69 protein-coding genes and 3 pseudogenes are annotated in these 84,236 nt (G+C 73.1%); 48 read left to right on the forward strand and 24 right to left on the reverse strand.

Annotated elements, in window-relative coordinates:
• Positions 1-62: 62 nt before the first annotated feature.
• Together ggt and AB0M28_RS11425 are read right to left on the reverse strand one after the other, a co-directional pair.
• Positions 63-1,877, reverse strand: coding sequence for a gamma-glutamyltransferase (ggt, locus tag AB0M28_RS11420; protein ID WP_365401477.1), 1,815 nt, complete (start codon positions 1,875-1,877; stop codon positions 63-65).
• 108 nt (positions 1,878-1,985) lie between these two features.
• Positions 1,986-2,612, reverse strand: a complete 627-nt coding sequence (locus tag AB0M28_RS11425) for an NAD(P)-binding domain-containing protein (protein ID WP_365401479.1) — start codon at positions 2,610-2,612, stop codon at positions 1,986-1,988.
• 118 nt (positions 2,613-2,730) lie between these two features.
• Here AB0M28_RS11425 and AB0M28_RS11430 point away from each other — a divergent pair, with 118 nt between their 5' ends.
• Positions 2,731-3,141 carry a helix-turn-helix domain-containing protein gene (locus AB0M28_RS11430; protein WP_365401482.1) on the forward strand — a complete coding sequence of 137 codons (411 nt, stop codon included), beginning with the start codon at positions 2,731-2,733 and terminating at the stop codon, positions 3,139-3,141.
• Between the two features lie 138 nt (positions 3,142-3,279).
• The gene (locus AB0M28_RS11435; RefSeq protein ID WP_365401485.1) at positions 3,280-7,041 is read left to right on the forward strand and encodes a S8 family serine peptidase; all 3,762 of its coding nucleotides are present in this window, start codon (positions 3,280-3,282) and stop codon (positions 7,039-7,041) included.
• A 45-nt stretch (positions 7,042-7,086) separates the two neighbouring features.
• Here AB0M28_RS11435 and AB0M28_RS11440 read toward each other — a convergent pair whose 3' ends face one another.
• The 5 genes from AB0M28_RS11440 to aspS all read right to left on the reverse strand — a co-directional run bounded on the left by AB0M28_RS11440 (position 7,087) and on the right by aspS (position 14,612).
• Positions 7,087-8,880, reverse strand: a complete 1,794-nt coding sequence (locus tag AB0M28_RS11440; protein ID WP_365401488.1) for an AMP-dependent synthetase/ligase — start codon at positions 8,878-8,880, stop codon at positions 7,087-7,089.
• A gap of 190 nt (positions 8,881-9,070) precedes the next feature.
• Positions 9,071-11,608, reverse strand: a complete 2,538-nt coding sequence (gene valS / locus AB0M28_RS11445) for a valine--tRNA ligase (protein ID WP_365401491.1) — start codon at positions 11,606-11,608, stop codon at positions 9,071-9,073.
• 291 nt (positions 11,609-11,899) lie between these two features.
• On the reverse strand, positions 11,900-12,703 hold the full coding sequence (locus AB0M28_RS11450; protein WP_365401493.1) for an inositol monophosphatase family protein: 804 nt from the start codon (positions 12,701-12,703) through the stop codon (positions 11,900-11,902).
• Positions 12,704-12,746: 43 nt separating this feature from the next.
• Positions 12,747-13,232 carry a CHRD domain-containing protein gene (locus AB0M28_RS11455; protein ID WP_365401496.1) on the reverse strand — a complete coding sequence of 162 codons (486 nt, stop codon included), beginning with the start codon at positions 13,230-13,232 and terminating at the stop codon, positions 12,747-12,749.
• 102 nt (positions 13,233-13,334) lie between these two features.
• A complete protein-coding gene (gene aspS / locus AB0M28_RS11460) occupies positions 13,335-14,612 on the reverse strand; it encodes an aspartate--tRNA(Asn) ligase (RefSeq protein ID WP_365401499.1) in 1,278 nt (425 codons plus the stop codon).
• A gap of 356 nt (positions 14,613-14,968) precedes the next feature.
• Here aspS and AB0M28_RS11465 point away from each other — a divergent pair, with 356 nt between their 5' ends.
• The 4 genes from AB0M28_RS11465 to AB0M28_RS11480 all read left to right on the forward strand — a co-directional run bounded on the left by AB0M28_RS11465 (position 14,969) and on the right by AB0M28_RS11480 (position 17,748).
• A complete protein-coding gene (locus AB0M28_RS11465; protein WP_365401502.1) occupies positions 14,969-16,255 on the forward strand; it encodes an MFS transporter in 1,287 nt (428 codons plus the stop codon).
• A gap of 73 nt (positions 16,256-16,328) precedes the next feature.
• Positions 16,329-16,688, forward strand: coding sequence for a cupin domain-containing protein (locus AB0M28_RS11470; RefSeq protein WP_365401505.1), 360 nt, complete (start codon positions 16,329-16,331; stop codon positions 16,686-16,688).
• 7 nt (positions 16,689-16,695) lie between these two features.
• Entirely contained in the window at positions 16,696-16,989 is a 294-nt protein-coding gene (locus AB0M28_RS11475) for a hypothetical protein (RefSeq protein ID WP_365401508.1), read from the forward strand.
• A 105-nt stretch (positions 16,990-17,094) separates the two neighbouring features.
• On the forward strand, positions 17,095-17,748 hold the full coding sequence (locus AB0M28_RS11480; RefSeq protein WP_365401511.1) for a TerD family protein: 654 nt from the start codon (positions 17,095-17,097) through the stop codon (positions 17,746-17,748).
• Between the two features lie 14 nt (positions 17,749-17,762).
• Here the strand turns inward: AB0M28_RS11480 and AB0M28_RS11485 are convergent, their stop codons facing one another.
• The 4 genes from AB0M28_RS11485 to AB0M28_RS11500 all read right to left on the reverse strand — a co-directional run bounded on the left by AB0M28_RS11485 (position 17,763) and on the right by AB0M28_RS11500 (position 23,099).
• Positions 17,763-18,629 carry a nuclease gene (locus AB0M28_RS11485; protein WP_365401514.1) on the reverse strand — a complete coding sequence of 289 codons (867 nt, stop codon included), beginning with the start codon at positions 18,627-18,629 and terminating at the stop codon, positions 17,763-17,765.
• A gap of 177 nt (positions 18,630-18,806) precedes the next feature.
• Positions 18,807-19,307 (reverse strand): GNAT family N-acetyltransferase, encoded by a 501-nt coding sequence (locus AB0M28_RS11490; protein ID WP_365401517.1) that lies wholly within the window; start codon positions 19,305-19,307, stop codon positions 18,807-18,809.
• Between the two features lie 41 nt (positions 19,308-19,348).
• Positions 19,349-20,155, reverse strand: coding sequence for a polyphosphate--glucose phosphotransferase (gene ppgK / locus AB0M28_RS11495; protein WP_365401519.1), 807 nt, complete (start codon positions 20,153-20,155; stop codon positions 19,349-19,351).
• A 16-nt stretch (positions 20,156-20,171) separates the two neighbouring features.
• Positions 20,172-23,099 carry a CBM35 domain-containing protein gene (locus AB0M28_RS11500; RefSeq protein ID WP_365401522.1) on the reverse strand — a complete coding sequence of 976 codons (2,928 nt, stop codon included), beginning with the start codon at positions 23,097-23,099 and terminating at the stop codon, positions 20,172-20,174.
• Positions 23,100-23,398: 299 nt separating this feature from the next.
• Between AB0M28_RS11500 and AB0M28_RS11505 the strand changes: the two genes are divergently transcribed.
• The 8 genes and pseudogenes from AB0M28_RS11505 to AB0M28_RS11540 all read left to right on the forward strand — a co-directional run bounded on the left by AB0M28_RS11505 (position 23,399) and on the right by AB0M28_RS11540 (position 30,839).
• On the forward strand, positions 23,399-24,199 hold the full coding sequence (locus tag AB0M28_RS11505; protein WP_365401525.1) for a CoA-transferase: 801 nt from the start codon (positions 23,399-23,401) through the stop codon (positions 24,197-24,199).
• 14 nt (positions 24,200-24,213) lie between these two features.
• Positions 24,214-24,975 (forward strand): annotated as a pseudogene (locus AB0M28_RS11510) (CoA-transferase); the annotation flags it as partial.
• Positions 24,976-25,091: 116 nt separating this feature from the next.
• Positions 25,092-26,249: a 3-oxoadipate enol-lactonase gene (gene pcaD, locus AB0M28_RS11515; protein WP_365401527.1), complete on the forward strand. Its 1,158-nt coding sequence runs from the start codon at positions 25,092-25,094 to the stop codon at positions 26,247-26,249.
• Entirely contained in the window at positions 26,246-27,442 is a 1,197-nt protein-coding gene (locus tag AB0M28_RS11520) for a 4-hydroxybenzoate 3-monooxygenase (protein WP_365401530.1), read from the forward strand. Before pcaD ends, AB0M28_RS11520 begins: the two co-directional genes overlap by 4 nt.
• Before the next feature lie 16 nt (positions 27,443-27,458).
• Positions 27,459-28,445, forward strand: coding sequence for an ABC transporter substrate-binding protein (locus AB0M28_RS11525; protein ID WP_365401533.1), 987 nt, complete (start codon positions 27,459-27,461; stop codon positions 28,443-28,445).
• Positions 28,442-29,227, forward strand: a complete 786-nt coding sequence (locus AB0M28_RS11530) for an ABC transporter permease subunit (protein ID WP_365401535.1) — start codon at positions 28,442-28,444, stop codon at positions 29,225-29,227. Before AB0M28_RS11525 ends, AB0M28_RS11530 begins: the two co-directional genes overlap by 4 nt.
• Complete coding sequence (locus AB0M28_RS11535; protein WP_365401538.1) at positions 29,224-30,000, forward strand: ABC transporter permease subunit; 777 nt, start codon at positions 29,224-29,226, stop codon at positions 29,998-30,000. The genes AB0M28_RS11530 and AB0M28_RS11535 overlap by 4 nt, the downstream gene beginning before the upstream one ends.
• Before the next feature lie 29 nt (positions 30,001-30,029).
• Positions 30,030-30,839 carry an ABC transporter ATP-binding protein gene (locus tag AB0M28_RS11540; protein ID WP_365401541.1) on the forward strand — a complete coding sequence of 270 codons (810 nt, stop codon included), beginning with the start codon at positions 30,030-30,032 and terminating at the stop codon, positions 30,837-30,839.
• Here AB0M28_RS11540 and AB0M28_RS11545 read toward each other — a convergent pair.
• Positions 30,827-32,287 (reverse strand): aldehyde dehydrogenase family protein, encoded by a 1,461-nt coding sequence (locus AB0M28_RS11545; protein WP_365401544.1) that lies wholly within the window; start codon positions 32,285-32,287, stop codon positions 30,827-30,829. The two genes, AB0M28_RS11540 and AB0M28_RS11545, sit on opposite strands and share 13 nt — an antisense overlap.
• Positions 32,288-32,946: 659 nt before the next feature.
• On the opposite strand from AB0M28_RS11545, the gene AB0M28_RS11550 reads away from it, so the two are divergent.
• The 21 genes from AB0M28_RS11550 (at position 32,947) to AB0M28_RS11650 (ending at position 60,642) form a co-directional block, all read left to right on the forward strand.
• Complete coding sequence (locus tag AB0M28_RS11550; RefSeq protein WP_365401547.1) at positions 32,947-34,416, forward strand: sugar transferase; 1,470 nt, start codon at positions 32,947-32,949, stop codon at positions 34,414-34,416.
• Positions 34,417-34,486: 70 nt separating this feature from the next.
• Complete coding sequence (locus tag AB0M28_RS11555; RefSeq protein ID WP_365401550.1) at positions 34,487-35,803, forward strand: nucleotide sugar dehydrogenase; 1,317 nt, start codon at positions 34,487-34,489, stop codon at positions 35,801-35,803.
• Positions 35,793-37,049 (forward strand): glycosyltransferase family 4 protein, encoded by a 1,257-nt coding sequence (locus tag AB0M28_RS11560; RefSeq protein WP_365401552.1) that lies wholly within the window; start codon positions 35,793-35,795, stop codon positions 37,047-37,049. The genes AB0M28_RS11555 and AB0M28_RS11560 overlap by 11 nt, the downstream gene beginning before the upstream one ends.
• Positions 37,046-38,392 (forward strand): Wzz/FepE/Etk N-terminal domain-containing protein, encoded by a 1,347-nt coding sequence (locus tag AB0M28_RS11565; protein WP_365401555.1) that lies wholly within the window; start codon positions 37,046-37,048, stop codon positions 38,390-38,392. The genes AB0M28_RS11560 and AB0M28_RS11565 overlap by 4 nt, the downstream gene beginning before the upstream one ends.
• The gene (locus AB0M28_RS11570; RefSeq protein ID WP_365401558.1) at positions 38,389-39,909 is read left to right on the forward strand and encodes a Wzz/FepE/Etk N-terminal domain-containing protein; all 1,521 of its coding nucleotides are present in this window, start codon (positions 38,389-38,391) and stop codon (positions 39,907-39,909) included. The genes AB0M28_RS11565 and AB0M28_RS11570 overlap by 4 nt, the downstream gene beginning before the upstream one ends.
• A 3-nt stretch (positions 39,910-39,912) precedes the next feature.
• On the forward strand, positions 39,913-41,835 hold the full coding sequence (gene asnB, locus AB0M28_RS11575) for an asparagine synthase (glutamine-hydrolyzing) (protein ID WP_365401561.1): 1,923 nt from the start codon (positions 39,913-39,915) through the stop codon (positions 41,833-41,835).
• Between the two features lie 17 nt (positions 41,836-41,852).
• Positions 41,853-44,036, forward strand: a complete 2,184-nt coding sequence (locus AB0M28_RS11580) for a bi-domain-containing oxidoreductase (protein ID WP_365401564.1) — start codon at positions 41,853-41,855, stop codon at positions 44,034-44,036.
• Positions 44,033-45,991, forward strand: a complete 1,959-nt coding sequence (locus tag AB0M28_RS11585; protein ID WP_365401567.1) for an alginate lyase family protein — start codon at positions 44,033-44,035, stop codon at positions 45,989-45,991. The genes AB0M28_RS11580 and AB0M28_RS11585 overlap by 4 nt, the downstream gene beginning before the upstream one ends.
• An 8-nt stretch (positions 45,992-45,999) precedes the next feature.
• The gene (locus tag AB0M28_RS11590) at positions 46,000-47,562 is read left to right on the forward strand and encodes a right-handed parallel beta-helix repeat-containing protein (protein ID WP_365401570.1); all 1,563 of its coding nucleotides are present in this window, start codon (positions 46,000-46,002) and stop codon (positions 47,560-47,562) included.
• A 1-nt stretch (position 47,563) separates the two neighbouring features.
• A complete protein-coding gene (locus tag AB0M28_RS11595) occupies positions 47,564-48,862 on the forward strand; it encodes an O-antigen ligase domain-containing protein (RefSeq protein ID WP_365401573.1) in 1,299 nt (432 codons plus the stop codon).
• A gap of 8 nt (positions 48,863-48,870) precedes the next feature.
• A complete protein-coding gene (locus AB0M28_RS11600; protein WP_365401576.1) occupies positions 48,871-50,142 on the forward strand; it encodes a glycosyltransferase in 1,272 nt (423 codons plus the stop codon).
• A complete protein-coding gene (locus AB0M28_RS11605; protein WP_365401579.1) occupies positions 50,143-51,378 on the forward strand; it encodes a class I SAM-dependent methyltransferase in 1,236 nt (411 codons plus the stop codon).
• A 13-nt stretch (positions 51,379-51,391) separates the two neighbouring features.
• Entirely contained in the window at positions 51,392-52,189 is a 798-nt protein-coding gene (locus tag AB0M28_RS11610) for a glucose-1-phosphate cytidylyltransferase (protein WP_365401581.1), read from the forward strand.
• The gene (locus tag AB0M28_RS11615) at positions 52,186-52,833 is read left to right on the forward strand and encodes a PIG-L family deacetylase (RefSeq protein ID WP_365401584.1); all 648 of its coding nucleotides are present in this window, start codon (positions 52,186-52,188) and stop codon (positions 52,831-52,833) included. The genes AB0M28_RS11610 and AB0M28_RS11615 overlap by 4 nt, the downstream gene beginning before the upstream one ends.
• Positions 52,834-52,836: 3 nt before the next feature.
• Complete coding sequence (locus AB0M28_RS11620; RefSeq protein ID WP_365401586.1) at positions 52,837-53,862, forward strand: NAD-dependent epimerase/dehydratase; 1,026 nt, start codon at positions 52,837-52,839, stop codon at positions 53,860-53,862.
• Positions 53,850-55,133: a DUF4910 domain-containing protein gene (locus AB0M28_RS11625; RefSeq protein WP_365401589.1), complete on the forward strand. Its 1,284-nt coding sequence runs from the start codon at positions 53,850-53,852 to the stop codon at positions 55,131-55,133. Before AB0M28_RS11620 ends, AB0M28_RS11625 begins: the two co-directional genes overlap by 13 nt.
• Before the next feature lie 152 nt (positions 55,134-55,285).
• The gene (locus AB0M28_RS11630; RefSeq protein ID WP_365401592.1) at positions 55,286-56,521 is read left to right on the forward strand and encodes a hypothetical protein; all 1,236 of its coding nucleotides are present in this window, start codon (positions 55,286-55,288) and stop codon (positions 56,519-56,521) included.
• Complete coding sequence (locus AB0M28_RS11635) at positions 56,518-57,465, forward strand: glycosyltransferase family 2 protein (protein WP_365401595.1); 948 nt, start codon at positions 56,518-56,520, stop codon at positions 57,463-57,465. The genes AB0M28_RS11630 and AB0M28_RS11635 overlap by 4 nt, the downstream gene beginning before the upstream one ends.
• Positions 57,462-58,733, forward strand: coding sequence for a polysaccharide pyruvyl transferase family protein (locus tag AB0M28_RS11640; protein WP_365401598.1), 1,272 nt, complete (start codon positions 57,462-57,464; stop codon positions 58,731-58,733). Before AB0M28_RS11635 ends, AB0M28_RS11640 begins: the two co-directional genes overlap by 4 nt.
• A complete protein-coding gene (rfbC, locus tag AB0M28_RS11645) occupies positions 58,730-59,278 on the forward strand; it encodes a dTDP-4-dehydrorhamnose 3,5-epimerase (RefSeq protein WP_365401601.1) in 549 nt (182 codons plus the stop codon). The genes AB0M28_RS11640 and rfbC overlap by 4 nt, the downstream gene beginning before the upstream one ends.
• Positions 59,279-59,316: 38 nt before the next feature.
• Positions 59,317-60,642 carry a glutamate-1-semialdehyde 2,1-aminomutase gene (locus tag AB0M28_RS11650; RefSeq protein ID WP_365401604.1) on the forward strand — a complete coding sequence of 442 codons (1,326 nt, stop codon included), beginning with the start codon at positions 59,317-59,319 and terminating at the stop codon, positions 60,640-60,642.
• Positions 60,643-60,649: 7 nt separating this feature from the next.
• On the opposite strand, the gene AB0M28_RS11655 is transcribed toward AB0M28_RS11650, so the two are convergent.
• Positions 60,650-61,285, reverse strand: a complete 636-nt coding sequence (locus AB0M28_RS11655; protein WP_365401607.1) for a phosphatase PAP2 family protein — start codon at positions 61,283-61,285, stop codon at positions 60,650-60,652.
• A 221-nt stretch (positions 61,286-61,506) separates the two neighbouring features.
• Here AB0M28_RS11655 and AB0M28_RS11660 point away from each other — a divergent pair, with 221 nt between their 5' ends.
• The 4 genes and pseudogenes from AB0M28_RS11660 to AB0M28_RS11675 form a co-directional block, all read left to right on the forward strand.
• Positions 61,507-63,129, forward strand: coding sequence for a hypothetical protein (locus tag AB0M28_RS11660; protein ID WP_365401610.1), 1,623 nt, complete (start codon positions 61,507-61,509; stop codon positions 63,127-63,129).
• Between the two features lie 97 nt (positions 63,130-63,226).
• Positions 63,227-63,331, forward strand: a pseudogene (locus AB0M28_RS11665) (IS5/IS1182 family transposase); the annotation flags it as partial.
• An 89-nt stretch (positions 63,332-63,420) separates the two neighbouring features.
• Entirely contained in the window at positions 63,421-63,933 is a 513-nt protein-coding gene (locus tag AB0M28_RS11670; protein ID WP_365401670.1) for a hypothetical protein, read from the forward strand.
• A gap of 107 nt (positions 63,934-64,040) precedes the next feature.
• Positions 64,041-64,148: pseudogene (locus AB0M28_RS11675) on the forward strand (IS5/IS1182 family transposase); the annotation flags it as partial.
• A 7-nt stretch (positions 64,149-64,155) separates the two neighbouring features.
• Here AB0M28_RS11675 and AB0M28_RS11680 read toward each other — a convergent pair.
• The 4 genes from AB0M28_RS11680 to AB0M28_RS11695 form a co-directional block, all read right to left on the reverse strand.
• Positions 64,156-64,536: a hypothetical protein gene (locus AB0M28_RS11680; RefSeq protein ID WP_365401613.1), complete on the reverse strand. Its 381-nt coding sequence runs from the start codon at positions 64,534-64,536 to the stop codon at positions 64,156-64,158.
• A gap of 109 nt (positions 64,537-64,645) precedes the next feature.
• A complete protein-coding gene (locus AB0M28_RS11685; protein ID WP_365401616.1) occupies positions 64,646-65,416 on the reverse strand; it encodes a hypothetical protein in 771 nt (256 codons plus the stop codon).
• Positions 65,417-65,437: 21 nt separating this feature from the next.
• Positions 65,438-65,926 carry a VOC family protein gene (locus AB0M28_RS11690; RefSeq protein ID WP_365401619.1) on the reverse strand — a complete coding sequence of 163 codons (489 nt, stop codon included), beginning with the start codon at positions 65,924-65,926 and terminating at the stop codon, positions 65,438-65,440.
• A gap of 68 nt (positions 65,927-65,994) precedes the next feature.
• Complete coding sequence (locus AB0M28_RS11695; protein ID WP_365401622.1) at positions 65,995-68,061, reverse strand: PQQ-dependent sugar dehydrogenase; 2,067 nt, start codon at positions 68,059-68,061, stop codon at positions 65,995-65,997.
• Between the two features lie 166 nt (positions 68,062-68,227).
• On the opposite strand from AB0M28_RS11695, the gene AB0M28_RS11700 reads away from it, so the two are divergent.
• Positions 68,228-68,533 (forward strand): GNAT family N-acetyltransferase, encoded by a 306-nt coding sequence (locus AB0M28_RS11700; RefSeq protein ID WP_365401625.1) that lies wholly within the window; start codon positions 68,228-68,230, stop codon positions 68,531-68,533.
• A 98-nt stretch (positions 68,534-68,631) separates the two neighbouring features.
• Positions 68,632-69,591 (forward strand): lysylphosphatidylglycerol synthase domain-containing protein, encoded by a 960-nt coding sequence (locus tag AB0M28_RS11705; RefSeq protein WP_365401628.1) that lies wholly within the window; start codon positions 68,632-68,634, stop codon positions 69,589-69,591.
• A gap of 554 nt (positions 69,592-70,145) precedes the next feature.
• Here the strand turns inward: AB0M28_RS11705 and AB0M28_RS11710 are convergent.
• From AB0M28_RS11710 to AB0M28_RS11735, 6 genes are all read right to left on the reverse strand, one after another.
• On the reverse strand, positions 70,146-72,665 hold the full coding sequence (locus AB0M28_RS11710) for a VIT domain-containing protein (RefSeq protein WP_365401632.1): 2,520 nt from the start codon (positions 72,663-72,665) through the stop codon (positions 70,146-70,148).
• A complete protein-coding gene (locus tag AB0M28_RS11715; RefSeq protein ID WP_365401635.1) occupies positions 72,662-73,381 on the reverse strand; it encodes a helix-turn-helix domain-containing protein in 720 nt (239 codons plus the stop codon). Before AB0M28_RS11715 ends, AB0M28_RS11710 begins: the two co-directional genes overlap by 4 nt.
• A gap of 60 nt (positions 73,382-73,441) precedes the next feature.
• A complete protein-coding gene (locus AB0M28_RS11720; RefSeq protein WP_365401638.1) occupies positions 73,442-74,758 on the reverse strand; it encodes a DUF6596 domain-containing protein in 1,317 nt (438 codons plus the stop codon).
• Positions 74,755-75,105 carry a YciI family protein gene (locus AB0M28_RS11725; protein ID WP_365401641.1) on the reverse strand — a complete coding sequence of 117 codons (351 nt, stop codon included), beginning with the start codon at positions 75,103-75,105 and terminating at the stop codon, positions 74,755-74,757. The genes AB0M28_RS11720 and AB0M28_RS11725 overlap by 4 nt, the downstream gene beginning before the upstream one ends.
• A gap of 137 nt (positions 75,106-75,242) precedes the next feature.
• Positions 75,243-75,524, reverse strand: coding sequence for a hypothetical protein (locus tag AB0M28_RS11730; protein WP_365401644.1), 282 nt, complete (start codon positions 75,522-75,524; stop codon positions 75,243-75,245).
• Positions 75,525-75,700: 176 nt separating this feature from the next.
• On the reverse strand, positions 75,701-76,390 hold the full coding sequence (locus AB0M28_RS11735) for an MBL fold metallo-hydrolase (protein WP_365401646.1): 690 nt from the start codon (positions 76,388-76,390) through the stop codon (positions 75,701-75,703).
• A gap of 139 nt (positions 76,391-76,529) precedes the next feature.
• On the opposite strand from AB0M28_RS11735, the gene AB0M28_RS11740 reads away from it, so the two are divergent.
• The 7 genes from AB0M28_RS11740 to AB0M28_RS11770 all read left to right on the forward strand — a co-directional run bounded on the left by AB0M28_RS11740 (position 76,530) and on the right by AB0M28_RS11770 (position 83,289).
• Entirely contained in the window at positions 76,530-77,327 is a 798-nt protein-coding gene (locus AB0M28_RS11740; RefSeq protein ID WP_365401649.1) for an SGNH/GDSL hydrolase family protein, read from the forward strand.
• Between the two features lie 65 nt (positions 77,328-77,392).
• Positions 77,393-78,784: an amidase gene (locus AB0M28_RS11745; protein ID WP_365401652.1), complete on the forward strand. Its 1,392-nt coding sequence runs from the start codon at positions 77,393-77,395 to the stop codon at positions 78,782-78,784.
• Positions 78,785-78,983: 199 nt separating this feature from the next.
• Entirely contained in the window at positions 78,984-80,507 is a 1,524-nt protein-coding gene (locus tag AB0M28_RS11750; protein WP_365401655.1) for an ATP-binding protein, read from the forward strand.
• Positions 80,508-80,527: 20 nt separating this feature from the next.
• A complete protein-coding gene (locus tag AB0M28_RS11755) occupies positions 80,528-80,920 on the forward strand; it encodes a roadblock/LC7 domain-containing protein (protein ID WP_365401673.1) in 393 nt (130 codons plus the stop codon).
• Entirely contained in the window at positions 80,917-81,270 is a 354-nt protein-coding gene (locus AB0M28_RS11760; protein WP_365401658.1) for a DUF742 domain-containing protein, read from the forward strand. The genes AB0M28_RS11755 and AB0M28_RS11760 overlap by 4 nt, the downstream gene beginning before the upstream one ends.
• Positions 81,251-81,871: an ATP/GTP-binding protein gene (locus AB0M28_RS11765; RefSeq protein WP_365401661.1), complete on the forward strand. Its 621-nt coding sequence runs from the start codon at positions 81,251-81,253 to the stop codon at positions 81,869-81,871. Before AB0M28_RS11760 ends, AB0M28_RS11765 begins: the two co-directional genes overlap by 20 nt.
• Positions 81,868-83,289: a cytochrome P450 gene (locus AB0M28_RS11770; RefSeq protein WP_365401664.1), complete on the forward strand. Its 1,422-nt coding sequence runs from the start codon at positions 81,868-81,870 to the stop codon at positions 83,287-83,289. The genes AB0M28_RS11765 and AB0M28_RS11770 overlap by 4 nt, the downstream gene beginning before the upstream one ends.
• Positions 83,290-83,372: 83 nt before the next feature.
• Here AB0M28_RS11770 and AB0M28_RS11775 read toward each other — a convergent pair whose 3' ends face one another.
• Positions 83,373-84,062, reverse strand: coding sequence for a hypothetical protein (locus AB0M28_RS11775; protein WP_365401667.1), 690 nt, complete (start codon positions 84,060-84,062; stop codon positions 83,373-83,375).
• Between the last annotated feature and the right edge of the window lie 174 nt (positions 84,063-84,236).

Below are 84,236 nucleotides of genomic sequence, written 5' to 3' on the forward strand. Positions count from 1 at the left end.
CGCTCCTCGGTCCGTACCAGCGCGTCAGCCGGGTGGACCAACGCACCGTTCGGGAGCGGTGGTCACGGCGACGGCGACACCACCGCCGCCGCGCCGCCTCCTCGGCGTACCGGCTCCGCGGCGGCCAGCCAGCGGCCGTCCGGGAGGCGTTCGACGCCCGTCGCCGCGCCGATCTCCGCGACGCTCGTGAAGGCGTGGCCCAGCGCCTCCAGCGCGGTGCGCTCCGGCAGCGCCAGGAAGCCCGGTTCCGCCTGCGTCGCCGCCGCGTTGCGCTGGCTGGCGCGCGGCGCCGCGATGGCCTGCGGGAGGGTGAGCCCGCGGTCGAGGCGGCCGGTCAGCACCTGCAGCACGGTCGTGATGATCGTCGCGCCGCCCGGTGAGCCCGTCGCCAGCAGCGGCCGGCCGTCCCGCAGCACGATGGTCGGCGACATCGACGAGCGCGGCCGCTTCCCCGGACCGGGCAGGTTCGGGTCCGGTACACCCGCCACCAGCGGGACGAAGTTGAAGTCCGTCAGCTCGTTGTTCAGCAGGAAGCCGCGCCCCGGCACCGTGATGCCGCTGCCGCCGGTCTGCTCGATGGTGAGCGTGTACGCCACCACGTTGCCCCACTTGTCGGCGACCGTGAGATGGGTGGTGCTCGGCCCCTCGTAGCCCGTCGGGACGGCCGTGCCGCCCGTCGCGCACCCCTCGGCCGGCCGCTGCGTCGGATCGCCCGGCGCCAGGGGGCTGGTGAGCGCACGGTCGTCGGAGATGAGGCATGCGCGGGAGTCGGCGTACGCCTGCGACAGGAGTTGCTTCGTCGGTACGTCGACAAAGCGCGGGTCGCCCACCCAGCGGTTGCGGTCGGCGAACGCGATCCGGGTCGACTCCAGGTAGCGGTGCAGATAGCGGGTGGAGTCGGCGGCCGAGAGGTCGGTGCCCTGAAGGATGTTCAGCGCCTCGCCGACGGTCGTGCCGCCGGACGACGACGGGGCCATCCCGTACACGTCGACGCCGCGGTAGTGGACCTGAGTCGGCCGCTGCTGGCGTACCGCGTACTGCTCCAGGTCCTCCGCGGCGAGCTTGCCCGGCCGTACGACCCGGGTGGACGCGGGATCGACCGGCGGGTGCTGCACGGTCTCCAGGACGTCCGCGCCGATGTCGCCCGCGTACAGCGCCTGTACGCCCTCGCGGCCCAGCTGGCGGTACGTCGCGGCCAGATCGGGGTTGGCGAGGGTGCTGCCCAGCACCGGCAGGGAGCCGCCGGGGAGGAACAGCTCGCGGGTCGCGGGGAAGTCGCGGAAGCGGGCCTGGTTCGCCGCGGTCTGGTCGATGAACGTCTGGTCGACGGTGAAGCCGTCGGCCGCCAGCCTCTCCGCCGGCCGCAGCACCGTCCCCAGCGACCGGCTGCCCCACTGCCGCAGCGCCCGGTCCCAGGTGGCCGGTGTGCCCGGGGTGCCGACGGACAGCCCGCTCGTCACGGCGTCCGCGAAGGGGATCGGGACGCCGTTCTCGGTGAACAGCCCCGCGTCGGCGCTCAGCGGCGCCGTCTCGCGGCCGTCGAGGGTGTGCACGGTGCGCGAACGGGCGTCGTAGTACACGAAGTAGCCGCCGCCCCCGACACCGGCCGAGTAGGGCTCGGTGACGCCGAGGGCGGCGGCGGTGGCGACGGCCGCGTCGACCGCGTTGCCGCCGTCGCGCAGCACCTCGATGCCGGCGGCGGTCGCGTCGGCGTCGACGCTGGCCACCGCGCCGCCGTTGCCGACGGCGACGGGTGACTTGGGCGGTGCCGCCGCGTGCGCGGCGGGCGGGATGGTGACGGCGGCCGACGCGAGGGCGGCGCCGAGGGCGAGCGGAGCGATCAGTCGGACTCTGACTGGTAAGGCAGCAGAGGGCATGGCGGAACGCCTCCTTCACGGCTTCTCCAGGCGATGATCCTGACAGGCTTTCGCCGCCTGCCCAACCCCCCGTCACCCCTTGGTGGATCGGCGGCGGGTCCGCGCCGCTCAGCCGGCCGTGACCTCCCCGGGCGAGGGCAGCGCGAAGCGCGGCTCGCCGCCCGCCCACCAGATCCCGATCGCGAGCGCCGCGGTGGCCTCCAGGTACGGGGCGCGGTCCAGGCCGCCGCACGGCAGCGGGGTGCAGCCCATCGAGCCGATGAGCGCGGCGACCCGGTCGCCGGGGTCCTCGCCGCAGTACGGCACGGCCAGCGCAGCGCCCTCGAACTCCGGGCGGGGGAGGGTCCAGACGCTCTCGTGGCAGAGGTTGAAGGCCTTGACGACATGCGCACCGGGCACCGCCTCGGCGAGCCGCTGGGCCGCGGAGCCCGGGGACAGCATCAGCCCTCCCTCCTCCGGCGCGAGGGCGTTGCTGCAGTCGATGACCGTACGGCCGTCCAGCGGCAGGCCCTTGACCACGTCCGGCCCGGCCGCGGCGGGCAGCGCTACCAGCACCGCCTCGCCGTGGTCGGCCGCGTCCCGCAGCGCGCCGTGGCCCGCGGCGCCGGCCCGCGCGGCGGTCCGGGCCGCCGCCCGAGGGTCGCGCCCGCCGACCACGACGTCGTGGCCCGCGCGGACCCAGGCGCCGCCGAGGGAGGCGGCCATCGAGCCGGTGCCGAGTATGCCGATACGCATGGGAGTGCTCCTTGCCCCGTGGTGAACACGACGGGCCGGGACGGCCGGTCGTGTCCCCGACGCTAGGCAGTCCGACGCACACCACCCGGTGTGTATCGGCTGGGGCAGGATGGACGGCATGGATCAGCCTCTCGCCCTGCCCCGGGCCGACTTCACCGCCGACTGCCGGGCCCGCGTCGCCTTCGAGGTGCTCGCCAACCGCTGGGACAGCGTCGTGGTGTTCACCCTCGGCGAGGGCGGCCCGATGCGCCCACGCGCCCTGTTGTCGCGCATCGGCGGGATCAGCCCCAAGGTGCTCAACGACGCGCTGCGCCGCCTGGAGTACAACGGCCTGATCGAGCATCGGAGTTACGCCGAGGCGCCGCCGCGCGTCGACTACGCGCTCACCGAGGCGGGCGAGGCGCTGCTGGAGCCGATGCAGGCGATGGGCCGCTGGGCGGCCCGGTACGCGGACGAGGTGCTGGACGCCCAGGAGCGGTTCGGCGCCGCCGGTGCCGGGCCACGGGCGGGAGTCGCCCGGAGCCGGTGACGGGTGGCGGGATCGCGACAGGCCGTGTTCTCGCCACCGTAGGGCGTTGATCACCGGGACCGGGGCTTCGAGCATGGGCGCGGCCGGATCCGTCACGACGGATCCGGCCGTACCGCCCCCGCTCGAGAGGACCCACCGATGTCCGCCGCCAGTCCATCCCCGCCGAAGCCGGCCGGCCGCGCCCTGCTGGCCACCGCGCTCGCCCTGACCCTGTTCGCCCCGGCGGCGGCCTGGGCCGGTGAGCCCGCCGAGCAGTCCACCGCGCAACTCGTCACCTGGCCCGCAGCCGCCCCGGACACGGCCACCGTCACCCTGGTCACCGGCGACCAGGTGACGGTGACGACCGGCGCCGACGGCCGGGCGTCCGTCACCACCGTGCCGACCCCCGGCGGTTCCACCCTGTTCCGCACCGAGACCGGCGCGGACGGCTCCACCTACGTCTACCCGGAGGCGGCCGCCGAAGGGCTGTCCACCGGCCGGCTGGACAAGGAGCTGTTCAACGTCACCCGCCTCGTCGCCGAAGGCCGCGACGACGCCTCCAGCACCACCCTGCCGCTGATCGTCGACTACGCCGGCGCCCCCGCGAAGTCCACCCTGGACTCCCGCGCCGCCGCCGTACACGGCGTCAAGCGCCGCACCCCGCTCACCTCGATCGGCGCCAACGCCGTCGCGGTGTCCAAGAAGGACGCCCACGCCTTCTTCCAGGACGTGGTGAAGGGTCCCAAGGCCCGCATCTCCCTCGACCGGAAGGTCACCGCGTCCCTGGACGTCAGCGTCCCGCAGATCGGCGCGCCCGCGGTGTGGGCGAAGGGATACGACGGCACGGGGGTGAAGGTCGCCGTCCTGGACACGGGCATCGACTTCAACCACCCCGACCTGGCGGGGAAGGTCCTCGACTCCAAGAGCTTCATCGCCGGGCAGGGCGTGCAGGACGGCCGCGGCCACGGCACCCACGTCGCCGGCACCATCGCGGGCAGCGGAGCCGCGTCCGGCGGCCGCTACAAGGGCGTCGCCCCCGGCGCGAAGCTGCTCGTCGGCAAGGTGCTGAGCAACAGCGGCGACGGCACGGATTCCACCGTCATCGCCGGCATCGAATGGGCCGTCGCCCAGGGCGCCGACATCGTCAGCATGAGCCTCGGCGCCGAGACGAACGAGAGCAGCGACTCCCTGAGCGAGGCGGTCGACAACCTCACCGAGACCACCGGCACCCTCTTCGTCGTCGCCGCGGGCAACGCCGGCCCCGGCCGCGGCACCATCGGCACCCCGGGCATCGCGAAGCGCGCGCTCACCGTCGGCGCCGTGGACGACCGCGACGCCCTCGCGTCCTTCTCCAGCCGCGGCCCCACCGCCTCCGGCGCCATCAAGCCCGAGATCACGGCGCCGGGCGTGGGCATCGTCGCCCCCCGAGCCGCCGGCACCACGATGGGCACCCCCGTCAACGCCTCCTACACCGCGGCCGACGGCACCTCCATGGCCACCCCGCACGTGGCGGGCGCGGCGGCGCTGCTCGTACAGCAGCACCCCGACTGGCGGCCCGAGCTGCTGAAGGACGCGCTGGTGTCCACGGCCGAGACCACCGCCGGCGCCACGGTGTACGAGCAGGGCACGGGCCGCGTCGCCGTCGACCGCGCGTCTGCGCAGTCGGTGTTCGCCACCTCCACCGCCGACTTCGGCGACTTGTTCGCGGACGCGTCCGTGCAGACCCGCCAGGTCACGTACACCAACACCGGCACCGCGCCGGCCACCCTCTCCCTGGACCTCGCCCTTGACCGCGGCGACGAGGTGCCCGCGGGCGCCGTCACGCTCTCGGACTCCCAGGTCACCGTCCCCGCGGGCGGCACGACGGCGGTGACGCTGGCCGTCGACCCGTCGCACGCTCCCACCGGCCGCTACAACGGCTACCTGCGTGCGCACGCCGACGGCGTGGCGCTCACCACGGCGGTCGGCTTCGTCAAGCAGGCGCCGCGCCGCACCGTGAAGTTCAAGCTCACCGGCCGTGACGGCAAGGCCGCCGGCCAGACCACCCTGCAGATCGTCGACGTGGCCTCCAAGGACGCTCTCGTCACCGGCGGTGCCCTGCTGGACCAGGGGGAGCAGACCCTGGTACTCCCCGAGGGCCGCTACGCCGTGCAGGCGATCCTCACCACGTACGACGACCGCAGGTTCGTGCAGAACCTCGACTTCTTCGCCGAGCCCGAGATCGCGATCGACGCCGACCGGACGATCACCCTCGACGCCCGCAAGGCACGGCCCGTACGGGCGGACGTCACCGACGAGGGACGACCGGTGCAGGGCGGGGTGACAGCCGTCAACGCGATGCGCGAGCGGCCGAACGGTGTCTTCGTGGGTGTGGGCACCAGCGTCGATCTGTCCGACCGGACCACCGAGTTCGGCGTGATCCCCTCCACCACCACCGCCGAGCACGGACGCTTCGACCTCACCGTCGACCACGAGCTCCGCGACCCCGTCTTCACCGGAACCTGGCAGGCGGCGGACAGCACCGAGCCGACCGCCATGCCCCTGCTGTCCACCGTGCAGAGCCCGCGCTTCGATGGCATCCGCCGGCTCACGGCCGTCGACGTCGGCACCGGCAGTGCCGCCGACTTCGCCGCGCACGACGTGGCGGGGAAGCTGGTGGTCGTCCGTGCCAACGGCTGGCTGGCCCCGCAGGCCGCCCTGGCCAAGCAGTACGGCGCGGCGGCCGTCCTGGCGGTCCGGCCCACCGCCGGCACCACGCTGGCGCAGGACGCCGGAACCTCCCCCGTTCCGATGCTGGCCACCCCTCACGCCGCCGGCCAGGCCCTGCTCGCGGCCCTCGCGGACGGGCCGGTGACGGTCACCCTGCGCGGGCGGATGAACAGCCGCTTCACCTACCGGGTGCCGTTCCACGCCGCGGGCGCGATCCCGGCCGACCCGACGGTGCGCACCACCACCGCCGACTACGCGCGGCTGGACAACACCTACCACGCGGACGGCGTCGGCCGGCTCGCCTACGACTCCACGTACGCGCTGTACCCCTGGTACACCGGCAACTTCCGCACCGGCGACTACCACTGGGCGCCGGGCACCCGCACGGACCTGGTGTACGCGAAGGACGCGCAGTACTCCCAGCGCGTGAACCACTCGCCGCTGTCGGCGACGTACTTCCAGGAACCCGCCACGTCGTACGAGGCCGGTCGCACCTACCACCGCGACTGGGGCCGCGCCCCGATGCACCCGACGGTGCCGCAGCTGCTGCCCTGCCCGATGTGCCGGGGCGACGAGGGGATCACGCTGTCCGTCGCCCCCTACGGCGACTCCGACGCCCGCCACTTCGGGGCGGACGGCGGGAAGATGACCCGTACCTACTACCGGGACGGCGTCCAGTACGCCCCGGCCGACCTCTTCGTCCAGCGGGAGGCCGGCTACCGGATGGACCTCCGGGTGGACCGCGGGCTGACCGCTCTCGACACGCTCGGCTCGCGGACGGACACGTCGTTCTCGTTCCACTCGGCGCCGCCCGCCCCGGGCACCAGCGCGCCGGGCTGCGCCGAGGTCTTCCCGGGCGACACGGGCTGTGAGGCGCTGCCGCTGATTCTCGTCGGCTACGACATCCCCGTCGACCTCTCCAACGCGGCCCCGTCCGGTCGGCTGTTCACCTTCGACGTCACCACGTCGCGCCCGGCCGGCTACATGGGCCCGGCGGCGAAGGTCCGGCGGGTGGAGGTCTCGTACGACGACGGCGCCACCTGGCAGCCGGCGGACCAGCTGAACGTCCACGACGACGGCACCGCCCAGGCGGCGCTGCGCCACCCCGAACGCGTGGCGACCTCCGGCTACGTCTCGCTCCGGGTCACGGCGGACGACGGCGCGGGCGACCGGACGGTGCAGACGGTGGTGCGGGCCTATGCGCTGACCTGATCAGGGCCTGGTTCGGCCGGCCCCGCATGGGCCGGCCGGACCAGCTCACCGTGCGTACAGCGCCTCGACCTCATCCGCGAAGTCCCGCAGAACGACGTTGCGCTTCAGCTTCAGCGACGGCGTCAGATGGCCGGACTCCTCGGTGAACTGGCCGTCCAGGACGCGGAACTTGCGTACGGCCTCCGCGCGCGAGACCGCCGCGTTGCCGTCGTCGACCGCCTGCTGGACCTCCGCCAGCAGCTCCGGGTCGTCGCGCAGCTCCGCCGCCGTCACGCCCTCCGGGCGGCCGCGCTCGGCGGCCCAACGGCGCAGGAACTCCTCGTCCAGCGTCACCAGCGCGGCCACGAACGGGCGCGCGTCCCCGACCACGATGCACTCGCTGACCAGCGCGTGCGCCCGGATCCGGTCCTCGATGACCGCGGGGGCGACGTTCTTGCCCCCCGCGGTCACGATGATCTCCTTCTTGCGGCCGGTGATACGGAGATAGCCCTCCGCGTCCAGCTCGCCGATGTCACCGGTGTGGAACCAGCCGCCGTCGAGCGCCTCGGCGGTCGCCTTGTCGTTGTTCCAGTAGCCGAGGAACAGGTGCTCGCCCTTCAGCAGCACCTCGCCGTCCTCGCCGATCCGCACCGTGCTGCCGGGCAGCGGCAGGCCGACCGTGCCGATCTTCTGCCGGTCGTGCGGGTTGAACGTGGTCGCGGCGCACGACTCGCCCAGCCCGTAGCCCTCCAGCACGGTGAAGCCGAGGCCCCGGTAGAAGTGCCCGAGCCGCTCGCCCAGCGGCGCGCCGCCGGAGATGGCGTACGAGGCCCGTCCGCCCAGCACCGTGCGCAGCCGCCCGTACACCAGCCGGTCGAAGAGGCGGTGCCGCAGCCGCAGCGACACCCCCGGGCCGGCAGGGGTCTCCAGCGCCCGGCTGTACGCGATGGCGGTCTCGGCGGCCCGGTCGAAGATCCGGCCCTTGCCGCCGTCGCGGGCCTGCGCCCGGGCCGAGTTGTAGACCTTCTCGAAGACCCGGGGCACACCGAGCAGCAGGGTGGGGCGGAAGGCCGCGAGCTCCCCGGTGAGGTTCTTGATGTCGCTGACGTGCCCCAGCTTGATCGGGGCCATCACCGCCGCGATCTCCGCGATCCGGCCGAGTACGTGCGCCAGCGGCAGGAACAGCAGCACCGAGCCGCCCTCGCCGAACAGCGGGCCCAGCCGGGCGATGATGTTGCCGCACTCCGCGAGGAAGGCGCGGTGGGTGAGCATGCAGCCCTTGGGGCGGCCGGTGGTGCCCGAGGTGTAGACGATCGTGGCGAGGTCGTCGGCGCGGACGGCGGCGGTGCGCTCGTCGAGCACGGTGTCGCTCACCCCGGCGCCCGCCGCGGTCAGGGCGTCGACGGCGCCGGCCTCGATCTGCCAGACGTGTCCCAGCAGCGGCAGGTCGCCGCGCACCGTGTCCAGCGCCGCCTCATGGGCGGCCGTCTCCACGACGCAGGCCACCGCGCCGGAGTCGCTGATGATCCACTCGATCTGCTCGGGCGAGGACGTCTCGTAGACGGGCACGGAGACCGCGCCGGCGCTCCAGATCGCGAAGTCCAGCAGCGTCCACTCGTACCGGGTCCGCGACATCAGGGCGACCCGGTCGCCGGGGCCCACCCCGGAGGCGACGAGCCCCTTGGCCACCGCGCGGACCTCGGCCAGGAAGGCGCGGGCGGTGACGTCCTGCCACCCGGCGTCGGTCCTGCGCGCCAGCACGGCCCGGTCGGGGTACTCGGCGGCGTTGCGGCGGACCGGATCGGTCAGGCTCGCGTCGGCGGGCACCTCGTACAGGGCCGGAACTGTGAACTCGCGCAAGGCTGCTGCTCCTCGTCTGCACCGACGACGCTATCGGCCCCGCCGGCGCCCGGCGCAGCCCTGACCGACCAGACGTTACCAGCGGGTAATTGAGCCGCGACAGGCCCGCCCCGCATGCGAAGAATCACAGTGCGCGGGCCGGTACGGCGCCCTCCCGCAGGACACCGTACCGCTGAGTGACCCGCTCGTATCAGATCGTGACCGCCACGCGCAGCCCGCCCTCCGACGGGCTGCGGTCCACCGCCCCGATGTGCCCGGCCGCCCGGACGTCGCCGTCGACCAGGGCGTACGCCGCGAGCTCGGGCGCGCTGCCGTGGACGGTGATCCGGCCGACCTCTGCCCGCATCGACACCCGCGCCTCGGACTTGGCCCGGCGGACCGCGGCGATGACGGCCGCCGCCGTGCCGAGCAGCGCGCCGTCCTGCCCGCCCGCGGCCCGGCGCAGCGGCGCGGCGTCCGGCCAGGGCGCCCGGTGGACCGAACCGTCCTGCCACCACGACCACGCCTCCTCCGCCGCGAACGGCAGGAACGGGGCGAGCAGCCGCTGCAGGACCGACAGCGCCCGCGCCAGCGCCGCGCGCGCCGAGGACGTACCCGGGCCCTCGCCGCCGTCGCCGTACGCGCGGGCCTTCACCAGCTCGACGTAGTCGTCGCAGAAGCGCCAGAAGAACTCCTCCGTGCGCTGCAGCGCCCGCGCGTAGTCGAACTCCTCGAAGGCGTCCGTGGCCGCCTGGACCGTCGCCGCCAGCTCCGCGAGCATCGCCCGGTCCAGCGGCTCGGTGACCTCGCCCGCCGCCGGGCCGAAACCCAGCACGAACTTGCTCGCGTTGAGGAGCTTGATGGCCAGCCGCCGGCCGATCTTCATCTGGCCCGGGTCGAACGCGGTGTCCGTGCCGGGCCGGGCGCTCGCCGCCCAGTAGCGGACCGCGTCCGAGCCGTGCTGGTCGAGCAGGGCGGCCGGAGTGACCACGTTGCCCTTGGACTTGGACATCTTCTTGCGGTCCGGGTCCAGGATCCAGCCGGAGATCGCCGCGTGCCGCCACGGCAGCGAGCCGTGCTCGGCGTTGCTGCGGACCACCGTCGCGAACAGCCAGGTGCGGATGATGTCGTGCGCCTGCGGGCGCAGGTCCATCGGGAAGACCCGCGCGAACAGGTCCTCGTCGCGCCAGCGTCCGCCGACGATCTGCGGGCTGAGCGAGGACGTCGCCCAGGTGTCCAGGACGTCCGGGTCGCCGGCGAAGCCGCCGGGGCGGCCGCGCTGGTCCTCCTCGTAGCCTGCGGGCGCCTCGGCGCTCGGGTCGACGGGCAGCGCGGCGGCGTCGGGCGTGATCGGCCGGTCGTACCGCGGCTCCCCGTGCTCGTCCAGCGGGTACCAGACGGGGATGGGCACGCCGAAGAAGCGCTGCCGGCTGACCAGCCAGTCGCCGTTCAGGCCCTCGACCCAGTTCTCGTACCGCGCGCGCATGTGCGGCGGATGCCAGACGAGCTCGCGCCCGCGGGCCAGCAACTCCTCGCGCAGGACGGCGTCGCGGCCGCCGTTGCGCAGATACCACTGGCGGGTGGTGACGATCTCGAGCGGCTTGTCGCCGTTCTCGTAGAACTTGACCTTGTGGGTGATCGGCTCCGGCTCGCCCAGCAGGTCACCGCTCGCGCGCAGCCGCGCGACGACGCGCTCGCGGGCGGTGTACGCGGTGGCGCCCGCCAGTTCCGCGTACGCCTGCGGGTCGACGCCCCGCGGCGGCTCGGCGAGGAAACGGCCGTCCCAGCCGATCACCGGGCGGGCGGGCAGGTCGAGTTCGCGCCACCAGGTGACGTCCGTCGTGTCGCCGAACGTGCAGACCATCACCAGGCCCGAGCCCTTCTCCGGGTCGGCGAGCGGGTGGGCGTGGACGGGCACCTCGACGCCGAAGACCGGCGTACGCAGCGTGGAGCCGACCAGCTCCGCGTACCGCTCGTCGTCCGGGTGCGCGACGACCGCGACGCAGGCGGGCAGCAGTTCGGGGCGGGTGGTGGCGATGACGACCGTGCCGCCGTCGGGGCGGTGGAACGCCAGCCGGTGGAACGCCGCCGGGCGCTCGCGGTCCTCCAGCTCCGCCTGCGCGACGGCCGTACGGAACGTGACGTCCCACAGCGTGGGCGCCGCCGCGCCGTACGCGTCGCCGCGGGCCAGCGCGTCGAGGAACACGCGCTGGGAGGCGGCGCGTGAGCCGGCGTCGATCGTCTGGTACGTCAGCGTCCAGTCGACGGACAGGCCCAGCTGCCGCCACACGGCCTCGAACGCCTTCTCGTCCTCGGTGGTGAGGTGCTCGCACAGCTCGATGAAGTTCCGCCGCGAGACGGGCAGCTGCGGTTTGCCGGGCTTCTCCGGCGGGACGAAGTCCGGGTCGTACGGCAGGGTGGGGTCGCAGCGGACGCCGTAGTAGTTCTGGACGCGGCGCTCGGTGGGCAGGCCGTTGTCGTCCCAGCCCATCGGGTAGAAGACCTCGCGGCCCCGCATCCGCTGGTAGCGGGCGACGGTGTCGGTGTGGGTGTACGAGAAGACGTGGCCGACGTGGAGGCTGCCGCTCGCCGTCGGCGGCGGTGTGTCGATCGAGAACACCTCTGCCCGCTGCTTCGACCGGTCGAACCGGTGTACACCCTGTGCGTCCCAGTTCGTCGACCACTTCTGCTCGAGGCCGGTGAGGGAGGGTTTGTCCGGGACCTGGGGGTGGGGCGGGGGTGGTGTCATACACGCGGATGCTAAGCGCCTCCGGCGGGGGGTCGCCACCGAAAAACCTTCGGGGGCTCCGCCCCCGGGCCCCCGGATCGGCGCTGCGCGCCCTTGGCCTCAGGCGCCGGCCGGGCTTGATTGGCGCCTACCGCTGCGGGGGCTTCGCCCCCGGGCCCCCGGATCGGCGCTTCGCGCCTCTGGCCTCAAACGCCGGCCGGGCTGTGTCGGCGCTTCGCGCCTCGGCCTCAAACGCCGGCCGGGCTGTTATGTGTGCTGCTCGCCTTGGTCTCGGGGCTTGCGTGGCCTGGGTTACGGCTTGAGCAGTGTCAGGAGTTGTGCGTGTGTTTGTGTGTCCGATGCTGCCAGCAGGCCCCTTGCGTTCGGCTCCAGTGGGGTGCCGTCCAGTGCCGTTACGACGCAGCCTGCTGCTCTGCATACGGCGATGCCTGCGGCGAAGTGGACGCTCGTGGTGAGGTCCGTGCCGTCTGTTACGTACGCGGCTCGTTTGCCTGCCGCCACCCAGGTCAGCGCGAGCGTTGTGGACACCACCCGGGGGCGGAAGTCCGCCACGAAGTCGGGGTGGGCGAGGAGGTTCACCGCGCGGGTGCCGGGTGCGCTCGGGAACGGGGGATCGAGGTTGACGTCCACGAGGCGGGTGGTGGGCGTCGGTGACAGGGGGGTGTCCGTGCCGTCGCGGCGTACCCGGGCCGTCGTCCCGTCCGTGAAGAAGACCTCGCCGCTGAAGGGGTCCGCGACGGCGGCCGCGCCGTCGCGCAGCGCCACGTTGACCGCGACGAGCATGTTGCCGACGGCGTAGTTGAGCGTGCCGCACAGCGGGTCCACCAGCCACTGCCTCGCCGCGTCGGCGGCGCCCCGCCGCCCGCCCTCCTCGCCGAGCACCGAGTCGCCGGGCCGGGCGGAGCGGATGACGTCGAGGATCGCCTGCTCGGCCGCCACGTCGGCGGCGGTGGCGAAGTCGCCGCCCCCCTTGTCGATACGGGACAGCCTGCCGCCGTACATCGAGCGGACCACGTCCGCGCCGGCCCGGGCGGCGGCGATGGCGACGTCGGTGTCGGTGTCGGCGCCGTCCGGGCCCGCGGTGGAGTCGATCATGCCCCGCATCCTAGGCGGTTCAGCGGATCGCCCGATCGGCGGATCAGTGGATCTGCCCCCGGATCTCGCCCGCCGGCAGCTGCGTGGTGTGGACGTTGACGTACGCGCCGCCCGACTCGAGGGCCGCCACCAGCGCGTCCAGCGACTGGCCGGCGAGCGGGCCCGTCAGGTTGGCCGCCGTGATGGTGCCGGTGGCCAGGACGCCGTCGGAGCGGCCCGGGTCGCTCTGCGGATGCAGCAGGAACGCCACGATCGGGCCGTTGGTGCCGGCCGGGGCGGCATGGATGTGCGCCATGACCACGTTCTCGATGTTCGCGGCGATCAGCCGGAACTCGAGCGCGGTGCCGTCGGCGTTGAGTTGGAGCACCGCGGAGCCGCGGGCCAGGGAGGAGTTGGGCGGTACCTCCTGCGCGCCGGACAACTGCGCGGTGTACGCGGTGACCTCGGTGGAGGCCGACGCGGACGCCGGTACGAGGCCGACGAGTGCGAGGGAGAGCGCGGCGAGCAGGGTGGCGGTGCGACGTGCCATGGTGCCTCCTCGGGTCGGGACGTGGCGGCGCCGCCGGGCGCGGCGCCACCACGTGGTACGCGTGGGACACGCGCAGCGCTCAATCCGTGGCCGCACCCGCCGTCACGGCGTCAGCCGGTGCAGGTCGCGCGGGAAGAGCGTGGTGCGGCGGATGTTGTCCGCCCCCGTGAGGCGCGCCGTCCACCGCTCCAGGCCCAGGGCGAAGCCGCCGTGCGGGGGCATCCCGTGGGCGAAGGACTGCAGATAACCGGCGTAGGGCTCGCGGGGCTCACCGCGCGCGGCGAGGGCCGCCTCGTAGTCCTCGATCCGGTGCAGCCGCTGTCCGCCGGTGACGAGTTCGAGCCCCCGGAAGAGGAGGTCGAAGCTGTTCGAACAGGCGGGCCTGCCGGGCTCCGGGTGGGTGTAGAACGGGCGCTTGGCCATGGGATAGCCGGTGACGTAGAGGAACTCGCTGCCGTGCTCCTCCAGCGCCCATCGCGAGAGCCGCCGCTCGTGCTCCGGCGACAGGTCGGGCTCGTCCGCCCCCAGCAGCTCCATGGCCTCGGCGAAGTGCAGCGAGGGGATCTCCTCCGGCACTTCCGGAAGGACGGCCCCGAGGGCCTGTACGGCCCGCTGCGCCCGCTCGGCGACGGCCGCGGTCATCCCCGCGACCGCCGTACGGAGCACGGCCATCACGTCCCGGTGGTCGCGGACGAAGCCCAGCTCCGCGTCGAGGCTGGTGTACTGCGCGAGATGGCGGGCGGTGTCGTGCGGTTCGGCGCGGAAGACGGGCCCCGTCTCGTAGACGCGCTCGAAGACACCGACCATGGCCTGCTTGAAGAACTGCGGCGACTGCGCGAGATACGCCCGGCGCCCGAACCAGTCGAGCGCGAAGACGTTCGCCCCCGACTCGGTGGCGGACGACACCACCTTGGGCGTGTGGATCTCGGTGAACCCCAGCCCGTCCAGCGCCGCCCGGAACCCCGCCACCGACGCGGCGCCGATCTCGTACGGCGCCCGCAGCAGCGGATGCCGCAGCGCGACGGGCGCGTGGTCCAGGACGGTGGGCAGGCTCGCGGGTACGGCCGGCCGGTACAGGTCGAACGGCGGCGGCGCGGCCCGCGACGACAGCACCTCGACCTCGGCCCGGGCCACCTCCGCGCCGCCGGGCGCGGCGGAGTCGGGCACCACGGTGCCGCGCACCCGCAGCACGGTCTCCTCGGGCAGGTCCTCGCCGCCCGCGGGCAGCACCACCTGGGCGAGACCGGACCGGTCGCGCAGGATCAGGAACGTCACGGACTTCAGGGCGCGCCGCCGGTGCAGCCAGCCGCACACCTCGACGGATTCCCCGGCGTGCGCGGCCAGTTCGGCGGCGAGCACCCGGGTCGCAGGACGGATCATCGCAGTCCTCCAGGGACCTCGGCATGACCCCTTGGGAGTGCGGGCGAGAAGGGAACTCGCGGTACCACCGCACTTTCACCGCCCGCGCGGGAGCGGCCTCTCACGGCCCGCTGACGGGGGCCACCCGGCGGGGCATTTCCTCCCCGCGCGCAGAACCTCCCGGGACGCGCTGCCCCGACGGCTCTCAGGAGTGTCTTCGGCCGGACTCCGGGACCGCCTTCGCAGCTGCCGGCGGCTCTCTCGGCCCGGTTGGTGCCGACCTACTCGGCTCCCTGAACGCTTGGGGAGAGGGTAGGGAGGGACGGTTTCCCCGTACAAAGGGTTTTCTCCCGCGTGATCGTCGTTAGGCTGCCCGGATGGATCTTGACGCGCGGACGGACACCACGGCTCGCTCCCGGCGCGGAGGGCTCCTGCGCGACGGGGACTTCGGACGGCTGTCCGCCGCCACCGCGCTCGGCCAGCTCGGGGACCGCATCGTGTTCCTGGCGCTGCCGCTGGTCGCGATCGTGGCGCTGGGGGCCGACGAGCTCCAGGTGGGCCTGCTGAGCGCGATGACGATGGCGGGCTCGCTGCTGGTGGGGCTGCCCGCGGGCGCGTGGGTGGACCGGATGCGCAAACGCTCGGTGATGATCAGCACGGACCTCGCCCGGGCCCTGGTGCTGCTGACCGTACCCGTGGCGTGGTGGGCCGGCACGCTCACCATCTGGTGGCTGTACGCGGCGGCACTCGTGCACGGCGTGCTGACGGTCTTCTTCGACGTCGCGTACGTCGCCTATCTCCCGCATCTCGTGGGGCGCGAGAACCTGGTCGAGGGGAACTCCAAACTCTCCGCCATCCGTTCGGTGACGAGTATCAGCGGGCCGGGGGTCGCGGGGCCGCTCGTCGGCTGGGTGGGGGCACCCGCGACGCTGGTCGTGAGTTCGGCCGGGATGGCGATATCGGGGCTGCTCGCCACGGGTATCCGTAAACGCGAGCCGAAACCCGAACCGGGCGGGAACCCGCGGCTGGCACGGGAAATCAAGGAAGGGCTCCGATTCGTCGCCGGACAGCCCGTGCTGCGGGCGACCGTCGTCGTGGACGGGATATTCAACCTCTTCCTCATCGGGTACCAGACCATGCTGATGGTCTTCCTGGCACGGGAGTTGGGCCTGGCCTCCTTCGGTATCGGCCTCGTCCTGTCCGGGATGGGCTGCGGCGCCCTGCTGGGCGCCCTCACGGCGAGGGCGATCTCCCGTCGCGTCGGACAGGGGCCGGTCATCTGGATCGCGCCGCTCGTCACCTGCCCGCTGACGGCCCTGATGCCGCTGGCCCGGCCGGGCTGGAGCGTGTACGCCGCGGCCGCCGGACTCGCCGCCCTCTCGTTCGGCGGCGTGGTGCGCGTCGTGGCCCAGTCGAGCTTCCAGCAGGCGCTGACCCCGGACCGGCTGCTCGGCCGGATGAGCGCGACGGCCCGCTTCGTCTCCTGGGGCGGCCTTCCCCTGGGCGGGGTCCTCGGCGGGGTCTCCGGTTCGGTGTTCGGGGCCGGGACCACGCTGTGGATCGGCGCGGCCGGAATGACGGCGAGTTTCCTTCCGGCTTTCCTTTCGCCGCTCCGCCGGATGCGGCGGTTGCCCGAGGCAAGGGAAATCGACCAGTCGCGTTGATTTTCCACGCTCGGCTGTACGCGTACGCGGGTGGAGCGCACACTGGAATGGTCACTGGAATCGAGGTAACGCCATGCTTGAAGTGAAGACGATCGACAAGCCGGACGAGCGGCGGGACTTCCCGCGCGGCCACCTGGAAGCACTTCACCTGACCGGGCTGGATTTCGCCGTCGGCACGTTCGAACCGGGCTGGCGGTGGTCCGAGTCGGTGAAGCCCATCGCCGGAACCGAGAGCTGCATGGTCCACCACAACGGATTCATGGTGCAGGGACGGATGCACGTCCGCATGGACGACGGCCAGGAGATCGAAGCCGGACCGGGCGACGTCTTCGTCTGTCCCCCCGGGCACGACGCCTGGGTCGTGGGCGACGAGCCGGTGGTCGTCTACGACTTCGCCGGCCCCATGGCGACCGAGTACGCGAAGGGGAGCTGAGAGAGCGATGAAGTTCGTCCAGATCATTGAATACGAAACGGACCGTGCGCAGGAGGTCAGCCAGGTCTTCGACGACTGGATGCAGGCGACCGAGGGAAAGCGCACCATGACCCGGGACTGTCACACACAGGACCGTGACAAGGCCGGTCACTACGTGGACATCGTCGAGTTCCCGTCCTACGAGAAGGCGATGCTCAACAACGACCTGCCGGAGACCCAGCGCACCGCCGACCGCTTCCGCGCGCTGTGCACGTCCGAGCCCCGGTTCGTCAACCTGGAGGTCGTCGACGAGTGGACCTGAGCGAACGACCGGCCCCGGACGGCCGCGACGGACGGTTCCGTGCCGGTCGGACACTCGCGTACCGTTGACGGCGTGAGTCCGGCCGGTGGGGGGAGTGACCGTCGCATGGGGCGTACAGCGGATCTCGAGCCGTCCGCGGGCGACGAGGAGCGGCTGGTGGTGGCGGGGACCGGCGTGCCGACCGTCGCGGCCGCCGCGCCGACACCCCCCGAAGCCCCGCGTCTGCTGCCCGCGGGCGGCGTGGTCGACCTGCCCGGGCCGTCCGGCGCGGCGCCCGCGTCCGCGTGGCATGTCACCGCGACGTGGACGCCGCCGCAGGGACCCGGTGAGGTCGACGTCGTCGCCTTCGTACTCGACGAGGACGGACAGGTCATCTTCGACGAGGACTTCGTCTTCTACGGCGCGCCCGGCAACCCCGCGCGGACCGTGCGGCTGCTCGCCGGCGGACCGGGCACGAGGACCGTCGCGGTCGACGTCGGCTCGCTGCCGCCGGCCACCCACAAGGTCGTCGTCGCGGCCGCCGTCGACGGCGACGCCACCTTCGGCGACGTCGGCGTCGTGCGCGCCGCCCTCGCGCCCGGCGCCGGCGCCGCGCCGCTGGCCCTCGCCGTGCTGGACGCGGCCACGACGGAGCGCACGCTGCTCATCGCCGAGATCTACCGCCGCGGCCCCGTCTGGCGCTTCCGCGCGGTCGGCCAGGGCTACGAGCACGGACTCGCCGTCCTCGCCCGCGGCTACGGCGTCGACATCGCCGGATAGGTCCCAGGGCTCCGCTACTTCTCGTCGAAGACCACGTCCTCCGGCGGACGTGTCATCCGCACCGTCTGGTCGCTCACCTCCACCACCGTGCTCAGTTCCGTGAACTGCCCGGTGGACAGCACCGTCAGCCGGTCGTCGCGCTGGTCGAGGAACGCGCGGAAGGCGGCGAGCGACGGGTCGCCGTCGCCGAGGGCGAGGTAGTCCGCCAGCCGGCGGAACAGCTTCGGCATCAGCACCGCGCCGTCCGTCAGCGACCCCGTGCCCTCGATCTTGGCGCCGCTCGCGGTGAGGTCCGAGGGCCACAGCCCGAGGCCCGCCTCGCGTGCCGAGACCGCGGCGGCCGACAGCGCGCGGCGCAGGCCGACGTAGAGCCGGCGGTAGAACGTCGGGTACGCCAGGCCCTGTTCGAGCTGGCGGTGGTTGGCCGTCTGGCGGATCAGCTCCGTGTCGACGAAGTACGGCCGGCCGCTGGGCGCCGGCGCCACCCCGCGTCCGGCGAACGCCACGCACCGGCCGTAGACGTCGGCCGCCCGGGACAGGATGTAGCCGGGCACCTGGGCCGGCTCCGCCGCCGTGACGCGGCGGTCGTCGTCGCGCAGCACACCGGTGAAGCCGAGCCACGCCAGCAGCGCGTCGGCGGCCTCGTCGGCGAACGGCGCCGGCTGGTGCAGGCGGGTGCCGTGCGGCGGGGTGTAGTGGGTCTCCAGGGCGTCGATCCCGTCCAGCCGGAGCTGTGCGCCGCCCGCGCGGTTGCGGCGTACGCGGTGGGGGCCCGGTATCAGGTCCCAGTGGTTCGGGTCGGCCGGGTAGAAGCGGACGGAGTCACCGTCCGGTCCGGCTCCCGTCACCCGGTAGGTGCCCTCGATCACGAGCATCGGCATGGCGGCCTCACCTCCCGGCGGCCGTCGCGACCGGGGACCCCGCGTCCCCGCGGGCCGCCCGGTCCAACGTCCCGCGTCCGCGGGCGCGCCGGTAGGGCAGGTCGGCCCCTGTTGCGGGACTGCGGTCGCGGGCGCCCCGGTTGCCGGTGGGCCAAGGAGTGCCTGCGGGCGGGGGGATCAGCCCCGCAGGAGCTTCTTGGCGTACCGGTGGCAGCGGACGGGTATCGGCTCGCCGGCGCCGCACGCCGGGTACTCCATGGGGCCCTCGTCCTGCCAGCCGACGCGTTCGTAGTGCGCGCGCAGCCGGTCGTTGCCGGCGACGATCGCGAGCCAGGCCCGGTCGTGGCCGTTCGCGGCCACGATGCTCTGCGCCTCGGCCAGCAGCACCGCCGATATCCCGCCGCCGCGCTGCTCCCGGGCGACGTAGATGTGTTCGATCTCGTCCTCGACGACCAGCACGAAACCGGCCACCTTCCCGTTGACCGCGGCGACCACGACGCCGTCGATCCGCTCGGCGGCGCGTAAGTCGAAGGACTCGGGGGTGCGCAGCACCTCGAGGGACTCGGGCAGCGTCCCCAGATGGGCGTCGGCCCACCCCGAACGCCAGATCTCCGCCACCTCGGCGACGTCACCCGACGTCGCCGGGCGCAACACCACAGACTCGCCCCGGACCGCCATTGGCCAAAGGTAGAAGACAAACCCCGTCCAGGGGGTGGTTTTCAGCCGTTCGGTGTCCGGCTTTCGGCCGCGAGGGCCGCCGACACGGCCGCCGACGTCTCCATGCCCGCCGCCGTCGCCGCGGCCATCGCGGCGCCGACGATCCCGGCGTTGTTCTGCAGCGCCGCCGGCACGATCTCGGCCTCGATGTCCTCGATCTCGTCCAGGAACCGGTCGGCCTTGCGGCTCACCCCGCCGCCGATGATGAACAGCTCCGGGGAGAAGAGCATCTCCAGGTGCGCGAGGTAGTGCTGGACCCGCGGCGCCCACTCCTTCCAGCTCAGGCCCTTGTCCTCACGGGCCTTGGCGGAGGCGTAGTGCTCGGCGTCGTGGCCGTGCAGCTTCAGGTGGCCCAGTTCCGTGTTGGGCACGAGCCGCCCGTCGAGGAAGAGGGCGCTGCCGATGCCGGTGCCGAACGTCAGCAGCATGACCGTGCCGTCCCGGCCCCGGCCGGCCCCGAAGGCCATCTCGGCGATCCCGGCCGCGTCGGCGTCGTTGACCACGGTGACCGGGCGGCCCAGCCGCTCGCCGAGCATCTCCTCGGCGTTCACCCCGATCCAGCTCTTGTCGACGTTCGCGGCGGTGCGGATCGTCCCGTGCGTGACCACGCCCGGGAACGTCACGCCCACCGGGCCCGTCGAGCCCGCGAAGTGGTCGGCCACCTCGCGTACCTTCTCCGCGACCGCCCCGGCCGTGGACGGCTGGGGGGTCAGTACCTTGTAGCGCTCGTCGGCAAGGTCGCCCCGGTCGAGATCGACCGGGGCTCCCTTGATTCCCGAGCCTCCGATGTCGACTCCGAAGATGTTCACGGAGTCGACCCTACGGCTATCCCAGCGACAGACGGTCCAGGTCCGGAGCCGAGTCGTCGTTGTTGTAGATCTTCACGGTGTTCGTCCCGGCGTTCAGCGTCACCGGTACGGACACCGTCCGCGGCGTGCTGTTGCCGATGTCGGTGACCGTCACCCGGGTGGGCGCGCCGTCGTTGACGCTCACGTCGTACGAACGGGTGCCGTTGACCGTGTAGTCGATGTACAGGGTGTACCGGCCGCCCTGCGCCACCGTGACACCGGGGAAGGTGACGGCCGCGTCGGAGCCGCCGCCGATGTTGCGCACCTTCTCCCCGCCCGAGCAGCCGCCGCAGCCGGTCAGCCCGGTGCTGCCGGGCAGGTTGGCGGAGTCCTCCGCCTCCCGCATCCACACCCGGTCCGCGGGCAGCGGACGCAGCCGGACGTTCTGCGCGACCTGCTTGCCGCGGCCCAGCACGGTGAAGCCGGCCCGGACGGGCAGGTCCGTGGAGGTGATGTTCTGCCCGGGCGGTGAGGTCACCGTCCAGGTCCCCTCCAGGGTCTGGCCGAGCCGCATCGAGCCGGCCGTCGCCGCGGCGCCCGACACGGTCCATCCGGCGGGCACCTGCGGGGCCAGGTTCACGTTGTCGAGCTGGTCGTCGTCGTCCAGCCGCAGCGTGGCCTTCACGGTGAGGGACTGCTGCCCCGCGCCGGCCCACTGCAGCCCGTAGGGCCGCACCGTGAGGGTGGTCTTCGGCGTGTACGACGACGGGGGCAGCGGGGCGACGGCGATCCGGTCGAGCCCCGGACCGGCCGCGTCCTCGCTGAAGACCCGCACCGTGTTGGCGCCCGCCCGCAGGGGTACGGACACGGCGGTCGCCTCCGGGACCTCCGCGTTGCCCGCGATGACCGGCACCTTGACGGGATCGGCCCCGTTGACGCCGACCGACAGGCTGCCGCCGCGGGCCGTCGTGTGGTCGAGCTGCAGCCGGTAGTCGCCGTCGGCGGGGGCCTGGACGTCCGTGTACGTCACGCTGTTGGCGCTGCCGCCGCCGAGTCCGTCGACCCGGTCGCCGCCGGAGCAGGCCCGGCACTCGAACGCCTTCGCCGTCCCGGTCGCGGCCGCGCCCTCCGCCTCGTACGGCAGCGCGGTCGAGGAGGGCCGGGGACGCGCGTACGCGACCTTGATCTCGTCGATCCGCAGCTGGTCGAGGTAGACGGGTGCCTGCGGGCCGCCCCACAGACTGCGCACGTCCAGCTTCAGGTAGCGGGCGTTCTGGTCGCCGATGTCGATGAACTGCACACCGCGCGCGCTGCGCAGCGCACCGGCCCGCACCTGCTTCCAGTTCTTGCCGTCGCCGCTGGCCAGCACCCGGTAGTCCCGGATGCGCGCCGAGTCCTCCGGCCGGCCGAAGGAGGTACGGGCGTGGGTCGGGGACCACTCGCGCTGGTTGACCGCCAGGGAGACGGCGTGGCGGCGCTCACCGAGGTCGAGCGTGACGGAGGCGGCGCCCTTGCCGTCGTTGTCCCAGTAGGTCTCGTAGTCGCCGTCCGTCAGCGCGCTCGCGGCGTGGCCGGGCGCCTCGGCGGTCGCCGTGGCCTTGACGGTGTCCGCGGGGTAGTAGGACTGGGCGCCGTCGGTCGTGACCTTGAAGACCGTGTCGTACTGGTCCCAGTCCTGGATGCCGAGGATCGACAGATAGCCGCCGGACTGGCTGAACGGCAGTTCCCTGCCGGTGCGCAGGTCCGTCACCCGCTGCGCCGTGTAGCCGTTGTCGCGCAGCCGCACCGTGTCGGTGCGCGGGCGGGTGACGACGTGCACGTACTGCGTCTTCGGGCCGTCGGCGCGGGAGACGGTGACCACGCCGTGTGCGCCGTCGTTCCAGAAGCCGGGCTGCATGCCGCCGTACATGTAGCCGCCGCCCTCGACGCCGTACACGGACTCGCGGACAGGCTCCACCCACTGGCCCATGAACTGGTTGAACGCCTCCTGCTGCGCCGGCATTCTGCCGTTCACCATCGGCGTCTCGGCCATCAGCGATTTGATGGAGGAGCCGGCGTTGGTGATGTAGCGGCCGGTGCTCAGCCGTACGTCGACGGCGTGGTTGCCGCCGTCGTACCACCAGTCGCCGGTGGTGGGCAGTTTGTAGTCCGCCTCGGTCAGGCGCGGCATCGGGACGGTGACGGCGGCCGGGTAGTCGTAGGACGGCGTCATGCCGGTCTTCTGCTCGTTGCTGACGGTGTCCATGATCGGCGTGTCCTCGTTGTTGTTGCTCAGCAGCCAGGACGGACGCTTCTCGCGGATCTGCTCGTAGAGGTTGTTGCGCTCCCAGTAGGCGTTGTCGTTGTCGATCCAGAAGCCGGACAGGTCGGGGTAGTCGTCCATGACCTCGTGGAACAGGTCGTAGCTGTACTCGCCGAAGCCGTCGCGGGTGGTCAGGTCGACCTGCTTGCCCTTGTAGGCGGAGTACGCCGCCGAGTCGAGGGTCTCGATCCCCTTCTCGTTGTGCCACTGGGGGTCGTCGGTCATGTAGAGGATGATGTGCACGCCCTTGGCCTTGCCGGCCGCGACCAGCTCGCCGAGCAGGTCCCGCTCGGTGGCGCAGCTGCCCGGGATCTTCGACGGCCACGGCCGGGCGTAGCCGAGCCGGCTGTGGAAGGTGGCCAGCACCAGGTACGAGGCGCCGAGCTTGCGCGCCTCGTCCACCCAGTAGTCGGCGCTCCAGCCGCCACCGGTGACGTCACGCTCCCACGCCCGGCAGTCGGTGTGGGCGGGGGCGGTGAACATGCCCCAGTGCAGGAAGAGGCCCGCGGTGGAGTCGCGCATCCACTCCTGGCGCGGGTGGTGCACCTCGGCCCGGGCGGCGGGTGCGGCTCCGAGCAGGGCGGTGGCCAGGGCGAGTATCAGGGCGGCGCACAGGGTGCGCCATCGTCGCGGTGTCGTGCGTGGTGCGGGTGTCGTCGGCATGGCTCGCTCTCTCGCGGTGTCCGTGGTGGGGTGGTGCGGGAGTTCGGGGAAGCGCTTTCTCGGCCAGAGGTCCGATGATTGTCGCGGTGCGCGAGGCAGTCAAGACTTCTGACGGTGGCGGGCTCGGGAACTGCCTTGATACGTCCGAGGATTGGTCGGGCCGCAGGGTGTGAGGGCCGTGTGCGCGGGGGTTGTCCGTTCCGTTGACAGGGGTTCCGGGCCTGAACCACACTCGTCTGCGAGCCGTTGGTGAACGAGAGTTCGCTGGGCGAACAAGCCCTCGTGTCAGGGGTGTGGAGATGGCCGAGATCGTGGGCTTGCGGGAGGCCGTGGCCGAACTGGTCCACGACGGCGACACCGTGGCCCTGGAGGGCTTCACGCACCTCATCCCGTTCGCCGCCGCCCACGAGCTGATCCGCCGCGCGCCCGCCGATCTGACGCTGGTGCGGATGACCCCCGACGTCGTGTACGACCAGCTCATCGGCGCGGGGCTGGCGGCCCGGTTGGTGTTCTCCTGGGGCGGCAACCCCGGCGTCGGCTCCCTGCACCGCTTCCGCGACGCCGTCGAGAACGGCTGGCCGCGCCCCCTGGAGGTCGAGGAGCACAGCCACGCGGGCATGGCCAACCGCTACGTCGCCGGCGCCAGCGGTCTGCCCTTCGCCGTCCTGCGCGGCTACCGGGGCACCGGCCTGGCCGGCCGCACCGCCACCGTGGCCACCGTGACCTGCCCGTTCACCGGCGAGGAGCTGGCGGCCGTGGCGGCGCTGCGGCCCGACGTCACCGTCATCCACGCCCAGCAGGCCGACCGGCGCGGCAACGTCCAGCTGTGGGGGCTGCCCGGCGTGCAGAAGGAGGCCGTGCTGGCCGCCCGGCGCTCGCTGGTCACCGTGGAGGAGGTCGTCGACGAGCTGCGGCCCCGTCCCGGCGCCGTGGTGCTGCCCGGCTGGGCGGTCACGGCCGTGGCCGAAGTGCCGGGCGGCGCCCACCCGTCGTACGCGGCGGGGTACTCGGTCCGCGACAACGACTACTACCGCGACTGGGACGCCGTCTCCCGCGACCGCCGGGCGTTCGCCGAGTGGCTGAGGGAGGAGGTGCTGTGAGGGGCCGGGGCTCGATGGACCAGGGTTCTACGAGCCGGGACTTCACCACCGACGAGCTGATGGAGGTCAACGCCGCCCGCGCGCTGGCCGGCGCCCGCACCTGCTTCACCGGCATCGGCCTGCCGTCCACCGCCGCCAACCTGGCCCGCGCCACCTGCAATCCGGACCTGGTGCTCATCTACGAGTCGGGCGCGATCGGCGCCAAGCCCACCCGGCTGCCGCTGTCCATCGGCGACGGCGAACTCGCCGAGACGGCCGACGCGGTGGTGTCCGTCCCGGAGATGTTCAACTACTGGCTGCAGGCCGGCCGGATCGACGTCGGCTTCCTCGGCGCCGCGCAGCTGGACCGGTACGCGAACATCAACACCACCCTGGTCGACCGCGGGCCCGGGCTGCCCGCCGCCCGGCTGCCCGGCGCGGGCGGCGCCCCGGAGATCGCGGCGAGCTGCGGGGAGGTCCTCATCGTCCTGCGGCACTCCCGGCGGGCGTTCGTGGACCAGCTGGACTTCGTCACCTCCGTCGGGCACGGCACCGGCCCGGGCGAGCGCGCCCGGCTCGGGCTGCCGGGGCGCGGGCCCACCGCCGTCATCACCGACCTCGGCGTGCTGCGCCCCGATCCCGCGACGGCGGAGCTGGTGCTGACCGAGCTCCATCCCGGGGTCCCGGTCGCCCAGGTGCGGGCCGCGACCGGCTGGGAGCTGAGGACCGCGGACCCGGTCGGCGTCACCGACCCGCCGCACCACGACGAACTCGCGGCGCTGCGCGCGCTGAAGTCAGGAGCCGCGAGCCCGGGCACCACGGCCCGCCACTGGAAGCCGGCACGCGACGGCACGCCCTCGGGGAGCCGCCCGACGTGCCCGGACACGACAGCACGCAACCCGGGAGCCCGCCCATGACCCAGCGCCTGCTGCACCACCACGCCGACGGCCCGGCCGCCGCGCCCCCGCTGCTGCTCGGCCCCTCGCTCGGCACCACGCTCGCCGTCTGGGAGGCCCAGGTCCCCGCCCTGGCGCGCGAACACCGGGTCATCCGCTACGACCTGCCCGGCCACGGCGGCAGCGCGGCCGGACTGCTGCCGGGCACCGAACCAGGCCGCACCACGGTCGCCGATCTGGCCGCCCTGGTGCTGGACCTCGCCGACGCGCTGGGCCTGGAGCGCTTCGGCTACGCCGGGATCTCCCTCGGCGGCGCCGTCGGCACCTGGCTCGCCGCCCACCATCCGCACCGCGTCGAGGCGCTCGCCGTGGTCTGCTCCGCCGCCCGCTTCGGCACCCCCGCGCTGTGGCACGAGCGCGCCGCGCTGGTACGCGCCCAGGGCACCGGGCCGGTGGCGGACGGGGCGATCGGCCGCTGGTTCACCCCCGCGTTCGCCACCCGGATCGAGGCCCTCGCGCTGGCCGACGACGTACGCGCCGCCGACCCCCGCGCGTACGCCGCCTGCTGCGACGCCCTGGCCGCCTTCGACGTGACCGGCGACCTGCCGCGGATCACCGCCCGCACCCTGGTCGTCGCCGGGCGCGAGGACGTCGCCACCCCCGTCGACCGTGCCCGGGAGCTCGCCGACGGCATCCCGGGCGCGGGGCTCGTGGAGATCGCCCGCGCCGGCCATCTGGCCGCCGTGGAGCGACCCGAACCCGTACGGGCCGCGCTGCTGGGCCACTTCACCGCGGGGACGGCCGCCGAACAGCGCCGGGCCGCCGGCCAGTCCGTACGCCGGGCCGTGCTCGGCGACGCGCACGTGGACCGCGCCCAGGCGGGCACCACCGCGTTCACCGCCGACTTCCAGGACTTCATCACCCGCTACGCCTGGGGCGAGATCTGGACCCGGCCGGGCCTGCCGGCCAGGACCCGCAGCTGCATCACCCTGACCGCCCTGGTCGCGCGCGGCCACCACGAGGAGCTGGCCCTGCATCTGCGCGCTGCACTGCGGCTGGGCCTGACCCCCGAGGAGATCAAGGAGGTGCTGCTGCAGACGGCCGTCTACTGCGGGGTGCCGGCGGCCAACACCGCGTTCGCGATCGCCCAGCGCGTCCTCGAGGAGGAGCGATGAGCACCGCGCCCGCCCGTACCACCGTGGGCGTCATCGGCGCCGGCCCGGCCGGACTGCTGCTGGCCCGGCTACTGCACCGGGCGGGCGTGGACTGCGTGGTGCTGGAGAGCCACGACCGTGCGTACTGCGAGCAGCGCCAGCGCGCCGGCATGCTCGAACAGGCCACCGTGGACGCCCTGCACGCCGCCGGAGCCGGGGAGCGGCTGGCCCGCGAGGCGCTGCGGCACGACGGTATCGAGCTGCGCTTCGACCGCCGGGCCCACCGCCTGGACTTCCCCGGCCTCACCGGCGGCCGGTACGTGTGGATCTACGCCCAGACGGAGATCGTCAAGGACCTCATCGCCCTGCAGCTGAAGGACGGCCCGCCGCTGCTCTTCGACGCCGAGGCGCTCGCGGTCGACGGCCTCGACGGCGAGCGGGCGCGCATCCGCTACCGCCACAACGGCGCCGAGCGGACCCTCACCTGTGACTGGATCGCCGGCTGCGACGGCCACCACGGCGTCAGCCACGCCGCGGTGCCCGGCGCCGTGACGTACGAGCGGGAGTACCCGTACTCCTGGCTCGGCATCCTCGCCGACGCCCCGCCGTCCTCCGAGGTGCTGGTGTACGCCCACTCGCCGCGCGGCTTCGCCCTGCACAGCATGCGCTCGCCCACCGTCGGCCGGCTCTACCTCCAGGTCCCCAACGGCACCGACCCCGGCGACTGGTCCGACACGCGCATCTGGGACGAGCTCGACGCCCGCTTCGCCATCGACGCCGACTGGCGGCTCACCCGCGGCCCCATCACCGCCAAGGCCGTGCTGCCCATGCGCAGCTCCGTCACCGAACCCATGCGCCACGGACGGCTGCTGCTCGCCGGGGACGCCGCGCACATCGTGCCGCCCACCGGCGCCAAGGGCCTGAACCTCGCCGTCGCCGACGTCGTCGTCCTCGCCGACGCGCTCACCGCCGCGCACCGCACCGGCGACACGGCGCTGCTGGACGCCTACTCGGCGACCTGTCTGGACCGGGTGTGGCGGGCCGAGCACTTCTCGTACTTCATGACCTCGACCCTGCACACCGATCCGGACCAGACCGCCTTCACCACGCGCCTCCAGCTCGCCCAGCTGAGCCGGATCGCCGCGTCCCGGCACGCCGCCGCGGAACTGGCGGAGAACTACGCCGGACTGCCCATCGACCGCCCCACACCTTGACCCCCAGGGGGACACGATGCGAAGACTGCTCGCCGGGCTCGCGCTCGCCGCACTGACCGCCGTCGCAGGCGCGGCCTGCTCGGACTCGGAGTCCGGCTCCTCGTCCGACGCCGCCGCCAAGCCGTCCGGCAGCGGCGGCAAGACCACCGCCGTCAAGGTCGGGGTGATCCCGATCGTCGACGTCGCACCCATCTATCTGGGCAAGGAGAAGGGCTTCTACAGCAAGCGGGGCCTCGACCTCACGCTCGTGCCCGCCCAGGGCGGGGCCGCCATCGTGCCCGGCGTGGTCAGCGGCGAGTTCCAGTTCGGCTTCTCCAACGTCACCTCGCTGATCATCGCCCAGAGCAAGAAGATCCCCGTCAAGGCCGTCGCCAACGGCGTCGCCTCCACCGGCAAGGACGGCGCCGACTTCGGCGGCATCACGGTGCCGAAGGACAGCTCCGTCAAGACCGCCAAGGACCTCGAGGGCAAGAAGGTCGCCGTCAACACCCTGAAGAACATCGGCGACACGTCCGTCAAGGCGTCCGTGCGCAAGGCCGGCGGCGACCCGTCCAAGGTCGAGTTCGTGGAGCTGCCGTTCGACCAGATGGGCGCGGCCCTGGAGGGCGGCCGCATCGACGCGGCCTGGGTCGTCGAGCCGGGGCTGACCTCGATCACGTCCAAGGGCGGCCGGGTGATCGCCTCCAACTACGTGGACGTCGCCCCCGATCTGACGGTGGCCCTGTACTTCACCTCCGCCTCCTACGCCGCGGAGCACGCCGACGTGGTGGAGCAGTTCGCGGCGGCGACCAAGGAGTCCCTGGCCTACGCCCAGAGCAACCCCGACGAGGTGCGCCGGATCGTCACGACGTACACGGAGATCCCGGGGGCCCTGATCGAGAAGCTCACGCTGCCGGCCTGGCCGCAGGAGCCCAACCGGGCCTCCATCGACACCCTCGCCGAACTCGGCCGGGGCGACGGCCTGTTCCCCGAGGTCCCGGACCTCGACGAGCTGCTGCCGTGAACCGTCCGGTCCGGCTGGGAGGAGCACTGCCCGGTCTGGGGGGCCTGGCCGCCTTCCTCGCCCTGGTCGAGCTCCTCCCGCGCTCCGGCGCCGTCTCCGCCGACTACCTCCCGCCCACCGGCCGGATCCTGCGGGCGCTGGCCACCGAGCTCAACGACCGGGCGTTCTGGCGCGACGTCGGCGACACGCTGGCCGCCTGGGCGCTGGGCCTGGCGATCGCCCTGGCGCTGGGCATCACCGCCGGGGTGGTCATCGGGGTGGTGCCGTACCTGCGGGAACTCACCGCCTCCACGGTCGAGTTCCTGCGGCCGATCCCGTCCGTGGCGCTGATCCCGCTGGCGGTGCTGCTGTTCGGCACCGACATCGGCTCGACGCTGCTGCTGGTGGTGTACGCCTCGTTCTGGCAGGTGCTCATCCAGGTGCTGTACGGCGTGCGCGACGTGGACCCGGTCGCCGACGAGACCGCCCGCTCGTACGGTCTGGGCACCTGGGCCCGGGTCCGGCACGTGGTGTGGCCCACCGCGCTCCCGTACCTGATGACCGGCGTGCGCCTCGCGGCGTCCGTGGCGCTGATCCTCGCCGTCACCGCCGAACTGGTCATCGGCGCCCCCGGCCTGGGCTCGCGGATCGCGGTGGCGCAGACGTCCGAGGCGGTGCCGACGATGTACGCGCTGGTCACGGTCACCGGCCTGCTCGGGCTGCTGGTGAACCTCGGGGCGCGGGGCGTGGAGCGCCGCGCCCTGGCCTGGCACCAGTCCGTCCGCGGGGAGGCCGTGCCGTGATCCGCGTCCTGCGCCGACTCGTGTTCCTGCTCGCCCTGCCCGCCCTGCTGGTCACGGTCTGGTGGTACGCCTCCGACGGCAGCCGGAGCATCTACGCCCCGCCGCTGCGCACCATCCTCGGCATCACCGACGAGGTGTGGACCGCCGACCGCTTCACCGACGACGTCCTGCCGAGCCTGTGGCGGCTCGCCGCCGGCTACGCGCTCGCCGGGGCGCTGGGGGTCGCGCTGGGCGTGGTCACCGGCACCTACCGGACGGTGCGGGCGTGTGCCGAGCCGGTGCTGGAGTTCCTGCGGGCGGTGCCGCCGCCCGTGCTGGTGCCGGTCATCATGCTCTTCGCCGGGATCGGCGACACGATGAAGGTCGTGGTGATCGCCGCCGGCTGCGTCTGGCCCGTCCTGCTCAACACCGTCGAGGGCGTACGGGCGGTGGACTCCGTCCAGGACGAGACCGCCCGGTCGTACGGCATCGGCGGGGCGGCGCGGCTGCGGTACGTCGTGCTGCCCGCCGCGAGCCCGCAGATCTTCGCCGGGCTGCGGCAGGCGCTGTCCATCGGCATCATCCTGATGGTCATCAGCGAGATGACCGCCGCGAGCAACGGCCTCGGCTTCACCATCGTGCAGTTCCAGCGCTCCTTCGCCATCCCCGAGATGTGGAGCGGCATCCTGCTGCTCGGGCTGATCGGCGTCGTGCTCTCCCTGCTCTTCCAGCTCGCCGAACACCGGGTGCTCGCCTGGCACCGGGGACTGCGGCGGTCGCAGAGGTCCCGGTGACCGCGAACGTGACGAAAGGACGGCGGCCCATGCTCGACGTGCGCGGCCTGAACAAGGTCTACGAGGGCCAGGGGCGCCGCGTGGAGGCCCTGCGCGACCTCACCTTCAGCCTCGCCCCCGGCGAACTGTGCTGCCTGGTGGGCCCGTCGGGCTGCGGCAAGACCACGCTGCTGAAGTGCGTGGCCGGGCTGCTCGCCCCGACCGCGGGCGAGGTGCTGCTCGACGGGCGCCCCGTCACCGGGCCGCGGCCCGGGATGGCGGTGGTGTTCCAGGAGTACGGGCGGAGCCTGCTGCCGTGGATGCGGGTGCGGGACAACGTGGGGCTGCCGCTGAAGTACCGGCGGGGCCTGCCGAAGGAGCGGCGCCGCGCCCTGGTCGAACAGTCGCTGGACGCCGTGGGGCTGGCCGACGCGGGCGGGGCGTATCCGTGGCAGCTGTCGGGCGGCATGCAGCAGCGGGTGGCGATCGCGCGGGCGCTGGCGTACGAGCCCGAGGTGATGCTCATGGACGAGCCGTTCGCCGCCGTGGACGCCCAGACCCGGGCGGGGCTGGAGGACCTGGTACGGCAGCTGTGGCGGGAGCGGGGGATGACGGTCCTGTTCGTCACGCACGACATCGACGAGGCCGTCTATCTGGGCGAGCGGGTGCTGACCCTGTCGGCGTCGCCGACGGTCGTACGCGACGACACGCCCGTCGACCTGCCCGGTCCGCGCGACCAGCTGCACACGCGCGCCGCGCCCCGGTTCGCGGAGCTGCGCGCGCACGTGTACCGGGAGATCCAGCGGGCGCAGGGCGTGGCGGACGCGCCCGTGGACCGGGTGATCCCTCAGAAGGGGTAGTGCGCCTGCTGGGCGGCCAGCGTGATCCACCGTGTCGAGGTGAAGGACTCGACGCCCCACCGGCCGCCGAAGCGCCCGTGGCCGGACGCGCCCACCCCGCCGAACGGGGCCTGCGGCTCGTCCATCACGGACTGGTCGTTGACGTGGACGATGCCGGTGCGGATCCGGCGGGCGACGCGCAGTCCGTGGGTGCCGTTCTCGGTGATGACGCCGCAGGTCAGCCCGTGCTCGGTGTCGTTGGCGAGGGCTATCGCGGTGTCGTCGTCCGGGAAGGAGGCCAGCGCGGCCACCGGCCCGAACGCCTCGGCGTAGTGCAGCTCGGCGTCCTTCGGCACACCGGACAGCACCGTCGGCGGGTACACCGCTCCCTCCGGCTCCCCGCCCCCGGTCAGGATCCGGGCGCCCCGCCGCTCGGCGTCCCGGACCAGGCCGGCGAGCCGCCGCGCCGCGTCCGGGGTGATCAGCGGGCCGACGACCGTGGCCGGCGCGGTGGGATCGCCGGTGCCCAGGGACGCGGCCCTGGCGGCGAACCGCTGGGCGAACTCCCCGGCGAGGGAGTCGTGGACGAGGATCCGGTCACCGGACATGCAGATCTGGCCGGAGTTGAGGAACACGCCGAAGACCGCGGCGTCGACGGCGTAGTCGAGGTCGGCGTCCGCCAGGACGATCACCGAGTTCTTGCCGCCCAGCTCCAGCAGCGCGGGCTTGAGATGGCGGGCCGCGAGCTCGCCGACGACGCGGCCGGTCGCCGTGGAGCCGGTGAAGTTGACGGCCCGTACCGCCGGATGGGCCACGAGCGCCTTGGCGACCTCGGGCGCGTCGTGCGGGGCGTTGGTGACGATGTTCAGCACGCCGTCCGGCAGCCCCGCGTCGCGCAGCGTGTCGGCGACGAAGTGGCCGGCGGCCAGCGGGGCGTGCTCGCTGGGCTTGAGCACCACGGTGTTGCCGGCCGCCAGCGGCGCGGCCACGGCCCGGGTGCCGAGGATGACGGGCGCGTTCCAGGGCGCGAACGCCGCGACGACGCCCAGCGGTTCGCGTACCGCGAGACCCAGCGCCCCCGGCTCCTCGGCGGCGAGCACCGAGCCCAGCGGCGCGCTGACGGCGGAGGCGGCCTCGCGGAGCATGCCGGCGGCGAGGCCGACGTTGAACAGCGACCACCCGCGCACCCCGCCGGTCTCACGGGCCATCAGCGCCGCGGCCTGCTCGCCGCGCTCCTCCATCAGGTCGGCGGCCCTGAGCAGGACGCGCCGCCGCTCGCCCGGAGCCGTCACCGCCCACTGCGGGAACGCGGCGGCGGCCGCCTCCACGGCCAGGGCGACGTCGTCCGCTCCCGCCGCGGCCACGGTGGCGTACACCTCGCCCCGGTACGGATCGGTGTCCTCGGCGATACGCCCGGAGGCGGCCGGCACGTCCTTGCCGCCGATCAGCAGATCCCGGTGAATGGTCACGTCCCTGGCCCCTGTTCGCTCAGTGAACTTTCGTTCGGCCGCCGCTCGTGCGCGAGTGTCCAGCGGAGGGGGCGGGGTGTCAATGGGCTGGGCGGGGTGTGCGCCGGGACCATGCGCCCACCCCTTCGGCGCGGGCGTCTGCCAGGCTTGGGCCCGGCCGCGCCGACAGTGGGGGGCCGTCGCGGAGCCGCCGCTACCGGAAACCCGGAGAACGCCCCTTGGCGCAGGTCACGCGGTGCGTCCGGGGGGTCGTACGGCCGGGCGCGGACTTCGGTGTACGGGTCCGTGTACACAGCTTCATCGCAAATTTCACACAAGCTCTCTTCATGTCGGCTCTGTTGCTCTAGATTGACCGTGCTGCACCTGTTTGGACGCTAGGTGATCAATGTCGCTAAGGTCCGAAGGTGATCTTTCCTGGGGCCTGTGAGAGGACGTGCTGGTCCGCCGCCGACCTGGCGGGCCTGTGAAGTGGCTTGGAAAAAACCGGTGATGACGTTCGCGGGGAGTGGGGGCCTCGCGAGGGGAGGTACATCGCCGGGGGGTGGGGGCCTCCCTGAGGGGAGGGACATCACGGGAGGCTGGGGGTCTCCCGGGGGGGAGTTGCAGTGTTGGGCGAACACGTCGAACGCACTGGTGAACGAAGGCATTCCGCGCCGCGGTTGGACTACGTCCACCCGTTTCCGGCGGCGCGCGTGCGCCCCGGGAACAGGCCGGTCGGCCGGCCCGCGGTGTACTGGGAGCAGCGCTACCGCCGTACCGTGATCATCAGTGACACCGTGGCCACCGCCTTCGTGGTGGCGGCGATCGGCGGACTGTTCGGGGTCCGGGACGCGGCCAACTGGCACGAGAAGTGGGTGATTCTCGGCTTCGGCACCGAACTGCTGGTGCTGGGCGCGCTCGCCACCAGCCGGTCATGGGCCCCGGCCGTACTCGGCCAGGGCGCCGAGGAGTTCCGCCGGCTCGGCCGCTCGCTGTGCACGGCGGTCGTCGTGCTGGCGCTCGGCGGGATCGCGCTCACCTCGCGCAACATCAAGCTCTGGATCTTCGTGGCGATCCCGGCGATCGCTCTCGCCGTCATGACCGAGCGCTATCTGCTGCGCCTGTGGCTGCACAAGCAGCGCAAGGAGGGCCGGTGCCTGCGCCCGGTGCTCGCCGCCGGGAGCCTGGCCAGCCTGCGCGACCTGATCACCCGGGTCCGCAAGTTCCCGCACCTCGGCTGGCGGGTGGACGCGGTGTGCACGGTGGACGGCAGCGGGCCCGACGGGGACCGGCTGGACGGGGTGCCGGTCGTCGGCCGGCTGGGGGACGTGGCGGGCCATGTCCGGCGCGACGGCTACCGGGTCGTCGCGGTCACCCCCGACCCGCACTGGTCGCCGGACCGGCTGCAGCGGCTGGCCTGGAACCTGGAGGGCAGCGACGCCGAGATGGTCGTGGCCCCGGTGCTGATGGAGGTGGCCGGGCCGCGGCTGCACGTCGACGCGGTGCTCGGGATCCCCCTGCTGCGCGTCAGCATGCCGACGTTCACCGGGGGCCGCCGGGCGGTCAAGGAGATCGTCGACCGGTTGGGCGCGGCGGTCCTGCTGGTGCTGTTCGCGCCGCTGATGGTCGTCGTCGGGCTGTTCGTGCTGGTGGACAGCCGGGGCGGGATCCTCTACCGGCAGCGCAGGGTCGGCAAGGACGGCCACGAGTTCACCATCTTCAAGTTCCGCACCATGATCGCCGGGGCACACCGGGCGCGAGCCGGGCTGACCGACCGCAACGAGGGCGCCGGCCTGCTGTTCAAGCTCCGCCGGGATCCGCGGGTGACCCGGGTGGGAGCGGTGCTGCGCCGGTACTCGATCGACGAACTGCCCCAGCTCTTCAACGTACTGGGCGGTTCGATGTCGCTCGTCGGTCCGCGGCCTCCGCTGCCGGAGGAGTCCGCCGCGTACGGACCGGACATCCGGCGGCGGCTGCTGGTGAAGCCCGGGCTGACCGGCCTGTGGCAGATCAGCGGGCGCAGCGACCTGCCGTGGGAGGAGGCGGTCCGCCTCGACCTGCGGTACGTGGAGGACTGGTCGCTCGCGCTGGACACGGTGATCTTGTGGAAGACACTGCGGGCGGTGCTCCAGGGGCAGGGGGCCTACTGATGCGGGGGGAGCGCCGTCCGGTCGCACGGACCGCGGGCCGCGAGGGCCCGGCTGGGGGGAGGAACGGACTATGAGGGTAGCCGTCTTAGGGCTGGGCTACGTGGGCTGCGTGTCAGCCGCGTGCCTGGCCAGCCGGGGCCACGAGGTCATCGGCGTGGACGTGAGCCGGGCGAAGGTCGACCTGGTCAACGCGGGCAGGGCCCCGGTGGTCGAGGAGCGGATAGGCGAGCTCACCGCCGAGGTCGTGCGGACCGGGGCGCTGCGCGCCACCGCCGACGTCCGCGAGGCGATTACGGACAGCGAGGTGGTGCTGGTCTGCGTGGGCACCCCGTCGGAACCCAACGGCAGCCTGTGCACCACGTATCTGGAGCGCGTCACCGAGCAGATCGGCTCGGCGCTGGCTGAGGGGGGCGGGCGGCGCACCGTCGTGTTCCGCAGCACCATGCTCCCGGGCACCTGTCTGAACCTGCTGGTGCCGATCCTGGAGAAGTACGTCGGCGGTACGGCCGGGGTGGACTTCGGGGTCGCGGTCAGTCCGGAGTTCCTGCGCGAGGGCACGAGCGTGCGGGACTTCTTCGACCCGCCGAAGACGGTCATCGGCGAGTTCGACGCGGCAAGCGGCGACGTGGTGGCGGAGCTGTACGACGGGCTGCCGGGCGAGGTGTTCCGGGTGGCGATCCCGACGGCCGAGGCGATCAAGTACGCGGACAACGCGTTCCACGGCCTCAAGATCGGCTTCGCGAACGAGCTGGGCGCGGTGTGCCAGGCGCTCGGGGTGGACCCGCACCAGGTGATGGACGTGTTCGTGGCCGACCGCAAGCTGAACATCAGCCCCGCCTATCTGCGGCCCGGCTTCGCCTTCGGCGGCTCCTGCCTGCCCAAGGACCTGCGCAGCCTCGTCCACGCGGCGCGGCGGGCCGACGTGTCGGTGCCGATCCTGTCCCACGTGCTGCCCTCCAACTCCGACCATCTGCAGCGTGCGGTGGAGCTGGTCGGGCGCACCGGCAAGCGCCGGGTGGGTCTGTTCGGGCTGTCCTTCAAACCCGGCACCGACGACCTGCGCGAGAGCCCGCTCGTGGAGCTGGCGGAGCGGCTCCTCGGCAAGGGCTACGACCTGCGGATCTACGACGCCAACGTGAACCTCTCCCGGCTGCTCGGCGCGAACCGCGAGTACATCGAGACCCGGCTGCCGCACCTCGCGCAGCTGCTCGCGGGGTCCGTCGACGAGGTGCTCGGGCACGGCGAGGTGTGCCTCGTCGGCACCCGGGATCCGGCCGTGCTGTCGGCGCTGCCCCATGGTGACGGCCCGGTGCTCATCGATCTCATCCGCCTTCCCGACGCCGAGACGCGCCGGGCCGAACCGGGGTACATGGGCCTTGTCTGGTGACACGACCAGGGGCGACGGGCCGGGCCGGCGCGCGCTGATCCTGGTGGAGAACCTGTCCGTGCCGTTCGACCGGCGGGTGTGGCAGGAGTGCACGACCCTGCGGGACGCGGGCTGGGAGGTGCACGTCATCTGCCCCCGGGGGGAGAAGCGGGACACGGAGTCCTACGCGGAGATCGACGGGGTGCGCATCCACCGCTATCCGCTGCGCGCGGCCACCGGAGGACCGGCCGGCTATCTGCGGGAGTACGGATCGGCCCTGTGGCATACGCTCCGGCTGGCCCGCACCGTCGGTCCGGTCGACGTGGTGCACGCCTGCAACCCGCCCGACCTGCTGTTCCTGCCCGCGTTGTGGCTCAAGCGGCGCGGCGCGCGGTTCGTCTTCGACCAGCACGACCTGGTGCCCGAGCTGTACCTCTCCCGCTTCGGCCGCGGCGAGGACCTGCTCTACCGCGCCGTGTGCGCGCTGGAGCGGCGGACCTACCGGGCCGCGGACGTCGTACTCGCCACCAACGAGAGCTACCGGGACGTCGCGCTGAGCCGCGGCGGACGGAGCCTGGAAGACGTGTTCGTGGTGCGCAGCGCCCCCGACACCGACCGGTTCCGCCCGGTCCCGGCGGAGCCGGAGCTGAGGCGCGGCAAGCCCCATCTGCTGTGCTACCTCGGCGTCATGGGGCCGCAGGACGGCGTCGACTACGCCCTGCGGGCCCTGGCGAAGCTGCGCGACGAGTTCGGCAGGACCGACTGGCACGCGGTGTTCGTCGGCGCCGGCGACACGTTCGACGCGATGGTGGAGCTCTCCCGGCGGCTCGGGCTCGCGGAACAGGTGCAGTTCACCGGCCGCGTTCCGGACGCCGATCTGGTGCGCTACCTGTCCACCGCGGACGTGTGTCTCTCCCCCGACCCGCACAACCCGCTGAACGACGTGTCGACCATGAACAAGGTCCTGGAGTACATGGTGATGGGGCGCCCGATCGTCTCGTTCGACCTGCGGGAGGCGCGCGTCTCGGCCGGTGACGCCGCCGTCTACGCGCCCGCCAACGACGAGGCGGCGTTCGCCAAGCTGATCGCGGTGCTGCTGGACGACCCGGAGCGGCGCGAGCGGATGGGCGAGATCGGCCGGGAGCGGATCGGCGGGCAGCTCTCCTGGCGCAACTCCCAGCGCTCGCTGCTCGCCGCCTACGACGCCGCCTGCCGTGACCGCGCTTCGGTGTCGGCGAGCGCCCCCGGCAGGAGGCCGCGGCGTTGAGCGACGACACGATTCGCCTGGTCACGATCGGCCGGATCCTCCGCCGCCGCTGGCGGGTGCTGGCCGTCCTCGCCGTGGTGGGCGCCCTCGCCGGCTACGGCATCTCCGTGCTGTTCCCGCCGCGCTACACGACGTCGGCCTCGGTGCTGCTGCCCGGGGCGTGGGAGGAGCGCGAGCTGCTCACCCAGACGCAGATCGCGACCAGTTCGGTGGTGGTCGACCGCGCGGCCGCCCAGCTGGACTGGACCGGGGTCGGCGGCAGCGAACTGCAGGACCAGGTGAGCGCCAAGAACGCCGAGGGCAACATCATCAAGATCTCGGGCACGGCCGAGACCCCGGAGCGCGCGCAGCGGCTCGCGGACGAGGTGGCCCGGCAGTTCGTGGCGTACGCCAAGGCGGTCATGGGCGACGCCGACCCCGACGCGACGATCCGGCCGGAGGCGCTGCGGCAGCTGGTGGCGCAGACCAACCGCAAGATCACCGAGCTGGCCGACGCGGCCGATCCGGGACGCACCGTGGAGAGCGTGCAGGCCCGCACCCAGCTGGAGAAGCTGCGGACCACGCTGCAGGAGGCCATGGACAAGCTGGAGGAGGTCGATCCGGCTTCCGACAAGGGCGCCATGGTCGTCATGGGCCCGGCGGCGCTGCCGCGGGGCGAGGCCCCGCCCACGAGGACGCAGCTCATCGTCGCCGGGACCCTGCTGTTCTTCCTGGTCGCGGTCATCGGCCACCTCACCGCCGCGCGGATGAGCAGCCGGCTGCGCACCGAACAGGAGATCACCAAGGCGCTGGGCGCGGCGCTGCTGGGGACCGTCGACGTACCCGGCGACCGGACCGGGCACCGGCCCAGGGGCAGCGGCCCGGGCGCCTGGGTCCGCTGGCTGCTGGGCGTCGAGACCCGGTGGGACATCCCGGCCCCGCAGACGTCCGGCGACGAGCTCAGCAGGCGGATCCGGTACCGGCGGGTGTGCGCGCGCCTGCGGGACGGACTGCCGTCCCCGCGGCGGCTGCTGATCGTCGTCCCCGACGACGACGACACCGCCCGCCGTGCCGCCGCCCGGCTGGTCGCCGAGGCGGGGAGCGATCCGCTGCTGCGGGTGGTGGGCGTCGCGGTGACCCGGCCGCTGCTGCCGGACCGCGACACCGAGTCCGGTGTCCTGGTGGTGCTCAGCCCGGCCAGCCGGACCGCGGAGGAGCTCGCCGGCATCGCCGAGGCCTGTGCGGACGCCAAGCACGAGGTCGTCGGCATCGTCGTCGCCGGCACCGTCCGGGCCCGTACGAAGCGGTCGGCCGGACGTCCGCCGGCCGCGGTCCGCCACGACGCGACGGGAGGTTCCGCGTGACGACGAGCACGACTGCGGAGTCGTCGGCCACCGCTCCGCTGCTGGACCTGCACACGCTGGTGGTGTCGGTGCGCAGACGCCGCCGGCTGTGGGTGGCCCTCGCGCTGCTGGGCCTGCTCGCCGGTGCGGCGATCGCGGTGCTGATGCCGCCCCCGCCGACCGCCGTGACCAAGGTGCTGGTCGCGCACAAGGAGGACCAGCCGAACGACGTGGGAACGCTGATCCGTACCGACGTCGCGCTGCTGCAGACCACCCGGATCGCCGACCGGGCCCTGACGTCCCTCGGGTCCTCGCAGCGACCGGAGGACTTCATGCGGGACTACCGGGGCAACGGCCTGACCAACAACCTGATGCAGATCACCGTGACCGGCCGGACCGAGGCGGAAGCGGTGGCACGGGCCCAGGCGCTGGCCGAGTCGTTCATCGCGGACCATGTGCGGCGGATGCGTGAGGCCGCGGACACCGAGGCGCAGACCCTGCTCGACCAGCGCAACCGGATGCGGGACGAACTCGACGACGTCAACAGGGCGATCGCCAAGGCGTCGCCGCGCACCGACGCGAAGGCGTCGGCGGACATGGAGTCGCTGTTCGCCCGCCGGGCCGAACTCACCTCCCGCATCTCCGACTTCGACATGCGCGCCACGGAGGCGAAGGTCGGCACGCCCCAGCTCGTCTCCGGTACGCAGATCGTGGACGCGCCGCGCGCGGTGCGGCACTCCCTGCCCAAGGCGGTCGGCACCGACGCCGTGATCGGGTTCGTGCTCGGGCTGGTGGCCGGGCTCGCGCTGGCCGCGGTCGGCACGGTGGTGGCGGACCGCCCCGTACTGCGCCGCGACATCGCCGCGCACCTGGGCGCCTCGGTCCTCGCGGAGCTGCCCCGCCGGCCGGCCCGCCTGTGGCGGCGCCGGCGGACCCGGGCCGCGGCCGAACGGCTGACGGCGCTGCTGGCCCGCAGCGTGCGCAACTCCGCCGAGCAGGTGTCGCTGCTGGAACTCGGCTGTGCGCGCACCACCAGCGTGATCGCCCTGGACCTCGCCCGGGCGCTGGCACCGCAGCGGCCGGTGGTCGTGATCGACGGCCTGCCCGGCCCGCAGCTCGCGAAGCTCCACCGCGAGCCGGGAGACCCGGCCGTGGTCGGCGGCGCCGGGACCGCGACCCTCTCCCACCACGAACGCCGGCTCGGCGTCGGCTCGGTCGCGCCCGGCACCGCGTGGACCGACCTGCAGTACCTCGGCACGCAGACCGTGCTCGTCGTGCGCGCCGGGCACGGCAGCACCGCCTGGCTGCACACCGTGGCGCGGCAGCTCACGGACCTGCGCATCGTGGTCATCGGCGTGGTGCTGATCGACCCCGATCCGCGGGACCGGACCGACGGCACCCTGTGGGACGGGCTGCACACGGCGCTGCGCGGCCAGAACGCGCGCATGGCCCCGCAGAACGGAACGGGCAGGCCACGGGAGGGGCGGCAGCCGAGCTGGGCCGCACGGGTTCCGGACACCGACCAGGAGGGCCAGTAGGACATGTGTGGCATCGCAGGCACGTACCGGTGGCCGGACGGGAACGTCGTGACCGACAAGCTCACCGACATCCTGGCCCACCGCGGTCCGGACGGGGCGGGCCGCTACAGCCATCCCGCGGGCGACGGCGAGGTGCACCTCGGGCACCGCCGGCTGGCCATCGTCGACCTGACGGAGACCGGCGCCCAGCCGATGGTCTCGGACGGCCTCGCCCTGTCGTACAACGGCGAGCTGTACAACGCGCCCGAACTGCGCGCCGAGCTGGCGGCCTCGGGGGTGCGCTTCCGCGGCACCTCCGACACCGAGGTGCTGCTGGAGGCCTGGCGGCGCTGGGGCACGGACTGCCTGCCCCGGCTGCGCGGCATGTTCGCGTTCGCGGTCTTCGACGAGCGCACCGGCGACCTGGTGCTCGCCCGCGACCAGCTCGGCATCAAGCCGCTGTTCCTGCTGCGGCGCGGCGGGGGACTGGTGTTCGCCTCCGAGCTCAAGGCGCTCGCCGCCGTGACCGGCGGATCACTGCGGGTGGACGACGCGGCGCTGGTGGCCTCGCTGCTCTACTACTGGGTGCCGGACTCGCGCTGCGCGTACCGCGAGGCGGAGAAGCTCCCGCCGGGAAGCTGGCTGCGCTGCCGGCCCGACGGCCGGGTGGAGCGCGCCCGGTACTGGAACCTGAAGGACGTCGCCGCCGAGGCTCGCGACGGCGGCCAGCCCGATCTGGCCGCCGTGGTCGAGGAGTCGACCCGTCGGCACCTCCTCTCCGACGTGCCCGTCGCGACGTTCCTCTCCGGCGGTCTGGACTCCAGCTATCTGACCGCGCTGGCCGCCCGCCACCAACCCGGGATCTCCGCCTACACGATCGGGTTCCGCGCCGAGGACGCCCGGTTCGAGGCGATGCCCGACGACCTGCGCTACGCCCGGCAGGTCGCCGAGCGGTTCGGCGTCGACCTGCACGAGATCGAGATCGCCCCCCGGGTGCTCGACCTGCTGCCGCGGATGACGTACCACCTCGACGAGCCGATCGGCGACCCCGCCGCCATCAACACCTTCCTGATCTGCGAGGCCGCCCGGGAGGCCGGGGTCAAGGTGATGCTCTCGGGGATGGGCGCCGACGAGCTGTTCGCCGGCTACCGCAAGCACCTGGCCAACCTGATCGCGCTGCGCTACCAGCGCGTCCCGCGGCCCCTGCGGCGCGCGGCGCACGCCACGGTGGACCGGCTGCCGGTCGCCACGGCCCGCCGGGGGTACCGGTCGGTCCGCTTCGCCAAGCGGTTCCTCTCCTTCGCCGAACTGCCGGAGGAGACGGCGTTCCGGCGCAGCTACACCATGTACGACCGGGGCGAACTGCTCGACCTGCTCGACCCGGACCTGGCGGGGACGGTCGAGGACGTGCTGGGCGAACACGCGGACGTCTACGGGGACAACGACCTCGACGACTTCGTCAACCGCATGTGCCTGGCCGACGCCCGGATGTTCCTGCCGGGCCTGAACCTGACCTACACGGACCGCTCCAGCATGGCCGCCTCCACCGAGGTGCGGGTGCCGTACGTCGACGTCGAGGTGGTCAGGGCGGCGTTCGCCGTGCCGGGCGACCGCAAGATCGTCAAACGGCAGGGCAAGGCCGTGCTGAAGGAGGCGGCCGCCTCGGTCCTGCCCCGGGAGATCGTCTACCGGCCCAAGGGCCTGTTCAGCGCCCCGCTGCGGGCCTGGATGAGCCGGGACCTGGCGCCGCTGGTGCGCGAGGTGGTGCACGACGGCGAGCTCGTCCGCTCCGGCTTCCTGCGCCGCGACGCGCTGCGGCGGATGGTCGCCGAGGACGCCGCCGGGCGGCGGGACTACTCCAAGCATCTGTGGCATGTGCTGACCCTCGAGTACTGGTACCGCGGCGCGACCTCCGGGTCCGGCCGGAACCCTCACGTGACCGCGTAGAAACAAGGGGACTTCGGGTGAAACAGGTTGTGCAGAACTACCGGAGCGGTGAGCTGGCGCTGCTCGACGTGCCGGTGCCGGACTGCAAGGCGGGCGGCGTGCTGGTCCGCAGCGCCTACTCGCTGATCTCCACCGGCACCGAGCTGATGAAGGTGTCCGAGGCCGGCATGTCGATGCTGGGCAAGGCCCGCTCCCGGCCGGACCAGGTGGCGAAGGTCATGCAGAGCGTGGCCACCAACGGGGTGGGCGCCACCTACCGCAAGGTGATGGGCAAGCTGGACTCGTACACACCGCTGGGCTATTCGCTGTGCGGGGTGGTCGAGCAGGTCGGCGCCGGGATCGACGACGTCGCGGTGGGGGATGTCGTGGCCTGCGCGGGCAACGAGCACGCGCTGCACGCCGAGCTGAACTGGGTGCCGAGGAACCTCTACGCCCCGGTGCCGGACGGCCTCGAACCGCGGCACGCGGCGTTCGGCACCGTCGGGGCGATCGCGATGCAGGGCGTCCGCCGCGGCGAGCCGCAGCTCGGTGAGGTGGCGCTGGTCATCGGCCTCGGACTGATCGGCCAGTTGGTGGTCCAGCTGCTGACCGCCTCCGGGGTCCGTGTCGTCGGGGTCGACCCCGATCCGGTGCGCTGCGCGCTCGCCGCGAGCCTCGGCGCCGTGGCCTGCGGCGATCCCGGGTCGGCGGGCGTGGAGAGCGCCGTGGCCGAACTCACCGGCGGGCACGGCGTGGACCAGGTGTACCTGGCCGCCGGCGGCGGCAGCAACCAGCCCGTCGAGCTGGCCGCCCGGCTGAGCCGGGACCGCGGCCGGGTCGTCGACATCGGCAAGTGCCGGCTCGATCTGCCGTGGAACGCGTACTACGAGAAGGAGCTGGACGTCCGGTTCTCCCGTTCGTACGGTCCCGGGCGCTACGACCCGGAGTACGAGCTGGACGGACGGGACTACCCGATCGGCTATGTGCGCTGGACCGAGCGCCGCAATCTGGCGTGCTTCCTCGACCTCGTCGTCCGCGGCCGCGTCGACGTGGAGCCGCTGGTCTCCCACGTCGCCGACTTCGACGACGCGGTGGAGACGTACCGGAACCTGAAGGACGGCGGCCTGAAGGCGGTGGCCGTGCTCTTCCGCTACCCCGGGCACGCGGCCGGGGCGCCGGCCCCGGTGGTGGCCGTGCCCGCGGTCGACCGGAGCGGCGGCCGGACCCCGGCCCCGGCCCGGCCCGCCAAGTCCCGCGTGCGGCTGGCGTTCGCCGGCGCGGGGAACTACGCGACCTCGATGCTGCTCCCGCACCTCGCCCGGCGTGACGGCGTCGAGCTGTCCGCGGTCGTCACCACCACGGCGCTGTCCGCGGCCAACGCGAAACGGAAGTTCGGCTTCGCCGGGGCGACCACCGATCTCGACGCGGTGCTCGGCGATCCGTCCGTGGACGCGGTGTTCGTCGTCACCCGGCACAGCTCGCACGCCGAGCTGACCGAGAAGGCGCTGCGGGCCGGCAAGACGGTGTTCGTGGAGAAGCCGCTGGCGCTGACCGAGGACGAACTGGCCGGTGTGCTGGCGGCGGTGGAGGAGTCCGGCAACGACCGGCTGCAGGTGGGCTTCAACCGCCGCTTCGCGCCGCTTCTGGGGGAGGCCGCACGGCGGTTCGGTGACCGCAGCGGTCCGGCGAGCGTCCGCTACCTGGTCAACGCGGGCCGGCTGGATCACGGCAGCTGGTACCTCCGGCAGGAGACCGAGGGCTCGCGGTTCGCCGGAGAGGGCGGGCACTTCATCGACACGGCCGGCTGGCTGCTGGGCGCCGACCCGGTCTCGGTGTACGCGGTCGCCGCCTCCGGCAACGAGGACCTGCAGGTCCTCCTGCGCTACCCGGACGGCTCCACCGCCACCGTCAGCTATGTCACCAGCGGGCCGCCCGGCTTCCCCAAGGAGACCCTCGACGTGATGGCGGACGGCAGGGTGCTGCGGCTCGACGACTTCGTCCGTGCCTCGGTGTACGGCCGCAAGCGCTGGGACAGCCCGCGGCTGTCGAAGGGCAGGGACAAGGGCCAGCGTGCCCAACTGGACGCGTTCCTCGAGGCCGTGCGGACGGGCGGGCCGATGCCGGTGCCGCTCGAGTCGCTGACCGCCACGACGGCCGCCACCCTCGCCGTACGGACCAGCCTGGCCGCCGGCGCGCCGGTGACGCTGGCGGGGGAGCGATGACCATGACCCCGGGCTGGTATCTGCGACGGCTGTCCCGGATGGGACCCCTCGAGGTCGGCGGCCGGGCCGGCGACGCGTTACGCAGACGGCAGTGGCGCGCCGAGCCGCCGGACGCCCCCGGCGTGACGGGCGCCCGGTTCACCGCCGTGCTGCCCGCCGGGACGATCGCCGCGGTGCCGCCGGACGCCGTGAAACGCCTCATCGCCGAGGCGGACCGGCTGATGGACGGCCACGTCGCGTACTTCGGGGTGGCCCGCGACGACCTGACCGGCCCGGACTGGTTCCGCGACCCGAGGACGGGCCGCCGGGCCCGGTCCCGGTACGCCTTCGACATGCCGTACCGGGACGAGGACGCGGTCGGGGACATCAAGCAGATCTGGGAGCTGTCCCGGCACCAGTACCTGACCGTGCTCGCCGCCGCCTACGCGGTCACCGGGGACGACCGGTACGCCGAGCGGGTCTCCGACCATCTGCGGTCCTGGTGGGCGGCCAACCCGCCGCTGCGGGGCGTGCACTGGGTCAGCGGCATCGAGCTGGGCATCCGGCTGCTGTCCTGGGTGTGGATCCGGCGGCTGCTCGACGGCTGGTCGGACGCGGCCTGGCTGTTCGAGGGCAACCCGGTGGCGCTGAACCAGATCTGGCACCACCAGCGCTGGCTGGCCGCCTTCCCCAGCCGCGGGTCGTCGGCGAACAACCACGTCATCGCCGAGGCCGCCGGGCAGCTGGCCGCGGCCTGCGCGTTCGGGTGGTTCCCCGCCTCGGAGCGCTGGCGGACCGGCGCGCTGCGGTCGCTGGAGCGGAACCTGCGCGGCAACACCTTCGACTCCGGCCTCAACCGCGAGCTGGCCACCGAGTACCACGGACTCGTGCTGGAACTCGGCCTGGCCGCCGTCGCCGAGGCCGACGCCGCCGACGTGCCGGTCCCGCCCTCCGTACGGCAGGTGCTGCTGCGGATGACCGACGCCCTCGCGGCCGTCGTGGACGGCCGGCTGCGCCCGCCGCGCCAGGGGGACGCGGACGACGGGCACGGACTGGTCGTGGACGGCGCGGGCACCGACCGCTGGGCCTCGCTGCTGGCCACCGGGGACGCCGTGTTCGGACGGCTCGCCTGGTGGCCGGAGGTTACCTGCACCGATGTCCGGACCCCGCTGCTGGCCGCGCTCGTCCGGCCGTACCCGGGACACGGATCCGCGCCGGCCGTGTCCCGCCCGGCGGTCCGGCCCGCCCACTTCGCCGACGCCGGGCTGACCATCCTGCGCGGTCCGCGGGAGGTCTGGTGCCGCTGCGACGGCGGTCCGCACGGCTTCCTGTCCATCGCCGCGCACGCCCACGCGGACGCCCTGTCCCTGGAGGTACGGCACGACGGGGTCGACGTGCTCGCCGACCCGGGCACGTACTGCTACCACGGGCAGCCCGAATGGCGGCGGTACTTCCGCTCGACCCTCGGCCACAACACGCTGCAGCTGGACGGCGGCGACCAGTCCGTCTCCGGGGGGCCGTTCCTGTGGACCCGGCACGCCCGCAGCCGCGTCCTGGCCGCGGGCACCGCCGAGGCGGGTGTGGCGCGCTGGAGCGCCGAGCACCACGGCTACCGGCGCTCCGTGCACAACCGCCGGGTGGAGCTGGACGCCGCGAGCCGGGAGCTGCGGGTCCTCGACGCGGTCCGCGGTCCGCGCCGCGCCGCGCGGCTGGCGTTCCACCTCGGCCCGTCGGTCACCGCGGACCTGACGGGGAACCGGGCGGTGCTCACGTGGACCCGCGACGGGGAGGACCGCTCCGCGGTGCTGGAGCTGCCCGGGCAGCTGAACTGGCGGGCGCACCGCGGCGAGAGCGATCCGCCGCTGGGCTGGTACTCGGCCGGCTTCGGGCGCAAGGAGCCGGCCACCACGCTGGTCGGCACGGGCTTCGCGGGCGGTGCGGAGGAGTTCACGACCGTACTCAGGTTCCGCGGCTAGGGGGATACGTGGGGATCAAGAGGTGGCACCGGGGGGTGCCGGCCGCACCGCTGGCAGTGGTCCTGCTCGCGGTGGCCGGCTGCGACGCCGCGCCCGACGCCCGGGCAACCGGCACCGCCGCGCCCTCCCGGTCCGCGGCCGCCGCCGCGCCCTCGCCGTCCGCGGGCGCCTCCGGGGCCGTGGCCCGGGTGTGCGACAAGCTCAAGGGCGGGCCGGCCGAGGCGCCGGCGGGCGCGGTGACGGTGGACCCCTCGGTCGTCGGCGACCTCGCCGCGAAGACCGAGAACAGCCCCCCGCACACCACGTTCTGGCTCCGGCCCGGCACGCACCGGCTGGAGCCGGGTCCCTACGACCAGGTCATGCCCAAGGCGGGGGACGTCTACCTCGGGGCGCCGGGCGCGGTGCTCGACGGCGGCAAGACCAACCAGTACGCGTTCGGCGGTACCTCGTCCGACGTCACCATCCGCCATCTGACCGTGCAGCACTTCGTCGCGCCGCACAACGAGGGCGTGGTCAACCACGAGTCGGCCCCCGGCTGGGTGATCGAGCACACGGCCGTCCAGTACAACTCCGGCGCCGGGCTGATGGCCGGCGCCGGTCAGCGGATCCGCGCCAGCTGCCTGCGCGCCAACGGCCAGTACGGGCTCAACGGGTACGCGGCCTCCGGCATCACCGGCCTGGTGCTCGAGGGCAACGAGATCACCGGCAACAACACCGACGACTGGGAGCGCCGGCAGCCGGGGTGCGGCTGCACCGGCGGCGCCAAGTTCTGGGCCGTCGACCGCGCCGACATCCGCGGCAACTGGGTGCACGACAACCGCGGCACCGGTCTGTGGGCGGACACCAACAACAACGACTTCCTGATCGCGGACAACCTGATCGAGCGGAACGACGGCTCCGCGCTGATCTACGAGATCAGCTACAACGCGGTCATCCGGAACAACACCATCCGGCGCAACAACTGGGTCGAGGGCCGCCAGGAGGCCGACCGCGGCGACGACTTCCCGTACGCGACGGTCTACGTCTCCGAGGCGGGCGGCGAGCCGCGGATCCCGGCCCGCACCGACAAGATCGAGATCCACCGGAACCTGCTGGAGGACAACTGGTCGGGGATCACCCTGTGGGAGAACGCCGACCGCTTCTGCAACAGCCCGGCCAACACCTCGTCCGAGGACTGCACGCTCCTGGTGCCGGAGGTCGCCCGCTGCAGGCAGCCGGCGATCGCCACCGCACCGCTCAACGCCGACTGCCGGTGGAAGACCCAGCGGGTGGAGATCCACGACAACCGCTTCACGCTGGACACCTCCACCGTCAAGTGCACGGAGAAGTGCGGCTTCATGGCGGTCCTGGCCAACTACGGCACGTACCCGGACTGGTCGCCGTACCACGGCGACCGGGTCGCCGAGGCGATCACCCTGAAGCAGGACAACCGCTGGTACGACAACGTCTACGCCGGACCCTGGCGCTTCGTCGTCCACGACACCAGCCGGGTGCTCGACTCCGGTCAGTGGCAGGGCGCGCCGTACCGGCAGGACGCGGGCAGCACCTTCCGGCCCAAGGCCGGTGGTTGACATGGGACGGGGCGTGACACGCGGCGGACTGCCGTACGGACCGGACGCGACGGACACCGGGCCCGGCACCGGCGCGCGCCCGGCCGGCCCGCCGAAGGCCGTCGGGATCGCCTGGGCGCTGCTGGGCCTGAACACGCTGGGATCGGCCGGGGCGAAGACCATCTTCCCGATACCCCGCTCCCTGATCCAGATGGTCACCATGGGCTCGCTGGTCGCCGCGTTCGCGCTGGCGCTCGCGGTCAACCGACGGCTGCGCATCCGGCCCAGCGCCTTCGTGTTCCTGCTCACCATGCTGCTGGTGCCGAGCCTCATCGCCAGCCTCCCCATGGCGACCGGGTTCGGCGCGCTGTTCCGCTGCTGCCGGCTGGCGCTCTTCGTCGCCACGCTGTGGCTCCTCAGCCGCTGGTGGGACGGCAGCCTCACGTTCATCCGCTACCACATCCGGATCTACTTCGCCGTCCTCGGCACGGTCGCCGCCGGGCTGGCCATCTCACCGGGCGCGGCCCGGCCCGAGCTGTACGGCGGCCGGCTGGTCGGCGCCCTGTGGCCGCTCACCCCGCCGCAGATCGGCCAGTACTCCGCGGTGATCATCGGGCTCACCGTGCTGCTGCTGCTGGGCCGCAGGACCACCGGGGCGGGCGCCGCGGTGGTCATCGTGCCCTCCTTCGTGTTGCTCGCGCTGAGCCACACCCGCACGGCCACGGTCTGCCTGCTCATCGGGCTGACGCTGGCCAGCCTCTCGCTCCTGCTGACCAGCGCCGCCGCCCGCCGGTTCTTCGCCGGGGCGGTGCTGTGCGCCGCGGTGACCGCGGCGGCGTTCAGCTCCGCGGTGCAGGCGTGGTTCCTGCGCGGACAGAGCAAGGAGAACTTCTCCAGCCTCACCGGCCGGGCCAAGGTCTGGAACGCCCTGCTGGAAGCGCCCCGGACCACCTCCGAGAAGGTGTTCGGCACCGGTCTGGGCGACAAGTCGTTCGACGGGCTGCCGATCGACAACAGCTGGCTGGCCGTCTACAACGAGCAGGGTCTGATCGGCATCTCCCTCGTGGCGACGCTCATCCTCGTCCTGGGCAGCGTCGCCCTGCTGCGCCCCCCGTCGCTGCCGCGAGCCTGTGCGATCTTCCTGATCAGCTTCGTCGCGATCTCGTCGTACACCGAGGCGGGCCTGGGCGACGCCTCGCCGTATCTGCTGCATCTGGCCGTGGCCTCCTCGCTGCTGGCACTGCCCGCCGAGGCCGCGCCCCAGCCGGCGCCCGCGGCCCCGCGGCGGCGGCTCCCGCGCTGGGCCCGGGACAGGAGGTGACCGGAAGCATGCATGTCCTGGTGGTGCACAACCGCTACAACACGACGCAGCCGAGCGGTGAGAACCGGGTCGTCGACCAGGAGGTGGAGCTGCTGCGCGGCGGCGGGCACCGGGTCGAGCTGTTCGAGCGGCGCAGCGACGACATCGCCGCCCGGTCCCTGCTGGGCAAGGCCGCGGTGCCGCTGCTGGTGCCGTGGAACCCCGCGGTCCGTACGGAGCTGGCCGCCCGGCTGCGCACCGAGCGGCCGGATCTGGTGCACGTCCACAACGTCTTCCCGCTGCTGTCGCCCTCCGTGCTGGCCGCCTGCGCCGACGCCGGCGTACCCGCCGTGGCCACCCTGCACAACTACACCCAGATCTGCCCGCCCGGCACCCTGCGCCGGGACGGAAGGCTGTGCACCGACTGCGCGGGATCCGCGCCGCTGCCCGCCGTGCGGCACGGCTGCTACCGGGACTCCCGGCTGGCGACGGTGCCGGTCGCCGTCGGCCTGTCGGTCAACCGGCGGCGGTGGTGGTCCGGCGTGGAGCGGTTCTTCTGCATCTCCGCGGCGCAGCGCGAGGTCCTGGTGCGGTACGGCATGCCCGCCGGGCGGCTGGCGGTGAAGCACAACTTCGTCCCCGAACCGGGCGCCTACCGGGAGCGCGACGGCGAGCACGTGCTCTACCTCGGCCGGCTCGCGGAGGCCAAGGGCGTGCGCCTGCTGATGAACGCCTGGGACCAGCTGGCGGCGGACGGCGGAGTGGGCGTGCCCCTCGTGCTCGCCGGCGCCGGGCCGCTGGAGGGAGAGGTCACCGCCTGGGCGGCGGGCCGGGACGACGTGCGGTACGCCGGCCTGTACGACCCGGCACAGTGCGCGCAGGCCATCGCGCGGTCGGTCGCCGTGGTGGCCCCCTCCCTCTCCCTGGAAACGTTCGGCCTGGTGGCCGTGGAGGCCGCGGCGGCGGGGGTCCCGGCCGTCGCCGCCGCGCACGGCGGCTTCGTCGAACTGGTCGACGACGGGGTGACCGGGCTGCTGCACAAGCCGGGCGACACCGCCTCGCTCACGTCCTGTCTGCGCCGGATCACGGCCGACCCCGTCCGCAACCACGAGATGGGCTGGGCCGCCCGGCGCCGCTACGAACGGGACTTCAGCCCGGCCGTCGGGCTGCAGCGCCTGGAGGACGAGTACCGCACCGCGATCGCGGGGCACTCCGGCGGCGGGCACGGCGCGCCGCCGGCAAGGAAGGGAAACGCTGGCCCGCGGCGGGGCTCCCGCGCGGGCAGGGATGGGGGGAAGTAGATGACAGGATGCCGACTCTGCGGCTCGGCGGCGCTGGCCAGCGTCGTCGATCTGGGGGCGACGCCGCCGTGCGAGAGCTTTCTCGCCGCGGACCAACTCGACCGGCCGGAACCCGCGTACCCGCTGCACCTGCGGGTCTGCACCGACTGCTGGCTGGCCCAGATCCCGCCGCTGATCACGCCCGAGGAGACGTTCACCCAGTACGCGTACTTCTCCTCGTACTCGACCTCCTGGGTGGAGCACGCGCGCAGGTTCACCGCCGACTCCGTGCGGCGCCTCGGCCTCGGCGCGGACTCCTTCGTGGTCGAGGTCGCGAGCAACGACGGCTATCTGCTGAGGCACCTGGTGGACCGGGGGATCCGCTGCCTCGGCATCGAGCCGTCGGTCAACGTCGGCGCCGCCGCGCGGGAGAAGGGCGTGCCGACGCTCACGGAGTTCCTGGACCCGGCCACCGGCGCGGCCGTCCGCGCCGAGCACGGACCGGCCGACCTGGTCGTGGCCAACAACGTGTACGCGCACATCCCCGACGTGGTCGGGTTCACCCAGGGGCTGCGCGCCCTGGTCGCCGACGACGGCCATGTCTCCATCGAGGTGCAGCACCTGCTGACCCTGATCGAGCAGAACCAGTACGACACCATCTACCACGAGCACTTCCAGTACTACACGGTCGCCTCCGCGGCCCGGGCGCTGGCGAGCGGCGGTCTCACGCTCGTGGACGTCGAGCTGCTGCCCACGCACGGCGGCTCCGTCCGGCTGTGGGCGCGGCCGGCCGAGGCCGCGGGTGAGCCCACCCACCAGGTGGCCGACGTGCTGGCCCGGGAGAAGGCCGCCGGGCTGCAGGAGCTGTCCGGGTACACCGAGTTCGCCGCCCGGGTGGCCAAGGTGCGCCGGGACCTTCTGGCCTTCCTCATCCAGGCGGCCGAGCGCGGCGAGACGGTGGTCGGCTACGGCGCGCCCGGCAAGGGCAACACCCTGCTGAACCACTGCGGCATCCGCCCCGACCTGCTGCCGTACACGGTCGACCGCAACCCGTACAAGCACGGCAGGTACACCCCCGGCACCCGGATCCCGGTCCTGCCGCCCGAGCAGATCGCCGCCGACCGGCCGGACTACGTGCTGGTCCTCCCCTGGAACCTGCGGGCCGAGCTGGTCGAGCAGCTGTCCTACGTACACGCGTGGGGCGGCCGGCTGGTGTTCCCCATCCCGGAACTGAGCATTGTCGAGGTCACGTCGTGAAAGAGGTCGCAGCATGAAAGTCGTCCTGTTCTGCGGCGGTTACGGGCTGCGCATGCGCAGCGGATCCGCCGACGACATGCCGAAGCCGATGGCGATGGTCGGCCCGCGTCCGCTGATCTGGCACGTCATGCGCTACTACGCGTACTACGGGCACACGGAGTTCATCCTGTGCCTCGGCTACGGGGCGCACCACATCAAGGACTTCTTCCTCAACTACGAGGAGACGACGTCCAACGACTTCGTGCTGCGCCACGGCCGGACCGAGCTGCTGTCCACCGACATCGCCTCCTGGACGATCACGTTCGCGCAGACCGGCATCGAGTCGCCGATCGGCGAGCGGCTGCGCCGGGTGCGCCACCACCTGGACGGCGACGAGATGTTCCTCGCCAACTACGCCGACGTGCTCACCGACGCCCCGCTGCCGGAGATGATCGACCGGTTCACCCGGCGGGACGCCGGCGCGTCGATGATGGTGGTGCCGCCGCAGTCCTCGTTCCACTGCGTGGACCTGGGCGAGGACGGGCTGGTGGGGGGAATCACCGCGGTCAGCGAGCTGCCGCTGTGGGAGAACGGCGGCTACTTCGTGCTGCGCCAGGAGGTCTTCGACCACATCCCGGAGAACGGTGACCTGGTCGCCGACGGCTGCGCCCGGCTGGCGAAGCGCGGCCGGCTGGTGGCCCACCGGCACCGCGGCTTCTGGAAGCCGACCGACACCGTGAAGGAGCGGGCCGCACTCGACGCCGCCTACGCCCGGGGCGACCGGCCGTGGGCCGTGTGGGAGCGGGACGGCGTCCCGGTGGGGACCGCGTGATCAGGCTCGGGGCCGGGCGCCTGGACCGGATCGCCGCCGTGGGCGCGCACTGCGACGACATCGCCATCGGCGCCGGCGGCACGCTGCTGACGCTGTGCCGGGCGCGGCCCGGCCTGCGCGTCGACGCGCTGGTGCTCAGCGGCGGCGGCAGCGAGCGCGAGCAGGAGGAACAGGCCGCGCTGGCCGCCTTCTGCCCGGGCGCCGACCTGCGCCTGACCGTGCACAAGCTGCCGGACGGCCGGCTGCCCGCGCACTGGGACGAGGCCAAGGCCGTGGTCGAGGAGCTGCGCGGGCGCACCGAACCGGAACTCGTGCTGGCCCCGCGCACCGACGACGCGCACCAGGACCACCGCGGCCTGGCGAAGCTGGTGACCACCGCGTTCCGCGACCACCTGGTGCTGGGCTACGAGATCGTCAAATGGGACGGCGACCTCGGCCGTCCGACGGCGTACCAGCCGCTCACAGCGCAGACCGCCGAACTCAAGGTGCGGCTGCTGCAGGAGCACTACCCCTCGCAGCGGCACCGGCCCTGGTACGACCGCGAGGCCTTCCTCGGCCTCGCCCGCATCCGCGGCATCGAATGCCAGGCGCGCTACGCCGAGGCGTTCGCGGCCGCCAAACTCACACTCGATCTGGGGGGATGAACCGTGCGTGTACTACTGACCGGGCACCAGGGATATCTGGGAACGGTGATGGCCCCGGTCCTGGCCGCCGCCGGGCACGAGGTCGTCGGACTCGACGCCGGCCTGTTCGCCGACTGCCTGCTGGGCCCGGCGCCGGCGGACCCGCCGGGGCACCGGGTGGACCTGCGCGACGTCACGGCCGAGCACGTGGCCGGGGTGGACGCCGTGATCCATCTGGCCGCGCTGTCCAACGACCCGCTCGGATCGCTGGCGCCGGAGCTCACCTACGACATCAACCACCGCGCGTCGGTGCGGCTGGCCCGGCTCGCCCGCGAGGCCGGGGTGCGGCGCTTCCTGTACGCGTCGACCTGCTCGGTCTACGGCGCCTCCGGCGGCGACGCCCTGGTGACCGAGGACGCGCCGCTGCGCCCGGTGACGCCGTACGCGGAGTCCAAGGTGCGGGTGGAGGACGATCTGCACGCCCTCGCCGACGGCGACTTCAGCCCGGTGTACATGCGCAACGCCACCGCCTTCGGCTACTCGCCCCGGCTGCGCGCCGACATCGTGCTGAACAACCTGGTGGGGCACGCGCTGCTGTCCGGCGAGGTGCTCGTGCTCTCCGACGGCACGCCCTGGCGCCCGCTGGTGCACGCCGCCGACATAGCCCGGGCCTTCACCGCCGCGCTCACCGCGCCGCGGGAGGCCGTGCACGACCGGGCGTTCAACATCGGCAGCGAGGCCAACAACGTCACCGTCGCCGAGATCGCCGGCCAGGTCGCGGAGGCGGTGGACGGGGCGAAGGTGGTCATCACCGGCGAGACAGGCGCCGATCCGCGGTCCTACCGGGTGGACTTCTCCCGGTTCCGCGGCGCGCTGCCCGGCTTCGACTGCGAGTGGACCGTCAAGCAGGGAGCGCTCGAACTCGCCGAGGCCTACCGCGGACACGGGCTGACCCGGGAGGACTTCGACCAGCGCTTCACCCGGCTGGCCGTGCTGCGCGCGGCGTCCGAGGCCGGAGCCGTCGACGACACCCTGCGGTGGCGCCGATGACCTCGGCCGGCGAGGAGATGCACGCGCTGGCGGAGCGGCTGTACCCGCTCTGCCGGAGCATCACCGGCGACGGGGTGCGCGCCACCCTGGACGTCGTCGGCGAGTACGTCCCGCTGCGGCTGCACGAGGTGCCGACCGGGACCCGGGTGCTCGACTGGACGGTGCCGCAGGAGTGGAACATCCGCGAGGCGTACATCGCCGACGCCGCCGGCCGGCGGATCGTCGACTTCGCCGCGTCGAGCCTGCACGTGCTCGGCTACAGCGTGCCGGTGTCGCGGACCATGCCGCTGGCCGAACTGCGGGAGCACCTGCACACCCTGCCGGACCATCCCGCCTGGGTCCCCTACCGGACCAGCTACTACCAGCCGCAGTGGGGGTTCTGCCTGGCCCAGGACACCCTGGACGCGATGCCGGACGGCCCGTACGAGGTGCGCGTCGACTCCACGCTCGCGGACGGCCACCTCACCTACGCCGAGCACGTCGTCCCCGGCCAGGTCGCCGACGAGGTGATCGTCTCCTGCCATGTCTGCCATCCGTCGCTGGCCAACGACAACCTGGCCGGCATCGCGGTGGCGGTGTTCCTGGCCCGGGCGCTGGCGGAGCAAACGCCCTGGTACACCTACCGGTTCGTCTTCGCGCCCGGCACCATCGGGGCGATCACCTGGCTGGCCCGCAACGCGGAGCGGATCGAGCTGGTCAAGCACGGGCTGGTGCTGGCCTGCGCCGGCGACCGGGGCCGGCTGACGTACAAGCAGAGCAGGCGCGGCGACGCGGAGATCGACCGGGTGATGAGCCACGTGCTCACCGCATCCGAACGCCCGCACCACGTCACCGGGTTCACCCCGTACGGCTACGACGAACGGCAGTACTGCTCACCCGGGTTCGACCTCGGCGTCGGCTCGCTCAGCAGGACCCCGTACGCCGGCTACCCCGAGTACCACACCTCGGCTGACGACCTGGACTTCATCTCCGCGGAGGCCATGGCGGACACGCTCGCCGTGTGCCGTGAGGCGTTCGCCGTGCTGGACCGCAACCGGCGGTACGTCAATCTGAGCCCGTACGGCGAACCGCAGCTGGGCCAGCGGGGGTTGTACGACTCGCTCGGCGGCCGCAGCGACACCAAACAGGCTCAGCTGGCGATGCTCTGGGTGCTCAACCTCTCCGACGGCGAGCACAGTCTGCTGGACGTCGCCGAGCGGTCGGGGCTGCCCTTCGATACCGTCGCCGCCGCGGCCGACGCCCTGCACGGCGCGGGGCTGATCAAGGCGTGACGGGGATGACCACCGAGAGGGGGGCGACTTCGGCGGCCTCGGGCCGACACGCCAGGCGGACCGCCTGGCCGCCGGCCGGATCCTCCCGGCGTGCGGCGCGACCGTCGCCTGCGCCTTCGGCCCGCCCCGCCCAGCGGACCGGCAAGCGGGCCATGGCCGGACGGATGTCATGGGGACTGGCCGACCAGGCAGTGTGCAGCCTGAACAACTTCGCGGTGGGGGCCTATGTGGCCCGCTCGCTGGGGACGGTGGCGTTCGGCGTGTTCACCCTGGCCTGGGTGACCTACGGCGTGGTGCTCAACGTCTCCCGCGGGCTGGCCACCGATCCGCTCGTGGTGCGGTTCAGCGGTGTGCCCGCCTGGGCCTGGCGCCCGGCGGCAGCCCGGTCGACGGGTACCGTGATCGGCATCGGCGGCGTTCTCGGCGCGGCATGCCTGGTGGTCGGACTGGGTCTTGACGGCCCGGTGGGGCCGGCGTTCACCGCCCTCGGCGTCGTGCTCCCGGGGCTGCTGCTGCAGGACGCCTGGCGGTACTCGTTCTTCGCCGCCGGCGCCGGACGAAAGGCGTTCACCAACGACATCCTGGCGAGCCTCGTGATCGTCCCACTCCTCGTGCTCGCTGCCCGTACGAGCAGCGTGGCCCCCTTCGTCTTCGCCTGGGGCGGCGCCGCCGCCGTGGCCGCGGCGTACGGCTGCCTGCAGTCCCGCATCCGGCCCCGGCCGGGCGCGGCGCGCGAGTGGATCCGCGAGCAGCGCGACCTCGGCTACCGGTACCTGGTCGAGAACGTCAGCCTCAGCGGCTCGGCCCAGCTGAAGGCGTACGGGCTCGGCGCGATCATCGGGGTCAGCGCGGTGGGTACGGTCCGGGGCGCCGAGCTTCTGATGGGCCCGTTCCTCGCGGTGCTCATGGGGCTCTCGCTGGTCACCGTCCCGGAGGCGGCACGGGTGCTGCGGCGGGCCCCGCACCGGCTGTGGATCTTCTGCCTCGTGCTCGGCTGCGGCCTCGCCGCCACCGCGCTGCTGTGGGGCGGAGTCCTGCTGCTGGTTCCGGACGGGGTCGGCGAGCATGTGCTCGGCCAGGTCTGGCTCCCTGCCTCTCAGCTCATCGTGCCGGCCTCGCTCGGCGTCGCGGGCGCCGGCCTCGGCATCGGTGCGGCGGCCGGTCTGCGCGCACTCGCCGCGGCCAGGCGCAGTCTGCGCTGCCAGCTGTTCGCCTCCGCCTGCTACCTCGGCGGCGGGCTCGGCGGGGCGGTCGTGGCCGGCACCGTCGGCTCCGCCTGGGGCCTCGCCGCCGCCACCTTCAGCAGCTCGGCCGTGTGGTGGCTGTACCTGCGGTCCGCGCTGCGCGAGCGCAACCTGAACTCCATCGGCAAAGTGAGGACGTCATGACCGCGCAACCCCGGCTGAGCATCGGCCTGCCCGTCTACAACGGCGAGGAGTACCTCGCCGAGTCGCTGGACGCCCTGCTCGGCCAGACCTACGAGGACTTCGAACTCGTCATCTCCGACAACGCCTCGACGGACGGGACGCAGGACATCTGCCGCCGGTACGCCGCGAAGGACCCGCGCATCCGCTACCTCCGGCTGTCCCGGAACGTCGGCGCCACCCCGAACCACAACCGGGTGTTCGCCGAATGCCGCGGCGAGCTGTTCAAATGGGCCTCGCACGACGACCTGTACGGCCGGGACCTGCTGCGGCTGTGCGTCCAGGCGCTGGACGAGCGCCCGGAGATGATCCTCGCGCACACCGGCCAGGCGGTCATCGACGGCGACGGCAAGGTGAAGGTCCCCTACACGTACGGGCTCGCCACCGACTCGCCGCTCCCGCCGGTGCGCTTCCGCAGCATGCTGTTCGAGCCCGGCGGCGACGACTTCTACGGGGTGATCCGGGCCGACGTGCTGCGCCGGGTGAGACCGATGGACAGCTACCACCACGCGGACCGCACGTTCGTCGCCGAACTCGGCCTGTACGGGCCCTTCCACCAGGTTCCGGAGCTGCTGTACTTCCGCCGCGACCACCCCACCCGCGCCGAGCGCGCGAACCCGTCCAAGCGCGCCCGGTGCGTCAACCTCGACCCGCGCCGGGCGGGCCCGCTGCACCCGACGCCCCGGTTGCTCGCCGAATACGTCTGGGGTTTCGTGTCGGCGATCCGGCGGGCGCCGCTGTCACCCGCCGACCGGCGCGCCTGCTACCGCCACCTGGCCGCGTGGCTGGCGAGCCGGTCCCGGCCGGGCAGCGGCGAGCGGGTCGAGGACCGCGCGCCGGTCGAGCCGGGCGGGCTCACGGTCTCGGTCGACGATCTGGTCGCCGGGCGTGAGGGGAGGCGGGCATGACGGCTGCCCGGGGCGGGGAGGCGGGGGTGACCGCCGAGCGGGGCGGGGAGGCGGGCAAGTCCGCTGCCCGGGTCGGGGTGTTCGGGCTGCTCGGGTCCGGCAACCTCGGCAACGACGGGTCGCTGGAGGCCGTGCTCCGCTATCTGCGCGCCGCGCACCCCGAGGCCGTCGTGGACGCGCTGTGCGGCGGACCCGAGGCCGTCACGAGCCGGTACGGCATCCCCGCGACGCGGCTGCACTGGTACCGCGGGGAGTACCGGACCGCCTCGCGAGCGGGCGCGGTCGCGGCGAAGGGCCTGGGCAAACTCGTCGACCCGTTCCGTACCGCCGCCTGGGTGCGCCGCCACGACGTGGTGATCGTGCCCGGCATGGGCGTCCTGGAGGCCACGCTCCCGCTGCGCTGGTGGGGCTTCCCGTACTCGCTGTTCCTGCTCTGCGCGTCCGGCCGGCTGCTCGGCACCCGGATCGCGCTGGTCGGCGTCGGCGCCGCCCCGATCGGCAACCGGCCCACCCGGACCCTGGTGCGCTGGTCGGCACGGCTGGCCGCGTACCGCTCGTACCGGGACGCCCCGTCCCGCGAGGCGATGCGGGCGATGGGCGTGGACACCGCGCGCGACGAGGTGTATCCGGACCTCGCGTTCTCCCTCCCGGCGCCGAGCGCTCCTTCGGGCCAGGGCGGCACCGTCTGCGTCGGCGTCATGGCCTTCCACGGCGGCAACGACGACCGCGCCCGGGCCGAGGAGATCCACCGGCGCTACCTCGAGCAGACGATCCGCTTCGTCCGCGCGCTTGCCGCGGACGGCAGAGCCGTCCGGCTGCTCAGCGGCGACGGCGTCGACGCGCCGGTGGTCGCCGCGATCCTCGACGCGGTGGACTCGCCGCTGGTCACCGCCGCCGAACCGGCCTCGCTGGCCGACCTGATGAAGGAGATGGCCGCCGCGGACACCGTGGTCGCGACCCGCTACCACAACCTGATCTGCGCGCTGAAGACCGGCACACCGACCCTCGCCCTCACCTACGCGGCCAAGAGCGAGGCGCTCATGGCCGGTATGGGGCTGGGGGAGTACTGCCACCCGGCCCGCGAGGTCGACGCCGACCGGCTGCTCGAGCAGTTCCGGGCGCTGGAGCAGCGGTCCGCGGAGCTGCGCCGCACCCTCCCCGTACGCACCCTCGACGCCGCCCGGCGCCTCGAGGACCAGTTCACCGCGCTGACGGCCGCCCTGTTCCCGTCGGCCGGCCACGCCCACGCCACCCGGGAGGCCTCATGAAAGCGACCGGAGTCCCCGCGATCGAGGGCGCCTACCTCTTCGAGCCCACGCCGTACGCCGACGAACGCGGCTTCTTCTGCCGCACCTTCGACGCCGACGTCGTCCGCTCGGTGGGCCTGGACCCGCACGCCTTCGTCCAGGACAGCGTGTCCCGCTCGGTCCGGGGCGTGCTGCGCGGTCTGCACCTGCGCTCCGGCGCCGGCGAGGCCAAGCTGGTGCGGTGCTCGTACGGGCAGATCTTCGACGTCGTCGTGGATCTGCGGCCCGGCTCGCCGACGTACCTGGGCCGCGCCTTCTTCGAACTGTCCGGCGAGACGCAGCAGACCCTGTACATCCCGGCGGGATGCGCGCACGGCTTCCAGGCGCTGACCGAGACCGCCGACACCTCGTACCGGATCGACCGCCCGCACGATCCGGCCGAGGACGTGACGATCGCCTTCGACGACCCGGAGCTCGCCATCCCCTGGCCGCTGCCGGTCGTATCGATGTCCCGGCGGGACCGGGAGGCGCCGAGCCTCGCCGAGGTCTTGAAGCGAAGAGATTGACCTGAAGAGAAAGCTGAAGAGAGAGAGTTGAGGTCGGCGTGGACATCGAAGAGCTCACCCTGCCCCAGTCCCGGCGCGCGAACCAGCGGCTGCACGCCCTGGTCCCCGGTGGCGCGCACACCTACGCCAAGGGCGACGACCAGTACCCCGAGAACCTGGCCCCGGTCATCAGCCACGGCCGCGGTGCCGAGGTGTGGGACATCGACGGCAACCGCTACCTCGAGTACGGCTCCGGCCTGCGGTCGGTGAGCCTCGGCCACGCCCATCCGCGCGTGACGGAGGCGGTGCGGCGGGAACTCGACCGCGGCAGCAACTTCGTACGGCCGTCGATCGTCGAACTCGAGGCCGCGGAACGCTTCCTGGCCACGGTGCCGACCGCCGAGATGGTGAAGTTCGCGAAGAACGGCTCCGACGTCACCACCGCCGCGGTGCGCCTCGCCCGTGCCGCCACCGGGCGCCGGCGGGTGGCCATCTGCGCGGACCATCCGTTCTTCTCCGTGGACGACTGGTTCATCGGCACCACGCCGATGTCCGCCGGCGTGCCCGCCGAGACGACCGAGCTCACCGTGGCGTTCCCGTACGGGGATCTCGCCGCCACGGAGCGGCTGCTCGCCCGGTACGGGGACGACATCGCCTGCCTGATCCTCGAACCCGCGGCCCACGCCGAGCCTCCACCCGGATACCTCGCCGGGCTGCGTGAACTCGCCGACCGGTACGGCTGCCTGCTGGTCTTCGACGAGATGATCACCGGCTTCCGCTGGTCCGAGGCGGGCGCCCAGGGCCTGTACGGAGTCGTCCCCGACCTCTCCACGTTCGGCAAAGCGCTGGGCAACGGGTTCGCCGTCTCCGCGCTGGCCGGGCGCCGCGAGCTGATGGAGCTGGGCGGGCTGCGGCACTCCGGCGACCGGGTGTTCCTCCTGTCCACCACCCACGGTGCGGAGACGCACTCCCTGGCGGCCGCGATGGCCGTGCTCACGACCTACGTCGAGGAGGGGATCACGGCGCGGCTGCACGCCCTCGGCGAGCGGCTGGCGGCCGGTGTCCGGGACGTCGCGGCCGGTATGGGCGTCGGCGACCACGTCGTGGTCCGGGGCCGGGCCAGCAACCTGGTCTTCGCCACCCTCGACGAGAACCGGCAGCCGTCGCAGGAGTACCGCACCCTGTTCCTGCGCCAACTCCTCGCGGGCGGGGTGCTGGCCCCGTCGTTCGTGGTGAGCAGCGCGCTCGAGGACGCCGACATCGACCGCACCGTGGAGGTCGTGGCGCGGGCGTGCGCGGTGTACCGCAAGGCGCTTGACGCCGCCGACCCCACCCCCTGGCTGGCCGGGCGACCGGTGAAGCCCGTGTTCCGCCGCCGGGCGTGACGTGCTGTCAGGGGCGCTCTCGGCTACGGGCGTCGGCCGCCCGGTCGATGAGCCAGGCGGTCACCGGTACCACCGCCAGTGCGGTGCACCAGCCGCCGAGGACGTCGGTCGGGTAGTGGGCGCTCAGGGCGACCTGGGCCCAGCCCATGGCGGCGCCGCCGGCCAGCCCCGCGGCGAACACGAGGAGTGTGCCGGCCGTCCTGCCGAGGCCGAGTCGGCCGGCCACGAGGAGCGCCCCCGCAAGGGCGAGCGCGGTGATGAAGGCGGTGTGCCCGCTGGGGTAGGACTCGTGGACGCCGTGGATGGTGCGCCCCACGAGGGACTTGAGCAGCATCGTCGTACCCACGGCCAGTCCGGCGCCGGCGACGACGAGCACCGCCGCCCGGGGGCGGCGCAGCAGCAGGCAGGCCGCCACGGCGGCCGCGACGAGGGCGGCCGCTCCGTTCGGCTCGCCCCAGTAGTCCATGGCCAACGCGACGTCCCGCCACGGGCCTTGCACGGCGTCCGCGTCCGTCGGCTGTATCCACGCGTCCACCGCGCCGGCCTTGCTGTCGCCGGCGTAGAGGACCCCGAGCACGAGCACCAGCAGCGCGGCGAGGGCCGAGATCGGACCCAGCCACGCGACCAGCGGGGCGGGCAGCACGGTCCGGCCGGCCGTGCGCGGCGTCGTGCGTAGCGGGATTACGTCGCCGCCCCCCTCTGCGTCAGCGAGTTGGTTCGCTGTCCCCCAGCGAATCGCAGCGTACAACGGGCCGCGGGTCCTTGGTCCGTCCTTCACCGAATTCGGCTGCTATTGACCGGCTACAGTGGATTTGCCGCGGGGGACAGGGGGGACCTTTCCCGCAGAACTCTGGGGGGAGTCGCATGCGGACCACCGACCGACTGCTGGCCGTATCCGTCGCACGGGGGCGCCCCGGTCCAGACGCCGTCGGCACCCGGCTGGGACCCGGGGACACCGTCGCCGTGGTGCGCGTGCCGCACGACCACGCCTACGCCGAGCCGTCCGCCGACGATCTGCGCGGCCGGATCCTGAGCGGCAAGGGGCTCGCCGAACTGGCCGCGCCCTACGCCGCCGTGGCGGCCGAGGAGGGCGCCGTGACCGTGGCCGCGGACGCCCTGGGCCTGCGGCAGACGTACGGCGTGCAGGGTGACGGCTGGGCCGCCGTCGGGACCTCCGCCCGCGCCCTGGCCCGGCTGGCCGGTGCCCCGCTGGACCACTCGGCGCTCGGCGGCTACCGGCTCTGCGGGCACTTCCTGCAGGCCGACACGGCCTTCACCGGGGTCCGCAGGCTGCGCGCCGGACACCGGTGGCGGCTGGCGGACGGCCGGCTCACCGAACTCGCGGGCCCCGCCGGGGAGACGGCGACCGTCGCCGTGCACTCCGTGGACGACGCGGTGCGCGACGTCGCGGCGCTGCTGCGCGGCTCGTTGGAGCGGCTGCTCGACGAACACCCCGACGCGGTGCTCGAGCTGTCGGGCGGCCTGGGCAGCCGGTTGATCCTCGCCGCCGTCCCGCCGGCCCGCCGCGCGGGGCTGCGGGTACTCACCCTGCGCGGCGCGGGGACCGGGGACGCCGAGGTGGCCGGGCGGCTCGTCGCCCGGTACCGAATGCGCCACCAGGTGATCGACACGGCCCGGCTGGGGCGGCTGGTCCCGTCCGACGTGCATCGGCTGGTCAACGGCGCGTCGCTGCGTTACGAGCAGATCCACGACCTCGTCCGGCTCGCCCTGCTCGACTGGGTGGAGCGGCAGACCGACTCCGGCCCGCGCGTCGGCGCCTGGGGCGGCGAGCTGCTGCGCGGCCCCGGCTACGCGAGGCAGCCCGCCGCCCCGCGGGTCACCGCCGAACTGGTCGAACGCTTCGCGGAGTCGCGCCTCTTCACCCGGGACGCGTTGGACGGGGCGGCCCTCGACCCGCGGCTCGTCGCCGAGTCCCGGCGGGAGACGGTACGGCGGCTGCAGGACGTGTTCGCCGGCTTCGGGGGCGACTGGCTGCGGGCCACCGACGCCTACCACGCGCAGGTACGCCTCCCGCCCGTCACGGGCTCGACGCTCACCGCCGCGAGCCTGGACCACCGCGTCCTGGCCCCGCTGCTGGACCCGCGCCTGCTGGCTGTCGCCGACGCCCTGCCCCCTTCCGCCAAACGCGGCTCACGCTTCATCGCCCGCGTACTGACGTCCCTGGACCCGGAACTGGCCGCCGCACCCCTGGACTCGGGCACCAGACCACGCACGCTCACCCACCCGCTGGCCAAGCTCCTCACCACCCGCAGACGCGCTCAACCAGGCGCCCACGGCGCCGCCCCCACACTCACCGCCGCCCTACTCGCCCACTGGCGCGCCACGCCGGGTCTGCTCGACCCGCTCTTCGCCACGGACCTGGTCTCGGCACGCTGGCTCCAGGACGCCCTGGACGCCCGAACCGATCCGCGACAGGCCACGGTGGCGTACCTGGCCCTGCTGGAAGCGGCGCTCACGGAGAGCTGACGTGGTACTCAGACCGCGTTTGAGATCTGCCGTGCCGTGATGCCGGCGGGGTCGTTGCGCTCAGTGTGAGTGGTTCTGGGATGGGTATCCGTCGGACCTGACGCATGGGCAGTGGGCGCTGGTGGAGCCGTTGCCGCCCCCGGCGCGAGTGGGGCCGAAGCATGGTCGGCGGGAGAAGCACCCGCGGCGGCGGATCGTGGAGTCCGACCTGTCAAGTGGCGCCGAAGATCCTCTTGGTCGATATGCGTTGGTCAGCTGGGTCGAGGGCGGGGAGACTCAGGTGCTGTGAACATGGGGATCTCTGGTTTCGAGCCGTCCTTCCTGATCGGGGTCGACGCGATTCGGCAGGTGCACGGATCACGCCTGGCGACGCTCATCGGCAGGCGGCTGACGCGGTTCGGGCTGGTGCGGTTCGTCGAGGACGGGGACTGGTTCGCCGACTGCCCGGTGGTACTGGACTTCGACGGTGTCCAGGTGGAGGTCTGCCACTGGAAGTTCGACGAGCTCTCGATCGGCTGGGACACGATTGACACCGCGGCGACCATCACGGGCTGGGAGTGGGTCGAACTCACGCCCCAGTGGTCTCATGATGATGAACGCCTCGAACCGTTCGTCGGTCAGCAATTGTGCGAGGTCACGCTCCTCGAATGGCGGCCGGCCGACCATGACCTGGCGGCTGGAACCGTGGCGGTGGAGTTCGTCTTCGCCAGCAGCTGTCTGCGGATCGTCAACGGCCTCGACGAAAACCGTATCGAGGTTGGTGCGGCCCACACGGATTACGTCCGACACAGGCTGGGCCGCTGAGCACTACTGCTCGGCGGGTTTCCGGTTGATCTCGATGACCGGCAGCACGGTGGCCTGGGCTGGGATGCCGATCTGCCGGGGAGTTGGCCCGGCTGGTGTCGGGATGTCGCGAGGCGGAGCCGAGCGCGGGCCTGATCGACTCGCAGTCCGTCCGCACCGCCGACACCGTTCCCGCCGCCACCAAGGGCTTCGACGCCGGCAAGAAGGTGAAAGGCTCCTCGCTCACTTCATGAACGCAATCACCAGCGGGTCCGACTCCGGCGCGATGTAGTCGTATGTCGGGGAGTCGACGTGGCAATGACCGCTTGTATCAGCCTCGGAGGCGAAGCCCTCGATGTTGTCAGCGAGGAGATCGAGAGCTTCCCGCGCTCCCTGGACCCTCAGGATCTGGGCTTCCGTGACGATCGAAACGGTGGCCCGCTCTGGGTCCTCCTGGAACGCGATCTCGGACAGCGACCTCTCGTAGGGAAAGGGGCGCCGGTTCTCCGAGAGATCACAGCTTCCGGCCTTCCCCCGCAGCAGCTGCCCGAACGCCAGCAGCCCTTGACGCGTTCCGGAGAGCTCGAGCTCTCTGGTTTCCCCGCTGTACAGAACCTGCAACATCACATCCCCTCCAACCTGCCGATCGTACCGAGCACCAAGAGGGGATCGTCCTGCCGGCCCTCTCGCCCTTGGTCGGTCTACGGCTCTACCGCAGATCTCACACGCGGTCTCAGTGCTCCCGGACTCCGCATTCGGCACGGTAGAGCACGGCGTCGCCCGGGATCGTCCCGGACGGGACTCGGCCGAACTCCGCGTATGCCTCGCCGGAGGCGTCGGCCAGGAGCTCGTCAACGTGGATTACCGGGTGTCCGAGGGCAGCGCTGCTGTGCAGCTCGGCCTGGACTGGGGTGCTGAACGGCGCCCCCTCCAGCATCGCCCAGGCGGAGATTCCGTCGGGTCGGACCCCGATCTCCTCGACGGTGAGCCTCCAATGGGCATCGGCCTCCGCCATCAGGTCCTTGCCGTAGCGGCGGTTGTGGCCCATCACCACCTCGCGCCGCTCGCGGACGACGCTCGCGATCGCGCAGCACAGCGGGACGTCCCTGCCCCGAGTAGTGTCCACGCGTCCGTATCCGGCGGGCGGAACCATGAACAAGGAGTCAGCAACAAGCTCCAAGGCAGCATCCCTGATGCGGGGCCGCTGCCCGTGTTCCACGAGCTCCAGCAGGAACGGCGCGGCCGTGTAGGCGGCCGGGAAGACCATGCCGCTGTGAGCAGAGATGACGCCCTCGGCCAGCCCGCCGGCGGCGTCGGTGATCTGGTTGTAGCTGGTCCCGGCCGCCAGCTTCTTCAGGTTCTCGGCAACCAGCTCGGGACGGGAACAGGGGTCGTTTGGCAAGGCGGGTATCGCCGACCAGTCCACGGCATCCACGGCGGCTACGAACACGGCGTCATTGTTCATCCGGGCGCGCCGCAGGTCCACTCGATTGGTGGTGCCCACGCTCTCCTGCTGTGAGGCCCGTCAGCTGACCTTGTTGCCGTACATCTCGCCGAGCGGGTCCGCGAGCAGTTCCAGGCGGGCGCCGTCGGGGTCGCGGAAGTAGAGGGAGACCTCGCTTTCCAGCTGGTACTCGACGCCCGCGGCGTCCAGTCGGCCGCGTAGGTGCTTCCAGCGTGCGGGCTCGACGGAGATCGCGAGGTGGTGCAGGCCGCCGAGGACCTCCGCGTACGGGCCGAGGTCGAGGCCGGGGAGGTCGAAGAAGGCGAGGAGGTTGCCGTTGCCCACGTCGAAGAAGAAGTGCGTGGAGCCCGGGTAGTCGCGGTTCTCGATGACCTCCGTGAGGGGGAACTCCAGGAGTCCCTGGTAGAAGCGGATGGTCTGCTCGACGTCGGAGGAGAGCAGGGCGACGTGGTGCACGCCCCGGGCGGAGCTGGGCGGGCGCCCGGCGGACAGGTACGCCGCGCGCAGGCGGTCGCGCTCGGCGGCGAGAGCGGTCAGATCCCGGTCCATGGACGGCTCCTCGGTGGTGCGTGTCGCGGGGGTGGTCCCCCGGGAGCCTTCCCGGGGGACCCGCGTCGTCAGTCCACCAGTTTCCCGGGATGGTTCAGCGGAACGCGGAGGATCGCCGTGTCGCTGTTGTCCGGGACGCTGTCCTTGTCGCCGTTGCTGGTGGTGAGCCACAGATCGCCGTCCGGGGTGGGCTCGACGGTGCGCAGCCGGCCGTAGGTGCCGGTGAAGTACGCCTCCGGCGTGGTCGTCGTGTCGCCGGTGATCCGCATCCGCCAGAGCTGGGTGCCCCGCAGCGCCGCCACGTACAGGGTGTCGTCGACGATCGCCAGCCCGCTGGGGGAGGCCGCGGACACCGCCCAGGTGCGGACCGGGGCGATGAACGTCGGGTCGCCGCAGTCCCCGGAGGTCCCCTCGCACACCGGCCAGCCGTAGTTGCCGCCGCGGCGGATGAGGTTCATCTCGTCCATCACGGAGTTGCCGAGCTCCGCCTGCCAGAGCCGGCCGCGCGAGTCGAAGGCCAGCCCCTGGACGTTGCGGTGGCCGTAGCTCCAGACGTACGAGCCGGGGAACGGGTTGTCCGCCGGGACCGAACCGTCCGGCTCCAGGCGGAGGATCTTGCCGTTGAGGGAGTGCAGGTCCTGGGCGTTGGCGGCGCGCTGGGCGTCGCCCGTGGCGGCGTACAGCTTGCCGTCCGGGCCGAAGCGCAGCCGGCCGCCGTCGTGGAACTTGTTGCGCGCGATGCCCGTGAGCAGCACCTCGCGGGTGGTGAGGTCGAGCGTGCCGTCGGTGTACTTGATCCGCACGATCCGGTTGTCGGTCGCCGTGGTGTGGAACAGGTACACCCAGTGGTCGGCCGCGAAGTCCGGGGAGAGCTCCAGGCCCAGCAGACCGCCCTCGCCGTCGGTGGCCTGCGCGTCGGGGACGGTGCCGGCGACCGTGCGGCCGCCGTCGGGGGTGACGCGTACGACGCGGAAGGAGTCCCGCTCGGCGGTCAGCGCCGAGCCGTCGGGGAGGAAGGCCATCCCCCAGGGAACGTCGGTGCCCCGGGTGACCTGGGTGACCTCGCCCACGGCGTCCACTCCGGTGCGGGTGGACGCCGTCACCGGCTCGCTCAGCGGGGAGAGGTTGCGCGCGCCGTCCGCGGCGCGGACGGTGAACGTGCCCTCCGTCTGCGGCGGCAGTCCGTGGATGGTGACTTCCGTGCCGGTGGCCGTGGCGATCTGCAGGCCGTCGCGGAAGACGGTGTAACCGGTGACCGCGACGTCGTCCGTCGCCGGCTCCCAGGCGAGGGTGACGCTGTTGGCCGTGGCGCCGGGGGAGTGCGGGGCCCCGGGGGCCGTGGGGGCGGTGGTGTCGGTGCGGGTGGTGGTGGCCCAGACGGTGTTGCCGGCCTGCGAGACGTTGCCCGCCGCGTCGCGGGCGTTGACGTAGAAGCCATAGGAGGTGCTGGGGCTGAGGCGGGTCATGTTGGTGCTCAGCTGGGTGCCGTCGACGGACTTCACGAACTGGCCCTGCTGGTAGATGTCGTACGCCGTCACGCCGACGTTGTCGTCGGCGGGCTCCCAGGCCAGGGCGACCGAGGTGGCGGTCGCCGCGGTGCTGCGCAGCGGGCCGGGCGGGGTGGGCGGTTCGTGGTCGGCGATGCCGGGGGTGCCGTAGACCTTCAGCTCGGCCAGGGCGTAGCCCTTGTCGGGCAGGCAGGCGGCGTCGGCGTACAGGCGCAGATGGCGGCCGTAGCCGGTGACGTCGATGTCCTCGGTGCCGCCCGTGCCGTCGGTGGTGCGGTGGATGTCCTGCCAGTAGGCGCCGTCGGGGGAGGTCTGCAGGGTGTGGGCGGCCGCGCAGCCGTCCTGCCACTGGAGCTGCACATGGTTGATGGTCGACATCGCGCCGAGATCGACGGAGATCCACTGGTGCGGGCCGGTGGTCTCGCCGCGCCAGGCGGTGGCGGGGTCGCCGTCGACCGCGGCGGCGGCCGTCGTGGACGCGCTCAGCACGCTCGACGCGGAGGCGGGGCGGCCCTGCGAGAGCGGAGGGTCGGCCGCCCGGGCCTGGTGGACCGGCGCGGTGACCAGGGCTGCCGCCAGCGCGGCTGTCAGCAGTGCGGGGCGAGCGGGGGAGCGGCGCGGGGGCATGGCTCTCTCCTCGAGTCGGCAGGGCGGCACGGCGCAGCGTGTCATCGTGGGAGGGGTGCGTCAAGCGCTTACTCATATACGGGTTGAGCTAGGGGTCTGTTTGAGAAATCGTTTCCTCAGCGGATCGCGATCAGCGAGTGGTGTGCGGCGTCGTAGGGTTCCCGGTATGGAAACGCGAGTGGTCGACAACGTGGAGAAGTCCCGGTACGAGGTGTACGAGGGGGAGGAGCTGGCGGGGTTCACCCTCTACCGGCGTGGGGAGGGCGTCATCGCCTTCACCCACACCGAGATCGGGGAGGCGTTCGGCGGCCGGGGCCTGGCCGGGAAACTGGCGCGGACGGCGCTGGACACCGCGCGGGCCGAGGGGGTGGCGGTGCTGCCGTACTGCCCGTTCTTCGCGGGATGGATCGCCAAGCACCCCGACTACGCGGACCTGGTACCGGCGGAGAAGCGGGCCGATTTCGGCCTCTAGGTGGCGGGCTTTCGCTGATCGTCGGGCGGCGGACACCGGGATGTCGTCCGGATGGGGCATACCTCTTGCGGGAACCCGACCGCGAGGAGGATCGCCCTATGGCACTCGCACCGCCCCCCGCGCTTCGACGGCAGTCGCTGCACCGGCTGCTGTGTCTGCTTCCGCTCGGCGTCATCGGCGGCTGGGTGGCCGCCCATTGGGCGCTGCTGATGGCCGGCGGCCGCGAGCTGATGGCCGCCGACCGCGGCTGGCTCCTCGCGGCGGTCGTGATCACCGGGCTGTGCTGGGTGCCCATCTGTCTGACCAGGCAGGGCACGATCCTCGAACGGCTGCCCGCCGGTCGGCTGTTCGCCTCGCAGGTCGCGGCGGGGACCGCGAACCACGTACTGCCGGCGGGCATCGGCGCCCACGCCGTCACGCTGCGCTTCTTGACCCGGTGCGGGATACCCCTCGCCCGGTCGTCGGCCTCGCTGGCGCTGTACTCGCTGGTGGAGCCGGTCGCCCGGATCACGCTGCTCCTGATGCTGGTCGCCGCCTTCCCGGACGCGCTCTCGCTGGAGGGGCTGGCGCCGGACGGTACGGCGCTGGCGGTGGTGTTCGCCGCGCTGGCTGCCGTGGCGGCCGTGCTTGTGGCGGTGGTGCGCTCCGTTCCTCGCATACGGCGGATGGTGGGCGGTTTCCTGCGGGTGGCGATGACCGACGCCCGGGCGGTGCACGCGCGTCCGTCGCGGGCGCTGGCGCTGTGGGGCGGCGCGTTCGCCTTCCCGGCGCTGCAGGCGTCGGTGCTGGTGACCGTGGCCCGGGCGATGGACGTCCCGGTGCCGTCGATCGACGTGGCCATCGCCTACCTCGCCGCGAGCGTGGTGGCCGGCGGCATCCCCACCCCGGGCGGCATCGGCTCGGTGGACGCGGCCCTGGCGGTGGCCCTGGTCGCCGCGGGCTCCCCCCTCACCCTGGCCACGGGCGCGGTCCTGGGCTTCCGCATCATCACGGCGTGGCTGCCCCTGCTACCGGGCGCCTTGGTCCTGGGGGTACTGGTGCGCCGCAAGGTCCTGTGACGCAGGGGACGGTATGGCCCGGCCGGTGCGCGGTGCGCGGTGCGCGGTGCGCGGTGCGCCTGCCCGGCGCCGGTGCCGTTGGTGTCCGGTGCCCCGGCGCCGCGACGGGGCAGTGGCTGGGATGGGCAGTGGGCGTCGGGGCGGGGGGAGTGGTGCCGGGAAGGGCAGCGTGGGCCGAGACGGGGGTAGGCGTTGGGGCGAGGGCGAGGGCGAGGGCGAGGGCGAGGGCGAGGGCGAGGGCGAGGGCGTCGGGACGGGAGCGTGGCCGGGACGGGCAGCGGGTAGTGGCGAGCCGGGAGCGGGAGACCGGAGCCCTGAGTTGCAGGCCCTGAGTCGCGGGTGTCCCCTCGGCCCCGAGCCCCGCCCAAGCCCGAGCTCGAATCCGGAGCCGCAGGACGCGAACCTTGAGCCCTGACCCCTGTGGCCCAGGCCATGAGCCCTGACCCCGAGCCACCGGCCCCGTCTCCCCGCGCTCCGGAACTCACGGTCGCGTCCGGCGGAGGGCCTGAGTTGCCCCAGGTCCTCCACCGGACGCCGTTCCCCCGGCCGGGGCGTCAGCCGCGCTTCCAGAAGGGGCGGGGGCGGTCGCCCTCCGGGGAGGTGCCGTCTCCTGGGTCGCCGGGTGTGCCGACGAGGGCGGTGAGCAGGGTGACCGTTCGCGTCCACAGGGCCTCGAGGTCCTTCTGCGGCTGCTCCGCGTCCCGCAGTTCGCGGGCCAGTTCGGCCAGTTCCGCATAGCGGGCCTGGTCCGGGCCGCCGGCGCCCGGGGTGAGCAGGGCCGACAGCCGCGTGCCGAGGTCGGCGAGGGAGCGGCGGCGCTCCACCGCGGACGACGCCTCCGCTGCCTTCAGCCGCGCCAACTCCTCCCTGAGCAGTGGCCGCAGGTCCAGCCCGCTACCAGCCTGTGCCGGCGCCGCCGCCGGACGGCCCCGGTGCATCGCCGCCCGGCCGAGCCCACGTGCACCGCGCGTGACCGGACCCGCGCCGCCCGCCCGAGGAGCGAAGCCCTGCGGGGCCGCCGCACCGGGCGCGGGCGGCGGAGCCGCCGCCGGTATGCCACCGGGAGCCATGGGCGCCACCCTCGGCGCACTCAGCGGCGCCGCGGCAAGCAGAGGCTGGAACCCGCCCGGCGCACTGCCCGCGATGCCACGCTCCGCCTCGATCATGTCCCAACCGCTAGGCGACTCGACGGGCTGCGTCACCCGGTGCTTCACCCCGCCCTCCGCGACCACCCGGGTATCCACGGCGACGAACGCGGTGAACCGGCACAGCACCCCGAACCGCAGCGACGTGTCGACGATCGTCTTCTCCAGCGCGTGCTCACCGACGAGATACCGGTCCTCCAGCGCACGCAGCCGCGCCCGGGCCCACACCGCGCGGACCGCGGGATGCGCACCCTCCGCCCCCGTCACCCGCCGCTCCCACGACTCGCCCTCCGCCGTCAGCCCGCGCACCGCCACCACCGGCGCCCCGGCCCCGGCGACCCGCCGGTACCGCCCGAAGACCTGCAGCGGCACCCCCGGGAAGAGCGAACCCGCGTGCGTGACCGTCCCGGTCACCGGCTCCAGCCCCTCCGCCTTCAGCGACAGCCCGGTGACCAGCGGCGCGCCGATGCGGCGATGGATGTGCTCCATGGCCTCGTCCAGCCGGTCCTCCGACTCGACCAGCTCGCACCGGCCCGCGCCCAGCGCCGCCAGCCGCCCCAGGAAGCCGGCGTTGACCGCGCGGTCGATCCCGACCGTATGAACCCGGACCCCGGAGAGCGACGCCCCGATCCGCTCGAGTATCTGGTCCTCGTGGCCGACCTGGCCGTCGGTGACCAGCACCAGCACCTGGTCCCGCTCCGCCGCTCCGCCGGCCTCCTTCGAGGCGGCCAGCAGCTGCAACGCCTGCTGCAGCGGCCGCAACATCTCCGTGCCGCCCCGCGCCTCGAGCCGGGCCAGATGCTCCACCGCCCGATAGCGGTGCCGGTCGGTGGCCGGCGCGAGGTCCTCGGGGAGCCGCGCCGGGCGCTCCACCTGATGGTCGAAGGAGAGCACCGCGAACCGGTCGTCCGAGATGAGCGTGTCGATGATGCGCGCGGCCGCCCGCCGCGCCGCCACCATCTTCCAGCCGCCCATGCTGCCCGAACGGTCCAGCACCAGCACCACGTCACGCGGCCGACGTATCTCCGGCCCCTCACCGGGCACCACGGTGAGCGCGAACGTCCCCGCACCGTCCTCCGCAGGCTCCTCGTCCGGGACGAGCAGCAGCGAGTCGGACGCGGCGAGCCCCAGCCGCAGGATGAAGTCCCGGTCCAGCCGCTCACCCGGACGCAGCGAGAGCCTCACACCACCCTCGACACCGGAGCCCTCGACGGCCGAACCCCCGGCCGTCGTCACCTCGTGCAGGCTCGACCGTATCTCCCGCAGCTCCAGCCCCGCCGGATCCACGTCCACGTCCAGCGACAGCCGAACCGGGTTGGGGAAACCGGGCAGCAGCACCGGGGGAGTGATCCGCGAGGCGTCCGGAACCGCGTCCGTGTCCGGGACCGAACCGCTGCCCGCCGGGTCGACCGGCAGCGGCGCACCGGGGATGTACCGGGGTGCGACCACCAGGGGGAAGCGGAACTCGGCGGCGCCGTCCTCGTACGGCAGCGGCTGGCTCAGCGTGAGCCGGACCGTCACCCGCTCCCCGGGGACGATGTTGCCGACGCGCATCGTGAACACGTCCGGGCGCTCCTCCTCGGCGATGGCCGCCCGCCGGCCCTCCGCGACCGCCCGGTCGTAGTCGGCCCGTGCCTGCCCCCGCTCCTTCAACTGGCCCTCGATCACATGGTCGTCCGCCTCCATGCGGAACGCCGTGACCGCGGCGCGGTCGGGGAGCGGGAAGATGTAGGTCGCCTCCAGCGGGACGTCGAAGGGGTTGCGGAAGCCCTGGACCACCTCGATGCCCGCCGTCAGCCCGGAGATCCGCGCCCGGACCTCGACGCTCTCCAGCGGCAGATTGCCGCGCTCGGTCCGCAGGGCGCCCAGCCCGGCGTCCGGCAGCGCGGAGCCCTCCTCGGGTGCCAGGGGTGTGATCGGGACGGTCATCGCGCACTCCTTTCCGAATCCGTACGGGCCGGGCCCGGTGTGATGTCGAGGGCTGCGTCGGGCAGCAGGCCGCGGCGGCGCAGCGCCGCCAGCAGGGGGGCGGCCGCTTCGCTGATCGCGGCCAGATCGTCGTCGGCGGGGCGGCCCGGGCCGGCCTCCGTCAGCAGCAGGGTGACGCCGGGCGCGAGGCGCACGGCGGGCTGGACGGACGGCGCGTACGACCACGCGACGGGGCCGTCGGCCATGTCCAGTTCGGCCTCCGCGGCAGCCGAGCCCCGCGGGCGCGCGTCCGCGGCCCAGAAACGCCCGCGCTGGGACGGCTCGCGAGCGGGGGATGCCGTCGAGTCGGCGGGCGGGGTGTCGGGCAGCGCCTGGGCGGTGGACTCCACCTCGGCATCCGACCGCAGTTGGGCGACCGCCTGCAGCTGGGCGTCCGTCGCACCCGCCAGCATCGCCTGGATCTCGGCGATCGAAAGCCCCTGGATCTGCAGTCGCTTGACGGCCACCAGCTGCAGCAGATGCCTCCGCCCGTACAGGGCCACCCGCCCGCGCCGGGTCAGCGGCGGATCCACCAGCCCAATCGTCGCGTACCACCGGATCAGCCGCTCATTGGGCACCTCGCGCACACGGCCGTTAGGCGCGCCGGAGTCGACGTCGGCGCTCAGCTCCCGCGCCGCGTGCTCCGCCAGCTCACCGATGGTCCATGACTCGCTCATACTGCAATGATGACAGTGTCAGTGTGACAGTGTCAAGAGGCGAATCCAAGACCGGCCCCGTCACGCGCCCAGCCCCTCCCGCGCGGCCCGCAGAAACGCCCGCTCCGCCTCGTTCCCCGCCCGCGCGATCGCCGCCGTGTACGCCTCGGCCGCCTCCTCGTCCCGCCCCAGCCGCCGCAGCAGATCCGCCCGTACGGCATGGAACGCGTGGTACTCACCCAGCCCGGCCCCCGAAGCCAGCCCCGACCCCGACTCCGCCCCCAGCTCCACCACCGCCTCCAGCGCCGCTTCCGCACCCTCCACCTCCGCCAGCGCCACCGCCCGGTTCAGCGCCGCCACCGGCGTGGGTGCCACCGCCAGCAACTGGTCGTACAGCCGCAGCACCTGCCCCCAGTCCGTCTCCGCCGCCGTCGGCGCGTCGCAGTGCACCGCCTGGATCGCCGCCTGGATCTGGTACGGCCCGGGCCGTCCCCGGCGCAGGCACTCCCGGACCAGGTCCTGGCCCTCGTTGATCAGCGCGCGGTCCCAGCGGCTCCGGTCCTGGGCCGACAGCGGTACGAGGGCGCCGTCCGTACCGGTACGGGCGGGGCGCCGGGCAGCGATGAGCAGCATCAGGGCGAGCAGTCCCCGCGCCTCCGGCTCGTCCGGCATCAGCGCGGTGAGCAGCCGGGCCAGCCGCAGTGCCTCCGCGCACAGGTCGTCGCGCACCAGCGCGGCGCCCGAACTCGCCGTATAGCCCTCGTTGAAGATCAGGTACAGGACGGCGAGCACCCCGCGCAGCCGGTCGGGCAGATCGGCCTCCCGGGGCACCCGGTACGGGATCCCCGCGTCCCGGATCTTCCGTTTGGCCCGCACCACCCGCTGGGCCATCGTCGCCTCGGGGACCAGGAAGGCCCGCGCGATCTCGGCGGTGGTGAGCCCGCCCAGCAGCCGCAGCGTCAGCGCGACCTGGGCGCCCGTCGCCAGGGCCGGGTGGCAGCAGGTGAAGACCAGCCGGAGCCGGTCGTCCGGCACGGCGCCCACGGCGTCCCCCTCGTCGAACTCATCGATCCCACTGGCCCAACCAGCCCCACCGGCCGCATCACCGCCGCCGCCCGCGACTCCCCACACCAGCGCGGCCCGCACCTGCTTGTCCCTCCCCACCGCCTCGCGCCGCAGCCGGTCGACGGCCCGGTTGCGCGCGGTGGTGATGATCCAGCCGACCGGGCTCGGCGGCAGCCCCGTGCGCGGCCACTTCTCCACCGCCGTCGTGAACGCGTCCTGCACCGCCTCCTCCGCGAGGTCGATGTCGCCGAAGGCGCGCACGAGCACGGCGACCGCGCGCCCGTACTCCGTACGGAACACGCGGTCGATCTCCGCGGCGGAGGGCCCGGTCACGCCTCGCCCTGGAACGGCCGCACCTCGACGGGCAGCGTGGTGGCCCGGGCCAGCCGGCCGCCCCATTCGAGGGCGGCGTCCAGGTCGGGCGCCTTGATGATCGTGAACCCGCCGAGGAACTCCTTGGCCTCCGCGAACGGGCCGTCCGTGGCCAGTACGTCGCCGCTGTCGGACGCCCGCAGTACGGTCGCCGTCTCCGGATCGTGCAGTCCGCCCGCGAACACCCACGCGCCGGCCGCCCTGAGGTCCGCGTTGAGCGCGTCGAGCGCACGGACGACGGGCTCCAGCACCTCGGGCGGGGGAGGACCGCCGGCGGGCTGGTAGATGCTGAGCAGGTAGTGCTTCATGGTGGGGCTCCCCGGTGTCGCGGCCGGCCTCGTGCCGGCCTCTCACCCTCTACACGAACGGACCCCCGCGGAATCGACACCGACGCGCCGGAAAGGTCCCAGCCGGAGGAACCCCGACGGCGGTCACGAGCGACGCCTCACTGCCCCCGCAGCTCCCGCGCCTGCCGCTTCAGGTTGTGCAGGGCGAGCAGCACCGCGCCGAGGTCGTCGAGGTACACCGGGTCCGGCAGCACGTCCACGGGCCAGAAGAAGTAGACGACAGCGGCGTAGAACCAGAGCTTCGCGCTCCCGGGCACGCTCTCGTCGCGCAGCTCCCGCCACACCCGGAACAGCCGCCGCAGCGCCACGATCCCGGCGATCAGTGTGACGAGCGCCGCGGCGCCCAGCGCCACCAGCGTGATCGTCGTGAGATCGTCCATCGCTCAAACCCTCGCCGTCAGCCGAACCCTCGCCCGCCACCCCGCGCGGCGGTCCCTCCACGGTACGTGCGAGCCGGACGTCACTCCGTCGGCTCGCCGAAGGCAGTCCGGGTACCCCGCCGGGCGGCCGGCTCACTCAACGCCGGGCAGCCGCTTACTCAACGCCGGGCGCCCGCTCACTCCGCCGGCGGCCGCCACGGCGGGCTGTGGCTGTCGACGTACCAGTCGAAACCCTCCGCCACCAACCCCTCGACCAGCGCCCGGTCGATGTCGTCCCCCGGCTCGCGCAGATGGTACGGGGGCGGGTAGAAGCAGTCGCCGAGGAGGAGGACGCCCGAGTCGGGTACGGCGACGACCGTCGAGTCCGGCGCGTGCCGGCCGCCCACATGCCGTACCACCACTCCGGACACGGGCTCGATCCGGTCGGCGAACGTGCGGGTCGGCGGGCGCACGGTGAACGCGTCCCAGTCGGACACCGCCCGCGCGCGGGCCGTGAAGCTCGGCTTCAGTCGCGGTTCGGCAGCGATCTGCTCGCGGAGGTACGAATCTCCCCACGGCCGCGCCGCCTCCGCGGTGAGCAGCGGGAGCGCGGACTCGTGCGCGATCACCTCGTCGACGTCCCAGGCGCAGGCGCCCCACGTGTGGTCCCAGTGGTGGTGGGTGTAGACCAGGCGGCGCGCGGGCGGCAGGCCCGACTGCCGGATCGCCGCGGCCACTTCGCGTGCGTGGTCCGGGCTCTGGCCGGCGTCCACCACCGTGCTGCCCGCTTCGCCGTCGGTGATGACGGTGACGCACGGGCGCACGCGGTCCGGATCCGGGTCGGCGGGGAGGATCCAGACCCTTCCGGCCACGTGCTGCAGCGTCATCCGGTCAGTGTCCCAGGAAACCGGTGACGGGGTGTCAAAGGGGTTCACCCAACGGCCCTTTGGGGTTGGCATGGACACGCGTAGACATGGGTAAAGCCTTGTTACCTGTGAGTTAACAGACTCTCACCAAGGGGGTTCCATGAGAACGTCCCGCCCGGTCAGCGCCGTGCTCGGACTGCTGCTCACCGTCACCGCGGTCCTGCTCGGCACCTCCGAGGCGCAAGCCGCCGGAGACAACTACGTCGCACTCGGCGACTCGTACTCCTCCGGCGTGGGCGCCGGTTCGTACGACTCCGCCAGCGGCAGCTGCAAACGCAGCACCAAGGCGTACCCGGTGCTCTGGAAGAACGCCAACGCGCCTGCCTCCTTCAACTTCACCGCCTGCTCCGGCGCGAAGACCACGGACGTCATCAACAACCAGCTGGGGCCGCTGAACTCGGCCACCACGCTGGTGTCGATCAGCATCGGCGGCAACGACGCCGGTTTCTCGGACGCGATGACCACCTGCGTCCTGCAGGGCACCACGGCCTGCGTCAACCGCATCAACGAGGCCAAGGCGTACATCAACAACACGCTGCCCGGCCGCCTCGACACCGTGTACAGCGCCATCCGCAGCCGTGCCCCGTCCGCCCACGTGGTCGTGCTGGGCTACCCGCGCTTCTACAAGATCGACGGGAGCTGCATCGTCGGGCTGAGCGAGACCTCCCGCGTCGCCATCAACAGCGCCGCGGACCTGCTGAGCGACGTCACCGCCAAGAAGGTCGCCGACCACGGCTTCACCTACGGCGACGTCCGCGGCACGTTCACCGGGCACGAGATCTGCTCGGGCGACGCCTGGCTGCACAGCGTCAACTGGCTCAACATCGGGGAGTCGTACCACCCGACCGCCTCCGGGCAGTCGGGCGGCTACTACCCGGTGCTCGAAGCCAGGCACTGAGCACCGCGGAAGCCGAGCCGCGCGGCCCCCTTGGCCGCGCGGCCACCCGCGTCGATACTGGCGCGATGAGCGCTCTCCCGCAGGTGTACGCCGCCGCCGACGACGCCCTCGGCGCCCACGACGCCGTGGCGCTCGCCGCGCTGGTCCGGCGCGGCGAGGTGTCCGCCGCCGAACTGGCCGAGGCGGCCCTGCGCCGGGTCGAGCGCGTCGACGGCGAACTGGACGCCGTGGCCGCCCGCCTGCCGCACCCCGCGCTCCAGGACACCGGCCCGCTGGCCGGCGTGCCGACGTACGTCAAGGACAACACCGACTACCGCGGACTGCCCACCGGCCACGGCAGCGCCGCCTTCACCGCCCGCCCCGCCCGCCGGCACGCCCCCTTCACCCGGCAGTTCCTCAGCACGGGGATGACGGTGCTGGGCAAGACCCGGCTGCCGGAGTTCGGCTTCAACGCCAGCACCGAGTACGCCGAGGAGCCCCCGGTGCGCAACCCCTGGGACCCCACCCGCTCGCCCGGCGGCTCCTCCGGAGGCAGCGCCGCCCTGGTGGCCTCGGGAGCCGTTCCTCTCGCGCACGCCAACGACGGCGGCGGCTCCATCCGCATCCCCGCCGCCTGCTGCGGACTGGTCGGACTGAAGCCCACCCGAGGCCGGATGGTGCCCAGCGAGCAGGGCCGCAGGCTGCCCATCGACGTCGTCTGCGACGGGGTGCTGACCCGCACCGTACGGGACACCGCCGCCTTCCTCGCCGCCGCCGAGGAGTACCGGGCCGGCCCCGGGATGCCCGCCGTCGGCCTGGTCGAGGGACCCGCGAAGCAGCGGCTGCGGATCGGCCTCGTCCTGGACTCCCCGACCGGCGCCGTCACGGACGACGAGACACGCGCCGCCGTCACGGCCACCGCCGAGCAGCTGGAGAAGCTCGGGCACACCGTCGAGCCGGTCCGCCTGGAGCTCGACCCGCGGTTCGAGGCCGACTTCCTCACCTACTGGGGGATGCTCGCGTTCCTGTGCGGGGCCGGCGGGCGGCTGGCCTTCGACCGGCACTTCGACGCCCGCCGCATGGACGGGCTGAGCCAGGGCCTGCGCGCCCGCTACCGCCGCAGGCTGGCCACCACCCCGGCGGTGCTGCGCCGGCTGCGGCGCGCGGCGCGGGAGTGCACGGCCCGCTCCCTCGCCGGACGCGACCTCGTCCTCTCGCCGGTGCTCGCCCACACCACCCCGCTCCTGGGCCGGCTGAGCCCGAACGTCCCGTACGACGAACTCGTCCGCCGTCTCACCGCGTACGTCGCCTTCACCCCGCTCGCCAACGTGGCCGGCACCCCGGCGCTGTCCCTTCCCGGCGGTTTCACCCGTACGGGGCTGCCGGTCGGCGTGATGCTGTCGGCCGCGCACGGGGATGAACGCACCCTCCTCGAGACCGGGTTCGAGCTGGAGGCCGCGCGCCCCTGGCTGCCGTGAGGCCCCCGCGGCGGGCGCCGCGCGGAACGGGTGGCTCCGGGCCCGTCGCGCCCCTGGCGAAGCGGGCGTAACTCTCCTCCTTACCATCTGAGTTGTCGTTCCGGTGAATATGCCAAGAAGGCTCACGCAGTCCATCGCGAAGGACTACGCTGCGTGCCTGTTCACCCGCCTCGATATATCGAGCCAGCTGAGGATGCCGATGGAGCCCACAGGTCCGGCCCCCGGAGACCGGCGCGCCGCTGCCGTCTCGCCGTGGGTGATACCCCCCGCCGCCGTCGCACTGGGCACACTGATCGCCGTGCTCGCCACCGGATCCGGGGGCCGTACGGCCGTCGGCTGGACCGGAGGGTTCGCCACCCTGGTGGTGGCCCTGGTGTCCCTGGTGGTCGACCAGCGCAGCCGGACCCTGGCCGCGCTCCGGGCCGAGCACGCCGGACAGGAGGCCGCGGCGCGCCGCCGTCTCACGCAGCACGAGGCGGAGACGGCGCGGCTCGCAGCCCTGCTGCCGGAGGCGGTGCAGCGGCTGCAGAAGGGTGAGTTCGCGGAGGACATCCTGGAGGGCGTGCGCTACGACCCGGCGCTCGCCCCCGAGTTCCGCGCCGCGCACGAGGCGGCTCTGCGTGCCGTCGTCGACGCCATCCAGAACGCCGAGGACCTGCGCGAGTCCGCCGAGCGCGGCTTCGTGAACATCGCCCGCCGGGTGCAGGCCATCATCCACCAGCAGGCCCAGAGCCTGCGGGAGATGGAGCAGCGCCACGGGCAGGACCACGCGGTCTTCGCCGACCTGCTCAAACTCGACCACGGCACGGCCCTGGTGGGCCGGCTCGCCGACTCGATCGCCGTGCTCGGCGGCGACCGCCCGGGCCGCCAGTGGGGCAAGTCGGTGCCGCTGTACAGCGTGCTGCGCGGCGCCATGTCCCGGATCATCGACTACCAGCGCGTCGAGCTGCACCCCGTCTCCGAGGTCGCCGTCGTCGGCCCGGCCGTGGAGCCGCTCATCCACGCGCTCGCCGAACTGCTGGACAACGCCACCCGCTACTCGCCGCCGCAGACCAAAGTGCACCTGACCGCCGTCGAGGTGCAGTCGGGTATCGCGATCGAGATCGAGGACGGTGGCGTGGGCCTCAGCGAGGAGGCGCATGACCGCGCGGAGCGCATGCTGCGCGAGGCCCAGGCCGGTATCGACCTGCACGACCTCGGTGAGACCCCGCGGCTGGGCCTGGCCGTCGTCGGCCGCCTGGCCCAGGCGTACGACCTGACGGTGTCGCTGCGCTCCTCGGCGTACGGCGGTGTCCGCGCGGTGCTCATTGTCCCGCAGGCCCTGGTCACCGCGACGCCCGCGACCGGCGCCGCGCACGGCATCGGCACCGCCTCCGGCCCCCGGCCGCTGGAGGAGGCGGGCAGCGGACGGCGGCGCAAGCCCGGCCCGCAGGCGTCGCCGCCCGTGGAGGCCGGCGTCGACCCGTCGGCGAACGGACTGCCGCAGCGGCGCCGGCGCAGCGCGGTGGCCGCCCCGGCGACCGACACGACAGAGCCGTCTCCGGCGGCCGGCACCGCGGCCCCGGCCGCGACGGCCACTGCCCCACAGCCGGACGAGACCAGCGAGCCGGGGCTGTGGCTGGGGGAGTTCACCGACGCTCTGGCCGGCAGGGACCAGGCACCCGACGTGCCTGCCCAGCAGAGCGGCGACGAGTCAACGGACGAGCGCGACAAGAGGGAGTAACCGTGGTGCGTCGAGCGGACATGGACTGGATGCTCAAGGACCTCGCCGAGAGCGTGCCGCAGACCCGCCACGTCGTCGTGCTGTCGTCGGACGGCCTGCGCATAGCGCAGCACGACACCGAGCCGGACACGGCCGACCGCCTCGCGGCGGCCTGCGCGGGCCTGCAGAGCCTCGCCCGGTCGATCTCCGACGTCTTCCCGGGGAGCACCCGGCAGTTGAAGATGATCGTGATCGAGGTCGGCGGCGGGTTCTTCTATCTGATGGCCGCCGGTTCGGGCGCCTATCTCGCCGTCGCCGCCGACGAAGGCGTCGACGCGGGCCTGATGGGCCGCCGGATGCGGGACCTCGTGGCCCGGATCGGCGCGCATCTGACGAGCCCACCGCGCAGCACCGTTGACGGATCGGCCATATGAGCGACGAGGATCACGCATGGCACGAAGCAGGACCTGAAAGGCTGTACGTGATCACCGGCGGCCGTACGGGGGAGGCCGCCAAGGAACCACTCGACCTGGTCACGCTGGTGATCGCGCGGGCCGGGCCCGCGCACGGGATGCCACCGGAGCAGGCGGCGATCCTGCGGCTGTGCGCAGCGCCGATCTCGGTCGCCGAGATCGGCGCGTACCTCCAGCTGCCCTTCAGCGTGGTCAGTGTGCTTCTCGGCGACCTGCTCGACGAGGAACTCGTCGTGACCCGGTCGACCGTGCCCCCCGTCGCCGACATGGGACTCATCGAGGAAGTCATCCATGGGCTCGAACAGCTTTGAGCAGGTGGCCGGTCCGCGGCCGCAGGACGTGCTGCCGGACTCGGCCAGCGTCGCCGTGAAGATAGTCGTGGTCGGCGGCTTCGGGGTGGGCAAGACCACCCTCGTCGGCGCGGTCAGCGAGATCGAGCCGCTGACCACCGAGGAGACCATGACCCAGGCCGGGGCCGGGGTCGACGACCTGTTCGGGGTGGAGGAGAAGGACGCGACCACCGTCGCCATGGACTTCGGACGGATCAGCCTCAACGACCGGCTGGTGCTCTATCTCTTCGGCACCCCGGGCCAGCAGCGCTTCTGGTTCCTGTGGAACGGCCTGTTCGACGGAGCGCTCGGCGCGGTCGTGCTGGTCGACACCCGGCGGCTGGAGGCGTCCTTCGACGTACTGGGCCGGCTGGAGGAGGGAGGGGTGCCGTTCGTCGTGGCGGTCAACAAGTTCCCCTCGTCGCCGCGGCACTCCCTCGAAGACGTCCGGCGGGCCCTCGATCTGCCCGCCGGCACCCCCGTCATCGACGCGGACGTACGCCGGCGCGAGGCCGGCAAGGACATTCTCCTGACGCTGCTGCGTCATCTGCACACGCTCGCTCAGCCCTTGGAGGCAAGGTGACCGCGACCCCGCAAGAGTCCACCGGCAGTGTCCCCGCGCCACCTCCCGGGTGCCCGGCACACGGCCTGTCCACCGAAGGGCTGGCCCGGCTGTACGGCCCGGAGGCGGAGGACAACGCCACGGCCCTGTACGAGAAGCTGCGCGCCGAACACGGCGGCGTGGCGCCCGTCCTGGTGCAGGGCGACGTGCCGGCCTGGCTCGTCCTCGGCTACCGGGAGAACCTCGACGTCACGCGCAACCCCACCCGCTTCGCCCGGGACTCGCGGCTGTGGCGCGAGGCCCGCGAGGGCCGGGTGGCCATCGACAACCCGCTGCTGCCGATCACCATGTGGCAGCCGATGTGCGCGTTCCTCGACGGCGAGGAGCACAAGCGGCTGCGTTCGGCGGTCACCGACACGATGAAGCGGATGGACCGCCGCGGCATCCGCCGCTATGTGACGCGGTACGCGGGCCAGCTCATCGACGACTTCGCGGAGCGCGGCCGGGCCGACCTCGTGGAGGACTTCGCCGGCGTACTGCCCATGCTGGTGATGACCAAGCTGGTGGGCATGGCCGACTCCTACGGGCCGCAGCTGCTGGCGGCCGCCCGCGACATGGTGAAGGCGTCGGAGACGGCGATCGCCAGCAACGCGTTCATCGTCGACACGCTGCGCACCCTGGTCGCCGCCAAGAAGGAGACCCCCGGGGACGACTTCGCCAGCTGGCTCATCGGGCACGAGTCGCATCTGACGGACGACGAACTGGTCGAGCACCTGCGGCTGGTGCTGATCGCGGCGTACTCGACCACCGCCAACCTGATCGCCAACACCCTCCATATGGTGCTCACCGACCGCCGCTTCCGCGGCAGTCTGGCGGGCGGCCACATGACGCTGCCGGACGCGCTGGAGCAGGTGCTGTGGGACGCGCCCCCGTTCACCGCGGTGTACGGGCGCTGGGCGACGGGTGACACGGAGCTCGCCGGGCACCGCATCAAGGAGGGCGACATGCTGGTGCTCGGCCTCGCCGCCGGCAACACCGACCCGGCGATCCGGCCCGACCTGGCGATGCCCGTCCACGGCAACCGCTCGCACCTGGCGTTCAGCGGCGGCCCGCACGAGTGCCCCGGCCAGGACATCGGCCGTGCCATCGCCGACACCGGCATAGACGCGCTGCTCGCCCGGCTTCCGGATGTGCGGCTGGCCGTCGACGAGACCGAGCTGCGCTGGCGTACGTCCCTGCTGTCACGCGATCTGATCGCGCTGCCGGTCGAGTTCACCCCGATGGACCCGGCGGTGGTCGGCAACGCGAAGGCCGCCCACACGGAGCCGGCCCCCTCGTCCGACCGGCTCCCGGCGGTCATCGACGAGCCCGCCCCGCCGGTACGGACGGCCCGGCCGTCGTGGTGGCAGGCGCTGGTGCGCTGGGTGAAGGGGGCGTAGCGGGCGCGGGTGCGGGGGCTCGGTGAGACCCCGCACCTTCACCGGGGCCGGACGTGCGGTGTCCCCTCTCATGGGGACCACCTTCACCAGCGCGGCCTGCGGTGTCCCTCCCACCAGGTGATCAGCTCGTCACTGCTGCCGGGAGTGGCGGGGGCCACCGCCATCGCCACCACGTAGCCCTGCGGGCCGTCGCCGAAGTCCTCGGACCCGCGCCGGAACGACCACATGACGACGGGATACTCGGCCCAGAAATAGCGCTCCACGCGGCCCTGGGTGGTGCGAGCCGGCCCGCTCTCCACGGTGGCCGGGCTCCACCAGGCGTCCAGGGCGTAGTCCTGGGCAGTGGCGTCGCCCTCGTCCTCGTTGAACCGCACCGCGAACAGTGTGCTGTTCAGGAAGTCGTCGGCCCGCGCCTGTGAGGTGAAGCTGAAGTACATCAGATGGTCGACCTCGGCGAAGCCGTCGTCCAGCCGGAGGGAGGCGGCGGGCATGCTCAGGTCGAGGTACTCGAGGGTCTCCAGCCCCGGGTCGACCTCGCCGCACCGGTGCGGGTCGGCCGTGACCCAGTCGCACAGCGCGGTGGCGCTGGTGCCGGGAGGCGAGGGCTCCGCGCTGGGGCTCCGGCCGGCGTCCGGCGTCGCGGGCGTCGTACCGGCCGATGCGGTGGGCCCGTTGTCCGCGCGGACCTCGTGGTCCCGGTCGAGGCCGATCACGAGCGTGAGGATCACGGCGGCGAGCCCCGTGAGCGAGCCCAGCGCCGTCCAGAAGATCATCCACGGGCTGTGACCGGGCCCGCCCGGTGTGGGTCGTGTGGCGCCCACGTACCTCCCCCGTCCGCTTGGCCACTGCCGACATCCGTCCCGTCAGTGTACGGGGTGTCAGGAACACGATGAACGGCGCGCGTCGGCCGGCGCGGGGGGTGCGCCGAGTGCCAGGACACCGGCAAG

The organism is Streptomyces sp. NPDC051940, assembly GCF_040680895.1.
Classification (GTDB): domain Bacteria; phylum Actinomycetota; class Actinomycetes; order Streptomycetales; family Streptomycetaceae; genus Streptomyces.

Coding starts and splice junctions, on each gene's coding strand:
- ggt (WP_365401477.1), bottom strand. CDS start 1,877: ATGCCCTCTGCTGCCTTACCAGTCAGAGTCCGACTGATCGCTCCGCTC.
- AB0M28_RS11425 (WP_365401479.1), bottom strand. CDS start 2,612: ATGCGTATCGGCATACTCGGCACCGGCTCGATGGCCGCCTCCCTCGGC.
- AB0M28_RS11430 (WP_365401482.1), top strand. CDS start 2,731: ATGGATCAGCCTCTCGCCCTGCCCCGGGCCGACTTCACCGCCGACTGC.
- AB0M28_RS11435 (WP_365401485.1), top strand. CDS start 3,280: ATGTCCGCCGCCAGTCCATCCCCGCCGAAGCCGGCCGGCCGCGCCCTG.
- valS (WP_365401491.1), bottom strand. CDS start 11,608: ATGACACCACCCCCGCCCCACCCCCAGGTCCCGGACAAACCCTCCCTC.
- AB0M28_RS11450 (WP_365401493.1), bottom strand. CDS start 12,703: ATGATCGACTCCACCGCGGGCCCGGACGGCGCCGACACCGACACCGAC.
- AB0M28_RS11455 (WP_365401496.1), bottom strand. CDS start 13,232: ATGGCACGTCGCACCGCCACCCTGCTCGCCGCGCTCTCCCTCGCACTC.
- aspS (WP_365401499.1), bottom strand. CDS start 14,612: ATGATCCGTCCTGCGACCCGGGTGCTCGCCGCCGAACTGGCCGCGCAC.
- AB0M28_RS11465 (WP_365401502.1), top strand. CDS start 14,969: ATGGATCTTGACGCGCGGACGGACACCACGGCTCGCTCCCGGCGCGGA.
- AB0M28_RS11470 (WP_365401505.1), top strand. CDS start 16,329: ATGCTTGAAGTGAAGACGATCGACAAGCCGGACGAGCGGCGGGACTTC.
- AB0M28_RS11475 (WP_365401508.1), top strand. CDS start 16,696: ATGAAGTTCGTCCAGATCATTGAATACGAAACGGACCGTGCGCAGGAG.
- AB0M28_RS11480 (WP_365401511.1), top strand. CDS start 17,095: ATGGGGCGTACAGCGGATCTCGAGCCGTCCGCGGGCGACGAGGAGCGG.
- AB0M28_RS11485 (WP_365401514.1), bottom strand. CDS start 18,629: ATGCCGATGCTCGTGATCGAGGGCACCTACCGGGTGACGGGAGCCGGA.
- AB0M28_RS11490 (WP_365401517.1), bottom strand. CDS start 19,307: ATGGCGGTCCGGGGCGAGTCTGTGGTGTTGCGCCCGGCGACGTCGGGT.
- AB0M28_RS11500 (WP_365401522.1), bottom strand. CDS start 23,099: ATGCCGACGACACCCGCACCACGCACGACACCGCGACGATGGCGCACC.
- AB0M28_RS11505 (WP_365401525.1), top strand. CDS start 23,399: ATGGCCGAGATCGTGGGCTTGCGGGAGGCCGTGGCCGAACTGGTCCAC.
- pcaD (WP_365401527.1), top strand. CDS start 25,092: ATGACCCAGCGCCTGCTGCACCACCACGCCGACGGCCCGGCCGCCGCG.
- AB0M28_RS11520 (WP_365401530.1), top strand. CDS start 26,246: ATGAGCACCGCGCCCGCCCGTACCACCGTGGGCGTCATCGGCGCCGGC.
- AB0M28_RS11525 (WP_365401533.1), top strand. CDS start 27,459: ATGCGAAGACTGCTCGCCGGGCTCGCGCTCGCCGCACTGACCGCCGTC.
- AB0M28_RS11540 (WP_365401541.1), top strand. CDS start 30,030: ATGCTCGACGTGCGCGGCCTGAACAAGGTCTACGAGGGCCAGGGGCGC.
- AB0M28_RS11555 (WP_365401550.1), top strand. CDS start 34,487: ATGAGGGTAGCCGTCTTAGGGCTGGGCTACGTGGGCTGCGTGTCAGCC.
- asnB (WP_365401561.1), top strand. CDS start 39,913: ATGTGTGGCATCGCAGGCACGTACCGGTGGCCGGACGGGAACGTCGTG.
- AB0M28_RS11585 (WP_365401567.1), top strand. CDS start 44,033: ATGACCATGACCCCGGGCTGGTATCTGCGACGGCTGTCCCGGATGGGA.
- AB0M28_RS11595 (WP_365401573.1), top strand. CDS start 47,564: ATGGGACGGGGCGTGACACGCGGCGGACTGCCGTACGGACCGGACGCG.
- AB0M28_RS11600 (WP_365401576.1), top strand. CDS start 48,871: ATGCATGTCCTGGTGGTGCACAACCGCTACAACACGACGCAGCCGAGC.
- AB0M28_RS11605 (WP_365401579.1), top strand. CDS start 50,143: ATGACAGGATGCCGACTCTGCGGCTCGGCGGCGCTGGCCAGCGTCGTC.
- AB0M28_RS11610 (WP_365401581.1), top strand. CDS start 51,392: ATGAAAGTCGTCCTGTTCTGCGGCGGTTACGGGCTGCGCATGCGCAGC.
- AB0M28_RS11630 (WP_365401592.1), top strand. CDS start 55,286: ATGGCCGGACGGATGTCATGGGGACTGGCCGACCAGGCAGTGTGCAGC.
- AB0M28_RS11635 (WP_365401595.1), top strand. CDS start 56,518: ATGACCGCGCAACCCCGGCTGAGCATCGGCCTGCCCGTCTACAACGGC.
- AB0M28_RS11640 (WP_365401598.1), top strand. CDS start 57,462: ATGACGGCTGCCCGGGGCGGGGAGGCGGGGGTGACCGCCGAGCGGGGC.
- rfbC (WP_365401601.1), top strand. CDS start 58,730: ATGAAAGCGACCGGAGTCCCCGCGATCGAGGGCGCCTACCTCTTCGAG.
- AB0M28_RS11660 (WP_365401610.1), top strand. CDS start 61,507: ATGCGGACCACCGACCGACTGCTGGCCGTATCCGTCGCACGGGGGCGC.
- AB0M28_RS11670 (WP_365401670.1), top strand. CDS start 63,421: ATGGGGATCTCTGGTTTCGAGCCGTCCTTCCTGATCGGGGTCGACGCG.
- AB0M28_RS11680 (WP_365401613.1), bottom strand. CDS start 64,536: ATGTTGCAGGTTCTGTACAGCGGGGAAACCAGAGAGCTCGAGCTCTCC.
- AB0M28_RS11690 (WP_365401619.1), bottom strand. CDS start 65,926: ATGGACCGGGATCTGACCGCTCTCGCCGCCGAGCGCGACCGCCTGCGC.
- AB0M28_RS11695 (WP_365401622.1), bottom strand. CDS start 68,061: ATGCCCCCGCGCCGCTCCCCCGCTCGCCCCGCACTGCTGACAGCCGCG.
- AB0M28_RS11700 (WP_365401625.1), top strand. CDS start 68,228: ATGGAAACGCGAGTGGTCGACAACGTGGAGAAGTCCCGGTACGAGGTG.
- AB0M28_RS11705 (WP_365401628.1), top strand. CDS start 68,632: ATGGCACTCGCACCGCCCCCCGCGCTTCGACGGCAGTCGCTGCACCGG.
- AB0M28_RS11710 (WP_365401632.1), bottom strand. CDS start 72,665: ATGACCGTCCCGATCACACCCCTGGCACCCGAGGAGGGCTCCGCGCTG.
- AB0M28_RS11715 (WP_365401635.1), bottom strand. CDS start 73,381: ATGAGCGAGTCATGGACCATCGGTGAGCTGGCGGAGCACGCGGCGCGG.
- AB0M28_RS11725 (WP_365401641.1), bottom strand. CDS start 75,105: ATGAAGCACTACCTGCTCAGCATCTACCAGCCCGCCGGCGGTCCTCCC.
- AB0M28_RS11730 (WP_365401644.1), bottom strand. CDS start 75,524: ATGGACGATCTCACGACGATCACGCTGGTGGCGCTGGGCGCCGCGGCG.
- AB0M28_RS11735 (WP_365401646.1), bottom strand. CDS start 76,390: ATGACGCTGCAGCACGTGGCCGGAAGGGTCTGGATCCTCCCCGCCGAC.
- AB0M28_RS11740 (WP_365401649.1), top strand. CDS start 76,530: ATGAGAACGTCCCGCCCGGTCAGCGCCGTGCTCGGACTGCTGCTCACC.
- AB0M28_RS11745 (WP_365401652.1), top strand. CDS start 77,393: ATGAGCGCTCTCCCGCAGGTGTACGCCGCCGCCGACGACGCCCTCGGC.
- AB0M28_RS11750 (WP_365401655.1), top strand. CDS start 78,984: ATGGAGCCCACAGGTCCGGCCCCCGGAGACCGGCGCGCCGCTGCCGTC.
- AB0M28_RS11755 (WP_365401673.1), top strand. CDS start 80,528: ATGGACTGGATGCTCAAGGACCTCGCCGAGAGCGTGCCGCAGACCCGC.
- AB0M28_RS11760 (WP_365401658.1), top strand. CDS start 80,917: ATGAGCGACGAGGATCACGCATGGCACGAAGCAGGACCTGAAAGGCTG.
- AB0M28_RS11765 (WP_365401661.1), top strand. CDS start 81,251: ATGGGCTCGAACAGCTTTGAGCAGGTGGCCGGTCCGCGGCCGCAGGAC.
- AB0M28_RS11775 (WP_365401667.1), bottom strand. CDS start 84,062: ATGATCTTCTGGACGGCGCTGGGCTCGCTCACGGGGCTCGCCGCCGTG.